The following is a 113,297-nucleotide window of genomic DNA, read 5'->3' as shown; positions in this document are numbered from 1 at the left end:
CGCCGGCAGCCTGTCGGTATGCGCAAATTCCCCGTTTTCATGAGGTTCTCATGGCCATTTCCCCGATGTCGCGCCGCCTGTCCCTGATGCTGGGCCTGTCGGTCCTGGCGCTTTCTCCGGTTTTGGCTCCGGTAGCTCATGCCGCCAAGCCTTCGCCTGCAGCCGCGCCCGCGCCGGTCGCCAGCCTCGTGTCGCAAGTCGATATTCCTTACGAGGAATTTACGCTGAAGAATGGGCTGCGCGTCATCGTGCATACGGACCGCAAGGCGCCGGTGGTGGCGGTGTCGGTCTGGTATCATGTGGGATCGCGCTTCGAACCGGCGGGCAAGACGGGCTTTGCCCATCTGTTCGAACATCTGATGTTCTATGGCTCCGAAAATGCCGACGGCCCCTTCTTCGGCCGACTGGAGGATATCGGCGCGACCGATTGGAACGGGACGACTTGGTTCGACCGCACCAATTATTTCGAGACGGTGCCGACCGGCGCGCTCGACCGGGCGCTGTTCCTGGAGTCCGATCGCATGGGCCACCTGCTGGGCGCCGTCACCCAGACCAAGCTGGATACGCAGCGCGGCGTGGTGCAGAATGAAAAGCGGATGGGCGAGAATGAGCCGTACGGGCTGGTCGAATATGCGCAGCTGGACGCGATGCTGCCGGAAGGGCATCCCTATCGTCATTCCACCATCGGATCGATGGCGGACCTGAATGCGGCGAGCCTGGCCGACGTCCAGAGCTGGTTCAAGACTCACTATGGGCCGAACAACGCCGTGCTGGTACTGGCGGGCGATATCGACGTCGCGACGGCCAAGGCCAAGGTCGAAAAATGGTTCGGCAATATCGCCGCCGGCCCCGCGCCCAAGGATGTTGACGCGACCGTCCCGACGTTGGGGCAGGATGTCGAGAAGGTGATGCACGACAATGTCGCGGCGACCCGTCTCTATCGCAACTGGATCGTGCCGGGCGTCAATTCGGACGAGTTGCAGCAGCTGGATCTGGCCATGACCGTGTTCGGCGGCCTGGGCTCCTCGCGGCTCGACAATGTGCTGGTGCGTGACGAGAAGGTCGCCGTGGGCGTGAAGGCCAGCATCCAGCCGTTCGAGAAATTGAGCATCGCCGAGATCACGGTGGACGTGAAGCCGGGGGCAGACCCGGTAGCGGTGGGCAAGCGGCTGGACGCGCTGCTGGCCGATTACCTCGCCAAGGGGCCGAGCGCCGACGAAGTGCTGCGCGCCGCGACGACGCAGGCGGCCGGCACGATTTCGGGGCTGGAGAAGGTCGGCGGCTTTAGCGGCAAGGCGGTGACGCTGGCCGAGGGGGCTGTCTATTCCAACGATCCGGCCAAATATAAGAAGGATCTGGCCGTCTATGCCTCGGCCACGCCGCAAAGCGTGAGCGCGGCGGCGCGCAAATGGCTGGGCCGGCCGGTGCTGCGCCTGACCGTGGCGCCGGGCGAACGTTCTGCCGCCGACAATGCGCTGGCGGGCAATGCGACGGCCGAAAATGCGAAGACGGGAGGCGCTGGACATAAGCCGGCCTTCTTCCGCAATCCCGATGCTGCCGCGCCCAAGGCCGCGACGCCGCCCGCCCCGACCAAAATCGCCGAGCCGCCGATCGAGCCAGTCAAGGATCTGGATTTCCCCGATATCGAGCATGCGACATTGAAGAACGGCATCAAGGTCGCGCTGGCGCATCGCTCGACCGTGCCGACGGTGCGGGTGTCGGTCGCCTTCGACGCGGGCAATGCCGCCGATGATCGCGCCAAGCTGGGCACGGCGGGCCTGACCGCCGCACTGCTGGACGAGGGCACGACCACCCGGTCGTCGGTTCAGATCGCCGAGGAGCAGGAGCGGCTGGGCGCGTCGATCAGCGCGGGCAACAGCATGGATCGCACCAATGTCGGCCTGTTCGCGCTCAAGCCCAATCTGGATGCGTCGCTCGGCCTGTTGGCCGATGTGATCCGCAATCCCGCGTTCGCGCCGGCAGAGGTGGAGCGGTTGCGGGGCCAGGTGCTGACCCGGATCAAGGCGGAAAAAACCGAGCCGATGGCGATCGCGCAGCGCATGCTGCCGCCTTTGCTTTATGGGCAGGCGCATCCCTATGGCATCCCCTTCACCGGGTCGGGCACGGAAAGTGGCGTCAAGGCGGTCACGCGGGCGGATCTGACGGCGTTCCACGACGCCTGGCTGCGACCCGACAATGCGACCATCTTCGTCGCGGGGGACACGACGCTGGCCGAGTTGCTGCCGCTGCTGGAAAAGCGGTTCGGCGACTGGAAGGCGCCCAAGGTCGCGAAGGGCGTCAAGACGTTCCGCATGGACCGGATGATGCGCCCGGCCAAGATCGTGCTGATCGACAAGCCGCAAAGCCCGCAGTCGCTGATCCTGGCCGGCCTGCTGACCAACAAGGCGGGCACCGACAATCCGGTGACGCTGTCGACCGCCAATGAAGTGCTGGGCGGCAGCACGACGTCGCGCCTGACCATGGACCTGCGCGAGACGAAGGGGTGGGCCTATGGCGCCGGCACCGCCCTGCCCGGCGTCAAGGAAACGATCCCGCTGCTGGTCTATGCCCCGGTGCAGACCGACAAGACCGGCGAGTCGATCATCGCCGCGCGGCAGGACATCAAGGACTATCTGACCACCAAGGGTACGACGGAGGCGGAGCGCAACCAGACGATCAACGGCCAGATCCTGTCGCTGCCTGGCAGTTTCGAAACCTCGTCCGACTTGCTGAGCGCGATGATGCGCAATGCGCTGATCGGCCGGCCGGACGATTATTATGAGACGCTGCCCAAAACCTACCGCGCCATGACCGCCGCCGACATGGACAAGGCCGCGCGCGAGGCGATCAACCCCGACCGGTTGATCTGGGTCGTGGTGGGCGACGTGAAGCTGGTGAAGCCGCAGCTTGACGCGGTCGGTCTACCGGTAGAAATGGGCACACTCGCGGATTGACGCGAACGTAAAGGAGTAGATGACATGGCAGCAGTAGATGGCGCCTATGATTGCGTGGCCAAGACGCCCATGGGCGACCAGAAGGGCGTGTTCACCGTGATCAGCAGTGGCGACCGCTTCAACGGCACCTTCGCCGGGATGATGGGGTCGCTGGACGTGGTCGATGGCAAGATCGACGGCGGCACGCTGACCTGGAAGATGGAAATGACCATGCCGATGCCGATGACGCTGGAATGCGAGGCCGAAGTGGCGGGCGATGCCATCACCGGCACGATGCAGCTGGGCGCATTCGGCGCGTCGGCCTTCAACGGTACGCGCCGGGCCTGACCCGGCATCCGGCATGGGCCGGATCGACATGATTATAAACTGGCGAGGCCCGAATCCCCGTGATTCGGGCCTCTCTGTATTTTCGGCACGGAGAATCTGAAAAGGCCGCATTGATGCAGGCAAGTGCGACAACGAGTGAGACAGCAACATTCCATTGACAAATTCCATTAGTTAGCTATCTAATGAATATGCCCTTATCGGAACCCAAACGCGCGCTGGCGCACAAGATGGCGCCTGTCGCCCGCGCCTGGCGGCAATTGGCCGACAATGTGCTGGCGGAATTCGGCGTGTCCAACAGTGCCGCCTGGTGCCTGATCCATATCGATCGACTGGGCGGCGAGGTGCGGCAGAGCGAGCTGGCCGAGTCGCTGGACATCGCCCAGCCCTCGCTGGTGCGGACGCTGGATCAGGTGCAGGCGGGCGGACTCGTACAACGGACCCCGCACCCCGACGACAAGAGATCCAACATCATCAGCCTGACCCCGACGGGGCAGGAACTGGTCGGCCGGATCGAAAGCAGGCTGGATTCCCTGCGCGTCGAATTGCTGGAGGACGTCCCCGAACAGGCGATAGAATCGGCGGTCTGGCTGCTCGACCTGTTGAGCATGAGGATCGCCGATCGACGGAGCGCTGCATGATCGGCGACCGGTTCGGAGTGCCGGCGGCGCTCTTTTCCCTCAAATGCCTGGCGGCGGCGATGCTGGCCCTGTTCGTTGCCTATAGCATCGGGCTGGAGCGGCCCTATTGGGCGTTCCTGACCAGCTATATCGTCGCCCAGCCGATGGCCGGCGCGGTGATTTCCAAGGCGGTATTCCGCGCGATCGGTACGTTGGTCGGGGCGATCTTTGCCGTGGCGATCGTGCCGCCGCTGGTCAATGCGCCCGAATTGCTGGTGCTGGCCATGGCGTCGTGGCTGGCGCTGTGCGTGTTCGTGTCGCTGCTGGACCGGACGCCGCGCGGCTATATGTTCGTGCTGGCCGGCTATACCGCGTGCCTGATCGTCTTTCCGGACGTCGACACGCCCCAGACCATCTTCACCGTCGCGGCGCTGCGCGTGCAGGAGATTTTGATCGGCATCGCCTGCGGCAGCCTGATCCATGGCGTCGTCCTGCCCGGATCCATCACCGGCGTGCTGCTGGCGCGGGTGGAATCGATGCTGCGCGATGCCGAACGCTGGACCCGCGACGCGATCGCCACCGAGCCGGTCGCCGGGCTGGACGCGGAGCGCCGCCGGCTGGCGCAGGACGTCACGGAATTGCATCAGATGTCGATCCATCTGCCCTTCGACATCAGTCGGCTGGCGCCGCGCGTGCGCACCGTCAGGGCGTTGCAGGATCAATTGTCGATGCTGTTGCCGCTGGGCGCAGCGGCGGAAGACCGGCTGGCGCAGCTGAAGGCCGCCAATGACGGCACGGTGCCGGCGCAGGTCGAAACGCTGATCGCCGATGTGCGGCTGTGGCTGGACACGCCGGTGAGCGACAATCTGGCAAGGGCGGACAATGCCCAGCGGCTGATCGATCGCTGCGTGGCGATGGAACCGGCGGCGACCCCCGACATGGGCTGGGCCGACATGATGCGCCTCAGCCTCTATGCCCGGCTCGCCACGCTGATCGCGGTGCATCGCGATTGCCGCGACCTTTATGATCAGATGGTGACGCACAGCCGCGCCGCCGTGACGCCACGCGTCGCCGAATTGCTGGAGGGGCGGCGCAACCGCGAACTGCATCGCGACTATGCCAGCGCGGCGCGCGCGGCGTTCAGCGCCTTCGTGACGATCGCGCTGGGCTGTACCATCTGGATATTGAGCGGATGGAAGGATGGCGGCAGCGCGGTGATGCTGGCCGGCGTGTTCCTGGCGCTGTTCGCGGCGGTGGACAATCCGCTGGCGCCGCTCAAAGGCTTCATGATCGGCACCGTCGCCGCTTCGGCATTGGGCGCGCTTTATGGCTATGCGATCATGCCGCGCCTCGACGGGTTCGGGCAATTGGCGCTGGCCTATTCGCCGGCCCTGCTCTTGCTGGGCGCGATGATGGCGTCGCCGCGCTGGATGGGCATTGCCCTGCCCACCTTGCTGGGGCTGGGCAGTCCGGTGCTGCTGTCGGACCATTATATCAATGCCTTTGCCAGTTATGCCAATGGCGCGGTGGCGCAGATTATCGGCATCTGGTTCGCGATCCTGATGGCCGGGCTGTTGCAGTCGGCCGGGGTCGAACGGGCGATCCGTCGCACGTTGCGGGCCGGATGGGCCGATATTGCCAATCGCGCTACACTGATGAGCCCGCCCGATGTGCGGGGATGGATCAACCGGATGCTAGACCGTATCGCCCTGCTTGCGCCGCGTTTGGCGGCGACCCGCGCCGACAGCGGCAAGCCGCTTTATGATGCCCTGCGCGACCTGCGCACCGGGGTCGCGATCGGCGAGTTGCGGCAACTCAGGCTCGACCTGCCCGCACAGGAAGGCGCGCCGCTGGCCGCCGTGCTGGGCGGGGTCAGTCGCCATTATCGCGGGCTGGACCCGGATGCGCCGGCGGCGGCCGATCCGTCGCTGCTGCACGATATCGACAGCGCGATCGCGGACCTGTCCGCCAACCCGCGCCTGTTCGTGCGCCGGGACAGCGTGCTGGGGCTGGTCAGCCTGCGCCGCAACCTGTTTCCCGACGCGGACGCCTATCGGAGGATCGCGGCATGACCGGCGAAATCGCCCTGGGCGGCGTCTATATGCCCACATTGCTCCTGTTAGGGCTGGTCGCGCTGATCCTGAGCTGGGGTCTGACCCGGCTGATCGGCGCCTTCGGCCTCTACCGCTTCCTCGCCTATCGCGCGGCGGTGGACCTCAGCCTCTTCATCCTGTTGCTGGGCGGCCTCGCCCTGCTCGTCCCCACCCTTGGAATCCGACTATGAACCGCCTGACTACGACGCTGATTCGCAGCGCCGCCACCATCATCCTCGTCATCGCCGCGGCTCTGGTCGCGATCTGGATGTGGAATCATTATGAACGCAGCCCCTGGACCCGCGACGGGCGGGTACGGTCCGACGTGGTGCGGGTGACGCCCGACATCAGCGGGCTGGTGACGTCGGTGGCGGTGCATGACAATCAGACGGTGAAGGCCGGCGACCTGCTGTTCGTGATCGATACGCCGCGTTATTCCATGGCGCTGGAGGAAGCCAGCGCCCGCATCGCCAGCGCGCAGGCGACCTTGGCGCAGGCCCGGCGGGAAGCGCGACGCGACATGGCGCTGGGCGATCTGGTGGCCGCCGAAACCCATGAGCAGAATCTGGCCAAGGTGGAGACGGCGCAGGCCGCCCTGTCCGAAGCGCTGAGCAGCCGCGATGCCGCTGCGCTGAACCTGAAGCGCACGAAAGTGGTGGCATCGGTCAATGGCGTCGTCACCAATCTGGACCTGCATCCGGGCGACTATGTCGGCGCGGGCAGCCAGGCGCTGGCCCTGATCGACAGCGATTCGGTGCGGGTCGAAGGCTATTTCGAGGAAACCAAGCTGGGGCTGATCTGCATCGGCGCGCCGGTGACGGTGCGGCTGATGGGCGAAGCGCAGGATGTGCATGGCCGGGTGGAAAGCATCGCCTTCGGCATCAATGATGACAGCCGCAGCAATAGCGGCAATTTGCTGCCCGCAGTCGAACCGACATTCAGCTGGGTGCGATTGGCGCAGCGCATCCCGGTGCGGGTGAAGATAGAGAAGGTGCCGGCCGGGCTGCGGCTGATTTCGGGCCGCACCGCGACGGTGACGGTCCAGCCGGCACAGAAGGACAAGGACGGGAAGCCGGGGGATTGCCGTCATGCGTAATCTGTCCTGCGCGCCGCTGCTGGCGCTGGCGCTGACGGCCTGTGCGACGGCCGGGCCGGATTATCATGGGCCTGAAAAGTCCGTTGCGACCGCGCCGGGCGCGACCGGGGCCTTTCATTCGGGACACGATGCGCTGTTTGCGCAGGCCGACCTGCCCGATCATTGGTGGACGCTCTATGCCGATCCGCAGCTGGACAGCCTGATCGAGCAGGCCCTGGCCGCCAATACCGATATGCGTCAGGCGGACGCCAATCTGGCCCAGGCGCAGGCCGTGCTGCTGGAGGCGGAGGCAGGGCGCACCATCAGCACCAACATCAGCGGCGGAGAGACATTGTCGCGGCCGTCGGGCGTGACCCAACATCTGCCGGGCACGATCGCCTATGATCTCGGCCTGTCGGCTTCCTACCCGCTGGACCTGAATGGCCGGATCAAGCGGGCGATCGAGGCAAGCAATGCCGATGTCGAGGCAAGCGCGGCGGCACGCGATTATGTGCGGGTCAGCGTGGCGGCGGCGACGGCCAAAGCCTATGCGCAGGTGTGCGCGGCCAATTACAGCCTGGGCGTCAATCGCAAGGTGGTGGCGTTGCAGCGCGATACCGCCAACGCCACCCGGCGGCTGGCCAAGGGCGGGCGCGGCACCGCCTTCGACGTCAGCCGGGCGCAGGCGGCGGTGGACAGCAGCGCGGCCGCCCTGCCGGCGTTCGAGGCGCAGCGGCAGAATGGCCTGTATCTACTCGCGACGTTGATGGGTCGGCCACCCGCCGATTATCCCCGTGAGGTGGAAAGTTGCGCCGCGCTACCGACGCTGAACGCGCCTTTGCCGGTGGGGGATGGTACGGCGCTGATCCGGCGGCGGCCCGACATAAGGCAGGCGGAACGAGCGATCGCCGGCGATACGGCGCGGCTGGGCGTGGCGACGGCCGATCTGTATCCGCAGGTCAGCATCGGCGGATCGGTCGGCCTGTCCGGCCCGCTCAAGGATTTCGGGTCGGGATCGGCCTTCGGCTTCAGCCTGGGGCCGCTGATCAGCTGGAGCTTCCCCAACCGGCCGGTGGTGCGGGCGCGGATCGCGCAATCGGAAGCCCGGGTGCAAGGCGATCTGGCCGGGTTCGACGGGACGGTGCTGGAAGCGCTGCGTCAGACCGAGACGGCGCTGGAAACCTATCGCCGCGATGCAGAGCGGGCGGCAGCGCTGGACCGGGCGCGGGATAGCGCAGCGCTCTCCGCCACACAGGCCGGCAAGCTGTTCCGTTTCGGACGTGGCGATTTCCTGTCGCTGCTGGATGCGCAGCGCAGTCTGGCGAGCGCGGAGGTCAGCGCCGCAACGGCGCGGACGCAGTTGGTGCAGGACCAGATTGCGCTGTTCCTGGCGCTGGGTGGCGGCTGGAAGTAAATCCGGGGCCAAGAAAAAAGGCGGGGCCTTGGGAGGCTCCGCCTTTTTGATCGCTTATCAGCTGCCGTTGGGGCCGCCGCCATTGGGGCCGGCACCGCCGCCGCCCATGCCGCCGGCGCCGACTGCGCCGATATTGCCGAAAATCTCGTCGAACAGACTGCGGTTACGGCCCAGCGTCGGGGTCTTGTCGTCCGACGGGGAGATGTGGGCGACCTGCTCCAGGCCCATGCGGTCGATCGCGGTCACATTGCCCGCCGGATCGAAGCGGACGCGCAGCACCGTCTGGTCCACCGGCTTGGGATTGGAGAAGGCCAGCGCGCGCATGTCACGCGACACATAATACCAATCCTGCTCGCCGAACTGCGACACGAAGCTGGGGCGGCCCAGCGTCCCTTCCACCGAAGCGCGATTGTCGATGCCCGGCTGAACCGAATCGACCAGCAGCTTGTCCACCGAATAGCCCTGATGCGTGCGGATGCGGGTGCAGCCCGATGCGCCCAGCACCAACGCGCTGAGGCCGACAGCGAGCAGGATGCGCCCGCGTGACGAGTGACGGCTGAACTGACGCATGAACTTCTCCTGCGGGAGCGGGCCCGCGAACCTTCAAGAAACCTGATGCCGCCATTGCATTGGGCGACGCAGCGATCAATATGGAATTGCGTAAGCTCCGGCAAGGGGCGCAAAATATCGGACGGCGCATGATGGCCCGACCCGTATATGAAAATCCGTCAATGAAAAGCTGTGATTCCATGTCTGCCTCCCCCTCCTTCCTCCAGCGCCTGTTCGGGCGCACCGATCCCAAGGAGGGGCTGCGGCCGCTCTATAACGCCGTGATCCGGGAGGGGCGGCAACCGCATTGGTATGTCGAGGGCGCGGTGCCCGACACGCTGGACGGGCGGTTCGACATGATCGTCGCGATCCTGGCGCAGGTGCTGATCCGTCTGGAGCAGCAGGCGCCGGGGCAGCGGGGCGCACAGGACAGCGTGTGGCTGACCGAATTGTTCGTCGATGACATGGACGGGCAGTTGCGGCAGGAGGGCGTGGGCGATGTCGTGGTCGGCAAGCATGTCGGCCGCATGATGAGCGCATTGGGCGGGCGGATCAGCGCCTATCGCGCAGCGTTGACGGACGACGCGGATCTGACCGAGGCGCTGCGGCGCAACCTGTATCGCGGCGCTGAGGTGAGCGAGGAGGCGCTGGCGCATGTCGAGGGCACGCTGCGGGCGCGCTGGACGCGGCTGGGCTGCCTGTCGCACGACGCGCTGCTGACCGGAGATTTAGGATGACTATGACAGCGACACCGGAATTTTCCCGAACCCACAAGGCCGACGCGATCGGCCGGCTGGCCCCTAAGCTGCACATCGCCGCCAAGCAGGACGAGCGGGATGCTCTGGCCAGGCGGTTCGGATTGGCGGCGCTGGATCGGCTGGAGGCGGATTATGGCCTGGCGATCGAAGATGGCGCCATCACGGCGCGCGGCCGGGTGCGTGCGGCGCTGGCCCAGCCCTGCGTGGCGACCGGCGTGCCGGTGCCCGAGACGATCGACAGCGATTTCGTCCTGCGCTTCGTGGTCGACAAGGAGGAGGCGCAGGAGGCCGACGAGTTGGAGCTGGACGCCGAGGATTGCGACACGATCGGCTATGACGGCCATGTGATCGACATGGGCGAAGCGGTGGCCGAAACGATGGCGCTGGCGATGACGCCCTTTCCCCGCGCGCCGGATGCCGACCGCTATCTGAAGGAGGCCGGCGTGCTGAGCGAGGAGCAGGCCAGTCCCTTTGCCGCATTGCTGGGGCTGACGGACAAGAAGTAGGAGGCATGCCCATGCTGGTCGCGCTGATGCTGGTTGCCGCGGGCGCCGCCCCGATGATCGGCGAGGATGTCGCGCGAGCGCAATGGGACATGGCCGAGAATCGCGCGACATGCGCGCCGCTCGCGCTGCTGTCGGACGGCGGGGTGAAGGGCAAGGCGCGACCGGCGCAATTCGGCGGCGGATGGGCGGTGGCGTTCGACCTGCCGGGGCTGCGCAGCGCCTACGGCTTTGCCGGGCCGGGGATCATCGCCATGGATGGTGAGGCGGAGCCGGCGCAACGGGCGCGATTGACGAAGCAATGGCCGCACAGGCGCGACCTGCCCGCCTTGCCCGGCCCCGCTTTTGCCGGCTACGGGCTGGTCGGCGCGCAGCCCTATCCGGCGGATAACGCGCAGGGCAAGGGCCTCGAATCGCTGGCCTATATGCGGGTCGCGGGTCAGGGCTGCACCTATAATGTGTGGAGCCGAATCAGCCGCGCGCATCTGGAAACCTTGCTGGACAATCTGCGTCTGCAGGACTGATCTGTTTCCCTTTCGTTCCTGGCTGTGGCATAGGGTCCGGCATGGACGCCTCGCTGCCGCCGCTGCGCAAGATCATCCATATCGACATGGACGCCTTTTATGCGTCGGTGGAGCAGCGCGACGATCCGTCGCTGCGGGGCCTGCCGATCGCGGTGGGCGGCGGTGGGCCGCGCGGGGTGGTGGCGACGTGCAGCTATGAAGCGCGCAAGTTCGGCGTGCGGTCCGCCATGCCGGGCGCGCGGGCGCGGCGGCTCTGCCCCGACCTGATCTTCGTGCCCCCGCGATTCGATGTCTATCGCGCGGTATCGGGGCAGGTTCGGGAGATTTTCAGCCGTTTCACCGACATAATCCAGCCCTTGTCGCTGGACGAAGCCTATCTGGACGTGACGGTGAACAAGCCGGGCATCGCGTCGGCAACTGCGGTGGCGCAGGAGATTCGGCGGATGATCCGCGAGGAGACGGGGCTGACCGCATCGGCCGGCGTGTCCTACAACAAGTTGATCGCCAAACTGGCATCGGACCAGAACAAGCCCGATGGGGTATGCGTGGTGCGGCCGAACGAGGGGCCCGCCTTCATCGCGGCAATGCCGGTGCGGCGCATCCATGGCGTGGGACCGGTGACGGCGAAGCGGATGCAGGCATTGGGAATCGAGACGGGCGCGGACCTGCGCGAGCGGGACATGCGATTCCTCCAGAGCCATTTCGGCAGTGCCGCCGACTATTATTATCGCGCGGCGCGCGGGCAGGACGACCGGCCGGTGCGCGAGCGCGAAGGGCGTAAATCGGTGAGCGTCGAGGATACGTTTTTCGACGATTTGATCGAAGAAGAAGCGCTGGTGGCGGAGATCGAGCGGATCGCCGCGTCGCTGTGGACGCGGATCGAGAAAGCCGGGGCCTGGGGCCGGACGGTGGTGCTGAAGGTGAAGTTCGCCGATTTCCGGATCATCACCCGCTCGCGCAGTTTTTCAGCGCCGGTGCGGTCGCCGGAGTTGCTGGCGCAGGCCGGGCGGGAATTGCTGGTCGCGCAACTGCCGCTGCGCATGGGCGCGCGGCTGCTCGGGCTGGGCGTGCATAATCTGGAGGGAGAGGAAGAGGCGGATCAGGGGGAGCAGCTGGCGTTGGGGTTATAGAAGCGCCGTGCCCACCCCGGTGCGGCTAAACTCGCCTACGGCTCGCCAAGCCTAGATGCCCCTCCCGCAAGCGGGAGGGGTGCTTGTGCTGATTTAGAAAGGCAACCAGTTCCGCTTTTCCGTGAATTTCATATAGCCCGCGTTGACGCCCAGCCGATAGCCCACGCCGAGACGGATGGGGATCAGCACCACGCTGCCCCAGCGCAGATAGGAGGCGGTGAAGCCGCCGACGAGATAGGCAGTGCCCTCCGCCGCGGGGAAGCGGTGGTAGAGATCCTGCGTGTCGTAGAGATTATAGACCAGGACGAAGGTGTTGGCCGCATTGCCGCCGACGTCGAAACCGATCGACGGGCCGGTCCAATAGACTTCGCGCTTGCCCTCCACCTTGTGGTTGAGCGTGCCCGAACCATAGCGCAGGCCGACGACGAAGGCGCCCGACGCCTCACGCCCGGAAATATAGGCGTTGGGGCGCCCCTGATCCTTCAGAATTTTCTCGATCATGCCGGCCAGCCCTTCGGCCCCCTTGCCGAACACGCCTTCGGCAGCGCCGATCAGATCGTCTTCCTGATAGGATTCGCCCGGCGCCATCGCGGCAGGCGGCGAATTGGTGGTCACGGGCGCGCCGGTCGCGGTGTTGCCGCCATTGGCGACGGGCGGAACACCGGCATCCAGATTCGGTTCGTACGGCGTCGCACCCCGATCCACGCTGGAATCGACGCCGGGATCGGTGGGGTTCCTGTTGGTCGGCGGCGGCGGCGCGAGATCGGAATCGATCGCGCTGTTGGGATCGATCGTACGCACCTGCGCAGAGGCCGCAAGCGGCGTCAGCGCCATGCCCGCCAGCGCGGCGACCAGCAAGCTTGCTCGCGCGATGCGGGCACCTATCTGCCCGTTGATGCCGATCATGCCCGATACTCCCCGAAAAGCGCGCGTCATAGCCATATATAGACCCAGATACAGGCATTGCGACCAGCAAGCTGAAACGACAATGAACGAACGGCGACCCGAGTCGATTCCGCGCCGGAACGAAAAATGCGGAAGAGGCGAAAATTCCTGATCCAGCCCGTTGCCATGCAGCAAAGCCATCGCTATAGCCCCTCCCCAGCCATTGTCCCCCTGTGAAGGTGGACAAATTTCGTGCGGAGACGTGGGTGAGTGGCTGAAACCAGCGGTTTGCTAAACCGTCGTGGCCTTAAGGGGCCACCGAGGGTTCGAATCCCTCCGTCTCCGCCATTTTTTCGATAGGTTCCGCGCGATGATCAAGTCCCGCTTCGGTACCTTTCGTGGGCTTGTCCGGCTCGCCCTATCCTATCTTCAACTTTTGCTGGGTCGATCCGCCAGCCGTGCGCCCGATGTGGCGCAGGTGCGGCGGTTGGTGTTCGTGTGTCAGGGCAATATCTGCCGTAGCGCCTTTGCCGATGTGGCCGCAAAGAAGGCAGGGCTGAACGTCGCTTCCTTCGGCCTGTCCACCACCAGCGGGCGCGGTGCCCATCCGCCCGCCATCGTGGCGGCGACGGCGCTGGGCCATGACCTGTCGGCGCACCAGGCGATCGATATGCAGGATCATGAACCGCAGGACGGCGACCTGCTGCTGGCGATGGAGGTGCGGCAATTGCACCGGCTGGCCGGCGATCCGCGCCTGAAAGATATGCCGCGCATGCTGCTGGGCCAGTGGACCCGGCCGATGTTGCCGCATCTGCATGATCCCTACAGCCTTGACGATCGCTACATGGCGACGTGCCTGATGCGGATCGACCGGGCGATCCCGCAATTGGTCAGGGCTTTTCCCGGCGCACGGCTTTCCTGACGATCTGCACCATGTCGCGTAGCCAGGGCCGCGGGTCCGAGCGGCTGAACACATAATAGCGCGCACGCGGGTCGAAAAAGGCCAGCAGATAGGCAACCAGATCGACGACCGGACGGCGACGGAAAAAAGGATCGTCGATGCGGCCGGGCGCGAGGAGGATGCGGGCCAGCCTTTTGGTTTCGGGCACCATGTAGCGCGCGCGCAGATCGTCGCGCGGCGGGGGGGCGGGGTCGGTCTGGCGCAGCACGGTGCGACGATAGGCCTCCCACGCGAAGTCGGCGCCGCAATGGAGCGCCAGCGGCAGGCTGCCCCAGAAGCGACCGTTGACCTCCATCAACCAATAATGGCCGCTGTCGGGTTCGTAGCGATATTCGACCATCGCCTGCCCTTCCCAATCGAGCGCCTGCAACAGCTTTTCCGACAGCGCCATTTGCGCACCATGCGCGTTCACGGGTTCGGCGCGGCAAAGGGTGGAAACGCCTCCTTCGGGCGGCCATTCGTGCAGGCGGCGATGCTGGAAGCGCAGCGTCGCCTGCCCGCCTGCCATATAGAGCATCTGGCCTAGGCCCACGCCCCGGCAATATTGCTGAATCAACGGCCAGCGGCCGATCGGCGCATAGCGGTCCAGCAAGGCGAGCAGTTGGGCGGCGTCGCGAATATAGTCGGTCTTGATCCATTCCAGGCCCGCTCGTTCGAGCAGACCCATGATTTCGGGCGGATTGGACCATTTTGCGACCAGCGGGTAACGCATCTGCGCGGTACGGGCGGCGAAATCCTCGTCAGCGTGCGGCTGCCAGGTCTGTGGCACGCGCAGCCCCGCCACCGTCGCCGCCTGCAACGTCTGCATCTTGTCCAGCACCCGTTCGAGCTGCTGCGGCCGGGGGACGAGAATGTGACAATCGCCGATCATCGCCGGCAGGGTCGAGAGTTGCAGCAGGTCGGTTTCGGAAATGGCCAGAACGGCGCGGGCGCCGGTGCGAGCGATCAGGCCGGGCAGCCAGTCGGCGATCGGGCCGGCCGGGCGCTGCGTCCAGTCGGTGCAATAGCGCGAGGCGGTGACGATGGAGGCGCAATCGCGCGCGATGCCATGCACAGGTACGCCATGCCGGCCCAGATCGCGCACGACCGCAAGGCCGATGGCGTTTTCCAGACCCAGGACGATCGCACCGGGCAATGCGGTCACGCAGGTACCAGCCGATGTTCGTAGCGCCAGGTCGCCAGGGCCTGCTCCGCAAGGCGCAGGCCGGTGCGCAGCCGGCTGGGCGCGGCGCGGCTGAGCGTGCGGGCCGGCCGGTCGGCGAGATCCACGGACAAGTCGTTGAAGCCCGCACCCCGGACGCCGCGCAACCGGGCAGCATCGCGGCAGAGCGCCTGAAACCGGGCGATGACGGCGCCATTGGGACGCCGACGATCGCGGGAGAGCATTTCGAAACTATGGGTGACGACATTGAAGGCGTCATGCCCCTCCCGCACGGCATGGCGCAGGCCGGCGCGCATCTCGGCGGCGGACATGGCGCAGATCTGGGCCGGGCGGAAACCGCCGGGCCGGTCCTCTATGCCCGATACCGGCAATTCGACGACACCTTGCGCACGAGTCGCGCCGATCTGTGCCCGGTCGGCTGAAATGCCGCATTCGCGGCCGAGATAGGCCGGATTGACGCTGCTGTCCCAAGCAACGCCCAGAGTCGCAAGTGCGCGCAGCGTATCGTCATTGGCGCCGAAATTGCCGGCGCGAAAGGCGCTGATGGCGGGCGCGCCAGCCTGTTCCAACAGCTGTTTGGCACGGCCGAGCAGGATGATCTGATCGTCCAGCGAAAAGTCGCCGATATTGCGCCCCTGCCGACCGCCGACCGGCGAATCCTTCGCCCAGGCCAGCCACTCGGTATGGATATGCATCTGCACCTCATGCCTGCGCGCGACGATGGCGTGGACGATGGGGGCCATAAAATCGGTGCCATGGACCAGCGCCGGCATGGGATCGACGAAGAAGACGCCCTTCAGCCCATGGCGGTCGAGCTGCTCCATCTGCCAGCCGATGCCGAAAGCGCCGGACCGCGTCCGCGCCCAGATCGACCGATCGACATTGTCGGCGAGGCTCACCCCACGCTGATGCAGCGAGGAGGAGAGTTCGGTATCGACGGTGATCAGCAACGCGGTCATCAAAAGGTCCGGTCCGGGGGCGGCGCATCCGCATTAGATGATGCGGGTTAAGGAGGGGTAATATGTCTCCGGCATGTCCGATAGCGAAATTCTACCGAAATATGCGCCCCTGAACCTTGCTATCCCCTGAAGGCGACGCCCGGCGTCGGAATCCTTCATTCCAGCAGCGAAAATTCCCCGTAATTGCCCTGGAAAAAGAGCAAGGGGCTGCCGGGACGGTCGACTTCCAGCGCGACCACGCGGCCAAGCGCGATATAATGGTCGCCCGCTTCATGCACCGCGTCGAGCGTGCAGTCGATCCAGGCGACGACATCGTCGAGAATCGGCGACCCATTGGCCGACACGCGGTGGGACAGGCCGGCAAACTTGTCCGGTCCTGGACCGGCGATCTGGCGGCAGAGCGGCAGCTGGTCGCTGGCCAGCACATTGACGCAGAATTTGCCGACCGCCTGCAAGCGCGGCCAGCTGCCCGAGCTTTTGGCCGGGAAGAAGGCGACGAGCGGCGGATCGAGCGAAACCGAGGTGAAGGAGCCGACGACCATGCCGATCGGCGTGCCATCCGCCTCTACCGCGGTGACGACGCAGACGCCGGTGGGGTAATGGCCCAGCACCCGGCGAAAAGTCGCATTGTCGAAACTGGCCACGCTCATGCCTTGCTCCCGAGACGGTTCATGCGTCCCCCTCTCGCCCAGAACGCGGCATAAGCAAATGATAAAGCGCGGACCACCGACGAGAAAATCTCAGCCGATGGCCCGCGCGGGATCAGAGCGCGACGCCGCCTGCCGCCAGCACGGCCAGAGTCAGCAGTTCGGACGCGTTGGAAGACATGGTGGCGATCTGCACCGATTTTTCCATGCCGACCAGCAACGGGCCGATCATCGTCGTGCCGCCAAGTTCGCGCAGCAGCTTGGCCGAGATATTGGCCGATTGCAGGCCGGGCATGACCAGCACATTGGCAGGCCCCGACAGGCGGCTGAACGGGTAGCTTTTCATGACGGTCGGATTGAGCGCCGCGTCGGGCGTCATTTCGCCTTCATATTCGAAATCGACGGCCCGTTCATCGAGCAGCTTCACCGCATCGCGCACATTGTCGAGGAAGGCGCCGGGCGGATTGCCGAAGTTGGAATAGGACAGGAAGGCGACGCGCGGGTCATGGCCCATGCGGCGGGCGACGGCCACGGTCCCTTCGGCGATATCGGCCAGTTCGGTGGCAGACGGCCGTTCATGCACGGTCGTGTCGGCCAGGAACACGGTCTTGTCCTTGGCCACCATGACATGGATGCCGAAGGGGGTACGGCCCGGCGCAGAGTCCATCACGCGCTTCACTTCGCGCAGGGTCTGGCCATAGGGGCGGGTCGTGCCGGTGATCATCGCATCGGCGACGCCCATCTTGACCAGCAGCGTGCCGAAAATATGGCGATCGCGATTGACCATCCGTTCGCAATCGCGACGCAGATAGCCGCGCCGCTGAAGCCGGGCATAGAGCAGGTCGACCATGTCGGGCACCAGCGGCGAGTTGACGCTGTTGTGCAGTTCGAAGCTTTCGGGATCGCGCACGCCCAACGCCTTGAGCTTTTCCATCACATCGTCGCGGCCGACCAGGACGGGGATACCATAGCCCAGCTCGCGGAACTGGATGGCGGCGCGCAGCACCACTTCTTCTTCGGCTTCGGCGAAGACGACGCGCTTGGGGTTGGCCTTGGCGATCTCATAGGCACTGGTGAGGACCGAGGTGGTCGGGTTGAGCCGTGCCTTCAACGACTGGCGATAGGCCGCCATATCCTCGATCGGTTTTTGCGCGACGCCGGTTTCCATCGCAGCCTGGGCGACGGCGGCGGGCACCACTTCCATCAGGCGCGGGTCGAACGGCGCGGGGATGATATAGTCCGGGCCGAAGCTGTGCGAACGGCCATAGGCCTTGGCCACTTCTTCGGGCACCTGTTCGCGCGCCAGTTCGGCGATGGCATGGGCGGCGGCCAGCTTCATCGCTTCGTTGATGCCGGTCGCCCGCACGTCCAGCGCGCCGCGGAAGATGAAGGGGAAGCCGAGGACATTGTTGACCTGATTGGGGAAGTCCGACCGGCCGGTCGCGACGATCACGTCGGGGCGCACGGCATGAGCGTCGGGCGGCAGGATTTCCGGGTCCGGATTGGCCATGGCGAAGATGATCGGATTGGGCGCCATGGACTTGACCATCTCCTGGCTCATGGCCCCGGCGACCGACAGACCCAGGAACACGTCGGCGCCCTTGACCGCTTGCGTCAGGGTGCGCGCGTCGGTCTTGACCGCATGGGCCGACTTCCACTGGTTCATGCCCTCCGTGCGCCCCTGATAGATCACGCCCTTGCTGTCGCACATGATGACATTGTCGTTGGGGACGCCCAGTGCCTTGATCAGTTCGGTGCAGCTGATGGAAGCGGCGCCCGCGCCGTTCACCACCACCTTCATGTCCTTCATGTCGCGGCCGGTGAGCAGGGCCGCATTGATGACGCCTGCTGCCGCGATGATCGCGGTGCCATGCTGATCGTCATGAAAGACCGGGATGTTCATCCGTTCCTTGAGCGTCTGTTCGATGATGAAGCATTCGGGCGCCTTGATATCTTCAAGGTTGATGCCGCCGAAGGTCGGCTCCATCAGCTCGACCGCATCGATGAAACGATCGACATCCTCGGTCTTGAGTTCGATGTCGATGGAATCGACGTCGGCGAAGCGCTTGAAGAGGACGGCCTTGCCCTCCATCACCGGCTTGGACGCCAGCGCGCCCAGATTGCCGAGGCCCAGGATCGCCGTGCCGTTGGAGATGACCGCGACCAGATTGCCCTTGGCCGTGTAATCATAAGCGGTCGCCGGATCGGCGGCGATGGCGCGTACCGGGACGGCAACGCCCGGCGAGTAAGCGAGGCTGAGGTCGCGCTGCGTCGCCATCGGTTTCGACGCGATGATCTCGATCTTGCCGGGGCGGCCGGTCGAGTGGAAGAACAGCGCCTCGCGCTCGGAAAATTCCACATTCGATTTATCGGACATCGCTGGCACCCACATAATGGAACAATAAGGTGGCCCTAGCGGCAAGATTATCGTGTGGGCAAGTGCGAGAAGCGCAATTTTCCTGCCTTTCCGGGAAGCGCTGGTTTCAGCCCAAGGTTCAGGCTATCGCCCTGCCCCATGGCTTCTTCGACCGACAATCCAGCTTCTGCCGCCGCCCCGACGCCGATGATGGCGCAATATCTGACGCTCAAGGCGGAGGCGCAGGACTGCCTGCTCTTCTACCGCATGGGCGATTTTTTCGAGCTGTTCTTCGACGATGCGAAGATGGCGGCGGCGACGCTGGATATCGCGCTGACCAGTCGGGGCGAACATGGCGGCCAGCCCATTCCGATGTGCGGCGTGCCGGTGCATAGCGCAGAAGGCTATCTGGCGCGGCTGATCAAGGGCGGACATCGCGTCGCCATCGCCGAGCAGACCGAAACGCCGGCGCAGGCCAAGGCGCGCGGCGGCAAGACGTTGGTGGCGCGCGCGATCGTGCGTTATGTGACCGCCGGCACGCTGACCGAGGAGACTCTGCTCGACAGCCGGCGCGACAATATGCTGGTGGCGCTGGCGCAGGTCGGCGGGGAAGGATCGGGCGAGATCGGCATCGCCGCCGCCGATATTTCCACCGGCCGGTTCGAAACGATGACCTGCCCGTTTGCCGACCTGCCCGCCGAGCTGGCGCGGTTGCGGCCGAGCGAAGTGGTGGTGGCCGAGGGATCGGGCATCGAGGTGGCGGACATGCACCCGTTCGACAAGGCCGCCTTTTCCAGCAGCCGGGCCGAGGAGGCACTGAAACGCCTGTTCGGGGTAGCGACACTGGACGGATTCGGCCAGTTCGGCCGGGCCGAGCTGGCGGCGATGGGCGGGCTGATCGCCTATCTGGACCACGCGGGCAAGGGCACGCTGCCCTTCCTGGCGCCGCCGCTGCGCAAGACCAGTGGCGGCCATGTCGCGATCGACGCAGCGACGCGCGAGAGTCTGGAAATCGTGTCGACCACGGCGGGCACGCGGGCGGGCAGCCTGTTGGGCGCGATCGACCGGACGGTGACGGGCGCGGGCGCCCGGCTGTTGGGGCAGGATCTGTCGGCGCCGCTGATGGATCTGGCGGTCATCGAAGCGCGGCTGGGGCTGGTCACGCTGTTCCATGACGATGCGACGTTGCGCGACCAGTTGCGCGGGGCGCTGCGGGCCTTGCCCGATATCGGCCGGGCGCTGGGGCGCGTGGCGGTGGGGCGTGGCAGCCCGCGCGATCTGGGGCAGTTGCGCGATGGCCTTGGCGGCGCGCGGCTGCTGCGCGAGCGGCTGGGGCGGCTGGCCGATGTGCCGCAGATGCTGGTGCAGTTGTTACCGGCGCTGGACGGGCATGGCGCGCTGGTCGATGCGCTGTCGCGCGCGCTGGTGCCCGCTCCGCCGACCGAGACGGCGAGCGGCGGCTATATCGCCGACGGTTATGATCCGGCGCTGGACGAATTGCGGCGGCTGAGCAGTGACGGCCGCCGGGCGATCGCCGCGCTGGAGGCCAAATATCGCGCGCAGACCGGGATTTCCGCGCTCAAGATCCGCCATAATGGCGTGCTGGGATACCATGTCGAAGTGCCGGCCCGTGCCGCCGATGCGCTGATGGCGCCCGACAGCGGCTTTACCCATCGCCAGACGCTGGCGGGCGTGGTGCGGTTCAACTCGATCGACCTGCATGAGGAAGCCGGGCGCGTGGCGCAGGCCGGTGCCCATGCGCTGGTGGCCGAGGCGGCGCATCTGGAGGAACTGATCGGCGCGGTGCTGGATCGCAAGGCCGACATCGCCCGCGCCGCCGATGCGCTGGCGCGGCTGGACGTGGCGGCTTCGCTCGCCGAGCGGGCGGCCGAGGGTGGATGGCAACGGCCGCATTTCGTTGCGGCAGATGGCGCGGGCCAGTGCCTCGACATCGTGGGCGGACGGCATCCGGTGGTGGAGGATGCGCTGCGCAAGGACGGGCAGCCTTTCGTCGCCAATGATTGCCGGCTGAACGAGGGCGACCGGCTGTGGCTGGTCACCGGGCCGAACATGGGCGGTAAATCGACCTTCCTGCGGCAAAATGCGCTGATCGTCATATTGGCGCAGGCTGGCGGCTATGTACCGGCGCAGGCCGCGACGCTGACTCTGGTGGATCGGCTGTTCAGCCGGGTCGGCGCGTCGGACAACCTCGCCAAGGGGCGATCGACCTTCATGGTCGAGATGGTCGAGACAGCGGCGATCCTGGCGCAAGCCACAGAGCGTAGCTTCGTCATATTGGACGAGGTGGGCCGCGGCACATCCACCTATGATGGCCTCGCGCTCGCATGGGCCGTGGTGGAGGCGGTGCATGAGGTCAATCGCTGCCGCTGCCTGTTCGCCACCCATTATCATGAACTGACGCGGCTGGCCGAGACGCTGTTGTCGTTGTCGCTACACCATGTCCGCGCGCGCGAGTGGAAGGGCGACCTCATATTGCTGCACGAACTGGCCGAGGGGCCGGCCGATCGCAGCTACGGCCTGGCCGTCGCACGGCTGGCGGGGTTGCCACCGGCCGTGCTGAAGCGCGCCAAGGATGTGCTGGCGCGGCTGGAGGCGGGCAAGGCGAAGACCGGCGGGATCGCAGCGGGACTGGACGACCTGCCCTTGTTCGCGGCGGTGGCGACGCAGGAAGAAGAGGCGCCCGATCCGCTGCTGGCGGCGATCGCGGCGATCGATGCCGACGCCTTGTCCCCGCGTGAGGCACTCGATCATATATATCGACTGAAACAACTGGCCGCCGACATGCGGCACGACTAGAGCATGGCCATGGGCATACAGTATCCAGCGCTGGGATCGCGGCGTGCGATCATCGACCGGCGCGCCATTTCCGATACGATCAACGCTCTGGCGCAGGAGCATCGGGGCGATGCCATGCGCCTGCGCGGCGGAATCGTGAAGGAATTGAAGGCGGCACTGGACGAGGGCCGGGCCGAAGTCGCCCGCCGGCTGAGCGTCAAGCCGACCCGCGGACGGGAGTCGGTGACGGCCTTCGCCTTCCTGATCGACCAGATATTGCGCCTGCTCTACGACGCGACGACGCATCATCTCTATCCCGCCGGCAATCGCAGCACTGGCGAGCGGATCGTGCTGATGGCTGTGGGCGGCTATGGCCGGGGCGAAATGGCGCCGCACAGCGACGTCGATATCGGCTTCATCACCCCTTGGAAGCCGACTGGCTGGACCGAGCAGGTGATCGAATCCATGCTCTATTCGCTGTGGGATCTGGGGCTGAAGGTCGGGCATAGCAGCCGTTCGGTCGATGAAACGATGCGCATGGCCAAGAGCGACCTGACGGTGCGCACCGCGTTGCTGGAGGCGCGCTATGTCTGGGGCGACCGGGCGCTGTATGAGGAAACGTCGGTCCGCTTCGACGCCGAAGTGATGCAGGGCAATGCCCGCGCCTTCGTGACCGAAAAGCTGGAGGAGCGCGACGAGCGGCACAAGCGCATGGGCGACAGCCGCTATGTCGTCGAGCCGAACGTCAAGGAAGGCAAGGGCGGGCTGCGCGACCTGCACACGCTGTTCTGGATCGGCAAATATGTGAACCGGGTGCGCTCGGTCGCCGATCTGGTCGATGTCGGCCTGCTGACCGAAGCCGAATTGCGCCAGTTTCAGAAAGCCGAGGATTTCCTGTGGGCGGTGCGGTGCCACCTGCACACCATCACCGGCCGGGCGGAGGATCGGCTGACCTTCGACCTGCAACTGGAAACCGCGACGCGCATGCACTTTACCGGGCGTGCGGGCCGGTCCGGAGTCGAGCGTTTCATGCGCTATTATTTTCTGAACGCAAAGACGGTGGGCGACCTGACCGCCGTGTTCCTGGCGCATCTGGACGACCAGATGGCCGAAAAAGGCCGACGCTATATTCCGTCAATCTTCCGCCGGCCCAAGAAGCTGGACGGGTTCGTTCTGGAACGCGGGCGGATCGCGCTGCCCAGCGATGATTTCTTCAAGGCGGACCCGGTGCGGCTGCTGGATATCTTCGCCGTGGCGGACAAGCATGGGTTGCAGATCCATCCCAGCGCCATGCGCGCGGCGAGCCGGGACGCAGGCCTGATTTCCGCCAAGGTGCGCAAGGATCCACGCGCCAATGCCGCCTTCATGGAGGTGCTGACGTCACCGCGCGATCCGGAAACGGTGTTGCGCTGGATGAACGAATCCACCGTCTTCGGCCGGTTCGTGCCGGACTTCCGCCGCGTTGTCGCGCAGATGCAGTTCGACATGTATCATCATTACACGGTCGACGAGCATACCATCCGCGCCGTCGGCCTGCTGTCGCGGATCGAAAAGGGCGAACTGACGCAGGACCATCCGCTGGCAAGCGACCTGATGGGCAAATTGCTGTCGCGTCGCGCCCTCTATGTCGCGGTGCTGCTGCACGATATCGCCAAGGGACGCGGCGGCGATCATAGTTTGCTGGGTGCAGAGGTGGCCGAACAGCTTTGCCCGCGCCTGGGCCTGACCCCGGCGGAGACGGAGACGGTCGCCTGGCTGGTGCGATACCATCTGCTGATGTCGGCCACCGCCTTCAAGCGCGATCTGGCGGACTATAAGACAATCCTCGATTTCGTCGATGTGGTGCAAAGCCCCGAACGGTTGCGCCTGCTGCTGTGCCTGACCGTGGTGGATATTCGCGCGGTGGGACCGGGTGTCTGGAACAGCTGGAAGCGACAGTTGCTGGGCGATCTCTATGAGTCCGCCGAGGAAGTGCTGCGGCTGGGCCATAAGCAAAAGGGTCGGGGCGAGCGCGTCATTGCCAAGCAGCATGCGCTGCGCGAGGCGTTGGGCATGGACGAGCCGACGTTCGAGGCTTTCAGCAAGCGGCTGCCCGAAAGCTACTGGATCGCCGAACCGGACGACATTCTCTTCCACAATGCCCAGCATATCCTAGCCGCGGGCGACGCCCAATTGTCGATCGCGGCGCAATATTATCCGCAGCGCGGCGCGACGCTGGTGACGGTCTACGCCACCGACCATCCGGGCCTGTTCTACCGCATCGCCGGTGCCATCCATCTGGCCGGCGGCAACATCATCGACGCGCGCATCCATACGACGCGCGACGGCGTGGCGATCGACAATTTCCTGGTGCAGGATCCGCTGGGCGGCGCATTCCACAGCGACGATCAGTTGAAGCGGATTCGCGGCGCGATCGAGGATTCACTGTCCAACCGGCACCGGATGATCACCAAGCTGGCGGCGCGCCCCCTGCCCCGCACCCGTGCCGAAGCCTTCCGCATCGAACCCAATGTGCTGATCGACAACAAGGCGTCGAACCGCTTTACCGTGGTGGAGGTCAATGCGCGCGACCGGCCGGCCTTGTTGTTCAGCCTCGCCAATGCACTGTTCCAGTCGAAGGTGACGGTGCACAGCGCCCATGTCGCCACCTATGGCGAGCGCGCGGTCGATACTTTCTATGTCACCGACCTGCTGGGCGGGAAGATCGAGAGCAAGGCACGGTTGCAGACGCTGGAACGGCGCCTGCTGGAAGCGGCCGGTGGCGAAGTGGGCGAAGCGCTGGAGCGGGCATAGGCCAGCATTGCTTTCAACAAGACCCGTTCGCCCTGAGCCTGTCGAAGGGCCGTTCTTTTTCTCCAAGGGTTGGAAAGACAACGGGGCTTCGACAAGCTCAGCCCGAACGGAAGGGGGATGAAACGGCTTTAAGCCACAATCTCCATCCCATCACCCGGCACCAGCAATGGCAGGAGGCGTAGCATGTCATCGCGGTCCACGGCGACGCAGCCCGCCGTCGGTCGACCTTCGGACAGATGGAAGAAGATCGCGCTGCCCATGCCCGGCACCGGCGGCGCGTCATTATGACCCAGCACGACGATGACGTCATAGGCGTCGTCACTGCGGGTCAGGCTTTCGGCGGAATAGGGACGCGGCAGGCGGACCGGGCGGTTATAGGCCGGGTCGGCGATATCGTCCGACCAGCCGTCGTTACCACGTACCCAGCGCCAGGGCAGGTTTATGCCGGTCGCATCGACCTTGCCGGAACGCAGCAGGACACCGCGAATGGGCCAGACCCCAAGAGGGGTGCAGCCATCGCCTTCACGCTTGTCTGCCGCCGCACAGGCGCCGCTGCGGCCGATGGTGCAGGCCATAGCGATATCGCCGAAGGTCAGGCGCCCCGCGCCGCTTTCGACGCGGATGACGCTCATAATTGGTGGCCGGTCCGGTCGCGCTTGGTGGCGAGATAACGTTCGTTGTGCGGATTGGCGGCCAGGATGATCGGCAGGCGTTCCGTCACCTTGATGCCCGCCGCCTCCAGCCCCGTCACCTTGTTGGGATTGTTGGTGAGCAGGCGCACCTGATCGACGGCGAGCAGGTCGAGCATCCGCGCCGCGACCGAGAAGTCGCGCGCATCGATGGCGAAGCCCAGCCGGACATTGGCATCGACCGTGTCGAACCCCTGATCCTGCATCGCATAGGCGCGCAGCTTGTTGACGAGGCCGATGCCGCGCCCTTCCTGCCGCAGATAGAGGAGGATGCCCCAGGGCGCGTCGGCGATCCGGTGCAGCGCCTCATGCAGTTGCGGGCCACAATCGCATTTCAGGCTGCCCAGCACGTCGCCGGTCAGGCATTCGCTGTGCAGCCGAATGACGGGCGGCGATCCATCGCGCTTGCCCACGATCAGCGCGACATGCTCACGCGGTTCGTCCGGACTGCGAAAGGCGATGATTTCCGCGCTCTCGCTCGCCGATACCGGCAGGCGCGCGCGGGTGGCGATGGCAAGGTTGGTCGCATCGTCATAGGCGGAAATAGCGTCGGCGCTCACCTCCGCCTCCACCGAGCCGTCGCCTTTCAGAAGGAAATAGGCGGGCAGGATGCCGGCGAGACGCGCGAGGCGAAGCGCCGCCTTGGCCGCTTGCGGCGCGGGCAAGGTACGCGCGCGAAATGGCCCCTTGAGCGGGGACGCCAAGTCCAGCACCGGGTCGGAAATGGCGGTGGCGACGTCGGCGTCGATCCACGGCGCGCGCTCGACCAGCACCGGCATGTCGGGGTCGGCGGCGGCCAATTGATTGCCAAGTTTCAGCGTTTCGGCACGGGCGGCGGAAATCAGAATGTCGGCCCGACCATGCGGGTCGAAATCCGCCAGCGTCACCGCATCCGCCCCCTCGATCGCCATCAGGCGGATCGCACCATCGGGGGCGGCCAGACGGATCGCCCAGCCACGGCGCAGCGCGTCGATCGCTCGCGCCGCATCCCGTCCGATCCCGGTTCTCATCAGAAAGCGAACTCGGTAATGATGGGGATATGGTCGGACGGCTTGATCCAGCTGCGCGCCGGTTCGACGACGCGATGGCTGACCGCCTTGTCCGCGACATCCTTGGTCATCCACATATGGTCGAGGCGACGGCCACGATCCGATTCCGCCCAATCCTTCGCGCGATAGCTCCACCAAGTGTAGAGGCGCGCCGGCGCGGGGTGGAAATGGCGGCCGATATCGACCCAGTCGTTCGACGCCTGCAACCGCGCCAGAATCTCACATTCGATCGGCGTATGGCTGACCACGTTCAGCAATTGCTTGTGGCTCCACACATCGGATTCCAGCGGCGCGATGTTGAAATCGCCGGTCAGGATGGCCGATTTGTCGCCAAGGCCGGACGACCATTGGATCATCCGTTCGATGAAATCGAGCTTCTGGCCGAATTTGGGGTTCACATCGCGATCGGGAACGTCGCCGCCGGCAGGCACATAGACATTTTCGATCCGTACGCCATTGTCGAGCCGGACGCCGACATGGCGTGCTTCGCCATTGGCCTGCCAGTCGAACCGGTCATCCTCATGGATCGGCACCTTGCTCATGATCGCCACGCCATGATGCATGCGCTGGCCGTTCAGCACCTGATGGACATAGCCCATCCGTTTGAACATGTCGGTGGGGAAAATCTCGTTCACCACCTTGGTTTCCTGAAGGCACAATATGTCGGGCGCCTCATCGCGCAGCAGCTGTTCGACGATGTCGATGCGGGCGCGGACGGAGTTGATGTTCCAGGAACAGATGGAGAGAGTGTCGGCCATGGTAGGCAACTAGGGTTGCCGGCGTCGTTGCGCAAGCGGAAGACCGTTGTGGCGGACAAAGTAAGACCCCCGCTCCGGGGGCGTGGAACGGGGGTCTCGATCGCGCTCTTGAAGCGCTTCGCGGTACGAGAGGGGGACCGGGTAACAGGGGGGAAATCCCGGTTTGGTCTCGCGCCGTTGATGTATGATTAGCGCCGCTCATATGAGCGTCAGATGAACGGGCCGGCAAGATTGGGCCCGATCGCTCGGGCCGTCTTGCCGGACGCTCGGGTCAACTGCCGGCGGAGCGGCCTCTGGGTCGCGGATCGGTCCAGCGGAAGGCGGAGTCGGCGACCGGTGCGCCATAAACCTGATTGGAAAAGCGCACCGCCGTGCGGTTATTTTGCGAATCGAGCATGACCCAGCCATAGAGCTGAAGCCCCGCCGGCGCGGACGCGTTGCGTTTGAAGATCATGGTGATGGTGCCATATTCGGGCCGCTTGGGATCGCGCGCCTCTACGCTCAGGACCGTCGGATCGCCAGTCGGCACCAGCTTGCCATATTTGGACAGATCCTTGGACGGATCGAGCAGCGCGCCCAGCGGCGAATTGCCGATCGGCCAGCGCTGCACCTGCCGCACTTCATAATCGATCATGGTCAGCGCCTTGCCATCGCTGACGATCAGCAGCGGCACGCCCTTTTGATATTGGAAGCGAATCTTGCCTGGCTGCTTCAGGGTCAGCTTGCCGGTCAGGGTCTGGCCGTTGCGGTCGGTCTGGCTGAAATCGGCGGTCAGGGTAGTGACGCTGCGGATATAGTCGTTGACCTTGGCAAGGTCGGACTGGTCCTGCTGCTGCGCGGTTGCCGGCACGGTCGGCGCGACCAGTGCGGTGGTGGCAGCAAGGACAAGCGCGAGGGGCGCAACGATGCGCTTCATGGCGTTCAACTCCGATTGTTTGGGAGAGTGGGGCTAGGCGATGGGGCTTGAACCCCCCGTGAACTCGGCTGTTCCGACATAACGCATTTTGGGAAGGGAGTGATGGGGGAGAGCATCCGCTTTTAACTCGGGACCGGCTCGATCCCCCATGCTCCCGCCTCGCCCTGCCGGTCTGACCGGCGGCACCGCTCCAATTATGTTATCGGCGCGGCAGCAGCGAGACGTGCCTAGACCCATTTGCAGACAAAAAAAAGGGCCGATCCGAAGACCAGCCCGTAAAAGTTTTTAGGAGAGGATGCCTGAAAGGCCTGCTCTCTATGTTCCAACTGGTTCATGACGGCAAATGCGAAGGAAAGCAGTGCGATTGCATAAAGCGCAATCGTCGCGATTCCGGTTGGGTCAGATGGGATTCCCATTCTCGTCGCGCAGCACTTCGCGGCGGCCGACATGGTTGGGAGGACCGACCAGCCCTTCTTCCTCCATCCGTTCGATCAGGCGGGCGGCGCTATTGTAGCCGACGCGCAATTGCCGTTGCAGCCAGCTGGTCGACGCCTTCTGATTTTCGAACACCAGCTGGCAGGCCTTGCGGAACAGTTGCGCATCCGGGCTGTCGTCGCCCAGGTCCACGCCGTCGAGGGCGAAGCTGCCCTCCTCGGGTTCCTCGGTGACGGCCTGGATATAATCGGGCTGGCCCTGCGCGCGCCAATGGTCGGCGACCATGCGCACTTCGTCGTCCGATACGAAGGGGCCATGGACGCGGGTCAGGCCCTTGCCGCCGTGCATGTAGAGCATGTCGCCCTTGCCCAGCAGCTGTTCGGCGCCCTGTTCGCCAAGGATAGTGCGGCTGTCGATCTTCGACGTGACGAAGAAGCTGATGCGGGTCGGCAGGTTCGCCTTGATGACGCCGGTGATGACGTCGACCGACGGGCGCTGCGTCGCGAGGATCAGGTGGATGCCGGCTGCGCGGGCCTTTTGCGCCAGACGCTGGATCAGGAATTCCACTTCCTTGCCGGCCGTCATCATGAGGTCGGCCAGCTCGTCCACCACCACCACGATCTGCGGCAACGGCTGGAAATCCAGCTGTTCCTCTTCATAGATGGGCTTGCCGGATTCGGGATCGTAGCCGGTCTGGACGCGACGACCGAGCGGCTTGCCCTTGGCCTTCGCCGCGCGGACCTTCTCATTATAATTGGCAAGGTTACGGACGGAAATGGACGCCATCATACGATAGCGATCCTCCATCTGCTCCACCGCCCATTTGAGCGCGCGGATCGCCTTGGCCGGTTCGGTGACGACTGGCGAGAGCAGATGCGGAATGTCGTCATAGGTCGACAGTTCCAGCATCTTGGGATCGATCATGATCAGGCGCAGCTGGTCCGGCGTCATGCGATAGAGCAGCGACAGGATCATCGCGTTGAGGCCCACCGACTTACCCGAACCGGTGGTACCCGCGATCAGCAGATGGGGCATCGGCGCCAGGTCGGCGATGATCGGTTCGCCCGAGATATTCTTGCCCAGGATGATCGGCAGGGTCGCTTCCTGCGCGAATTGCTCGCTGGTGATGAGTTCGCGGAAGGACACGCCCTCGCGATTCGCATTGGGCAATTCGATGCCGATGACGGTGCGGCCCGGAATCGTCGCGACGCGGGCGGACAGCGCCGACATGTTGCGGGCGATATCGTCCGCCAGCGCGATCACGCGGCTGGCCTTGATGCCCGGCGCGGGCTCCAGTTCGTACATGGTCACGACCGGACCGGGGCGCACTTCGGTGATGTTGCCCTTCACATGGAAGTCGTCCAGCACGGATTCGAGCAGGCGAGCGTTGCGCTCCAGCGCGGCCTTGTCGATCTTGCCGCCCTGATTGGCGGGAATCGGATTGAGCAGATCGGGCGATGGCAGCGAGCTGTGGCCGAACAGATCGTCCTGGCTGATCGGCGCCATGGCACGCTGCACCGGGGCGGGCTTGGGCGTCTGGATCGTGATCGGCGGTTTCGGTTCGTTCGACACCTGCTTGCGCGGGGCGATGACCCGTTCGGCCGGCTCGTCATCCTCATACGCGTCTTCGTCGGCCGCAGCGGCAGCCCCGCCAAAGCCCAGCGTCGGGCGCGGCAGATTGAGTTTGGGCAGCGAAGGACGGCGCAGCGCGATGATCGGCTTTTCCAGCGCCAGGCTGCGATAACAGGCGAACAGGCCCGCGATCAGCGTGACGACGACCAGCAGACCCTTGATCCAGGGCGCGGCGGCCGGCGCCTGCGCGGTCAGGCTGGCAGTGCCCTTGGCCACGACAAGGCCGATTACCCCGCCCCAGCCGGCGGGCAGACCGACCAGCGGCGCATCCTGAAACAAGGCGAGCGCAATGCCGATCAGGACGATGCCGAACAGGCATTTGCCAAACTGCGCCTTCCACCCGCTCATATCCTGATCGCCCCACAGGCGACGGGCGGTGACGGCCATCAGCGGCAGGATCAGCGCGACCGGCACACCCAGCAGCCAGAGCAGGAAATCTGCGGCCCAGGCACCGGGCGCCTGCATGATATTGGCGACATGATCACCCGCAACCGTGTTCATCGACGGATCGCTGGGGGCATAGCTGAGCAGCGCCAGTGCCAGGAACAGCGTCGCCAGCATGAGCGTGATCGCGCCGATCAGCGCGCCGCTGCGAATGAGGCTGCGCTTCAGCATTTCGCGCCATTCCGGCGAGCGTTTGACGGTGCGGCCGACGGCCATATTCTCTGTTGTCCCCATACAGCATCATCCGACTATATTGGTTCGGATGATGCTTTAAATATCTATTGTTTGCCGCGTTCTGCGAGCCGTCGACTGTTCCAGCCGACTTCAGAACGCTCTGATGTTCCGTTTCGGCACAATGCCTCCGACGGCGAGTCCCCGTCAAGGGCGCGGCCCTTCGGCTCGTCCCGCGCATATCGCGATCATCAGCCATATTCTCCGGCGAAGGCCGGGGTCCAGTTCAAACGCCCGAGCTGGACCCCGGCTTTCGCCGGGGAACTAGATTATTATGCGCTTTGAGCCAGCGCAGCCAGCGCATCGCCGTCCAGCCGCTGTATCGTCCAGTCGTCCATCGGCTTGGCGCCGATCGCGCGATAGACGGCGATGGCCGGCTCGTTCCAGTCGAGCACCGACCATTCGAGCCGGGCGCAATCGCGCTCGATCGTCAATCGGGCGAGCCGCGCCAGCAGCGCCTTGCCCGCGCCCACCCCGCGCGCCTCCGGCAGCACGAACAGATCCTCCAGATAGATGCCGGGCCGCGCTTCGAAGGTCGAGAAATTGTGGAAGAAGAGCGCAAAGCCAATCGCCTTGTCCTCATGCTCCGCGATCAGCACTTCGGCCATGGGGCGCGGGCCGAACAAATGGCGCTCCAGCGTCGCGCGGTCCCCCTTCACCTCATGGGCGAGCCGTTCATAGTCGGCCAGCGCCAAAATGAAGGCGTGGATGGTGCCGATATCGTCGGCCACCGCCTCACGAATGAAGATGTTCATGCTGCGCTCGCCTCCACATGAGCCAGATCGGCCCGTTTCGAGCGCGCGGCGATAAGGCAGGCGACCACGATGAGCAAGGCGCCAGCCATAGTGCTGAGCGTCACATGCTCGCCAAAGGCCAGCCAGCCGACGATCGCCGCCCAGATGAAGGCGCTATATTCGACCGGAATCAGCCGCTGCGCCTCCGCCCGTGCATAGGCCCAGGCGAGCGCGGCCAGCGAGGTGAAGGCCAACGTCGCAGCAAGCAGGACGAGCGGGACCGCCTTGAGCGGCGGCAGGATGGCGAGCCATGGCGCACCGGTCGCGAAGACGCCCAGCATGACCAGATGCTGGAAGAAGGCGACTTCTATCGGAGAGGCGACCTGCGCCTGTTGCCGCTGGATGATGAGGTTCCAGGCGAACAGCACGGCAGAACCGAGCACCGCCAGCACGCCCAACAGCGCGTCCGTTTCATATCGCCCCTGCACCTTGTCCGACAGGATGACGCCGACGCCCACCAGTCCGAGCAGGGAAGCCCCGATCGCCCGCCGCCCGACCTGTTCCTTGAGCAACAACGCCGCGAGATAGAGGGCGATGAGCGGCGCGATGAAGGACAGCGCGATCGCTTCGGCCAAGGGCAGGCGCAGGATCGCCCAGAAGAACAGGCCCGCCATGAAGGCCACGACCGTCCCGCGCAAAAGATGGATGCGCAGCACCGCCGGCGTCGGCCAGCGCTGCCGGGTCAGCAGCATCAGGGCAAGGCCCAACAGGCTGCCGGTCAGAGCGCGCCAGAACAGGGCATTGTAGAGGCCGATTGCCAGCCCCAGCCCCTTCATCGCCGCGTCCATCACGGAAAAGAGCGCCACGCCGGCGCAACAGACGAGGAAGGGGATGGCGAACCGACCCTGATCTTGCGACATCGAGCTGATCCGGGCCTTTATTCGGCTGCCTCGACCTGGCTGCCGTCCGCCTTGCCGGCGTCGGTGGTTTCGGACTCCAGCTTCTGCGCCTCGATCTCCGCCGCCTTGGCTTCGACCAGCTTCACGATATGGTCGACCATACCGGCATCCTGAATCGTGTGATCGGTGATGCCCGACAGATAGACCATATGCTTGCCGTTGCCGCCGCCGGTCAGGCCGATATCGGTTTCGCGCGCTTCGCCGGGACCGTTGACCACGCAGCCCAGTACCGAGAGGGAGAGCGGTGTATTGATATGCTGGAGCCGTTCCTCCAGAGCCTGCACGGTGCGGATGACGTCGAAACCCTGCCGCGCGCAGCTGGGGCAGGAAATGACCTTCACCCCACGGGTGCGGATGCCCAGCGACTTCAGAATCTCGTAGCCGACGCGCACTTCCTCTTCCGGTTCGGCGGAGAGGGAGACGCGGATCGTGTCGCCGATCCCGGCCCAGAGCAGATTGCCGATCCCGATCGCGCTTTTCACCGTGCCGCCGATCAGGCCGCCCGCTTCGGTAATGCCCAGATGGAGCGGGCAATCGACCGCGTCGGCCAGCTGCATATAGGCAGCGACGGCCAGGAAGACGTCGCTGGCCTTCACCGCGACCTTATATTCGTGGAAATCCTGGTCCTGGAGCAGCTTGATATGGTCGAGCGCGGATTCGACCAGCGCTTCGGGGCATGGCTCGCCATATTTTTCGAGCAGATCCTTTTCGAGGGAGCCGGCATTCACGCCGATGCGGATCGAGCAGCCATTGGCCTTGGCCGCGTCGACCACTTCCTTCACCCGCTTTTCCGACCCGATATTGCCGGGGTTGATGCGCAGGCAGGCGGCACCGGCATCGGCCGCTTCCAGTGCGCGCTTATAGTGGAAATGGATGTCGGCGACGATCGGCACGCGCACGGCGCGGACGATCTGCTTTAGCGCTGCGGTGGACTCTTCATCGGGGCAGGAGACACGGATGATGTCTACGCCCGCTTCCTCGCAACGGCGGATCTGGTCGATCGTCGCCTTGACGTCATGAGTCAGCGTGTTGGTCATGGTCTGCACCGTCACCGGCGCATCGCCACCGACGGGGACATTGCCGACCATGATCTGGCGCGACTGCCGCCGCGCAATGTCGCGCCAGGGGCGCAGGCCGGGATTATGGTCGGACATGAAAAAGGGGCTCCGTAAGCTACGGAGCCCCTATAGGGATTTTCCGATCCGATTAGAAGCGGAGCGTCGCGGAAGCGGCAACCTGATCCGCATTGCCGCTGGTCTGCGCCAGCGTGGTGGCGGTGACGGTCGCGGGCGACGGGAAATAGCTGTCCGGGCGGATGATATTCGCCTTTTCCACGAAGGTGTGGGCGTAGCTCAGGTTCAGCGCGAAATTATCCGACATGTTCCAGGTCGCGCCGCCGGTCAGCCAGACGCGGTCGCCATCGGGCACGCGGGTGGTCAGATGCTGCGGATTGGTGGGCGAACGGTCGAACATGGTGCCCGCACGCACGGTGAAGGCCGGGCTGACATCATATTCGCCGCCGACGCTGACCGAATAGCTGTCCTTGTAATCCAGTTCCTTGTTGGTCGTGCCGGTGGCGGAGGTGACGGCGATACCCTTGAACTTCGACCAATTATACCATTTGCCGGTGATCATCGCGCGCAGTTGCGGCGTCAGCTTGTGCATCATCGACACGGTGACGATGTCGGGCAGCTCCAGCGGCGCGGTGGCGGCAAATGAACCATTGCCCGCCGCGATCGGGCCGACAAGCCCGGACACGATCTGCGTGCCGGCCAGCTTGTGGTTGATGCCGGACCGATAATGGGCGCCGAAATTGGTGTCGCCGGTGGTGTAGAAGATGCCGGCATTCCAGCCGACCGACCAGTCGTCGCCCTTCAGGCTGGCAAAGCCGTCGGTGGTGACGAGCGGCGACAGCTGCGGCAGTGCGTTGGTCAGCGTCGCCTTCACATATTGGACGTCCACGCCACCGCCGATCGACAGATTGTCGGTCAGCTTATAGGCGGCCGAAGGCTGGATATTATAGGTTTTGAGGTCGGTGTAGAGCGAGTCATAGCGACCGAAGAAACCATCATCATATTCCAGCTTCAGGCCGAAGGGCGCGTTGACGCCGAGGCCCACCCAGAGCCGGTCGCTGACCTGCGCACTGGCGTAGAAGCTGGGGATGGGGATGACGCTCTCGAACGGATTGCCGCCGTCATTGCCGGCAATCGGCGTGGTTACGGGGACGCCCGGAATGCTGCGACGCGAACCGCGATTGGTCTGGTGGGCAGAGGCCATCAGCGCCGATCCGCCGATCGAGGTCTGAATGCCCGACAGCTGAGTCATCGCTGCCGGATTGAAATAGATGGTCGAAGGATCGTCGCCCGCAGCGGCGCCGCCGGACAGCGCTCGCCCGGTTTCGATCGGCGACTGTTCCTGAAGATAGAAGCCGCCGGCCATGGCGGGAAAAGGTGCGGCCATGACCCCGGTGACGAGGAGGGCGCGGCTGAAATGGCGGCTAAGGGACATGAGAAATCCTCTGCTAGGTGGCGACTCTTCTGCTGCCGATCGGCGCCCCTGCAACGCGCGAAACCGGCTTATGAGCCAGGGGGCTTAGCAAAGATGTCGTTAATTTCCAGTGTCGCAGAGTGATGCGAATGCGATTGGGTACCACGAACCTGACGTTTACGGAAAGGAAACGCTACGGCTTGGCCCGATCGCGGGTCTTGAAAAAAAGATAAAAAAAAGCCGCCCAGAAGGACGGCCTTGAAGTTTTAGGAGAGGATGCCTGAAAGGCGAGTTCCTTTTGCGGTGCAGCGATGATTGTCGCAAATGCGAAACAGACAAGCATGATTGCGTTTTCTGCAATCGTTGTCTGCTTGCATGCTTTCCGTAAGGGAAAGGATCCAACCCGAAGGTGGAAACTAGACCAAAGTATAGCCGAAAAAATCCGGGATTCAGGATGTTGCGAGCCTGATCACGCCTGATTCGGCCAGCTGCGCGTCTACTTCCGCCACCAGTTGATCGAGATCGGCCTGATTCGCCGATTCGGCGCGTGCCACCAGAGCAGCTTCCGTGTTGGACGCGCGCAGCAACCACCAGCCTGTCGCCGTGCGCACGCGTACGCCGTCTATGGTGCAGATATCGGCATCCTGCGCCTCCAACCGAGCCAGGATTTCCGCGACCACTGCAAATTTACGCGTTTCCGATACGGGGAAGCGCCATTCGGGCGTGATGACGGTCGCAGGCATGGCGTCATGCAACGCGGTGACGCTGCGCCCCAGCGAACCGACGGCGCGGATCAGGCGGACGGCCGCATAAAGGCCATCGTCATAGCCGGGATAATCGTCGGCGAAGAAGAGATGACCTGTGGTTTCGCCGCCCAATGGGCTGCCAATCTGCTTCATTCTGGACTTGATATGGCTGTGGCCGGTCTTCCACATCTCCGGCTGGCCCCCCAGCGCGGCGATCCGGTCGAAGACGGTCTGGCTGGACTTCACATCGCCCACTATTCGGCCGCCTGGGCGGTTTTGAAGCACGACTTGCGCGAACAGGCCGAGCAGCTGGTCGCCCGGCACAGTGCGACCCAGGCTGTCGATCACACCGATCCGGTCGCCATCGCCATCGAAAGCCACACCGAAATCGAGCCTCTTGTCGCGGACGAGCGCGCGCAGATCGGCCAGATTCCGATCATCGGAAGGGTCGGGATGATGGTTGGGGAAATATCCGTCTATATCGGTGAAGAGCATATGATGCTCACCGGGGAGCAATTGCACCAGCTTTTCGACCACCGGACCGGCGGCACCATTGCCCGCGTCCCAGCCGATGCGGCAGGCAGGCCCGTCGAAACCCTGCACCAGCCGCGTGGCATAGCCGTCCATGATGGCGATCGTCTCGACCCGGCCCCTGCCGGACTCCCAGTCGCCCGCCGCCGCCATGACGCCCATGGCCTGAATATCCGCGCCGAAAAAGGGCGCATGCGCCTTCACCAGCTTGAAGCCATTCTGGTCGCCGGGATTATGGCTGCCGGTTATCTGAATGCCGCCGTCCACATTCTCCGTCGCTTCGGCATGGTATAGCATCGGCGTCGGGCCAAGGCCGATGCGCAGCACATCGATCCCGGTCTGGACCAGACCCTCGACCAGTCCCGATTCCAGCATCGGGGAACTCAGACGGCCGTCATAGCCGACTGCAATGCGCCGGCCGCCCGATCGCGCGATCATGGTACCGAAGCTGCGCCCCAAGGCCCAGGCATCGGCTTCGTGCAGCGTGTCCCCTACCCGGCCGCGCAGATCATAATCGCGCAGCAGAGTCGGATGGAAGCCATGCGTCACCGCTGCTTTTGCTCGGCGAGCAGCAGGTCGCGCGCCGCGTTGATCTGTGCCGCCAGCGCTTCGGTGCCGCCCTTGTCGGGATGAACCGACGCGATCAGGCGGCGATGGGCGGCGCGAATCGCCTTTGCATCGGCATCCGGGGCAAGGCCCAGCAAGGCGCGAGCCTTGGCCACATCATCGGCGCGGGCAGGAGCCGAGGGGACGGCGCGTTTGCGGGCTTTCACCTTGGCCTTCATATTGCCCTGCTTGGCGAAGAAGAGCGCAGCGCCGATCAACAGCGGCGCACCGATCACCGGCTTGCCCTTGGCCGCCAGAACGGCGCCCACCAGCGCGGCGCCCAGCGCCATGCCATCCTTTGCCGTCATGCGTTGCAACTTTCCCGTCCAGATCAGCCAGATCGCAAGCGCGGCGATCAGGAGTGTCAGCAGGCCCATCAGGCGGCGCCGAGCAGGTCCAGCGCGCCGGTGCCCTCAAGCGTCGGCAGCGCAAGGCCCGACACCATTTCGCGCAATTCCTGTCGCGCGGCGATATGGCTGACGCCGAGTTCGCCCAGATGCCCCTTGTCCAGCAGAGTGAGGCCCGACGGGAACAGCTCGCGGAAGATGACGCGCTCCGAAAGGCCCGGAATGACGCGGAATCCGACCCGGCGAGAGAGTTCCATCAACGCGTCGCCGACCCGCTTCTTGTTGCGGGCGTCATGATGCTGGACGCGGTTGCGCAGCACCACCCAATCGATAGTGACGCCATCGACCTTCGCCCGCGCCTTGCGCGCGTCGAAGATGAGTTCGGAATAGAAGGAGGGGCTGCGCACCTTGAAGGTTTCCGGATCGACCTGCCCGATCAGGTCGAAATCGACGAAACTGTCGTTCATGGGCGTGACCAGCGTGTTGGCATGCGGCGCCAGATGGCGGGCATAGATATCGTCGCGGCCGGGCGTGTCGACGACCAGATAGTCGTTACCGAGCGCCAGCGAAATCACCTGATCATCGAGCGCAGCGATGCTGTCGCCAGTGAACACGTCGAACGCCGGCATGGGCAGGTCGATGCCGCGGCGCTTGGCCGTTTCCTGGCGATTTTCCATGTAACGGGTGACGGTGCGCTGACGCGGGTCGAGGTCGATCAGGCCGACCTTGTGGCCGAGCGCTGACAGGGCGATGGCGGTATGCACCGCCGTGGTCGACTTGCCGGTCCCGCCTTTTTCATTGGCGAAGACGATAAGATGCGGCTGCGGATTGCCCATTGGCCCCAGTAAACCCCGTTGATTGTCGCAATGCGTGTTGACGGTCGCGCCGGCACGAGCCTAGCAGGACAGCCATAGGATTTTGCCCTTATCGGAGCCGTGACTTCCGTGCAAATATTGCGTGACCTGCCCGCCCTTCGTGCCGCCGTCGAAACGCTGAAAAGCGACGGCAAGCCTGTCGTTCTGGTGCCCACAATGGGTGCCTTGCATGACGGGCATATGGCGTTGGTCGAGGAAGCTCGACGCCATGGGCGGCATGTCGTCGTATCGATCTTCGTCAATCCCCGCCAGTTCGGCCCGAACGAGGATCTGGACGCCTATCCCCGGCGGGAAGCCAAGGACGCCCAGATGTTGCAAGCGGCCGGCGTCGACATTCTCTGGGCGCCAAGCGTCGATGTCATGTACCCGGCCGGCTATGCCACCAATATCCGCGTGTCGGGGAGCAGCGACGGCCTTGATGGCGCGGCACGGCCGGGCCATTTCGATGGCGTGGCGACGGTGGTGACCAAGCTGTTCAACCAGGTGCAGCCCGACGTCGCGATTTTCGGCGAAAAGGATTATCAGCAGCTGGCGGTGATCCGCCGCTTCGTCGCGGACCTTGACTTGGCCGTAGAGATTGTCGGCCTGCCGACCCAGCGGGCCGAAGATGGCCTCGCCCTCTCCTCCCGCAACGCCTATCTCAGCGAAGAAGACCGCAAGGCGGCGCTGGCCCTGCCCCGCGCGCTGGGCGAAGCGAAGCGGCAGATGGAGAAGGGCGAACCGGTCGAGGGCGCACTGGCCAAGGCGATCGCGACGCTGGCGGCCCATGGCTTCGACCCGATCGACTATGTCACCCTGTGCGATGCGGCCACATTGGAGCCGATGTCGGTGCTGGACCGCCCGGCTCGGCTGCTCGGCGCGGCGAAGCTGGGCAAGACGCGGCTGATCGACAATATCGCGGTCGATGTGGCTGACACCAACAAGCCATGACGTGAATCTTTGGCTCTGTGTTCCCCCGCGCAAGTAGAGGTCCAGTGCCACGTCCTGAACTGGGCCCCGGCCTGCGCCGGGGAACGGTTCATGTTGCACACCTCTCGCTTAACTTCGCACTTTTCCCGTAAATTCGGACATTTTATTGCGCCGGGCTGATCCTATTCGTGCGTCTGTCGCAGGCCGTAATCCTACGGAATATACCCGATGTAGGACAGGCAATAGGATCAGAAAGGCTTCACGATCACCGCGATGACGATGACCGCGGCGGCCACGCCCGGAATCTCGTTCATCATGCGCAACTGCTTGTCGCTGAGCGGCCGTTCACCCCGCGCCAGTTTCTTCGTATAGCCTGCGATCCAGCCATGATAGCCCGACAGGCCCAGCACGAAGAGCAGTTTCAGGTGAAACCAGCCAAAGCTCCAGGCGCCGATCTCCACCATCAGCATCAGGCCGAACAGCCAGACCAGAAGCAGCGACGGGTTGAGGATGATCTTGAGCAATCGCCCTTCCCGCTCGATCCAGCGCTTGTCCTCCGGCGATCCGGGCACGGTTTCCTGATGATAGACGAAGAAGCGCGGCATCATGAACAGCCCCGCCATCAGGAAGATGACGAAGATGACATGGGCGGCCTTCACCCAGAGATAGGCGGCACCAAGATAGGCCATTAGTCGCGGACTCCTTCCCTACGCACATAGCTAATGAGCGCTTCGACATGTGCAATGGGCGTGTCGGGCAAAATGCCATGGCCAAGATTCATGATATGGGGCCGATCGGCGAAAGCAGCGCGGATCCTATCGACCGCCTCCTCGACCGCCCGGCCGCCGGCGATCAGGGCCAGCGGATCGAGATTGCCCTGCACCGGCAGCCCTTTAGGCAGCGCTTCATTGGCCCAATAGGGGTCGATGGTTTCGTCGACGCCCACGGCATCCACGCCGGTTTGCGCCGCATAATCGGCCAGTTTCGCGCCAGCGCCCTTGGGGAAGCCGATCACCGGAATATCGGGATGGAGCGCCTTTATCTGCGCGACGATCCGCTTGTTCGGCTCGATCACCCAGCGCTCGAATTGCAGCGGCGACAGGCTGCCGGCCCAGCTGTCGAACAGTTGGACCGCTTCCACGCCGGCGTTGATCTGGCCGCACAGATAGATGACGGTCGCATCGACGATCGCGTCGATCAGTGTGGCGAAGCGATCGGGCTGCTGATAGGCCATGCGGCGGGCCAGCCCATGATCCTTGCTGCCCTGCCCGGCCACCATATAGGTCGCGACGGTCCAGGGACTGCCCGCAAAGCCCAGGAAGGTGACGCTGGGGTCCAGGGCAGCCTTCACCTGCCGTACCGTCTCGTAGACCGCGTCGAAGCGGCTGTAATCGGCTGTCAGCGCGGACAGGTCCGTCTCGGCGAGGATCGGGGCCAGGCGCGGGCCTTCGCCGGCCTCGAACCAGAGATCCTGTCCCATCGCATAGGGCACGATCAAAATGTCGGAAAAGAGGATCGCGCCGTCAAAGCCGAAGCGACGGAGCGGCTGGAGCGTGACTTCGGCCGCGGCGGCGCTGTCATAGACCAGTTCCAGGAAGCCGCCCTTGTCCGCCCGCAGCGCCCGATATTCAGGCAAATAGCGGCCGGCCTGGCGCATCAGCCACATGGGCGGCACGGCAGGACGGTCGCCTTTCAGAACGCCAAGGAGCGGCTTGTCCGTCAGGCTCACCGGGGCGTCTTCGCGCATCACATTCTCTCTTATTATTTAGATTCAAGGGATGATGGAGATAGTAGGTCGGTTGGCAGCGGGGTTTATGCGCTGTGCCCGCTTTTGCCAACATGTTGACTCAGGAGAGTCACGGAAACCGTGGCGAGTCAGAGTCAGTATCCCCGTTACCCACAGGCTGTGGATGGAATCAGAGGCCTGTTGGGGGCTTGTGGATAAGATTCCGGTCAGTGGGGACGGGAAAAGGGTCGAAACTTATCCACAATTTCATCCCTTGCTTTATCCACAGCCCTCCAACAGAGATGTCCCCATGGCGCGTATCCACCTGCATCTTCTGTCTGACTCCACCGGCGAAACGTTGGAGAATATCGCCAAGGCGGCGATCGGTCTGTTCGAAAATGTCGAGGCGATCCGCCATTTCTGGCCGATGGTGCGGTCCGAAGTGCATCTGGACCGGATCATGGAGGAGATCAGCACCAATCCGGGGCTGGTGCTGTTCACGCTCACCAATCACATGCTGCGCCGCCGGCTGGAGACGCGCTGCCGCGCGCTGGGCCTGCCCCATGTCGCCGCGCTCGACAGCGTGGCCGATGCCTTGTCCAACATATTGGGGCAGGAAACCCGCACCCGGCCGGGGCGCAAACATATTCTCGATGAAGCCTATTTCGCGCGGATCGAGGCGATCCAGTTCACCATCGCCCATGATGACGGAGTGGGGCATGAAAATTGGGAAGAGGCGGACATATTGCTGGCCGGCGTGTCGCGCGCGTCCAAGACGCCGACATCCATCTACCTCGCCAATCGCGGGTACAAGACCGCCAATATCCCGCTGGTGCCGGAATCGCCGCCGCCGCGCAGCCTTTACAGCCTGAAACATCCGATGGTCGTGGGCCTGACCGTCAGTCCGGAGCGGTTGATCCAGATCCGCCGCAACCGGCTGCTGTCGCTCAATCAGGCGCCGGAAACCGCCTATGTCGACAATGAGAAGGTGCAGGAGGAGCTGGCCTTCGCCCGGCGCATGTTCGCCGACAATGGCTGGCCGGTGATCGACATGACCCGCCGGTCGATCGAGGAAGCGGCCGCCGCCATCATCAACCTGTTCAACGACCGCGAACTGGCGGAAGGGCATGAGATATGATCGTATTGGCGTCGCAAAGCGCGAGCCGCAGGGCGTTGCTGAGCGCCGCGCAGGTGCCGTTCGAGGCGCTGTCGCCGGGCGTGGACGAGGAAGCGGCCAAGGATGCGCTGCGTGCCGACGGCCTCGACGCGCGCGCGCTGGCCGATGCGCTGGCGGAATTAAAGGCATTGAAAGTCTCGCGCCGGGTGCCGGGCGCGCTGGTGCTGGGATGCGACCAGACTCTGAGTCTGGCGGGGAGCATCGGCGATGGCGAGGATCGCGGCGCAATGATCGACAAGGCGGTCGATCGCGCAGATGCTGAGCGGATATTGCGCCTGCTGTCGGGCCGGGTCCATCATCTGCACAGCGCGGCGGTGATCGTCCTCAATGGCGAGCCGATCTGGCGCCATGTCGAGCGGGTGCGGATGACGGTGCGGCCATTGTCCGACGCCTTCATCCAAAATTATCTGGACGCGGACTGGGACGAGTTGCGCTGGTGCGTGGGCTGTTATCGGATCGAAGGACCGGGCGTGCAGATTTTCAGCAAGGTCGAAGGCAGCCAGTTCGCGATTCAGGGCCTGCCTTTGCTGCCGCTGCTTGACTTTCTGCGCGTGCGCGGCGTTTTGGCGGCATGAGCGACGCCCTCCCTTATGCCGAAGTCATCGGCGATCCGATCGAACACAGCAAATCCCCGCTGATTCACAATTTCTGGCTGAACGCGCTGGATATCGAGGCGGAATATAGGAAGACCCATGTGACGCCGGAGGGGATGGCGGCCTATTTCCTGATGCGGCGGAGCGATCCCGACTGGCTGGGCTGCAACGTCACCATTCCGCACAAGATAGCGGTGCTGGACTTTGTCGACGATCCGGGCGGCGTGCGCGAGCGGATCGGCGCGGTCAACACCATCGCCAGCGAGACGGGCGGGCCGTTGATCGGCACCAATACCGATGCGGGTGGCTTCCTTCAGCCGTTGCTGCGCGACAAGTGGAAGGGGCAGAGCGCCGTCATCATCGGTACCGGCGGCGCAGCGCGGGCGATCCTGTTCGCGCTGACCAGCCTGGGCGTGCCGGACATCACGATCATGGCGCGCGATGCGGCCAGGGGTCAGGCGTTGCTGGACCATGGCGGCACCAAAGGGCGCGTGATCGGCATGGGCGATGCGCTGCCGGCGGCCGACCTGCTGGTCAATTCGACGTCGCTCGGCATGGTGGGCCAGCCGCTGCTGGATCTGGACCTGACGCCGTTGCCGGAAAGCGCGACCGTCTATGATATCGTCTACGCGCCGCTGGAGACGGGCCTGCTCAAGGCCGCACGGGCGCGGGGCCTCAAGACTCTCGATGGGCTGGAAATGCTGATCGGGCAGGCGGCATTGGCCTTCGACATTTTCTTCGATGCGCAGGCGCCGCGCGAACTGGACGCGGAATTGCGCGCGCTGTTGGTTGCCGCCGAGGAATGAAGGTCTACGGCCTCACCGGGTCGATCGGCATGGGCAAGTCGGCGGTGGCGGCGATGCTGCGGCGAGAGGGCGTGCCGCTGTTCGACGCGGATGCGGAGGTCCACCACTTGCAGGGGCCGGGCGGCGCGTTGCTGCCGGCGATCGAGGCGCGCTTCCCCGGCACGACCGGGCCGAAAGGCGTCGATCGGGCGAAGCTGGGCGCGGCTGTGTTCGGCCATCCCCAGGAGCGCAAGGCGCTGGAGGCGATCGTCCATCCGGCGGTGCAGGCGGCACGCGCGCGCTTTTTGCGCCGGCACCGGTCGCGAAAATTCGTGGTGCTCGACATTCCCCTGCTGTTCGAAACCGGTGCGCAGAAGCGGCTGGACGGGGTGATCGTCGTCTCCGCGCCGGCCTGGAAGCAACGGCGGCGAGTCCTGGCGCGGCCCGGCATGAGCGCGGTGAAATTCCGCCAGATCGTCCATCTGCAAACTCCCGATGCGCAAAAACGGCGTCGGGCAAACTACATCATTCATACGGGAACGACATTCACCGATACCCGTGCACAGGTGCGCCGACTGGTCGCTTGCCTTGGCACGAAGACAGGTGGATAAGGGTTGGCCCACAGAGTCGATTGAAGAGGGCGATGCGCGAGATTATTTTCGATACCGAAACGACAGGATTTGATCCGGCATCCGGCGACAGGCTGGTCGAGATCGGCTGTATCGAACTCATCAATCGCGTGCCCAGCGGCCTGACCTTCCACGCTTATTATCATCCTGAGCGCGACATGCCGGCCGCCGCCTATAATGTGCATGGCCTGTCGGCCGATTTTCTGGCCAAATATCCCGTCTTTGCCAAGGGCGCTGCGGAATTGCTGGAATTTCTGGGGGACAGCCCGCTGGTCGCGCATAATGCGCGGTTCGACTTCGGATTCCTCAATCACGAACTGAAATTGTGCGGCCTGCCCGACGTATCGATGGATCGCATGATCGATACCGTCGCGATCGCGCGCACGCTGCATCCGGGCGCCAAGCATAGCCTGGACGCGCTTTGCACCCGGTACGGCATCGACCGCAGCCATCGCGTCAAACATGGCGCGCTGCTCGACGCGGAATTGCTGGCGCAACTCTATATCGAATTGACCGGTGGCCGTCAGATCGGCCTGGGTCTGGCACAGGAGGAAGCGAAACAGATCGTCGGGGCGGAACTGACGGCGTCAGCCATGGTTCGCCCTGTTCGTCCCGCGCGGGTCTTCACGGCCAGCGCGGCGGAGCTGGAGCGGCATGCAGCGTTCGTCGCGACGCTGAAAGAGCCACTCTGGCACCAGGAGGCATAGACCGTACTGGCCTATGCCCTCCATGCCCACCGGATCGCCTTTCCAGCATCCGGCAAAAATAAGGAGAAGGCATATGGATATTCGTGTTTCCGGACATCAGGTCGAAACGGGCGAGGCGCTCAAGGAGCATGTCGCCGAACGACTGGAGGCGATGGCCGAGAAATATTTTTCCCGCACGCTTTCCGCCCAGGTGACCTTTCGCAAGGCGCCGCACGGAGCCTTCCACTGCGACATCGTCTGCCATGTGATGACCGGCCTGATCCTGAAGGGGGCCGGAGAGGCGCAGGAGGCGCATCCCGCCTTCGACCAGGCGGCGGCCAAGATCGAGCGTCAGCTCAAGCGCTATATGCGCCGGCTGAAGGATCGCCACAGCCAGGCGGTCGCCGCCGAAGCGCAGCGGGCCAGCAGCTACAGCGTCGATGATATCGATGGCGCGGGCTACACGATCTTCGCCGGCCAGGGCGAGGAAGAGGAGGAAGCCGCCGATGCGCCGCTGATCGTGGCGGAAACGCGGGTCGATATTCCCGAAGCCAGCGTGTCGGACGCGGTGATGATGCTGGACCTGCGCAACACCAATGCGCTGTTGTTCCTCAATGCCGGCACGGCCGCCTATAATATGGTCTATCGCCGTCATGACGGGACCATTGGTTGGGTCGAACCGCGCGGTTGACGCCGGCCGGGGCGACGGGGCCTGGCCCTGTCGCTTATGGTCTGGCGTAGCGGCTGGGTCGCGCCGCTCCGCCTTTCCGGCCCTCGCCCGGCCCCGGCCGCCTGTTGACCTGATGGTGCAGGCAGCTTATGGGGCCGGGCTTTCATAGTCCGAGGAAAAGCGCGAAAATTTCGCCCGCGCGGCTCGGCCGTTTCGGATTGACCATGGTTAACTTCAACGACATCGTTTCCGCCGATGCGCTCGCCACGAGCCTGTCGGCGAACGGCAAGAAGGCGCTCTTCCAGAAGATCGCCACCCTTGCCGCCTGCGCCTACGACCTGGATGCGGACGAGGTGGGCGACGCCCTGTTCGAACGCGAGCGGCTGGGGTCGACCGGTTTCGGCGGCGGTGTCGCCATTCCCCATGCCAAGATTGCGGGTCTGGACAAGATGTGCGGCGTGGTCGTGCTGCTCGACCCGGCCGTGCCGTTCGATGCGGTGGACGATGCCCCGGTCGATGTCGTGTTCGCTTTGCTGTCGCCGGTAGACAGCGGCGCCGAGCATCTCAAGACGCTGGCGCGCGTGTCGCGTTACCTGCGCGACGAGGGCCAGGTGGCCCGCCTGCGCGGGGCGCAGTCGACCGAGGCGCTGCATGCGTTGCTGGCGGGCGGCGGAGCGCGTGACGCTGCCTGATTTTGGGCCTGACGCAGGGCCACAAGCGCCCGGTGGCGAGGCGGCGCATTTCCGCGCGCTGGAAAATCTCTATCGCTCCGCGCCGATCAACCGGCTGTTTCGGTCGGAATTGACGATCAGCGAGCCGGGCCGGTCGGTGATCGATTTCGACGTCGATGAAAGCCAGTTCCATGCCGCCGGCGCGGTGCATGGCACCGTCTATTTCAAGATGCTGGACGATGCGGCCTTCTACGCCGCCAACAGCCTGGTCAGCGATCGCTTCCTGCTGACCACCGCCTTCAACCTGCTTTTCACCCGGCCGATCGGTCCGGGCCGAATCCGCGCCGAAGGTCGCTGGATCAGCGGCAAGCGCCGAGTCTATGTCGCCGAAGCGAGTCTGATCGACGCGGATGGCGAGGAGGTTGGGCGTGGCACCGGCACCTTCATGCGATCGCAATTCCCTCTCTCCTCGCTGCCGGGCTATGGGGCCGGCCATGAGCTCTGACGCCCGGCTCACCAGCGCCATGCTGGTGGGGGCGCTCCGGCGCCGGGTCGGGGCTGCCGGCGGCTTTGCGACCATCATGGCCAAGGGCGACGAGATCAGCGGCGTGATACTGATCCAGACGCTTGAAAAGGGGCAGTTTTCGGGTCTTTTCGAGCGGGTTTCGAACTTTGAAGGGGGTCATGCGTTGATGCGCTGTGGTCCGACCCTGGAAGAGGGGGCGGAGGCACTGGACGACTATCTGGCGCGGCGGCGCAGGTCGGACCCCGACCTGTGGGTCGTTGAACTCGACATCCCGGAAGCGGAACGGTTTGCCGTGGAAACACTCTGCTGATCGTTGACACATCGTCATGGTTTCGGCACAGGCCCCCGACGCCAACGCGCAGGTTGCCGAGTTCGCCCAACGGGGGGCGGGGCCGGTAAACACGCAGACGGGGGGCGGCCGAACGTCTTAAGAATATGGTTAAAACGACGTTTCCGGCCAAGAACCGCATGATTTTGAGCCGTAATGAGTTTTCGTCTGAAAGCTGCCCTGATGGTAGCCTTTGCCCTGTCCGCCGCCGCTGCGGTCACGGCTTCCGATATGTCGATCGCCGGTGAGTCGGTCGCTTCGGTCACTTCTCTTCCGCAGGCTTTCCCTGCGACTGCATCGACTGGCACCCAAGCTGCCGTCGTTTTCTCCACGCCGCGCGAAGTGTCGCAGCCGCTGGATTCGGCCAAGAAGGCCACTACCGAATTTTCCACTGACACCGATGCGCAGGCCACCAGCCTCGCTGCTCTGGTCGACGCCCAAGGCGCACCCGAGGAGCTGGACGGCGACATGAAGTGCCTGGCCGGTGCGGTCTATTTCGAATCCAAGGGCGAAAGCCTGGAAGGCCAGCTGGCCGTCGCGCGCGTGATCATCAACCGCGCCAAGTCCGGCCGGTTCGCCGACAGCCTGTGCGGCGTCGTGTATCAGCCCAGCCAGTTCAGCTTCGTGCGCGGTGGCGGCATTCCGCCCGTCCGTACCGAAAGCCGCAGCTGGCGCGAAGCCGTCGCCATCGCCCAGATCGCGGCGAACGACAGCTGGGACAGCCGCGCGGAAGGCGCGCTCTTCTTCCACGCTCGCCGCGTTTCGCCGGGCTGGGGCAAGGCCCGTCTGGCGTCGATCGACAATCATATCTTCTATCGTTGAGGATTAGGCGCGCAGGATGCGCCTGATTCATGTTGGCGAAACTTTCAGGCCGGTTCGGTTCATCCGAATCGGCCTTTTCATTTGTTCCCTACTTGTTCTAAGATGGCCCCATGAGTAGCGCCCCGATCGACGCCTGTTCCCCTTTGACCGACGGCACCGCGCTGGCGGTGGCACGCGGTACGCTGCGTCTCTTCTTCCGCCATGACATGAGCGGGATATTGGAAGTGCCGCTGCCCAACGGGCGCCGGGCGGACATCATGGCGATCGACGGTGCCGGGCGGCTGACCATCGTGGAAATCAAGTGCAGCAAGGCCGATTTGCTGGGCGACATGAAGTGGCCCGACTATTTCGACTATTGCGATCGCTATTATTGGGCGGTGCCGGCGGGATTCGACCTGACCCTGTTCGAGAGTGAGGCTTTATGGCCGACACGGAGCGGGCTGATCGTCGCCGACCAATATGATGCCGAACTGGTGCGTCCTGCCCCGGTCGAGCCGCTGGCGGCCGCGCGGCGCAAGGCGGAGACGCTGCGCTTCGCCCGGCGCGCCGCACGGCGGTTGACGGCGCTGAGCGACCCGGACCATGCTGCGGAGATCGGCTGGTAGGGCCAGCGACACCTAGTAGGGAGCGGGATGCGATCCCATCTGGAATTTCGATCCGGGGCGTTACGCGATCCGCCCGCTACGGCACTGCGCGGCGAATTGCTGGCGCGGCAGTTGATGATCGGTCTGCCCGCGCAGGGCTATCGCATCAAGAATGTCGTGGCCGAGGATTGGGGATGGTGCGTGGCGGTGGACAATCCCGGCTTCGCGCTGTGGATCGGTTGCGGCGCACTGGTGGGTCATGACGACGGGCATCTCTGCTTCATCCACCCGTCCAAGCCGCGCCTGTGGACCTGGATGGGCCGGGTCGATGCGCGTGAAACGGTCGATCGGCTGGCGAGCGCGCTGGAAAGCTGCATCAGACGCAGCGGCGTCGCCCATCATCTGCGCTGGTGGAGCGAGGAAGAGGTGAAGGCCGGGCGGCGCTGACGTCAGGCGCCGCCTTTGTTTTTAGAATACCGGACCCTGCACCGTGCCGGCGGGCTTGGCCGTCGTCTTGGCGGCGTCCAGCGCTTCGATCAAACCGGGGGTGCGGCCGTCGCGCTGCGCATAGTCGCGGGCGGACATGCCGGCGATGGTGTCGCGCTTGTCGGGATTGGCACCCTGCGCCACCAGCACACGGACCAGGCCGATGTCGCGCAGCTGTACCGCGCGGATCAGCGGGGTTTCGCCGCTGCCATTCACCTTGTCGACCTGCGCCTTGTAGGCGAGCAGGCTGCGCACGCCTTCCTCGAACCGGCCCTGCACCGCGTCCATCAGCGGCGTGTTGCCGTCATTGTCGGTCAGGTTGGGATTGGCGCCCTTCGACAGGAGGAAGGTCAGCCAGGTGGCGTCGCGCCGGGCGACGATGAAGTGGAGCGCATTTTCGCCGGTGGACACGTCGCGGCTGTTGATGACGGTGGAGCCGGGCTTCTGAATGAGGTCGGTGACCTTCTGCCCATCCTTGTCCTTCACCGCTTTCAGGAAATTATAATTGTCCGAAAACTGGGCCTGCGCCGGAGCGGGCGTCAGCAGCGCCATGGAGATCAACCCCAGGAAAGCGGAAAGGAACTTGCTCTTCATTATACGCCCCGTTGCATTGCAAATCACGTCCTAGCAGGGCATGGCTAGCCATGCCATGAACAAAGACGCCGCAATCGCCGCCCTGCCTTATCTGGCACTTCCCTTCCTTGCCCTGCTGGCTGCCTGTAATATGGGGGCCGGTGGCAATGCATCAAGCGGGGATAGCGAACAGGGCGAATTGACCGGCGCGCGCATAGGTGCGCCCTTCACCCTGACCAACCAGGATGGCAAGCCGACCAAATGGGACGATTTCAAGGGTCAGTATCGGCTGGTCTATTTCGGCTATACCTATTGCCCGGACGTCTGCCCGGTCGACCTGCAACGGATCATGCAGGCCTTTGCGAAGTTCGAAAAGGCAAAGCCGGCACTGGCGGCCAAGGTGCAGCCGATGCTGATCAGCGTCGATCCGCAGCGCGATACGCCGGCCGTGCTGAAAACCTATGTCGCCGCCTTCCACCCGCGCCTGATCGGCCTCACCGGCACGAAGGAGCAGATCGCCAAGGTCGCCAAGGATTTCGTGGTGATCTACAATCCGGAGACGGCCGGCGGCGCGACGACCGACTATCTGGTCAGCCATAGTCGCACGCCTTATCTGTTCGATGGGGATGGCAAGCCGGTGGCGCTGGTGCCGGTGGATGATCCCGCGACGGGGCAAGTGGACGAAGGCGCGCCCGACAAGATACTCGCCTTCCTGGACAAATGGATCAAGTGACGCACTTCTGGGAAAAACCCCTCGACAAGCTCGACAAGGCCGAATGGGAAGCGCTGTGCGACGGCTGCGGCAAATGCTGCCTGCACAAGGCGCAGGATGAGGATACAGGGCGCATCTATCCCACCAATATCGCCTGTCGCCTGCTCGATCGGCACAGCGGGCAATGCAGCAATTACAAGGATCGGCGCAAATTCGTGCCCGATTGCGTGCGGTTGACCCCGGCCAAGGTGCGGCAGATCGCCTGGTTGCCGCGCACCTGTGCCTATCGCCTGCGTGGCGAAGGCCTGCCCCTGCCCGACTGGCATTATCTGGTCTGCGGCGATCGGGAGGCGGTGCATCGCGCCGGCCAGTCGGTACGCGGCTGGACGATTGGCGAGGCCGATGCCGGCGATTGGGAAAATCATCTTGTCGACCGCGAAGTCTGATCCTGACGCCGCGATCCTGATCGATGGGGTGCCCATGCCGGTGCTGGTGCGCCGGTCGGCACGGGCACGGGCGTACAGGCTGACGATCGACAGCGCGCGGGGGGCACTGCGCCTGTCGTTGCCGGCGCGGGCCAACCTGAAGAAGGCGCTCGGCTGGGCGCAGGATCATGAAGGCTGGGTGCGCGCGCAGATGGCCAAGCAGCCGGCGATCACGCTGCTGGAGCATGGCGCGACCTTTCCGTTGGAGGGGCGCGAGGTGACGGTCCAGTGGATGGAGGGCGCGACGCGAACCATAAGACTGGAGGCCGATCGGCTGCTGCTGGGCGGCGCGGCGGAATCGGTGGGCGTGCGGGTGCAGCGCTGGCTGGTGGCGCGGGCGCGGGCGGTGCTGGAGACGGAGAGTCACGCCATGGCGCAGGACCATGGGCTGATCGTCGCGTCGGTGGGCGTGGGCGATACGCGCAGCCGTTGGGGCAGTTGCGCGTCTTCGGGCGCGATCCGTTACAGCTGGCGCCTGATTTTGGCCCCGCCGGAGGTGCGCCGGGCGACGGTGGCGCATGAACTGGCCCATCTGCTGCATATGGACCACAGCCCCGCCTTCCACGCCGCGCACAAGCGCATCTATGGCGCCGACCCCCGTCCAGCGCGGGAATGGCTGCGCGCGCATGGGGCGGGGCTGCACCGCTACCGGGCCTGACTCGCATGGCGCGGGCGAAAAGGCGCTACCTGACCGCCACTATGCCGGACGGCTATGTGAAGCGGATCGGGCCGACGGCGGACCCGCTGACCCATTATTGGCGGATCGTGGCGCAACTGGACAATGGCAAGACCGAGGTTTTCTGGGGCCATACGCGGTCGCTGGCGGAGGCCAAAAAGCTCAAGGGGCCAGCCGGGGACGGCGCGAAGATGCGCGGCTGGAAAAGCTATGTCTTCGAGATAGCGGAGCTGGTGGAGGAGCCGGTTTGAGTCTCTTTCCGTTCGTCCTGAGTATCCACTGAGCGAAGTCGAAATGGTGTATCGAAGGAGGGGGTGGGGATGCTTCGATACAGGACTTCGACTTCGCTCAGCCCTTACTCAGCACGAACGGGATTAAAAATCAGGCCCGATGCGGCCAGGCGCCCGATGCATCTCCGGGGCAGTCATGGTCGGTGCCCTGCCGATAGGGCAGGCCGCAGTCCTTGCAGGTGGCGTAATCGCCGACTTTGAGGCCATGGCCCACCGCCACCCGCTCGTCGAACACATAGCAGTCGCCCTGCCAGCGGCTCTCGGTTTCCGGCACTTCCTCCAGATAGCGCAATATGCCGCCCTTGAGGTGATAGACATCGTCGAAGCCGCGCGCCTTCACCAGCGCGGTCGATTTTTCGCATCTGATGCCGCCGGTGCAGAACATCGCGATCTTGGGCGTGCGACCCTGTGCCTTGAGGTCGGCGGCGAAACCGTCGAACCAGTCGGGAAATTCGCGGAAGGAACGGGTTTCCGGGTCGATCGCGCGCTCGAACGTGCCGACCGCCACTTCATAGGCGTTGCGGGTGTCGATGACGATCGTGTCGGGATCGGCGATCAATTCGTTCCAGTCGGCCGGATCGAGATGGGTGCCGGCCTGGTTGACGGGGTCGAGATCGCCCACGCCCAGCGTCACGATTTCAGCCTTCACCTTCACCTTCATCCGGGCGAAGGGGGCGTCATGCGCGTGGGAATATTTGACGTCCATGTCGGCGCAGCCCGGAAGCGTACGCAGATACGCGATGAGCGTCGCGATCGTATCTGCGCTGCCCGCGACCGTGCCGTTGATCCCCTCCCCCGCCAATATCAGCGTGCCGCATGTATCCAGATCCGCGCACCGCACCCGCAGGTCGGCGGCGATCGACGCCGGAACGGCGAAGCGGGTGAAGCAATAGAGGGCGGCGACGGTGTAGGTGGACGGTTCAGCGGACATGGGCCGCCTATAGGGCTTTGCGCCGCCTCTTGAAAGCCGGGGCGGACAGGCGCATAGGCAGGCGATGGTTCCCCTTTCGTTCGCAGGTCAGGCCTTCATGGCCCTGCCCGAGGCCGCGCTTTACTGGCCAGCGCAGCGGGCCCTGCTGGTTGCCGACCTGCATTTCGAAAAAGCGAGCTGGTATGCGCGCTTCGGCCAGTTCCTGCCTCCGCATGACAGTCAGGCGACACTGGACGTGATCGAAACGCTAGTGGCGCGAACCGGCGCGCAGGCGGTATGGTCGCTGGGCGACAGTTTCCATGATGCTGACGGCGCGGCGCGGCTGGACCCGCTGGCGCGTGAAAGATTATTTTCCCTTACGGAAAGGCTGGACTGGATCTGGATTACCGGCAATCATGACGTCGCCGTTCGGGATATGCCGGGGGGACGCCGGGTTCGGCAAGCGCAGGTCGAGGGGATATGGTTACGGCATGAGGCGGAGGCGGACGATCCGCACCCCGAAATTTCCGGCCATTTCCATCCCAAGCTGCGTCTGTCGCTGCGTGGCAGAAATGTGTCGCGACGCTGTTTCGTTGGATCGGCCACCAAGCTGATCCTGCCTGCGCTGGGGGCGCTGACGGGAGGTCTGGATGCGGGCCATGGAGAGATTCGGCGGGCGGTCGGGCCGGGTGCGGCTGCGTTGGTGCCGGTCGCGGATCGATTGCTGCGCTTTCCCTTATCGTAAACTTCCCCTACGGAAATCGGCCTGACCATTGTTGCTATCTGGCAACATCGACCGCATCACCTGTTCCGCAGATGCAGAAAAAGCGCAGAAAAGCGCGCGACTCTTGCCATGTCCCTGCTGTGGCAGCATAATCACCCCAACCCCGACGCGGCGAAAAGTCGTGCGGGCCAGGAGAGGATCGACATCATGACACATAAGAGTCCCTTGCTAACGACCGTAGGTGCGTTGGCGCTGTGCATGTTTGCCCCTGCCGCTCTGGCGCAGGACGCGGCCGCGCCGCAACCGGTTGTGGACGATAGCGGCACCAATATCATCGTGACGGCCACGCGCCGGGCCAGCCCCTTGTCCGACGTGCCGATCGCGGTGTCGGCAGTCGGCGCGCAGGCGATGCAGAATAGCGGCGCGAGCGATATCCGCACGCTGAACCAGCTGGCGCCGTCGCTGCTCGTCTCCTCCACTGGCTCTGAAGCCAATGCGTCGGCCCGTATTCGCGGTATCGGCACGGTCGGCGACAATCCGGGCCTCGAAAGCTCGGTCGCGGTCTTCATCGATGGCGTCTATCGCTCACGCACCGGCGCGGGCCTCAACGAACTGGGCGAGATCGAACGGGTGGAGGTGCTGCGCGGGCCGCAGGGCACGCTGTTCGGCCGCAATGCGTCGGCGGGCCTCATCAACATCATCAGCAAGGCGCCCGAACAGACATTCCATGCCAAGGGTGAGGTCACTTACGGCAATTACGACTATTGGCGCCTGTCGGGCCGCGTCACCGGGCCGATTGCCGACGGCATCGCGCTGTCGCTGGACGGGGTGTGGAGCAAGCGGGACGGCTTCTACAAGCTGGTCGACGGCGCCGGCAACACGGTCGGCGACACCAACGATCGCGACCGCTATTTCCTGCGCGGTCAGGCGCTGATCGAGCCGAACGACGCCCTCTCCATCCGTCTGATCGGCGATTATACCAATCGCGACGAAAGCTGCTGCGGCGCGGCCTATATCGAGGCGCGCGAGCGGCGTCCGGCGGCAGGCGGCGGCTATACCGACGCGCCCTTCAACCGCATCGCTGCGATTTTGGCGGGTCAGGGCAGCGTGATCCCGACCGATCCCTATGATCGGGAACTGCATGTGACGCCGGGCCGAGACTATGTCAGCAAGCTCAAGGATTGGGGCGTGTCGGGCGAGATCAACTATGATTTCGGCGGCGCGAAGCTGACCAGCATCACCGCCTATCGCGATTATAAATCGCAGGATTATGGCGATTATGACTATAATCGCGCCGACCTTCTCTACCGCGATCCCAACACCTATCGCCAGTTCAAGACCTTCACGCAGGAATTGCGGTTGCAGGGGTCGGCCTTCAACGACAAGCTCGACTGGCTGGTCGGCGGCTATTACGCCAACGAAAAGCTGACATTGCAGGACAATATCCGCTTCGGTGCCGATTATGGTCGCTTTGCGGCCTGTCGCCTGATGGCGGGTGCGGGCGCGACGAGCAACTTCACGGCGCAACAGCTGGCGGCCTGCGGTAGCGGCCTTGCTACCCAACCGCTGATCACCGGGACGCAGGCGAACCTCAATGCCGGGCTGACCGCCGCGCTGATCGCGCGTGGCGTGCCGGCACCCATCGCGGCGGCGCAGGCCGGGGCGATCTCGACGGGCCTGGGCAACGGCCTGCGCGCGCTGGCGGCGATTCCTTCGGGCACGGGCGACGTCGCATCGCTTTACCGGCAGAAGAGTGAAAATTGGGCGCTCTTCACCCATAATATCGTCCACATCACCAACCGGCTCGATCTGACGCTGGGCCTGCGCTACACCCATGAAAGCAAGCGCTTCTCAGCCGATTTCAACAATAACAACGCGACCTGCGCGGCGTTGCAGGCGTCGGGCCTGCCCGGCATCGCCACCAATGCCGCGCTGGGCAGCGCATCGACGCTGGCCGGCGGCATCCTGACCCTGGGCTGCCTGGGCAACGGATCGACCAGCCTCAACGCGCTCGACCTCAACGACAAGATCAGCGACGGCGAATTTTCCGGCACGGCGGTCCTGTCCTGGAAGCCGATCGACGACTTGCTGCTCTATGGCAGCTATTCGAAGGGCTATAAGGCGGGCGGCTATAATCTGGATCGGTTCCAGCTGGGATCGACCGGCCTTAATGCCGTCCCTGCCGTCTTCTCGCCGCGCACCAATGCGGACGTGGCCAGCCTGCGCTTCGCCGCGGAAAAGGTCGACAGCTTCGAAATCGGCCTGAAATATGTGCAGCCCAAATGGAGCGTGAACGTCGCCGCCTTCCGACAGGAGTTCAAGAATTTCCAGCTGAACACCTTCAACGGCACCAGCTTCGTCGTGCAGAACATCAACGGTTGCGACAGCGCTCTGAGCGCGGCGCGGACCTGCGATAGCGGCGATGTCGGGCCGGGCCTGATCAGCCAGGGTATCGAACTGGAAGCCAGCGTCAGCCCGGCGCGCAATTTCCGCGTGTCAGGCGGCGCGACCTATGCCCGCGCCAAATTCGCCAACCGGCTGGTCGGCAGCGGCGATGGCAGCGTACCGCTCGACCCGGCGCTGTTCCTGTTGCCCGGATCGATCAACAGCAATGCGCCCCAGATGGTGACGACCGCCAGCATGGCCTGGACGCCGGATATCGGCGCATCGGGCCTGTCGGCGCTGTTCTATGTCGACGGGCGCGTGACCAGCGACTTCAACACCGGGTCGGACCTGTTCCCCGAAAAGCGGCAGGACGGCTTTGCGGTGGTCAATGCCCGCATCGGCATTCGCGGGCCGGAACAGCGCTGGGCCGTGGAATTCTGGGGCCAGAATATCTTCAACCAGAATTACAGCCAGGTCGCCTTCTCCAGCCCGCTTCAGTCGAGCAGCCCGGCGACGTCGACCACCGGCCAGTTTGCAGCCGGCGCGCCGATGGCCAACCAGCTGATCTCCGCCTATCTGGCCGAACCGAGGACGTACGGCATCACTTTGCGCGGGAGTTTCTGAGCATCCCTCTCCCGCTCGCCGGAACGGGGCGAGCGGGAGAGGGCCTTTGTCCGAACAGGGCGGTGCCGACGCGAATATCGGTCGCGCCCAGCATGATGGCGGTTTCATAATCGCCCGACATGCCCATCGACAGGCGCGGTAGGCCCTCCTCCCGCGCCATTTTTGCGAGCAGGGCGAAGAAAGGCGCGGCCTCGATATCGGCGGGCGGGACGCACATCAGGCCTAGGATCGGGATGTCGGCGTCACGCGCAGCCGCGATCAGCGCGGGCGTATCGGCGACAGGCGCGCCGCCCTTCTGCTCCTCCGCCCCGATATTGACCTGAATGAAGCAGGGCACGCGCTTGCCCGCTGCATCCATCGCCTTGGCCAGCGCGGTCAGCAGCGAGGGGCGGTCCAGACCATGGATGACGTCGAACAGGGCGACGGCGTCGGCCGCCTTGTTGGATTGCAGCTGGCCGACCAGATGCAGTTCCACGCCGGAAAATTCCTCGCGCAGCGCGGGCCATTTGTCCTGCGCCTCCTGCACCCGGTTTTCGCCGAAGATGCGCTGCCCGGCATGGAGCAGCGGACGGATGGCGTCGGCATCATGGGTCTTGGACACGGCGATCAGGTTGATCGCGTCGCCGCTGCGGTCGGTCAGGCGCGCGGCGCGGTCGATGCTGTCACGCAAAGTGGCGAGGCGTTCGGCGGCGTCGATGAGGCTGTCTGTGGTCATGCGGGCTGCTATAGGCGAGGGCCATGTCGAACCGCCACCGCAAAAAACGGCCCAGCCCCCTGCCCGCGCTCTGGCTGATGACCGACGAGCGGGTCGAGGCGACGGCGCTGCTGGCGGCGGCGGGACGCTTGCCCAAGGGACGGGCGGGCATCGTGTTTCGCCATTATCGTACGGCACCGGCGGCGCGCCGGGCCTTGTTCGACGCGTTGCGGGTGATCGCGCGGCGGCGGCGGCTGGTGCTGTTGCTGGCGGGCGACGCGCGGCTGGCGGCGGCGTGGCGGGCCGATGGGGTGCATGGCGATGCAGGTCGGGTCAGTCGCGCCCTGATCTTCAGCCGCGCCGTGCATGACCGTCAGCAGGCGGTGGCGGCACGGGGCGCCGATCTCTGCTTCGTCTCCCCCCTCTTTCCGACCCGATCGCATGTCGGTGTCGGAGCGTTGGGCCGGCTACGCTTTGCCGCGTTGGCGCACAGGATCGATGCGCCCGTCATGGCATTGGGCGGCGTGAAGGCTGAACATCGACATATGCTGGCCGGCATCGGCGCCGATGGCTGGGCGGCGATCGACGGACTGACCCGCTAAACTACCGAACGGATGCAGGCGGTCAGTTCCAGTCCACCCGCGTCCATCCCCGCTCTGCCGCCATTTTAGCCAAGGGCTTGTGCGGGTTGGAGGCGAAGGGGATGTCGGCAAATTCCAGCATCGGCGCGTCCGATACATGATCGGAATAGGCGCGGATATGCGCCTGGGTCCGGTCGATCGCTTCGGCCGCCATCCACGCCTTGATCATCCGCAGCTTGCCCGTGTCATAGCAATTTTCGCCCGCGATCTTGGCACGGACATAACGCAGATCCTGGCTCAGATGATCGGTGGCGATCACCGCGTCGAAGCCCAGCCGCCGTGCGATCGGTTCGACATAGAGGCGGTAGGAGGCGGTGGCCAGCACCAGCCGATAGCCATCCGCCCGATCCTGCGCGATCTGCGCCACCGCATCGGCGCGCAGGTTGGTGGCGACGACTTTTTCGGCATAGCTTTCGATATGCGGCATCAATTTCGCCCGCTCGACATTCCAGCCGATCATCAGCGCCTGATTGAGTTCCTTGAGCCGCTGGCGGCTGATCAGTTTCAGCACATAGGCCAGCATCAACAGGATGACGCAGGGGAAAAGCACCAGCCGCCACGGCGCCATCCGCCGCGCCACATGGATCAGAAAGCCGGTATAGGTGCCGCTGAAAGTCACCGTGCGGTCCATGTCGTAGATGGCCAGCCTGTATGTCGTCATGCCGTTTCCGAAACTTTTCTGTCCGCGCTTCGTTCTGGCTTGCGGATGGGCCGTTTCGGCTTGCCGTGCAACCGATAATGGACCAGTAATCCCATCGCATGAACAAAGCCGCCGATCTAACCGAGGAAAATCGTGACGGCAGCAATGTGGTCCGGCTTTCGGGATCGCTTGCCATTGCCTGTCTGGGCGACCTGCCCGACCGGTTGGATGCCGTGCAGGGGCCGGTGTCCGCCATCGACCTGTCGCAGGTCGATCATATGGACACGATCGGCGCCTGGACCATCCATCGCGCCGCCAAGCGACTGAACTGCGAGATTAGCGGCGGCAGCGAAGATGCCGGCCGCCTGATCCATGCCGTGGGCGAGCTGGACGAACCGGTGCCGATCCGGCCCGACCATGTCCATCCGCTGCGCCGCGTGGTGGGCCAGATTGGCGAGGCGGTCTGCGCATCGGGCGCGACGCTGATGGGTCTGCTCGGTTTCTTCGGCGCGACCCTGATCGCGACATGGGCGGTCATCCGTCACCCCCATCGTTTCCGGCTCAATGCCGTGGTGCAGCGGTTCGAAGTGGTCGGCGTGTCCGCGCTGGGCATTATCGGCCTGATGAGTTTCCTGATCGGCATCGTCATCGCCCAGCAAGGCTCCGTGCAGCTGCGCCAGTTCGGCATGGAAATGCTGACGATCAATCTGGTTGGCCGCCTGACCTTCCGCGAACTCGGCGTATTGATGACCGCGATCATGGTTGCGGGTCGGTCCGGCTCGGCCTTCGCGGCGCAATTGGGTACGATGAAGCTGACCGAAGAGGTCGATGCCATGCGGACCATCGGCGTGTCGCCGATGGAAGCGCTTGTCCTGCCGCGTACATTGGCGGTGGTCATCATGATGCCGCTGCTGGGCTTTTATGCGTCGGTCATGGCGGTCATCGGCGGCGGTTTCCTCTGCGCGATCGCGCTGGAAATCCCGCCCATCACTTTCGTCCAGCGCCTGCGCGAAGTGGTGCCGATCACCGACCTGTGGGTCGGCCTGATCAAGGCGCCGGTGTTCGGCATCATCATCGCCCTGTCGGGCTGCTTCCAGGGGATGCAGGTCAAGGGCAATGCCGAAGAAGTCGGCCTGCGCACCACCGCGGCCGTGGTCCAGGCGATCTTCCTGGTGATCGTGATCGATGCCTTCTTCGCGGTCTTCTTTACCTGGGTAGGCTGGAACTGATGAGCGAAGAGGAAATCAGCCAGGCCGAGGAAGAGCGGATCGAAGCGGCGTTGCAGACGTCCGGCATCGCCATTTCCGTGCGCGGCCTGCGCAACAGTTTCGGCGATCAGCTGATTCACGACGGGCTGGACCTGGACGTGCGCAAGGGCGAGATTTTGGGCGTGGTCGGCGGGTCCGGCACCGGTAAGTCGGTGCTGATGCGCACGATCATCGGACTTCAGACGCCGGATGCGGGCGATATCCATGTCTTCGGCGAATCCATGGTCGGCCGGTCGGATAACGAAGCGCTGGCGATCCGCAAGCGCTGGGGCGTGTTGTTTCAGGGCGGCGCCCTTTTTTCGACCCTGACGGTGGCCGAAAATGTCGAGGTGCCGATCCGCGAATATTATCCCAATATCGGCCCGCAACTGCGCGACGAGATTGCCGCCTACAAGATCCGCATGACCGGCCTGCCGACCGAGGCTGGCCCCAAATATCCGTCCGAACTGTCGGGCGGCATGAAGAAACGCGCCGGTCTGGCCCGTGCCTTGGCACTGGACCCGGACCTGTTGTTCCTCGACGAGCCGACCGCAGGCCTGGACCCGATCGGCGCGGCGGCGTTCGATGAGATGACGCGGAAATTGCAGCAGACGCTGGGCCTCACCGTCTTCCTCATCACCCATGATCTCGATACCCTCTATTCGATCTGCGATCGGGTGGCGGTGTTGGCGGACAGGAAGGTGACGGCGGTCGGTACGATCGACGAGTTGCTGGCGACCGATCATCCCTGGATACAGGAATATTTCAACGGTCCGCGCGGCCGCGCCGCCACGGCGGCGGTGTCGCGCGAAAAGGACCGGGAACAGACAAAGGCGGCGCAGGGGCCGTCGGACGGAAGGCGATAGGATATGGAAACCCGCTCCAACCATGTGCTGGTGGGCGCAGTCACGCTGTTGCTGCTGGCCGCGATCATGGCCGCCGCCTTCTGGTTCTCGCGCCTGTCGGATGGCGAGAACAAGGAATATGACATTTTTTTCAAACAGTCGGTCAACGGCCTGGCGAAGGGATCGAGCGTCAACTATTCCGGCGTTCCGTCCGGTAAGGTCGAGAAGATCGAATTGTGGAAGCGCGACCCGAGCTTCGTGAAGGTTCGCATTTCGGTAAAGGACGGCACGCCCGTACTGCAGGGCACGACCGCGACCATCGCGGGCGTCGGCTTTACCGGGGTCAGCGAAGTCGTGCTGGACGGTGCGGTCAAGGGCGCGCCGCCGATCGCCTGCCCGGCCGACAATGTGCTGGCCGCCTGCCCCGATGGCGTGCCGGTGATCCCGACCAAGCCCGGTGCGCTGGGTGAATTGCTCAACAATGCGCCGCAGCTGCTGGAGCGGCTGTCGACCCTGACCGAGCGCCTGACCGAATTGCTGAACGACAAGAATCAGCAGTCGATCGCCGGCATCCTGGCCAATGTCGAAAAGGTATCGGGCGCATTGGCCGATCGCAGCCCGGAAATCGCCGCTACGCTGGCCGAAGCGCGGATCGCCGTGCAGCGCACGGGCGTTGCCGTCGAGCAGATCGGCAAGCTGGCCGCCACCACCGACACGATGCTGAATGAGGAAGGCCGGCCGCTGATGGGCGACCTGCGCAAGAGCGTGCAGGCGGCCACCCGCAGCATCGAGACGCTGGACAAGACCATCGGTGAAGCGCAGCCGGGCGTGAAGCAGTTCAGCACGCAGACCATGCCGGAGGTCAACCAGCTGGTCCACGACCTGCGCGAAATGTCGCGCTCCTTCCGCGGCGTTGCGGAAAAGCTGGACCAGCAGGGCGCCGGATCGCTGGTCGGATCGCCCAAGCTGCCGGACTACAAGCCATGAAGCCGGCCCCCAAGATGAGAGAGATGCGGACCATGTTCCATGTGAAACACCAGAGCGCGCTGACGGCGCTTGCCGCTGGCCTGCTGCTGTCGGGCTGCGTTTCCATCGGCGCCAAGCCGCCGGCACAGCTGCTGACGCTGGACGCCGTGCAGAAAGTGCCGGCCGGGGCCGGACGCGTGGCGGGTGGCGGACGGACGCTGATCGTCGCCGATCCCGATGCGCCCAAGATGCTGGATACGGTGCGCGTGCCGGTGCAGCTGGGGCCGACCAGCGTCGCCTATGTGACCAAGGTGCAGTGGGCCGATACGCCGCGCCACCTGTTCCGCCGTCTGCTGGCGGAAACCATCACGGCGACCACCGACCGAGTGGTTCTGGATGCCGGGCAATTTTCCGGCGATGGCGGCCAACGGCTGGGCGGCGAGCTGATCGCCTTCACCGTGGACCAGGCCAGCCATAGTGCGATCGTGACCTATGATGCGGTATTGACCACCCCTGCCGGCGTGGCGCTGGCCCGTCAGCGCTTCACTGCCAGTGCGCCGGTGAGCGGCAAGATCGAATCCACGACCGTCGGCGCGCCGCTCAATGCGGCAGCGAACAAGGTGGCGGCGGACGTCGCCGCCTGGGCCGCAGCGGTCAAGGATTGATCAAAAAGGCCGGTCGCTTTCGATGCAGCGACCGGCCTTTTTCCTTCATTCCAGACTCTTCCCCGCCTGTTCGGTCACGTCCTTGGACAGGCCGGGCTGGGCGAGGATGCGTTGCAGCTCGGCGCGCATCAGGGCGGCGCGGCCTTCTTCGAAGCGTTTCCAGCGGCCAAGCGGCGGCACCAGCTTCGCGGCAGTTTGCGGGTTCAGCCGGTCGAGCGCGATGATGCAATCGGCGAGCAAGCGATAGCCTTTGCCCGATGCATGATGGAACGCCCATTGATTGCCGGCAAAGGCTCCATAGAGCGATCGCACCCGATTGGGGTTGGCCAAGGTGAAATCCTTATGTTCGCTCAACTGCGCGACCAGTTCGACGGTGTCGGGATGCAGGGCGAAGGCCTGAGTCTGGAACCATTTGTCGAGCGTGAGCGCGTCGTCACGATAGCGATTGTAGAAGATATCGAGCGCCGCTTCCCGTTCCGCGCTGGTGCCGTTGGCCAGTGTGCCAAGCGCCGCCTGCCGCTCGGTCATATTGTCCGCCGCATCGAACTGGGCGAAGGCGATGGCGGGGCCGTCCGTCGCGCCGGAGGCCACGAGATAATGTAAAGCGGCGTTCCGCAGCTTGCGCCCGCCCTTGGCGGAGGGTGACAGGGCAAAGGCGTTGGCCTTCGTCTTCGCATGGATATCGCGCCATAGCGGTTCCAGCTCCGCGCCGATCTTCTGCTGAAGTGCGTCACGAGCCGCGTGAATCGCATCGGGATCGACGAGCCGCATCTGATCGCCCAGATAGGCTTCGCTGGGCAGCCGGATCGTTTCGGCGACGAAGGCGGGGTCGAGCGCGGTATCGGTGATGGTGTTGCGCACCGCGTCGATCACGGCCTGATCGTCCACCGCCTGCCCCGCAATCCGACCGACCAGCACATTGACCATCAACTGCTGCATCGCTTCATAACGGGCGAAGGGATCGTCGTCATGGGCCGACAGGAAGGCGAGATCGGCCTGGCTGCGGTTGGTTTCCACGATGACCGGCGCGGAAAAACCGCGATTGATCGACAGGACGGGCGCGTTGGGGAAGCCGGTGAAGGTGAAGCTCTGCTTCGCTTGCGTCAGAAGCAGCAGCTCGTCGCCGCCATGGGTGCCGGTCGCGCTATCGAACAGGGCCGTGCGCAGCGGAATCGCCATCACCTGCTTGTCGCTCTGGCCGGGCGTCGGCGGGACGCTCTGCTCCAGCGTCAATTCCACGCTCTGGCTGACGGGATCGTGGCTGATGAGCGCGCGGACATGGGGGGTGCCCGCCTGCTCGTACCAACGGCGGAACTGGGTCAGGTCGATCGCCCCACCCTCCTCCATCGCCAGTACGAAATCCTCGCAGGTCGCAGCCTCGCCATCATGGCGATCGAAATAAAGGTCGGTGCCGGCACGGAACCGTTCCGGGCCCATCATCAGCGCCATCATGCGGATCAGCTCCGCGCCCTTATTATAGATGGTCGACGTGTAGAAGTTGCTGATTTCCATATAGGATTCCGGGCGCACCGGATGCGCGAGCGGGCCTGAATCCTCCTGAAACTGGCCAGCGCGCAGGATGCGGACATCCTCGATCCGCTTGACCGCATGGCTCCCCATGTCGGCCGAGAAATTCTGATCGCGGAAAACGGTGAAGCCTTCCTTCAGGCTCAACTGGAACCAGTCGCGACAGGTGACGCGATTGCCCGACCAATTGTGGAAATATTCATGCGCGACCACCCCTTCGACGCCGTCATAGTCGATGTCGGTCGCGGTTTCCGGATCGGCCAATATGTAGCGCGAATTGAAGATGTTGAGGCCCTTATTCTCCATCGCGCCGAAATTGAAATCGGCGACGGCAACGATGTTGAACACGTCCAGATCATATTCGCGGCCATAGATGCGTTCGTCCCAGGCCATGCTGTTCTTGAGCGCCTCCATCGCATGGGCGGTGCGCGGCACATCCGATTCCTTGACCCAGATGCCAAGCGCAACCTCGCGCCCGCTTATCGTCACGAAGCGGTCGGTGTTGCAGGCCAGATCGCCGGCGACCAGCGCGAAGAGGTAGCAGGGCTTGGGGAAGGGATCGTTCCAGCGCGCCCAGTGGCGCCCATCTGGCAAGTCGCCCTGCTCGATCGGATCGCCATTGGCCAACAGGACGGGAAAGCGGGCCTTGTCCGCTTCCAGACGTACGCTGTAGCGTGACAGGACGTCCGGCCGATCGGGGAAGAAGGTGATGCGGCGGAAGCCTTCCGCCTCGCACTGCGTACAGAGCAGGCCACCGCTGGCATAAAGGCCCATCAGCTTGCTGTTGCCCTCAGGAGCCAGCTCCACCAGCGTCTCGACCTGATGCGCGGCATCGGGCAGCGCGATGATCAACGCGCCAGCTTCCAGATGCCATTCCTCCTGCGTCAGCTCTCGCCCATCGACGCGGACCGCCAGCGGTACGATGCCATCGCCGTCCAGTCGCAGAGGCCGATCATGATCGCCATTGCGCGTGACCGACAGTAATGTGCGAACGATCGTGCGTGCAGGATCGAGGTCGAAGTCGAGCGCGATGTCGGGGACCAGCCAGTCGGGCGGACGATAGTCCTGACGACGGATGACGGTGGGCGCCTGAATGGGTGCCTGGGCGTTGGTGGAGAGCATGTCGGCCATGCCAGCAAGCTAGGGAGCCAAGGGGCAAAATGCCAGTGGTAGTTATCGTCGCACGTAGGCGAACATGGCGTGAATGAGCCATGGCCGGTTCGGCGCAGTCCGCCGCCATGGCGGCCGCGCCGACCGGCTCAGATACGTTCGCCCGACAGGCGCTGGCACAGCATGTCCAACTGGTCGAGATTGGAATAGCGCAGCGACAAATGGCCGCCGGCTGATCCGCCATCATGGGCGATCTCGACCCTCAGGCCCAAAATATCGGCCAGATGCTGTTCCAAGGCTGCGATGTCCGGATCCTTGTCGCTGGTCGATCCGGTCCCGGGGCTGCTGCTGCGGCGGGCGACGGGGGCTTCCGCACCGGTCTTGACGCGCCGCACCATCTGTTCGGTGTCGCGTACCGACAGGCCCTTTTCCTCGATCTGGCGCGCCAGCTTTTCGGAATCGGGCAGGCCGATCAGGGCGCGGGCATGGCCCATGCTGATCCGGCTTTCCATTACCTGCTGCTGCACCGTCTTGGGCAATTCCAGCAGGCGCATGAGATTGGCGACATGGCTGCGCGACTTGCCGACGATCCGGCCCAGCGCCTCCTGGCTATGATGAAATTCGGCGATCAGCTTGCGATAGGCCTCCGCCTCTTCGATCGGGTTCAGGTCTTCGCGCTGGATATTTTCGATCAGCGCGATTTCCAGCGTTTCCTGCTCATCGAAATCCCGCACGATGGCGGGGATACGATGCAGATGCGCCCGCTGCGACGCGCGCCAGCGGCGTTCGCCGGCGATGATCTGAAAGCCGCCGCCATGGGGCCGCACGATGATCGGCTGGATCACGCCGCGCTTGGCGATGCTGTCGGCCAATTCCTGCAACGCGCCTTCGTCGAAATGACGACGCGGCTGTTCGGGATGCGGCTGGATCAACGACACTTCGATGCTCTGCACCGCCTTGCCATTGGCGGGCGGATTAGTTGCGGCCACCGGTTCTTCGCGCGCGGCATCGCCCAACAGGGCGGACAGGCCCCGGCCCAGGCCATGCGGACGCTTGGCAATCTTCGGCTTGTCGGTCGTTTCGTCGCTCAAGCGGCAACCTCCTGTCGGGGCAGGCGCGCAATCAGTTCACGCGCCAGGCGCATATAGGCTTCCGAACCGGAACAGCGGAAGTCGTAGATAAGGGCGGGCACGCCATGGCTCGGCGCCTCGGACAGGCGGACATTGCGCGGGATCACGGTCGAGAAGACGAGATCGCCAAGGCAAGCGCGCACATCGTCCGCCACCTGATCAGTCAGGCGGTTGCGGCGATCATACATGGTGAGAGCCACGCCCATGATCGACAGGCCGGGATTGAACCGGCCCCGAATGCGCTCGACCGTCTGAAGCAGTTGCGACAGGCCCTCCAACGCGAAAAATTCGCATTGCAGCGGAACCAGCAAATATTGGGCCGCGACCATGGCATTGATCGTCAACAGGCCGAGCGAAGGCGGGCAGTCGATCAGGCAGATGTCCCAGCGACCCGGCTGCGCTTCATCCAGCACGCGCGCAAGCCGGTGGGTCCGCTCTTCATATTCGATCAGCTCGATTTCCGCGCCGGACAGATCTTGCGTCGCGGGGACGAGGTCCAGCTTGGGGACGCGCGTCGTGACGATCGTGTCATCCAATGCGCAATTGCCGACCAACAGGTCGTAGCTGGACTGAGCACGCTCCGCTTGGCCGATGCCCAGCCCCGTCGATGCGTTCCCCTGAGGATCGAGATCGACCAGCAATACGCGAAGCCCAGTGGCGGCCAGACCGGTCGCCAGATTGATTGCAGTCGTGGTCTTGCCCACCCCGCCCTTCTGGTTGGCAATGGCGATACGGATCATGGTCGACCTTTCTTCTTGCCAGCAGGAGCGAGGTTCCGAGCGATAATGAGGGCGCTATCGGCGTCCGTTACGCTCGGTTCCACGTGAAACACACCTTGCCATGCCGGACGCGCCGCCTCCAGTTCATTTTGCGCATTTCGCCCTTTTGGTAGCACCCAGACGGTCTTTTTATCGGACAGGTGCAGCGCGGACGAAAATAGCTTGGGCAATGGCGCATAGGCGCGCGCGCTGATGACGGCCGCCTTGGTTGCCGGGACCGTTTCGACGCGTCCACCGAAAACGCGGGCATTGCCCAGGTTCAGATCGGCGATGACGTCGTTCAGAAAGTCGATCCGCTTACGGCGGGATTCGACCATCATCAGCGGCCGATCGACCAGGCAGGCAATGACGATGCCGGGTAGGCCGGCACCGGAACCCAGGTCGATCCAGTCCCGTCCATCATCGTCGCCGGCATGGGTCAGCAACTGGGCGGAGTCCACGATGTGCCGTGCCCAGATATGCGGCTTGGTGGAGTCCGCGATCAGATTCTGTTCGTCGGCCGCCGATAGCAGGGTCGCGACATAGCGCTCCAACAAAGCCCATGTTTCACGTGAAACATCGAATTGATCCTGAAGCCAGGCGCGCGCTTCGTCTTCGGTCACGCGGCCACCCGGCGCACATGAACGAGAATGGCGGCAAGCGCCGCAGGCGTGATGCCACGAATGCGGCTGGCAGCGGCCAACGTATCAGGGCGCGCAGCGTCCAGTCGCTCGATCATTTCGGTGGAAAGCCCCCCAATGGTTTGAAAATCGAAATCGGCGGGAATGGTGACCCGCTCGTTACGGCGCAGCTCGGCAATTTCCGCATCCTGTCTTTGAAGATAGGGCGCATAATGGGCGTCCTCCAATATCTCGTCGCGCAGATCGGCGGGCGCGTTACGCAGCGCCGGCGCAAGGGTGCAGATCAGATCGCCATCCACCTCAGGGAAACGTGCCCATTCGAACAGGCTGCGGCGCGCGCCATCCTGCCGCACCGATGCCCCTGCCCGCGCCATTTCGCTGGCCGTCATCGGGGTCGCCAGTTCGGCTTCGATCTGCGCCCGTAGCGCCTCGCGCTCTGCCAGTCGCGCGGCGCGACCGGCGCCGATCACGCCGTGGTTCAGGCCGATCGGACCGAGGCGCGTCTCGGCATTGTCGGCGCGCAGGCGCAGGCGATATTCGGCGCGCGCGGTCAGCATGCGATAGGGTTCCGTCACGCCTTGAAGGACCAGATCGTCGATCATGACACCGATATAGCTGCTGGCGCGATCCAGGATCAGCGGCGCCTCATGTCCGGCGCGGGCAGCGGCATTGATGCCGGCGATCAGGCCCTGTGCCGCCGCCTCTTCATAACCGGTGGTGCCGTTGATCTGGCCGGCGCAGAATAATCCCGGCAGCAGCCGCACCTCCAGCGTGGAATCGAGCGCGCGCGGATCGACATGGTCATATTCGACCGCATAGCCGGGCACGGCAATCTCGGCCCGCTCCAGGCCGGGCATGGATCGGACCATGGCGATCTGCACATCGGTCGGCAATGAGGTGCTGATACCGTTGGGATAGACGAGCGGATCGTCCAGCCCCTCCGGCTCCAGAAAAATCTGATGACCATCACGATCGCCGAATCGCAGCACCTTGTCCTCGATCGACGGGCAATAGCGCGGCCCGCGCCCCTCGATCGCACCGCTGAACAAAGGCGAGCGGCTCATGCCATCACGGATGATCGCATGGGTCGCATCATTGGTGCGGGTAATGGCGCAGGCCAGTTGCGGAAGAATGCGTCCGGCGGAGAGTGGCGACATGGTCCACCCCTCTCCATCCGAAGGCTGGGTTTCGAGTGCCGCCCAGTCGATCGTCCGACCGTCGAGACGCGGCGGGGTGCCCGTCTTGAGCCGGGCGATGGGCAGGCCAAGGTCGCGCAACTGAACGCCCAGCGTGCTGGCGGCCCGCTCACCGATGCGACCACCCGTCTCGCGCTCGTCACCTCGGAACAGCTTGCCGCCGAGGAAGGTGCCGGTCGCCAGTACAACCGCGGGAGCGCGAAGGATGCGACCGTCGGCCAATGCGACCCCGGCGATCATATCCTGCTCGACCAGCAGTGCGTCCGCTTCGCCCTCGACAATCTCCAGCCCGGTCTGCGCGTCGAGCATCTGGTGGATGGCGGCGCGATAGCGTTTGCGATCGGCTTGCACTCGAGGGCCCTGAACGGCGGCGCCCTTGCTGCTGTTAAGCATGCGATAATGAATGGCGGCGGCATCGGCGGCCCGCGCGATCAGCCCGTCCAATGCGTCGACTTCGCGGACCAGATGGCCCTTGCCCAGCCCCCCGATGGCAGGGTTACAGGACATGGCGCCGACCGTTTCGCGCGCGAAGGTCAGCAGCGCTACCGACGCGCCCTTGCGCGCTGCCGCTGCCGCCGCCTCACAGCCGGCATGGCCGCCGCCGACCACGATCACATCATAGCTTGTTCGCATGCGCTGCCCTTATCAGATGATAGGGGCTGTGGTCAAAAGCGTTCCACGTGGAACAGTGCCTATTTGCCGATGCAGAAGCCGGAAAAAAGCCTGTCCAGCATATCTTCCGTACTGGCCTGTCCGGTCAGCGCGTCGATGGCGCCCCGGGCAAGGCGCAGATCCTCGGCGATGATCAGAAGATCGGTGGACGCGCTGGCCGCCTGAAGATGGTCGTGCAGCTGTCCAACTCGCTGTCTCTGTCGGGCATGTAGGGCATAGTCACCCTCCCCCGGCAGCAGCGCGGCGGCGCGGGTACGGAGCGCATCGATAAGTACATCCATTCCCTCGCCTGTGCGCGCAGACAGAGAGAGGCCGTCGCGCACGGCATCGGCGCGGTCGCTCTGCGCGGCGATCAATATGGCGTCGGCCCTTGGCAGGTCTGCGGCATCGCCCAACCATAATATGATATCGGCGGCGTCCAGCGCAGCGCGGGCGCGGTCGATGCCGATCGCCTCAATCGCGTCGCCCGTCTCATCGCGAAGCCCGGCCGTATCGGTGAACAGGAAGGCGGTGCCGCCTATCGCCGCAGGTACCTCGATCCGGTCGCGGGTGGTGCCGGCAATATCGGATACGATCGCCGCCTCTCGCCCGACCAGCGCGTTGAGCAGGGTCGACTTGCCGGCATTGGGCGGTCCGGCCAGCACCACGCGGACACCGTCACGCAAGCGCTCGGCCGAAGGCGCGGCCAGGATGGCTGCGACATCATAGGCCAATGCCGCGATCCCATCGCCGATCCGCTGTTCGATCGCCGCGTCAGGCACATCATCCTCGTCGGAGAAATCCAGTGCGGCTTCGGCCATGGCGCTGAGGTCGAGCAATGTGCGACGCCAGCCGTCGATGCGGCGGGAGAAATGCCCTTCGGCCATCAACAGCGCGGCGCGGCGCTGGCCTTGCGTCTCGGCCGCCAGCAGATCGGACAGGCCCTCCACGGCGTTCAGGTCCATGCGCCCATGAGCGAAGGCGCGGCGCGTAAATTCGCCGGCCTCCGCACGGCGCAGGCCGGCCATTGCGCCCAATGCCTCCTCGACGGCGGCCACCACGGCGCGGCCGCCATGGCAATGCAACTCGGCCATATCCTCGCCCGTCACCGTGTCGGGGCCGGGCAGCCAAAGCAGCAAGGCGCGATCGAGCGGTGCGTCGCCACGCGGGTCTTTCAATAATGCGAGGCTGGCGGTGCGCGGCGCAGGCAAACGCCGCGCCAGTGCCTGAAGCGCGATACCGGCCTGCGGACCACTTACCCGAATAACGGCTATACCCGCCGGCGGCGGACCGCTCGACAGGGCGAAGATGGTGTCGCCCTCCTGCCCGCACATGATGCTTATTTCTTGTCGCTGCCGCCCGACATGCCGGCCAGCCCCATATTCATCATCTGCTGGAACAGGCGCATGCCCGCGTCACCCATGGGTGAGAAGCTCTTGAACAGCGTCTCCATCTGTTCGGCACTGCCGATGCCGTCAAAGCCGTCCAGCATCGTGCGGATATATTTGTCGTGGATGGGCGTCACGTCGGGCAGCCCCAAAAAGGCGCGGGCTTCGGCCGGGGTGCAGTCCACATCGACGGTAACCTTCATGTCCCTGCCCTTCCCTGTACGGCATTATCATCGCGATGCGGTCGTCATGCCGCAATTGCCCGTACCAACGCAAATTTTAAACGTAGCGGGCGGTTGCGCCGGGCTTGGGAACGGCCAATATGCCGCCCATATTTCCAGCGAAAAAGGATATCGACATGGGCGATTTCACCCCGATCAGCACGTTGAACGGCGATGGCCAGTTCGACGCCTATGTGGCGCAGCCCGAAAACGATGCCAAAACGGCGATCATCGTCATCCAGGAAATTTTCGGGGTGAACGAAGGCATCCGGCGCAAGTGCGACAGCTGGGCGAAGGCCGGCTATGTCGCTTACGCCCCCGATCTGTTCTGGCGGCTGGAGCCGGGCGTCGAACTGGATGCCGATGTACCAGCGGAGTTTGAGACTGCCATCGGCCTGATGCAGAAATTCGATCAGGATCAGGGCATTCGCGATATCGAATCGACGATCAAGGCGGCGCGCGCCGCCGGGGCGGAGAAGGTCGGGCTGGTCGGCTATTGCCTGGGCGGGCGGCTCGCCTTCATGGCGGCCTGCCGCACCGATGGCGATGCCTTTGTCGGCTATTATGGCGTGGGTATCGACGGACTGCTGAGTGAGCAGCAGGCGATCGGCAAGCCGGTGCTGCTGCATGTCCCCACCGCCGACCATTTCGTCCTGCCCGATGCGCAAAAGGCGATGCACGAAGGATTGGCCGACAATCGCCATGTCACCCTGTTCGATTATGAAGGGCTGGACCACGGCTTTGCCGCAGAGACGGGTAAGCGCCGTGACGAGGTGGGGGCGGAACTGGCCGACAAGCGCACGGCCGATTTCTTTGCCGAGCATCTCGCCTGATGAGCGGCGCATGGCGGATGGTGGCCCTCAGCCATGGCGGGCCGGAGGTGATCGCGCGCGAGGATTTCGATCCCGGCACGCCCGCTGATGGCGAGGTGCTGATCGCGCAGGACGCGGTCGGCCTCAACTTCATCGATACCTATTATCGCACCGGCCTTTACCCCGCACCCCTGCCCACGCCGCTGGGGTCGGAAGGCGCGGGCCGGATCGTCGCGGTCGGATCGGGCGTCAGCGACTTTGCGGTCGGCGATGTGGTGGGCTGCGCCAGCGGCCTGGGCTCTTATGCCACCCATCGCATCGTGCCCGCCGATCGCGTCGTGCGCATCCCGGACGGTGTATCGACGCAGGACGCGGCGGCGATGATGCTCAAGGGCATGACCGCCTGTTATCTGGCCGAGGATATCGTGCCGCTGAAAGCCGGACAGGTCGCATTGGTGCATGCGGCGGCGGGCGGGGTCGGATCGGTGCTGGTCCCGTGGCTGCGCGACAAGGGTGTGATCGTCATCGCCCATTGCGGATCGGCGGAAAAGGCGGCGTCGGTCTTGGCCGACCATAGCCTTCACGGTCCTCTCGACGATCTGGCCGTGCAGGTGCGCGACCTGACCGATGGCGTGGGCGTCGATGTCGTTTATGACGGCGTCGGCAAGGATAGTTGGGCCGCCTCGCTCGCCAGCCTCAAGCGGCGCGGCATGATGGTCAGCTATGGCAATGCATCGGGCGCGGTGCCGCCGGTCAGTCTGCTGGACCTCAGCCGGGGCGGGTCGCTCTTCGTCACGCGCCCCACCCTGTTCGATTATATTGCGACGGCGAAGGATCTGGCCAATACGGCTGATCGTTTGTTCGACCGAATGCGGCGGGGCGTGGTGAAGGCGGTGATCGGCCAACGCTTCGCTTTGTCGGACGCGGCCGATGCGCATCGTGCGCTGGAGGCCAGGCAGACGACGGGAACGACGATCCTCATCCCCTGAAGAACTCGGAAAAGGCGCGCCTCGTCGCGCCTTTTCTGACAAGTTGCTGCAATTGCAAATCAAAGCAATATTCGCCTCGACGTCCTTACAAGTCCATGGCATCTACCCCCTTGATGCGTGCCATGGCCCCTTTTTTCGCCCCCATCTGGTGCGCCCAGTTGCTGACTGGCGCCAAATCCTTTGTCGACAATCCGCTGATCGGTTCGTCTCGGCTCAACCATTGGGGTCTGCATGTCGCACGCCTTCGCCTGGCCCATGCGATGTCGGATCGACGCCGCGCGGGGTTGGCGGGGGCGGTAGATCCGGCTGACCGGGCGGCATTCGATCGCGATGGCGTGGTGGAGATCCGCAACTTCCTGCCGGACGCGATTTTCGCCGCGCTGCAACAGCAGATATTGGCCTATCGTGGCCCGGCACGCGAGACGGTTCAGGGGGATGCAGTCACGCGCCGCCTGGCACTTGACGGCACAGCGCGTCAGGCCATTCCCGCCTTTGCCGATTTTCACCAAGATCGCCGCTGGCGCGGGCTATCCCGCTATGTCGCCAGCTTCGATATCGAACCGCTTCTCTACATCCAGTCCATTCTCCCCCGCCGCCATGATGCGCCGCCCGACCCGCAAACGCAGTTCCATTCGGATACTTTCTATCCGAACATGAAGGCGTGGCTGTTTCTGGAGGATGTGCCGATGGAAAGCGGCCCCTTCGCTTATGTGCGGGGATCGCACCGGTTGACGCCGCAGCGCATCGCCTGGGAAAGGGAGCGCAGCCTGGCGGTGCGGGACGGGACATGCCGCCTGTCCGCGCGCGGATCCTTTCGGGTCGAGGAATCGGAACTGGCCGCGCTGGGCCTGCCCGCGCCCACCCGTTTTGCGGTGCCGGCCAATACGCTGCTGATTGCCGATACGTTCGGCTTTCATGCCCGTGCCCAGGCGAGCGTGCCGGCAACGCGGATCGAATTATGGGCCTATGGGCGGCGCAATCCGTTTCGGCCGCTGACCGGTTGGGATGTCTGGAGCCTGCCCGGCATAGCCGAACGGCGCATCCCCCTGCGCTGGTGGCTGGGGGACAAGGCGGCCAGGATAGCGCCCCAGCCATGGCGCCCCGTGGGGCATAAGGGGCCGGCGGACGAGTGAACGCCCGCCGGCCTGTCGTCAGCTGAACAGCGTCAATATGCCGACTTGCTGGTCGACGAAGCCATCATAGATCATCTTCACCGCGACATAGAGAATCACGGCAAGGCCGACATAGGCGATCCAGCGGAAGCGCTCGATATAATGGGCGATGACATTGGCGGCGATGCCCATCAGTGCGACCGACAGGACCAGCCCGATCATCAATATGCCGGGATGATCCCGCGCCGCGCCGGCGACCGCCAGCACATTGTCCAGGCTCATCGACACGTCGGCGACCGCGACGGCCCAGGCGGCGGCGGCGAAGCTCTTGGCCGGGCGCAGGCCCGACACATCATCGTCGCTCGGATCGTCGGGCGTGTCCGCGCCACGCGCCGGGTGCAGTTCGCGCCACATCTTCCAACTGACCCACAGCAGCAGCAAGCCGCCCGCCAGGATCAGGCCGACAATCTGCATCAACTGACTGACCACCAGTGCGAAGGCGATGCGCAGCACCAATGCGGCGATGATGCCGATCAAAATCACCTTCTTGCGCTGGGCGGCGGGCAGGCCCGCTGCGAGCGCACCGACGACGATGGCATTGTCGCCCGCCAGCAGCACGTCGATCATCAGCACCTGAACGAAGGCCGACAGCGCGGATGGCGAAGTGATATTACTGAAATCATTGACGATATGCTGCCAGATATCGGCAGGTGAGCCGATCCCCTGAGCAGCCGAAGCGGCGGTGGCGAGAAGGTCGAACATGGCGGCCTGACGTCCCTGACTTGAAGCTAAGAAGAAAGCCGGACCATATACATGGCCCGGCTCTGACGGCAAAATATCGGATGCGTCGATGTGGCGATCGGTGCAATCGCCCCAACGCTTACTGGTTCATCGAGTCGAAGAAATTCTCGTTGGTCTTGGAATCCTTCATCTTGTCGAGCAGGAATTCCATCGCGTCGATCGTGCCCATCTGCATGAGGATGCGGCGAAGCACCCACATCTTGCTGAGCGTACCCTTCTCGACCAGCAGCTCTTCCTTGCGGGTGCCGGACTTGCCGACATCCAGCGCCGGGAAGATGCGCTTGTCCGCGACCTTGCGGTCCAGCACGATTTCCGAGTTACCGGTGCCTTTGAATTCTTCGAAGATGACTTCGTCCATGCGGCTGCCGGTGTCGATCAGCGCGGTGGCGATGATGGAAAGCGAACCGCCTTCCTCGATGTTACGCGCGGCACCGAAGAAGCGCTTGGGACGCTGGAGCGCGTTCGCGTCCACGCCGCCGGTCAGCACCTTGCCCGACGAAGGCACCACGGTGTTGTAGGCACGGCCGAGGCGCGTGATCGAGTCGAGCAGGATGACGACATCCTTCTTATGCTCGACCAGGCGCTTGGCCTTTTCGATCACCATTTCGGCAACCTGGACGTGGCGGGTCGCCGGCTCGTCGAAGGTGGAGGACACGACCTCACCCTTCACGCTGCGCTGCATGTCGGTAACTTCTTCCGGGCGCTCGTCGATCAGCAGGACGATCAGGAAGACTTCGGGATGATTGTCGGTGATCGCCTTGGCGATATTCTGGAGCATCACCGTCTTGCCGACGCGGGGCGGCGCGACGATCAGCGTACGCTGGCCCTTGCCCTGCGGCGAAACGATATCGATGACGCGGGCCGACTTGTCCTTCTGGGTCGGGTCGCCCGGATCCAGCGTCAGCTTCTGTTCCGGGTAAAGCGGCGTCAGGTTATCGAAATTGACGCGGTGGCGGACGACATCGGGATCGTCGAAATTGACGGTGGTCAGCTTGGTCAGGGCAAAATAGCGCTCGCCATCCTTGGGCGCGCGGATTTCGCCTTCGACCGTGTCGCCGGTGCGCAGGCCGAATTTGCGGACCTGATTGGGCGACACATAGATGTCGTCGGGGCCGGCCAGGAAATTGGCTTCCGGGCTGCGCAGAAAGCCGAAGCCGTCCGGCAGCACTTCGATCGTGCCCTCGCCCATGATCTGCTCGCCATTTTCCGCCTCGGCCTTGAGGATCGCGAACATCAGATCCTGCTTGCGCAGCGTCGACGCGCTTTCGACGCCCAATTCCTCCGCCATGGTGACGAGGTCGGCTGGAATGGTCTTTTTAAGATCCTTGAGATGCATGCGAATCGGTCCGATGGAGAGAGGGTGATCTAAGGGCCGGAAAAGGAAGGATTGGAACCGGACTGGATGCCGGTCGAGCCCCGCTCCGGACGGGCGGGAAGGAATGTCTGGCGTTTAACGACCGCAGGGGCATCAAGTCAAGCTAGGACAATCGCTGGCAGCAGCGGAAAATCGCCTTTTATGCCCCGATGCGGGCCGGGTGGTGGCGCTGGCGCGACGATGGCCTTCCATGATATAAGAAGGATATAAAATGGAAGGATGAGGATATGGGACGGCGCCCGGTTTTCCTGGCTGTCTCCTTGGTGGCTCTACTCGGCGTCGGCTTGACGATCGGGGGGCCGATCCGCGCCGCGCAGGATGGGGTAGCGCCCGTCCCGGCTACCGCCCTTGACCCCGATATACCACCGACCATCGTGCAAACCGGCCCGCCGCTGGACGATCGTGTCACCATTCCCATTTCGATCGACGGCAAGGGGCCGTGGAACTTCATCATCGACACCGGGTCGCAGCGGACCGTGATCGCGCGCGATCTGGCGCAGCGGTTGGCGTTGGCGCCGCGCGCCAATGTCACGATCCTCAGCATGACCGGCCGGTCGCAGGCGCAGACGGTCGCGGTCCCGCGGCTGGGCTTTGGCGCCGGCACGATCGACGATATCGAAGCGCCCGTGCTGGAGGGTGAGAATCTGGGCGCGGCGGGTCTGCTGGGGCTGGACAGTCTGCATGCCAAGCGGGTGACGCTGAATTTCCGCACCGGGCGAATGGAAATTGCGAGCAGCAACAGCAATCGGCGGCTGGCGGTCGATCCCGACACGATAGTGGTGGAGGCGCGGCGCAAGCGCGGCCAGTTGATTCTGCTGGATTCCGAAGTGAATGGCATGCGGGTCAATATCATGCTGGATACCGGCAGCGTATTCAGTATCGGCAATCTGGCGCTGCGCGACAAGCTGCTGGCGAAGAAGCGCGCGCCCGCGATGCTGGAGGCGACGTTGACCAGCGTGACGGGCGGGACACTGACCGGGCAGGTCGGGCGGATTAAGGGCGTGCGGATGGGCCGGGTCAACCTGATCGAGGTGCCGGTCCTGTTCGCCGATGCCAGCCCCTTTGCGGAACTGGGTCTTCAGGACAAGCCGGCGCTGCTGCTGGGGATCAGTGCGCTCAGGGTGTTTGATCGGGTGGCGATCGACTTCGGCCGTGGGAAGGTGGACTTCCTGTTGCCCGATGCCGGTGCAGCGGAGCCGACGCGCTGGGCAATCAATGACAAGGCGAAAGGCTGACGATCATTCATGCGCATCGCGAAGTGGAATGAACCAATCCTTACTAATCGGGATTTTTCACCGAATAATTGTAAATATTTCACCAAGAGCAAGGGTGGAGCAAGCCGAAACCCTAGATTTTCGTGGCTTTTCTGAAACTGGCACGCCCCCTGCAATGTCGTTGGCATGACCCATGACGGATCATCGCAGACATTTCAGGGAAGGACCAAGACCATGAAGACCATCGCTTTCGCCGCCGCCATCGTCGCTGCCACCGTTGCCGTTTCGGCCGCTGCCACGCCTGCTTTTGCACAGCCGGAAGGCCGTTTCGGCGGCGCCAAGGTGACCTATGACGCCTCCACCGATCGCTATTGCTTCCGCGAAACCCTGACCGGTTCGATCATCCCGGTGACGCAGTGTCGCTCGAAGAGCGAATGGGCGCAGGATGGTCTGGCCATCAGCCACAATGCCCCCGTCGTTCAGCTGGCCCGTCGCTGATGCACTGCGCAGGCCCGGCTTCCCATCCCCTTCCCTATCGGTCCAGCCGGGCCGATCAGGGATTGGGGGAAGGCCGAGTGGCGGGCTGCTGCTGTTGCTGCCGCTGATGATCGCGGCCCAGCACATTGTCGATCCATTGCTGGTCGATACGCGGCGGCTGCGGACGATCGTCGGGATCGACCTCCAACTGCTGATCGTCCCCTTCATCACCGGACGGCGCAGGCCGCTGACGCTGCTGGACCGGCAGGCCGTTTTCATCGACCATCATGCCGCTGTCCACACCGCCCGATCCATTGTCCGGGCTGCCATAATAGGCCTCGTCATCCGGCTCCAGCTGCCATTCCGGCAGCGTGACCTGCGTCTCGAACTGCTCCACAGGACGCTTCGACACGGCCACCTTCATATAGTCGGCGAACGCCCGCGCAGGCGCGCGGCCGCCCTGTAGGCCGCCTACAGTCTTGGCATCGTCACGCCCCATCCAGACGCCGGTGGTGATGCCACTGGAAAAGCCCAGGAAATAACCATCCTTGTTGCTGGACGTCGTGCCGGTCTTGCCCGCCACCGGGCGACCGATCTGCGCCGCCTTGCCGGTGCCGGTCGACACGGCCGTTTGCATCAGGTCAGTCATGCCGGCGGCTACCCAAGGGGCGACCAGCACGCGGCTCGTATCATCCTGATGCTGGTAGAGCATCCGGCCGTCGGCCGTCGTCACCTTGGTGATGCCATAGGGCGTCACCGCAATCCCCTTGCGCGCGATCGACGCAGCAGCGCGGGTCATGTCGATCAGGCGCACGTCCGACGTGCCCAGCACCATCGAGGGATGAGTGTTGACCGGCGTCGTGACGCCAAAGCGGCGCGCCATGTCGGCCACGGTCGGGAAACCGACCTCCACGCCCAGCTTCGCCGCGACCGTATTGATCGAATAGGCAAAGGCGGTGCGCACGTCGATATCGCCGGCAAAGCGCCCATTGGCGTTGCGTGGGCTCCACCCGTTGATCGTCACCGGCTCGTCGGTGACGCCCGTGTCGGGCGTATAGCCCGCCTCCAGCGCCGCCATATAGACGAAGATCTTCCAGGCCGATCCGGGCTGGCGCGTCGCGGTGGTCGCGCGATTATAGTTGGACGTCACATAGTCCAGGCCGCCGACCATCGCCCGCACCGCGCCATCGCGGTCCAGGCTGACCAGCGCGCCCTGCGTGCCGCCCGGCACATTGGCCTTGATCGCGGACGTCGCGGCATTCTGCATGCCAAGGTCGATGGTGGTATAGACTTCCAGCGGCTCGTTCGGCTCGTCGATCAGCAGGTCGAGTTGCGGCAGCGCCCAGTCGGTGAAGTAGCGCACGCTGTTTTGCGGCGGCTCGGGCGCCATCTTCACGCTGGACAGGTCGGCGCCGGCGCGTTGCGATGCGGAAATGGCGTCATTTTCCTGCATCAGGTCCAGCACCACGCCGGCGCGGCCGATCGCGGCATCGGCGTCGGCGGTGGGGGAATAGCTCGACGGCGCCTTCACCAGACCGGCGATGATCGCCGCTTCGGGCAGGTCGAGCGATGTGGCGGGATGGCCGAAGAATTTCCGGCTCGCCGCATCGATGCCATAGGCGCCACCGCCGAAATAGACCTTGTTGAGGTAAAGTTCGAGGATCTGCCGCTTGGAGAATTTGCGCTCCAGCGCCAGCGCCAGCACCATTTCGCGGATCTTGCGGCCGAAACTATAGCTGTTGTTGAGGAAGATGTTGCGCGTCACCTGCTGGGTGATGGTCGAAGCGCCCTGCCAGCGGCGGCCGGTGCCGCGCCGTTCCACCGCGACCCAGGCGGCGCGCGCCATGCCGATCGGATCGACACCGGGATGCAGATAGAAGCGGCGATCCTCGGTCGAAACCATGGCATCGACCATCACTTCGGGAATCTGGTCGTAGCTCAACCATTGGCCGAAACTCGGCCCAAGCGACACGATCACGCTGCCGTCGGCGGCATGGACTCGGATCATCTGTCCGTTGGGGGAGGATTTCAGGCTGTCATAGTTGGGCAGCGACTGCATCGCGATGACCACTGCGATCACGAGTGCCAAAAATCCCGCGACCGCCGCAGCAAGGCCGATCTTCAGCCCGCGCAACGCCCATGTCTTCGCGCGGCCACGCGGCGCGCCCTTGCTCTTGCTAGATCCTGCCATTTGTGCCGCCTCGGATACGCGCTAATCCCGGCCCCGGCCAGCGCAAATCATGCAACCGGCGCGGAAAAAGACCGTCGCGCCGTCCATGGGGAATGGCGCTTTACCGGGAATGAACGGCACTCATGCAGTCATGATGCAGGCGGCGGGGAAAGGATGCGCAGGCCGCGCCGACACTGGCCGTAATTACGCCTCGTCGCGCGGCTTGAAGGCGAGGCCGGCGCTGTTCATGCAATAACGCAGGCCATTGACGCCAGGACCGTCGGGGAAGACATGGCCCAGATGCCCTTCGCAGGTGGCGCAGCGGACCTCGGTGCGGATCATGCCATGGCTGGCGTCGCGAATCTCCTCGACCGCGTCGATATCGACCGGGGCGGTGAAGCTGGGCCAGCCCGACCCGCTGTCATATTTTTCCTCGGCATCGAACAATTCGGTGCCGCAGCCGGCGCAATAATAGACGCCGTCGGCCTTGTTGCTGTTATATTTGCCGGTGAAGGCCCGTTCGGTGCCGGCTTCGCGCAGCACATGATATTGTTCGGGGGAAAGGCGGTCGCGCCATTCGGCTTCGCTCAGGGTCAGCTTGTCCATGGACGCAATATGGCGCTGTAGGACAGGTGGTTCAAGTCCGGGTTCAGGTAACTGTGGGAGGTCAGGCCCGCTCTCGTGCCGCCTGCCGCGCGATCGCCAGCAATTCGTGACGGACCAGCAGGTCGCCGGTGCCACGGCCCGACCGGGTGGCGCGTTCGGCGTCCAGCAGGCGCTGGATGACGCGGGCGATGCCGGGCGCATCCCATGTCCGCACCTGGCGCGTCACCAGCCCCTTCTCCTTCCAGAAGACCGCCTTGCCCGCCGCATCGACAGCACCCTCCAGCCGACCGCTGGCGTCGAAATCGGTGCGGATATTGGCGATGAGCATCGCGCGGCCCAGCAGCGGGCGGATGACGGCGGCCATCGCCGTACCGGTTTCGCTCAGGCTGCTCAGTTCGCGGTGCATGGCCTTCAGGTCGCCGCCCAACACGGCGTTGACCAGAGGCGCGACCTCCGTATCGGGATTATCGGCCGATAGCGCATCGAGCGCCTCTGCGGTCGCTTCGCGCGGACGATCCGGCGCGGCGTCCAGATAGAGGATCAGCTTTTCGATCTCGCCATTCATCAGCGCCCGATCGCCATTGGCCAGCGATACGATGCGTCGGGCCAATTCGGTCGACAGGCGCAACCCGCCGTCGCGGGCGATGCCGATGGCGATCTGTTCCGATTCGCGCGCGTCGGGCTGGTAGGAGATGCATGCCATGACGGCCTTATGCTCCAGCGCCAGCTTGACCAGCTTCGATGTCGCCTTGAGCGCGCCGGCCACCGCGATCACCGGATTGCCGGCAGCCTCCGCCTCCAGCAGGGCGGTCAATGCCGGCACCGATTCCTCGCCCATGCCGTTGACGCGAATCCAGCGCTTGTCACCGAACATGGAGAAGGCGGCGGCTTCGTCCGCAAGGCGTGCGGGATCGTCCTTCAGCGTTGCGCCGTCCAGGTCGATGCGTTCGGCCTGCGGCCCCATCGCCCGCTCCAGCCGCTTGGCCAGCGATTGGCTGCCCGCCTCATCGGGGCCGTAGAGCAGGAAGAAGCGGGTGTCGGCAGCCGATGTCTGACCGGCCGCGTCCAGCGCCCGTTCGATCTGGCCGCGATTGGCTTTCAAGGATTGGCGGCCTTGCGCGAATATATTGCCAGACGCGTGATGATCTGGTCCGCCACCGTCTGCGACAGCCGTTCCAGCGCCGTATCTTCGGCCGCGATGGTGGCATATTCGCTGGAGGTGACGTCGATGCCCGCGTCCGATCCGGCGGTGTCGTCCAGCAACTGCGCGCCGGTGCTTTCGTCGACCAGTTGATAGCGCGCCCGGAGCGTACGGCGCTCGCGCGTGATGGCGGCGTCGGCACGCAGGCCGAAACCGGCGATATTGTCGTCCAGCTTCACCACCAGCTTATAATGCGGGCCGGACCCGCCCTGCATGGCGGCGAGTCGATCGTTGAGCGCATTGCGCATCAGCCAGCCGGCCTTGCCCTCGATCGGTTCGACCGTGACATTGCCCAGCGCCTGCGCCACCGGCCCATGCCCACCCCCGCCATAGACGGGGCGCAACCCGCAGGCGGTGAGGAGCAAAGGCAGGGCGATAAGGGGCAGGATGCGCTTCATGCCAAACTCCATAACCGTTCGCCCTGAGCTTGTCGAAGGGCTGCTCTTCTCTTTGGAAAAGAACAAGGCTTCGACAGGCTCAATCCGAACAGGGTCTATCAGATCACGATATTCACCAGGCGACCGGGCACCACGATGATCTTCTTAGGCGTGGCGCCGTCCAGCGTACGGACGACATTGGGCGCGGCCAAAGCCAGCTTTTCCAGTTCGTCCTTGGGCGTATCCTTCGCCACCGTGATGGTGTCGCGCAGCTTGCCCATCACCTGGCAGGCGATGGTCACCTCGTCATCGACCAGCAGCGCCGGATCGACCGTGGGCCATGCGGCGTCGGCGATCAGCCCATCTCCGCCCATCTCCGCCCAGCCCTCTTCGGCCAGATGCGGCGTCATCGGCGCGACCAGCAGCGCCAGGCTGCGGATGGCGGCGGTGCGCGATGCCGACGGCTTGGCCTTCTCGATCGCGTTGGTCAGTTCGTAGATCTTGGCGACGGCCTTGTTGAAGCCCAGCGCCTCGATATCCTTGGCGATGCCATCGACGGTTTGGTGCAGCTTGCGGTCCAGCGCCTTGTCTTCACCCTGCGCCGACGCGTCGGCTTCGCCGAACAGGCGCCAGACGCGGTTGACGAAGCGCCACGATCCTTCGATCCCGGCTTCGGTCCAGGGCAGGTCGCGTTCCGGCGGGCTGTCCGACAGCATGAACCAACGCACCGCGTCCGCGCCATATTGGGCGATGATATCGTCGGGATCGACGACATTCTTCTTCGACTTGGACATTTTGATGACCCGGCCGACTTCGACCGGCGCATTGTCCGCGACCAGCGTGGCGCCATCCGACGTGCGGGTGATTTCACCCGGCGCGAAATAGACAGGGGGCAGCCCCTCGCCCTGTTCGCGGCTATACGTCTCATGCGTCACCATGCCCTGCGTGAACAGGCCGGTGAAGGGCTCGGCAAAGTCCAGCTGCCCCATATGTTGAAGCGCGCGGGTCCAGAAACGGGCGTAGAGCAGATGCAGGATCGCATGTTCCACGCCGCCAATATATTGGCCGACCGGCAGCCATTGCTCGACCGTGGCACGATCGAACGGCTTGTCGGACGGCTGGCTGGCGAAGCGGATGAAATACCAGCTGGAATCGGCGAACGTATCCAGCGTGTCCGTCTCGCGCACCGCCGCCTTGCCGCAGGACGGGCAATCGACATGTTTCCAGGTCGGATGACGGTCCAGCGGGTTGCCCGGAATGTCGAAGCTGACATCGTCGGGCAGCACGACCGGCAACTGCGCCTTGGGCACCGGCACCGCGCCGCAATCTTCGCAATGGATGACCGGGATCGGCGTGCCCCAATAACGCTGGCGCGACACGCCCCAGTCGCGCAGGCGGAACACGGTCTTGCCCGCGCCCCAGCCTTCCGATTCGGCGCGGCCGATGACGGCGGCCTTGGCATCCTCGACGGTCATGCCGTCCAGGAAGCGGCTGTTCACCAGATTGCCGGGGCCGGTATAGGCTTCGTTGTGGATCGGCGCGTCGGCCTCCCCTTCCAGCGCGACGACACGCTCGACCGGCAGCATATATTTGCGCGCGAAGTCCAGGTCGCGCTGGTCATGCGCCGGCACGCCCATGACGGCGCCGGTGCCATAGTCCATCAGCACGAAATTGGCGATGAAGACGGGCAGATGCCATTCGGGATCGAAAGGATGCGCGACGGTCAGGCCGGTGTCGAAGCCCAGCTTCTCCGCCGTTTCCAGTTCGGCCGCCGTGGTGCCGCCTTCCTTGCATTTTTCGATGAAGGCGACCGCATCCGGATTGTTCGCCGCTACCGCCTGCGCGACCGGATGGTCCGCCGCGATCGCGACGAAGCTGGCGCCGAAAATCGTGTCGGGCCGGGTCGAATAGACCTCGATCTCCGTGTCGAACGGTGCGACCGGCTTGAAGCTGAATTGCAGGCCGACCGACTTGCCGATCCAGTTTTCCTGCATCGTGCGCACCTTGTCCGGCCACTGGTCCAGACCTTTCAGGCCCTCCAGCAGGTCGTCGGCGAACTGGGTGATCTTGAGGAACCACTGGCTCAGCTTGCGCTTTTCGACCAGCGCGCCCGAGCGCCATCCGCGCCCGTCGATCACCTGCTCGTTGGCCAGCACGGTCATGTCGACCGGATCCCAATTGACCGCCGACTCCTTGCGATAGACCAGGCCCGCTTCCAGCATGTCCAGGAACAGCGCCTGTTCATGCCCATAATAGTCCGGCTCGCAGGTGGCGAGTTCGCGGCTCCAGTCGATCGCGAAGCCCAGCTTCTTCAACTGCGCGCGCATATTGGCGATATTGTCGCGGGTCCACGACCCCGGATGGACCTTCTTTTCCATCGCCGCATTTTCGGCCGGCATGCCGAAGGCGTCCCAGCCCATCGGATGCAGCACTTCATGGCCGGTCATCCGGCGGAAGCGCGCCAGCACGTCGCCCATCGAATAATTGCGGACATGACCGATATGGATGCGCCCCGACGGATAGGGGAACATCTCCAGCACATAGGATCGCGGCTTGGTCGAGGCGTCGTCCGCCTTGAAGCTTTGCTGCTTGTCCCATGTCGCCTGCCAGCGGGCGTCGGCCTCCAGCGGGTTGAAGCGCCTCTGCATGTCATGTCCTTACAAATGCGGGCGGGCTGGGCCTATTGCAAAGCCCAGCCCGAAAGGTTCGAAAAATCGGGCATTTATCATGCCCGCAAAGGGTTCAGGTCAGCCGATCGCCGTGCGGCGCAGGTCGCGCGCCTTGGTGAGGATGATCTCTTCCAGCTTCTGCACGGTGGCGGCGGCGACCGGGGCATCGACCCACTGGCCGCCCTGATTGACCTGGCGGCTGGCGGCAACGCGCAGCGCGTCGGCGCGCAGATCTTGGTCCAGGATCGACACGGTCAGCTTCATCCGTTCATTGGGCGTGTTGGGATTGGCATACCAGTCGGTGACGATCACGCCGCCGTTCGAATCGGTCTGCACCATCGGCATGAACGACAAAGTGTCCAGCGACGCGCGCCATAGATAGGCGTTCACGCCGATCGTCGTCACCTTCGACGCGGCGATGTCGGCTTTGGGCCGATCCTTGGAACCGCCACCGCAGGCGGCAAGCGGCAGGATCGCGACCAGCAGCAGGCCGGCGGTTGCAGAGGCGGAAAGGCGGCGGACCATCAGGCATGTCCTAGCTAGAAAAGACGAAAAACTGCCCGCTTCTATAGTGGCCGTGCGCCATGGGGCAAGGGCTAGCGTGGGGAAGCCTTCCCTCCAGTGCGACAGGTTGCGATGGTAGCGTTCACGCGGCGGCGCCGGAGTCTGTGTATTCCGTGCAACAGCTCAGACAAAAAGCCCTTCCGCCCCTAGCCAATGGAGGCTTTTGCGGTGTAAAGCGTTGTCAAATATATCGGGTGGGAACAAGAGTCGGGTCATGGTTATGAAAAGGGGACATTTGCTGGGAACGGGTGCGGCGATTGCCGTGACTGGCTTCCTGCTGTCACCCGCCATCGGTGCCGTGACCGATCTGGCCCGCCTGCGCCCCGAAGCGCCCGCTTCGCTGGGCAGCATCGGCTCCTTTACGCCCACGATCAAGGATCCGCGCCTGGCCGCGGCTTATGCCAAGATCGTTGCATCCGCGAATCAGCGTGGTTTCCGTTTTACCCCGACCAGCGGCTCGCTCAGCGGCCAGCGTTCGGTCACCGTGATGGTGCGGGCTGCAGGTGACGATCGCGTTGCCGTCAATCGCACGATCGACATGGTCGATATCAAACCGGTCGCGTTCAGCCTGAACGGTGCGCATAACTGGCGCAAGTTCGCCCTGCCCGACGCCGTCGGTCGCAAGGCACTGGACCCCGTACCAGTCCAGACCATGGTCGATGCGAAGAATTTCTCGCTGGATGACGGCAAGAAGGATCGTTTCAGCACCAAGGTGATGCTGGAAACCCGTCGTGAGCCGGGTGCGGCGGCGACGGTTCGCAATCCTTCGGCGGACAAGGATTATTCGCTGGATCTGGCCAGCTCCTATTCGCTGACGCGCAACCTGAACGTCACCGCCGGTGTGCGCTATAATAATAGCGTAGCAGGTCGCCTGACCCCGATGACCGACGATCGCCAGGACAGCCAGGCCGTCTATCTGGGCACCGTCTTCAAATTCTGATCGGCTTAGAGCGTTTTGAAGTCAGCTGTCACAGCTGACGGCTCGCAAAATTCGGACAATAAAACCTCCGGAAGCATCATCCGATTCGATCGCATCGGACGATGCTCCAGGGCGGCTGTTTCACGTGGATCGGTGAACCTCTTTCGGGACGATGATCCCGTTCGTTCCGGCAGCAAGATAATCGGGTGCAAATAGTCGCAGGTCGATAGGGGAAAGGGCTTTCACCCTCTCCCAAACCCGCAGCTTCACCCTCTTTCCAACATCATATCCGCAACCGGCGACGGCAGCGGCAGTCCGGCGAAATGGGCGGCCAGATTGGCCATCAATGTCTCCGCCATCCGTCCCACCGCTTCATGCGTAGCGCCGCCGGTATGCGGGGTCAGCACCACATTGGGCAGATCGGCCCAGCGCGCAGGATCGGTCGGTTCGGGATCGAACACGTCGAGGGCCGCGCCTCCCAGGCGTCCACTCCGCAATGCTGCGATCAGCGCGCTTTCATCCACCAACTGCCCGCGCGCGACATTCACCAACAATCCATCCGGCCCCAATGCGTCCAGAATGGCGGCGTCGATCATGCCGCGATTGCGCTCGTCGGCGCGGGCCGCGACCAGCAATATGTCGCTGTCCCGTGCCAGCGCGGCGACATCATCCGCCCTGGGCCAGGGCAGGTCGGATTTGGGCCGTGGTCCCCACCATCCGATCTTCATCTTCATCGCCTGTGCGCGTTCCGCCACGGCGATGCCGATGGCGCCCATCCCCACGATACCCAGGCGCGCGCCGTTCATCGAGCGGGTTCGCATCTTGCTCTCGATCGTCCACGCGCCGGCGCGCAGGTGGCGATCGCCCGCCACGATCCAGCGGCGATGGGCCAGCATCAGGCCGATCGCATGATCGGCCACATCCTCCGCATTGGCATTGCCGGCATGGGCCACGGCGATCCCGCGCTCGCGAGCAAGGGGCAGGTCCACCCCGTCATAGCCCACGGTGAAGCAGGCGATGAGGGTCAGGCGGGGCATGGCGTCCATCAGGTCGCGACCGAGCGGAAACTCGCCGGCCCAGACCAGCGCATCGACCTTGCGCAATTGGTCGGATGCCGGCGTTTCCCACAGGGCGATGACGTCATGGTCCGTGCGCAACAGCGGCAGCAGTGGCGCCAGCAAAGGCTGGCCCACCAACAACAGGGGACGAGTCATGACTCAGCCGATCTGCCGCAAAGCCTGAGCGAAGTCGGCGATCAGATCGTCCGCATCTTCGCAACCGATCGATATGCGCACCATATTGTCGCCGATCGCCAGCGCTTTCTTGCGCTCCGCCGGCACCGACAAATGGGTCATGGCGGCAGGATGGCTGGCCAGCGTCTCGGTCCCGCCGAGACTCACTGCCAGCTTGGCGATCTTGAGCGCGTCGAGGAAAGCGAAGGCCTCCGCCTCTCCGCCCTTGAGGTAAAGCGAGAAGGTCGATCCCGCGCCGGTGCAGTGGCGGCGATAGATGTCCGCCTGCCTCTCCGTCTCCGGAAAGCCCAGATAGACGACCTTCTCCACCTGCGGCTGGTCCTTCAGCCAGGTGCAGACCTTCTCCGCATTCTCGCCGGCCCGGCTCATCCGCAATTCCAGCGTCTCTAGGCTGCGCAACAGCATCCAGGCGCTATGGGGATCGAGGATGGTGCCGATCGTGTTGCGCATCAGGCGGATGCTGTTGATAAGCGCGTTGCTACCCAGCACCCCACCCGCGACCAGATCGCTATGTCCGCCGGCATATTTGGTGAGGCTGTAGATGACGAGGTCCGCACCATGGGCGATCGGCTTGTGCCACAGCGGACCCAGAAACGTATTGTCGATCGCGATCGGCGGGACATGTTCCTCGCCCGAAAATAGCGAGTCGCGCCGCGCGACCACCGCCTCCAGATCGACCAGAACATTGGTCGGATTGGCCGGGCTTTCCAGATAGAGCAAGGCGACGCGACCCAGACCATTCGCCTTCTCGATCGCGGCGCCAATCTCATCCTCGGTCGCGCCGGCGGGGAAGTCGATCCATTGCACGCCGAACTTGCCGAGGATCCGGCCGATCAGCGATTCGGTCGCGGCATAGAGCGGCGCGCTATGCACGATGACGTCGCCCGGCTGCACCAGCGCCAGCAGGGTGGTGGCGATGGCCGACATGCCGCTGGAAAAGAGCAAGGCATCCTCCGCCTCCTCCCATACCGACAGGCGATCCTCGCAAATTTCCTGATTCGGCCCGTTGAAGCGCGAATAGACCAGCCCTTCCGATCCGCCGGGACGAATGCCGGTCACGCCTTCGAAATGGCGCTTGCCCGCAGCGGCGCTTTCGAAGGCGAAGGTGGAGGTGAGGAAGATCGGCGGCTTGAGCGAGCCTTCCGACAGGGTCGGGTCATAGCCATGGCCCATCATCAGCGTGGCTGGCTTCAGCTTGCGGCCGTCAATCTCCATGATCGGGGCCTTGGGGCGGCGGCGGTTGCGCGGGGCCTCCACACCGGTCAGGTCGGCTTCGTTAAAATCGGGGGTGAAATCGGGCGTGTCGCCGGTCATATCATATCTCCTGCTGGCGGCGTCTGTGCGCCGCTGTCATGGGCAGGAGTGTAACGCAGGGCGCCGGCAAAGAGCCAGAGAAAGAGCGTAAGATTATTTCCTGCCGCTATATGATTATTCCGCGCATGGGCCCACCGCGCATCAGGCGACCAGCCCTTCCTCCACCTCGACATCCACCGGCGCGCCGTCCGCGCCGAGCGGCTCATGCGGCGGCAGGAAGCGTCCGACATTGAGCGTCTGGGCATAAAAGCCCCACCATTGGGTCCAAAAGGCAGCCGGCATGAACCAGATGTCGAAAAAAATATCGGGCGCCGCTTGGGGGCTGATTTTCTCGGTCATGATCTCTCCATAAGGCGTGCTGCGCGACAACCCTATACGCCTGATCCCGTGGGGAGTTGCGCGGTCCGGAATGATGACGCGCAATCTAACATGGCCGCAACGCCATGGCAAAGCAGGGACGATGACAGGAAGGACAAGGCACCCTACATCCAGTGGATGCCAGCTGCCCTTCCCGCCATCATCGAAAGCTGGTTCGCCGCGCGCGGCTGGCGCCCGCGCCGGCATCAGATGGATATGCTGGCGGCGGGGGAGAGTGGCGACCATGCGCTGCTGGTTGCTCCCACCGGCGCTGGCAAGACGCTGGCGGGTTTCCTGCCCAGTCTGGCCGACCTGATCCGCAACCCGACCGATCTATTGCACACGCTCTACGTCTCGCCCCTGAAGGCGCTGGCGGTCGATGTGCGGCGCAACCTGCTGACGCCGATCGAGGAAATGAGCCTTTCCATCAGCGTGGAGACGCGCACCGGCGACACCCCATCCGATCGCAAGGCGCGGCAGCGCGTCCGCCCTCCCCATATATTGCTGACCACGCCCGAATCGCTCTCGCTGCTGCTCAGCTATCCCGACGCCGCCCTGCTTTTTTCGGACCTGAAGACGGTGATCGTCGATGAGGTTCATGCCTTCGCCACGCAAAAGCGCGGGGATCTGCTGAACCTCTCCATGGCGCGGTTGCAGGCGATCAACCCCGCGCTGCGCCGCGTCGCCCTGTCCGCCACGGTCGCCGATGTAGACGCCTATCGCGCCTGGCTGGCACCCGATGGCGATATCGACACCGTGACGCCGGTGATGGGCGAAGCGGGCGCGGAACCCAATGTCGCTATCCTGATTCCCGAAGGCCGCGTGCCCTGGTCCGGGCATTCGGGCAAATATGCCGCAAAACAGGTGATGGCGGAGATTGAGGCGCGGCAGACGACTCTCGTCTTCTGCAACACGCGCGGCTTGGCCGAACTCATCTTTCAGGAACTCTGGTCGGTCAACGACGCCAATCTGCCGATCGCCATCCACCATGGCAGCCTGTCGATCGAGGCGCGGCGCAAGGTCGAATCGGCGATGGCGGCGGGCAAGCTGCGCGCCTTGGTGGCGACCGCCAGCCTCGACCTTGGCGTCGATTGGGGCAATGTCGATTGCGTCATTCAGATGGGGGCGCCCAAGGGCAGCTCGCGCCTGCTCCAGCGGATCGGCCGCGCCAACCACCGGCTCGACATGGCATCCGAAGCGATCCTGATCCCCGGCAACCGCTTCGAATATCTGGAGGCGCGCGCTGCTTTGGACGCGGTGGAGGCGGGCGAGCGCGATGCGGATGATTTTCGGCCCGGCAGCCTGGACGTGCTGGCCCAGCATGTGATGGGTCTGGCCTGCGCCGGACCTTTCCGCGCGGAGGAATTGCTCGCGGAAGTGCAATCGGCCACGCCCTATAGCGCGCTGACCCGCGAAGCCTTCGACCATGTGCTGCATTTCATCGAAGGCGGCGGCTATGCGTTGCGCGCCTATGACCGGTTCAAGCGGCTGACGCAGGATGCCGATGGGACTTGGCGTGTCTCCCATCCCCGCTTCATCCAGCAGCATCGCCTGAACGCCGGCATCATCGTCGATCAGCCCGCGCTGGCCGTGCGCTTCGCCAATGGGCGCAAGCTCGGCACGGTGGAAGAAGGCTTCGCCGCGCAGTTGCGCCCCGGTGATAGCTTCTTCTTCTCCGGTATGGCGTTGGAGGTGGTACGGATGGATACATCCGATCTGACCGTGCGCGCGACATCGAAACAGGCGCGGATCCCCAGCTGGGGCGGCACACGCATGGCCATGTCCACCCGCCTCGCAGACCGGGTCCGCGCGTTTCTGGCCGAACCCGGTGCCTGGCACCGCTTCCCCGAAGATGTGCGCGAATGGCTGGAGATGCAGAAGCTACGCTCCGCCCTGCCCCAGCCCGGCCAGCTCCTCGTCGAGACATTCCCGCACGAGGGGCGCCATTATCTTATCTGCTACAGTTTCGAAGGCTGGAATGCGCACCAGTCGCTCGGCATGTTGCTGACCCGCCGAATGGAGAGTCAGGGGCTGATGCCGCTCGGCTTCGTGTCCAACGATTATGCGCTGGCGGTCTATGGGCTAAAGCCCGTCACCGACCCGGCCAGTCTTTTCTCGGCCGATATTCTGGACCATGAATTTGTCGATTGGGTCGAACAGTCGAGCCTTTTGAAGCGCGCCTTCCGCGACGTCGCGGTGATTTCCGGCCTGATCGAGCGCCAGCATCCCGGCAAGCGCAAGACCGGGCGGCAGGTCACCTTCTCGACCGACCTCATCTACGACGTGCTGCGCAAATATCAGCCCGACCATCTGCTGCTCAAGGCGGCCTGGGCCGATGCCCGCGCCCGCATGACCGATGTCGGGCGGCTGGGCGACCTGATCGACCGGGCGAGCCAGACGATGCTGCATGTGACGCTGGACCGGGTCAGTCCGCTCGCCGTGCCGCTGCTGATCTTGATCGGCCGCGAACATGTCGCACAGACGGCGGCCGAAGATGCGCTGCTGATGGAGGCCGAGGCATTGGTGGCGCAAGCGATGCGGGTGGATTGACCCCTAACCGCCCAATCCGTTCATGGTTGCGAACGGATCGTCGGTCGCATCCTCGTTCCAGCGATATTCGGCGCGATGGGCGACCCAATGGGCCATGTCTTTCCCGTAAAGCTTGGCGATCAGGCCCAGCGCCATGTCCGTCCCCGCCGAAATGCCGGATGAGGAGATATATTTGCCATCCTCTACCCAGCGCGCATGCGGCACCCAGGCCACCTTGGCGCCCTGCGCCGTCGCCCATTTCCAGGCCATCTTGTTGCTCGTCGCTTTCACCCCGTCGATCAGGCCGGTCTTCGCCAGCAGGCCCGACCCGGTGCAGATCGTCGCGACCTGTGGCGTGGCCTGGGCGATGGCCTTGACCGATTCCATGAAGGCGGGATTGTTCACTTCCCGCCGCGTGCCGATACCGCCGGGAATCATGACGATGTCCAGCTTCGGCGCATCGGCAAAGCCATAATCGGCCACCGCCTGCGGCCCCGCCCCGCTTTTGACCGGGCCAGCCTTGTCCGCGATCATCAGGATTTCGACGCGATCCTTCAACATGCCGAACATTTCCAGCGGACCGAACACGTCGAGCAGTTCGAACCCGTCGAACAAGAGCATGCCCAGCTTCTTCTTTGGGCCGCTGGGCGCTACGGGCGGCTGGATGCTGACCTGCGCGGCAGCCTCGCCGGACAGGCTCAGCGTCGTTAGGGTCGCAGCGGCGATCAGCAAATCACGGCGGGATGCGTCAACGGTCATGCTCTTGTCCCTTTCGACGGGCGTTCCAATCGACATAACGATCAGAACGAATCTTCCCGCATATCCTCTCGGATGCCACCACAGCCCTTCAGCGTGCCTTCGCCAAAAGCGATCTGCACCCGGTCGGACCAGATCGCATCGCTCATGCCATCGCTGCACGGCCCCTCGGTCGCGGTCATCGCAAAGCCATCGCCCAGATAGCGAATCGCCCGGTCATCGCGTTCATGCACGATGCTATATCGCAGCGGCCGATAGTCCGGCCGTTCCAACAGGGCGGTCGACCCGCGCACCGTCACCGCCCAGAAAGGCTCCGTCCCGATCGCCTGATAATCGGCGGGCGTTGGGCGCTCTGGCGGTGTTCCACGTGAAACCAAAGGCTTGGCTTCGGCTCGCGGCGGCGTGGGTGCTGGCACAGGTAGCGGCGCGCTGCTTTCGTTTGCGACGCTATTGTTGATCGGTGTAGCGACCGTCGGCGTCGCTTCGGCCTTATTGGCGGCCGGGCCTTCCTCTCCGCAACCGCCCAGCAGCGCTAATGGAAGAAGCAGCCAGGCTCCCCTCATGCGCCGACGGCGTCCCGGCGGAAGCAATCGACCGCATGGTCGTTCACCATGCCGATCGCCTGCATCCAGGCATAGACGATGGTCGGCCCGACGAATTTGAAGCCGCGCTTTTTCAGATCCTTGGAAATCGTTTCGGACAGATCGGTCTTGGCCGGGAAATGCACCCCGTCATTGCGGATCGGCTGGCCGTCCACGAAAGCCCAGACATAAGCGGAAAAATCCTCGCCCGAATCGCGCATGGCGCAGAAAATCTGTGCGCCCCGGATCGTCGCCACGATTTTCGCGCGTGCCCGGACGATGCCGGGATCGCCCATCAGCCGTTCGATATCGGCGTCGTCATACGCCGCCACCTTGTCCGGATCGAATCCGGCAAAGGCGGCGCGGAACGTCTCGCGCTTGCGCAATATGGTGATCCAGGACAGACCCGCCTGGAACCCCTCCAGCATCAGCATTTCCCAGAGCATGCGCGAATCACGCTCCGGAACGCCCCATTCCGCGTCATGATAGGCGCAATAAAGCGGGTCCGCCGCACTCACCCAGCTACAGCGTGGCAGTGCGGCGTCGCTCATGGCTCAAACGTCCAGATTGGCGACGTTGAGCGCATTGTCCTGGATGAACTCGCGGCGCGGCTCCACCACATCGCCCATCAGACGCGTGAAGATTTCATCCGCGACGTCCGCCTGTTCGACCTCGACCCGCAGCATGGAGCGATTGTCCGGGTCCAGCGTGGTTTCCCACAGCTGTTCCGCGTTCATTTCGCCCAGCCCCTTGTAGCGCTGGATGGCGAGGCCCTTGCGTCCGGCGGTCAGGATCGCGTCGAGCAACTCGCTCGGCCGCGTCACCATCGCGCCCTTGGTCGGTGCGGCGGGCAAGTCGTCGTCATTCGCCTCGGCCGCCAGCGCCTTGACCGTGATCAGGCGACTGGGCGTCAGATAGCTGCCGGCATCCTCGGCCGCGATGCTGTGCAGCTTGCGCGCTTCGGCCGATCCGACGAAGCCGGCCTCGATTACATGATGGTCGGTGACGCCGCGCCACAGCCGCTGGAAGTGGAAGCCGCCCTCTTCGGCGACGCTGCCGGTCCAGCGCCCTTCGGCGTCCTGCGCGCCCATCCAGGCGACGGTCGCGGCCAGCCGCTGCGCCTGCGCATCCGTCGACAATTCGGGATCGAGCGCACCGTTCAGGCTCAGCGCCTCGATGATCGCGGGATTATAACGGCGCGGCACATAACGCATCACTGCGCGCATGCGGCGGGCATGTTCGATCAGGCTGCGCAGGTCTTCGCCGGTGCGCGGTCCGCCACCGGTTTCCAGCGCCATCGATTCGACGCCATTGTCGACCAGATATTGCTCCAGTGCGGCTTCGTTCTTCAGATAGACTTCGGACCGGCCGCGCGTCGCCTTGTAGAGCGGCGGCTGGGCGATATAGAGATGCCCGCCCTCGATGATCTGCGGCATCTGCCGATAGAAGAAAGTCAGCAACAGCGTGCGGATATGCGCGCCGTCGACATCGGCGTCGGTCATGATGACGATCTTGTGGTAGCGCAGCTTTTCCAGGTTGAAATCGTCGCGGATGCCGGTGCCCATCGCCTGGATCAGCGTGCCGACTTCCTTGGACGACAGCATCCGGTCGAAGCGCGCGCGCTCGACGTTCAGGATCTTGCCCTTCAGCGGCAGGATCGCCTGATTATGCCGGTTGCGGCCCTGCTTGGCCGAACCGCCGGCCGAGTCGCCTTCGACCAGGAAGAGTTCGGACTTGGCGGGGTCGCGTTCCTGACAATCGGCCAGCTTGCCGGGCAGCGATGCGATGTCCATCGCGCCCTTGCGCCGGGTCAGTTCGCGCGCCTTCTTGGCGGCTTCACGGGCGGCGGCGGCGTCGATCACCTTCTGCACGATCATCTTGCCGTGCGCGGGGTTCTCTTCCAGCCACTCGGCCATCTTGTCGGCCATCAGGCTTTCGAGCGGCTGGCGCACTTCGGAGCTGACCAGCTTGTCCTTGGTCTGCGAGCTGAATTTGGGATCGGGCAGCTTGACCGACACGATGGCGGTCAGGCCCTCGCGCATATCCTCACCGGTAAGGCTCACCTTCTCCTTCTTCAGCGCGCCGGACTTTTCCGCATAATTGTTGAGCGTACGGGTCAGCGCCGCGCGGAAGGCGGCCAAATGGGTGCCGCCATCGCGCTGCGGGATGTTGTTGGTGAAGCAGAGCACGTTCTCATAATAGGAATCGTTCCACTCCAGCGCGACGTCGATGGTCACATCGTCGCGGGTGCCCGAAATCGCGATCGGCTCCGGCATCATGGCCGACTTGTTACGGTCCAGATATTTCACGAAGGCCGCGATGCCGCCCTCGTAGAACAGCTCGACTTCCTTCTTCTCCTCATGGCGCGCATCGACCAGGAACAGGCGCACGCCGCTGTTGAGGAAGGCCAGCTCGCGATAGCGATGCTCCAGCTTCTCGAAATCAAACTCGATCTGGTTCTTGAAGGTGCCGCCGTCGCCGGGCGCCTTCTCGGTCGAGGCGAGGAAGGTGACGCGCGTCCCCTTCTTGCCGTCTGGCGCATCGCCCACGATCTTCAGCGGCGCGGTCGCATCGCCATAGGCGAAGCGCATCCAATGTTCCTTGCCGTCGCGCCAGATGTTGAGGTCCAGCCATTCCGACAGCGCGTTGACCACCGACACGCCCACGCCATGCAGGCCGCCCGACACCTTATAGGCATTGTCGTCGCTGGTATTTTCGAACTTACCGCCCGCATGCAGCTGGGTCATGATGACCTCGGCCGCCGACACGCCCTCTTCCTTGTGGATGCCGGTCGGAATGCCGCGGCCATTATCCTCGACGCTGACCGACCCGTCGGGGTTCAGCGTGATGGTGATCAGGTCGCAATGCCCCGCCAGCGCTTCGTCGATCGCATTGTCGCTGACCTCGAACACCATATGGTGCAGGCCGCTGCCATCGTCGGTATCGCCGATATACATGCCCGGCCGCTTGCGGACCGCATCCAGCCCTTTGAGCACCTTGATGCTGTCGGCGCCATATTCATTGCTGTTGGGGGTGTTGACGGGTTCTTCGCTCATGACCCAGCATATAGGGAAAGGCGCCATGAAACTAAAGCGAAACATGGCACCTTCCGCTGGCATCCGGCGCAGTCTATCACGGCCTATATGCGTATCGTCCCTGCCTTGCTGATCCTGCCCCTGCTGGCCCTTGCGGGCTGTTCGCGCAGCAATGACGTTTACGAGGAATTGCCCAACAGCTCGCTGGCCGGCGCCCCGCGCGCGGACGTGACCGAAAGCCGCATGGATGCGCCGGTCGCGCGACCCGTGACGATCGGGGAAGATGGCGCCCGGATGGATGCGTGTGGCGGCCTCGGCCAGGTAACCCGTGCCGGCGCAAGTGGCCTTCCCCTGCGGGCAGCGCCCTTTGACGATGCAAAGCCATTGGCCCTGCTGGCGGAGGGGCAACGGGCATGGATATGTACGCGCAGCATCGACCAGAAATGGCTGGGCGTGGTCGTGGTGCCTGCACCTGTAGACGGCGGCGACGTATCGGACTGCGGCGCCGCGTCCCCCGTGGAACGCAAGCAGCCCTATGCCGGTCCCTGCGCCAGCGGCTGGGTCGCCAGTGCCTATATACGGTCGATCGCGGGCTGAGGGATCACTCGATCCCGGTGAACACCAGCTTCTGCACGCGCCGCCCCGTATTCACCTCCGTCGCGTAAATATTGCCTTCGCTGTCGGTATCGATGCTGTGCAGCCAGGTGAATTGCCCCGCCTGCCGCCCGACCCGGCCGATCGCGCCCAGCACCCTGTGCGACTTGCGCTCCAATATCCAGATGCGCCCGTTCATCATGTCCGCAACATACATATAGGTCTGCTGCGGATCGGGTGAGAAGGCGATGTCGGTAACCGTATGGGTGCCGCCCGTCTCCGGCGCCACCGCGACATCCCGTACGAAGGTCAGGCCACCATCCTTCTGCCGCTTGAACAGCTGCGCACGGTTGTTGTTGCGGTCGCAGACATAGAGATGGCCGTCCTTCGTCGGCACCACGCAATGGACGATGCTGCCGAAAATCGCGGCCTGCGGGTCCGCCGTCTGGCTGGGGTCCACGGCATGACTTTGGTCGAATGCCCCTTTCAGCACCGGTCCGCTGGGCGGCTTGCCATAGGCACCCCATCGCCCCTTATAGCCGCCGGTCTTGGCGTCGAAGCCGATGACGCGCCGGTTGGTATAGCCATCGGACATCAGCACCATGCCGTCCGAATGATTGACGTCGGACGGATTGCCCAGCTGGTCGGTCGCATCGTTGCCACCGGTCTTCTCGCGCTGCCCAAAGCTGCGGATAAACTGGCCCTCGGGACTATAATTCATGACCACATGGTCGCCGCTGCCATTGCCGCCGAACCAGACGCTGCCGGCCTTGTCCACGAAGATGCCATGCAGGCTGCTCGGCCACTGGCTGACGCCATCGATGGTTGGCGCGATCGCCGCCCCGCCCCAGCCGCCGATATAGCGGCCATCCTTGCCGAAGCGCACCACCGGCGGCGCCGGTTTGCAACAGGCGGCGATGGGCGGTGTCTGAGCCAGGCCCGTATCCGTTGCGGTCAGGCTATGGGGTCGATGCACGACCCAGACCGAATCGTCCGGCCCGACTGCCACGCCGCTCACCTGACCCAGCAGCAGGTCGTCGGGCATGGCCGGCCAGGCGGCATCGACCTTGAATCGAGGCATCTTCGTGCCGGTAGGTGCCACTTGTTCGAACGTCAGCGGGGCGAGCGTAGGCGCTGGCGGTGCCGACGCGGCGGTCAGCGGCAGGATCAGGATGGCGGCGAGGAAGGGGCGCATGGGGACGAAGGCTCCTTGATCGGGAAGATGTGCCGGATCATGCCCGTATGCCCACTCCGGTCAATGGCCAAATGCCCTATTTTCAAAGAGAAAAGGACCGGCCGACGATAGAAAGTGTCGGCCGGTCAGGGGGCATCGCTTCAGGCCTGAGCCGGACGCTCTGCCGGGGCAATTCGAAAGAAGGGCAAGGCGTGATGCACGATCCAGCCAATCGTCGCGGCATAGAGAATGGTGCCCACCCCCACCGTGCCGCCCAGCATCCAGCCGATCGTCAGCACGGCGACCTCTATGCTGGTGCGCACCCATTTGACCGGCCAGCCGGTGCGCCGGCACAATCCCGTCATCAGTCCGTCGCGCGGCCCCGGCCCCATACCCGCACCGATATAGGCGCCCCCGGCAATGCCGTTGAGGATGATGCCGGCGACCAGCCACAGGCCACGCATCGCATAGCCTTCCGGCGTCGGCAGGATCGCCAGCGACAGGTCCACCACCGTGCCGATCACAACGATATTGGCGATCGTGCCGATGCCCGGCCGCTGCCGAAGTGGCCACCAGAGCAGCAGCACGACCGCGCCGATCAGATTGACCGTCATGCCGAAGCTGAGGCCCAGGCGCGGGGCCAGACCCTGATTGAGCACATCCCAGGGCGACAGGCCCAGATTGGCGCGCAGCATCAGCGCCATGGAAAAGCCGTAGAGGCAAAGGCCCCAGAAGAGCTGCCAAAAGCGAAGGGCGTGGAGGCGGTACATCATGGAAGGGCTTATTCCGCATAATTGGCCTTTTCCAAAAGGACCAATCTGGCATAAATGGCATCGCATTATCCCTGAGTCCGGAATGACCGCCATGTCCACTTCGCTCCTCCGTCCCCCGTCCCTCCTCCGCCTGCTGGGCGCCTGGCGTGCGAAGGACAGCGCGGAACCCGCCTATCGCCAACTGGCGCAGGCATTGCGGATGCTGGTGCTGGACGGGCGCGTGGGACTCAACGTCCGCCTGCCGGGCGAGCGCGAACTGGCCGCTGCGCTCGGCCTTTCCCGCACCACCGTCGCTGCCGCCTTCGACCGGCTGCGGGATGAAGGCTATCTCGAAAGCCGGCAGGGATCGGGCAGCGTCACGCGTCTGCCCGCCGGCAATGGCGACATGCCGCCGGATGAACGCGATATCGGGGGCAGCAGCGGCAATTTGCTCAACTGGACCCATGCCGCCCTGCCCGCCGCGCCCGGCGTTGCGCGCGCCTATGCGCATGCGGTGGAGGCGCTGCCGGCCTATCTGGGCGATCTGGGCTATGATCCGCTGGGCATCGCTGTGCTGCGCCGCGCAATCGCCGCCCATTATGAACGGCGCGGCTGCCCCACCCATCCCGATCAGATCATGGTCACCAACGGCGCGCAGCAGGGCTTTTCGCTGCTGCTCAAATGGCTGGCCGGGCCGGGCGACCGGGTGGTGATCGACCACCCGACCTATCATAATGCGATTCAGGCGTTACAGCGCGCCCATGTCGTGCCGGTGCCGGTCGGCCTGCCCGCGCAGGGCTGGGATGTCGACGCCATGGAGGCGGCCTTCCGGCAAACCAGCCCCCGTTTCGCCTATGTCATCGCCGATTTCCACAATCCGACCGGGCGCAGCATGGACCCGGCCACCCGCCGCGCGCTGGTCGCCGCCGCCACGCGCAGCCACACGCCGTTGATCGTCGATGAAACGATGGTGGCCATGGGCCTCGATTTCGCGCCGCCACCGCCCGTGGCCATGCACGATCCGTCTGGGCGGCAGGTCATCACACTTGGATCGGCCAGCAAGATCTTCTGGGGCGGTCTTCGCGTCGGCTGGATTCGCGCCGATCCGCAGACGGTCGCGGCGCTCGGCCGCCTGCGCACGACGATGGACATGGCCAGCCCGGTTGTGGAGCAGATCGCCGTCGCGCAATTGATCGACGCCGATGTGGGCCTTGGCGAACGGGCCGGCATGTTGCGGGCACGGCGCGACCATCTGCTGGGATTGCTCGAACGGCGTTTGCCCCATTGGCGGGTCGAATCGCCGGCGGGCGGCCTGTCGCTCTGGGCCGAATTGCCGCGCGCGGAGGCGACGGCGCTGGCCGCGCTGGCCGAAAGTCTAGGTGTCCGCATCGCCGCCGGCCCGCGCTTCGGCGTCAGCGGCGCCTTCGAACGCTTCATGCGCCTCCCCTTCACCCTGCCCGAAGATCAGCTGGAGGCCGGGGTGGAACGCCTGGTCGAGGCCGACGCCCGCCTCCACGCCCGCATGCCCAAGGGCCGCGATTCCCTTGCCATGGCGCTGGACGCGGATCGATTGATTTAAGATGGTGCTGGGCCCCGGCCTTCGCCGGGGAACATGTTGCGCAACAAAAAAGCCGGATGGATCGCTCCACCCGGCCATTCCATTTCACGAAGACGTAAGCCTTACGCCGTCTTGCTCGCCTTGTAGCGTTCGATCGCTTCCAGCGTGATCTGCTTGGCGTCTTCCGCCCCGCCCCAGGTACCGATGCGCACCCACTTGGTCTTTTCCAGATCCTTATAGTGGGTGAAGAAATGCTCGATCTGCTCCATGACGATGCCGGGCAGGTCGTCCTTCTCGCTGATATTGGAATAATAAGGGAAGGTCTTGTCGTCCGGCACGCAGACCAGCTTTTCGTCGCCGCCCGCTTCGTCTTCCAGGTTCAGCACGGCAATCGGGCGCGCGCGCACGACGGAGCCGGGGACGAAGGGCGAACGGGCGATGACCAGCGCGTCCAGCGGATCGCCATCGGGTGACAGCGTGTGCGGGACGAAGCCGTAATTGGCCGGATAGCGCATCGGCGTGTGCAGAATGCGGTCCACGAACAGCGCGCCGCTGGCCTTGTCGAACTCATATTTCACCGGCTCCCCGCCGACGGGGACTTCGATGATGACGTTCAGGCTGTTTGGCGGATCGTCGCCGACCGGGATCAGTTCGATGTTCATGGAAACGCCTTCTGCTTCATGTTGCGTTGTGGATGGCTTTAGGTTCTGGCTTTGAGCAGCTTGTCGAGGCTGCCTTCACCCTCTCCCGTCTTTTCCAGGCGCGGATAGCGCAGGCCACCTGAATAATCGAGTGTCAAAGTGCGATAATACTTGTCCTGCTTTAGGATGATCTGGACCGTCGTCTTGGCCTTGATCGCGGCCTTCCACACGTCGCCCGAAAACTCGTCGCCATTGACCGCCAGGATCTTGGCACCCGTCACCAGACCGGCCTTGAACGCCGCGCTGTCCCAGATGACGCCACTGACTTCGCCGTCATTCTTGACGATCGCGCCGATGCCGAAACTTTGATCGACCATCTTGTTGGCGCCCTCGGCCGCCTTGGTGATCGCGCCCGGCTCTTCGCCATAGACCAGCTTGTACCCGCCCAGGATGAAGCCGCCCTTGGGCGTTTCCTTGGTCGTGCTGTCGACATATTTCTGGAAGAAACCGGCCCAGTCATAGGGCGCGATATCGTTCAGCGTCTTGATCACGTCGCCCCGATTATAGACGACCTGCCCCCAATCGCCCGGATTGATGCCGAAGAAAGCCTTGGCGAAATCATCGAGGCCCTTCTTGCCGCGCGTCGCCTTGGCAATGATCGCGTCGGCCTCCAGCCAGATCATCAGGCCTTCGTTGTAATAATCCTCCGACCGCTGCCAGCTGGTCCAGCCCTTGGGCCGGCGGGCGGAGATGACGGGATCGAGGGTCGTGTCCTCCATGGCACGCCATTGGCGACCGACCGCCGTGTCCAGCTTGGCCGCGATCTGGGCATAGGCGTCCAGCGTTTCCTGCTTGCTGAACATGCCCGACCGTGCGCCCAGCACATAACCCCAAAATTGCGTCTGCCCTTCATAGACCCACAGCAGATTATCCTGCATCGGCACGTTGAAATCGGGCGTCCACAAAAGGTCGGGGCGGCGGAATTTGCCGTCCCAGCTATGGGTGAATTCATGCGGCAACAGGTTGCGGTCCAGCAACGCCTCGCCCTTGTCCCAGCTCTTGAAATAGCCCGGCTCGACCTGATTCTCGGAAGAACGATGATGCTCCAGCCCGATGCCGCCCATTTCGTCGGTGATGGCCAGCAGGAAGTCGTAGTGATTGAAATGATAGGTGCCGAACAGCGAGCCGGCCTCGGCGACCAGCTTCTTGTGCTTGGCGATCTGCTCGGGCTTATAGTCCAGTTCGTCGGCATCGTCGGCGACCAGGTTCAGCGTCACATTGCTGCCCAGGTCCACCGCCTTGAAATGGGTGCCGGCGAACACCGGCGAATCCTGCAACGCTTCATAGTCGATGGTTTCATAGGCAACGGCATTGCCGCTCTTCGTGCCGCGCAGCGCGGTCGCCGCCTGCCAGCCGGCGGGATAGGTCACGGTCGGCTGGATCGGGATCTGGCGGGTATAGTATCCGGCCGGGTAGAGCGACACGCTTTCCCATTGGATATTCAGCATCTTGGGCGTCACCACCACACGGCCCTGATTGGGCTGGGTCGCGGACAGGAACTGGAATTGCGCGACGACTTCGGTCGCGCCCTGCGGCACGTCGATGGTGAAGGCGAAGACGTTCAGCGGATCGCGCTTCCACGCGACGGTCTGGCCATTGACGGTAAAGGTCAGGCCGGTCAGCTTTTCGATCTGCCCGCGCGGCGCATGATTGCCCGGCAGCCAGGCGGGCATCATCAGCGTCAACGGACCGGCCGCAGCGACCGGGATGGTTTCCTTCACGCGAAAGATGCGCTGGACGGTATCGGTCGCATCGACCTCCAGCTTGATGGTGCCGCCCGGATAGGGGATGTCCTTTGGTGCAGGTGCGCCGCTGTCGACGGGCAGGGCGGTCGGCTTGGACCGGATTGCGTCCTGCGCGAAAATGGGGCTGGCAATGGCCGTGGAAAGGCAAAGGGCGGCAGCGATGCTGCGGATCATGAAGGTCTCCAGAAGTTTGGCGGGGCCGGACAGCCCTTATGCCTTTAGCATGGCGAGGGAGGACGGCGGCGTCCACCCCCTGATGGGCGCCCATAAAAAGCGCGTTTCCAAGGGGGTGAATTGCCGTTAAAGGCGCTGCCCCATGGCGAAGATCGAAACCCCGCGTCCGGTACGCGGCACACAGGACATGTTGGGCGGCACGGCCGAGGCGTTTGCGGAGCGGTTCGCCCATGTGGTCGCGACGTTCGACCGGGTGCGCAAACTCTACGGTTTTCAGCGGGTTGAAGTGCCCGTGTTCGAATCCACCGCCGTCTTCGCGCGGTCGCTGGGCGAAAGCACCGACGTCGTCTCGAAGGAGATGTACACGTTTACGGATCGCGGCGGCGACAGCATCACCCTGCGCCCCGAATTTACCGCCGGCATTAGCCGCGCCTATATCACCGAAGGCTGGCAGCAATTTGCGCCGCTCAAGGTCGCGACCCACGGGCCATTGTTCCGCTACGAACGCCCGCAAAAGGGCCGCTTCCGCCAGTTCCATCAGCTTGACGCCGAAATCCTCGGCGCGGGCGAACCGGGTGCGGACGTCGAACTGCTGGTGCTGGCCGACCAGTTGCTGAAGGAACTGGGCGTGTCCGACGGCGTGACGCTCAACCTCAACACGCTGGGCGACGGGCCGAGCCGCGACGCCTGGCGCGCCGCGCTGATCGCGCATTTCGAGGCGCATAAGGATCAACTGTCGGAAGACAGCGTGGAACGGCTGGCCAAGAACCCGCTGCGCATCCTCGACAGCAAGGATCCGCGCGACCGCCCGGTCGCCGACAGCGCACCGGATATCGACGCTTACCTCACCGACGAGGCGCGCAGCTTCTTCGAAAAGGTGACGAGCGGCCTCGACGCTGCCGGCGTGGCCTGGGAACGCAATGCCCGGCTGGTGCGCGGCCTCGATTATTATCGCCACACCGCGTTCGAATTCATCACCGACCGGCTCGGCGCGCAGGGCACGGTGCTGGGCGGCGGCCGCTATGACGGGTTGATCGAAAATCTGGGTGGTCCTTCCACCCCGGCGGTCGGCTGGGCGGCGGGGATCGAACGGCTGGCGATGCTGATCGACATGCCCGCCATCGACAAGCCGACTGTGGTGCTGATCCCCATGGGCGAAGCCGCCGAAACGAAGGCGACCGGCATCATCGCCGATCTGCGCCGTGCCGGTGTCGCCTGCGACATGGGCTATCGCGGCAATATGAAGAAGCGGATGCAGCGCGCCAATGCGTCGGGCGCAGCCTGGGCCATCATCCTGGGCGACGACGAACTGGCAAAGGGGGAGGCTGCCGTGCGTAACCTGGGTACCGGCGAGCAGCAGGCCGTGCGGCTGGATGCCTTGATCGGGACGGTCACGGCGCTCTGATGCACATTTCCGCCGAACGCATCGCGCAGATCGAGGCGCGCCGGGACGAGGTGCAGGCGGCGATGACGCGCGCCGACCTGGCGCCCGAAGCGTTCGTACGGCTGTCGAAGGAATATGCGGAGATCGAACCGGTCGCCCGCGCCGCGCATGAAGTGCGCCGCCTGCGGCAGGAACTGGCCGCGCTCGACGTGATGGCCGGTGGCGGCAACGATCCGGATGCAGATCCGCTGATGCGCGAAATGGCGCAGGAGGAAATGCAGCTGATCCGCAGTCAGCTGCCCGATGCCGAACGGGCGCTGGCGCTGCAGCTGCTGCCCCGCGATGCGGCCGATGCACGCCCCGCCATGCTGGAAATCCGCGCCGGCACCGGCGGCGACGAAGCGGCTTTGTTCGCCGGCGACCTCTTCCGCATGTATCAGCGCTATGCCGATGCGCAGGGTTGGAAGATGGAACTGCTCTCCGCCAATGCGTCGGAACAGGGTGGGTTCAAGGAAGTCGTCGCCAGCGTCAACGGCACCGGGGTCTTCGCCAAGCTGAAATTCGAAAGCGGCGTCCACCGCGTGCAGCGCGTCCCCGCGACCGAAAGCGGCGGCCGTATCCACACCAGCGCGGCGACCGTCGCCATCCTCCCCGAACCGGAGGAAGTGGACGTCCAGATCGCCGATAGCGACCTCAAGATCGACATTTACCGCGCATCGGGTGCTGGCGGCCAGCACGTCAACACCACCGATTCCGCCGTGCGCATCACCCACCTTCCCAGCGGCATCGTGGTGACGCAGCAGGACGAACGGTCGCAGCACAAGAACAAGGCGAAGGCGATGCAGGTGCTGCGCGCCCGCATCTACGAAGCCGAACGCGAACGCACCCACAGCGAACAGGCCGGCGCGCGCAAGGCGATGGTTGGGTCGGGCGATCGGTCCGAACGCATCCGCACCTATAATTTCCCGCAGGGCCGCGTCACCGATCACCGCATCAACCTGACCCTGCACCGCCTGCCCGAAATCCTCGAAGGACCGGGCCTGTCGGAAGTCATCAACGCGCTGGTCGCGGAGGATGAAGCGGCACGGCTGGCCCAGCTGGACGGCGTGAATTGAAGCCCCTTCTTACCCCCTCCCTCTCAGGGAGGGGGCAGGGGGTAGGTGCGCCGCGTAGCGGCGTCTCAACCTTTCAGCTAAAAGATATGCTCGCTCCGCTCGCGACCCACCCCCAGCCCCTCCCTGGAAGGGAGGGGCGATGATGACCATCCCCGACGCCCTGCGCGCGGCCACTGTCCAACTCGCCGTCGCAAGCGACACCGCTCGCCTCGACGCCGAACTGTTGATGGCCCATGCGCTGGGCCTCTCGCGCGGCGACATGCTGTTGCGCCAGCGTGACCTGACCGCCCCCGAAGCCTTCGCCGCCCTGATCGCTCGCCGGCTGGATGGCGAACCGATCGCCCATATCACCGGCATGCGCGATTTCTGGACGATCAGCCTGACCGTCACGCCCGACACCTTGATCCCCCGCCCGGACAGCGAAACGCTGATCGAAGCTGCGGTCGATCATTTTGCCGGCCGCGCGCCCACCACCATCCTCGACCTCGGCACCGGCTCCGGCGCGCTGTTGCTCGCCGCGCTTGCGCAATGGCCGCAGGCGAGCGGGCTGGGCATAGATGCCTCTCCCCCCGCCCTCGCCGTGGCGCAGGGCAATGCGGCGCGGCTGGACATGGCGGACCGCGCCGCCTTCCGCCTCGGCGACTGGGCGCAGGGCGTGGATGGCCCCTTCGACCTGCTGCTCATCAATCCGCCCTATATCGTCGCCGACCTCGCTTTGTCGGGCGACGTGCTGCGCGAGCCGGCCAGCGCGCTCTTTGCCGGCGCCGATGGCCTGGACGATTATCGCCGCATCGCGCCCGACCTGCCGCGCCTGATCGCGCCGGGCGGCATGGCGGCGATCGAAATCGGCTATGATCAGAAGGACAGCGTCTCGGCCCTGCTGCACGAACAGGGGCTTGTCGTCGCCGTCCGTCACGATCTGGCGGGGCATGATCGCTGCCTCATCGCCACCCATCCCGCCTGAACAAGGGTTGATTTACCATCGGACAAGCGAAAATTGCTTGGTTTATCCGTGGAAAGCCATTACATCGACTACAGGAACGGCTCTATCTTGTGACATGATCGTTTAGATCGTTGATAGAAAAGGCCGATTTTCTGCTCCTTATAGTCATGACGGCGCTCGCTGCGCAGGCGCCGGTGGCAGCTGGGGGAATGATCCGAAGGATCATGCCTGGCGGAGCCGTATACGGCCTGAAGAGCAGGCTGTGCTTGGGGATGGCGACTGAACAGTGTTTTCAGTGAATTTTGTCATAGCGAACGCAAGGATCATATCTTGATCAACAACCGGCAGGCCGGTCGCCGCAATCGCGGCCGGAACAATAATAACAACGGACGTCCCAACAGCAACAATCGGGGCGGTGGCGACAACGGTAACCGCATCGACAACCGCGCACGCGGCAACGCGACCCAGCTTCTTGAGAAATACAAGAATATGGCGCGCGATGCCCAGATGGCGGGCGACCGGGTCAATGCCGAATATTATCTGCAATTTGCCGATCATTATTTCCGCGTGCTCGCCGACAACCGCGCCCGTCAGGAGGAGCAGCAGCAGCGCTACCGCCCTCGTGAAGAAGGCAATTTCGACGAGGATGGTGACGATTTCGACACCGGCTTCGACGGCAATGACGATTTCCGCACCGACGCGCAGCCGCAATATGACCGCACGCCGCGAGACCAGAGCCAATATGACCGCGCCCCGCGCGAACAGGGGCAACGTGATCAGGGCCAGCGCGAACAAGGTCAGCGCGATCAGGGCCAATATGATCGTGCCCCGCGCGATCGCGCCGATCGCCAGGGCCAGGGCCAGGGTCAGGGTCAGGGTCAGGAAGAAGGCCGTGAAGCCCGCGAGCCGCGCGATCATCAGCGCGACAATCGTGATGGCCGTGGCCCGCGCAACAACGACCGCCGCGACCGTCCCCGTCGCGACCGCTTCGTGGCGGATGGCGACGCGCCACAGCAGGAAATGGGCGTAGAAGGCCCGGTCGGCAATCCGGCGATCGACGCGCCGCAGCCCGCGCCCAAGCCCAAAGCGCAGATCCGTCCGCGCGCCGAAGCGCAGCCTGCTGCCACCGCCGCCCCGGACGCTGCCGAGGCTGAAGCGCCCCGCGCCCGTCGCGGTCGCCCGCGCAAGGTCGTGGTCGAGGAAAGCAATGAGGGTTTCGATCTGGCGGTTCTGCCGCCCTCGATCGCCCGTGCCGACAATGATGCCGAAACGGCCGAGGAAGCGCCCAAGAAGCGCACCCGTCGTCCCCGCGCGGCGACCGAAGCCGCCGAATAAGCGATCGGCAAATGAAAAACAGGGGGGCGGTGCCATCAGGTGCCGCCCCCTTTTTCGTGGCGCGCATCTTTTCGCGGCGACATGGCAAACCCGGCTTTGCAACTGGCTCGCAATCCGGCAGAAGGTCTTCACATATCTGGAGAGTTGCCGATGAAAGCCGCGCACCTGCTGTCCCTGCTGCTGACCGCCCTCCCCGCCTCCGCCTTGGCCCAGGGCCAGAGCGCAGCCGACCCTACCGGCGCCACGGCGCAGGGCGATGTGGCCGTCACCATCTATAATGGCGGCCAGTCGCTGGTGCAGGACGACCGGCAATTGCTGATGACCGCCGGCCGCAACCGCATCGAATTTCCCGACGTGTCCGCCCGCATCCGCCCCGAAACGGTCAACCTGTCCGGCCCCGGCCTCGCCATCGTCGAACAGAATTTCGACTATGACCTCCTCTCCCCCGACAAGCTGATGGACAAGGCGGTCGGGCAGGAGGTGACTCTGGTGCGCACCAATCCTGCGACCGGCGCGGAAACGCGGGAGCGGGCGAAGATATTGGCGGCCAATGGCGGCATCGTGCTGCAAATCGGCACCCGGATAGAGGTGTTGCGCGACGACGGCCTGCCGGTGCGTGTCATATTCGACCGGGTGCCCGCCAATCTGCGCGCGCGCCCGACCCTGTCGGTCACGGTGCAGGCGGATCGCGCCGGTACAGTCCCCGCCCGCCTCTCCTACCTCACGCCCAATCTGGGCTGGACCGCCGATTATGTCGCCCTGTTCGACGCGGCGAAGGGCGCGATGGACATGCAGGGCTGGGTCACGCTCACCAACAATACCGGCACGACCTTTACCAATGCGAAGACGATTCTTGTCGCCGGCAATCCGGCCAATGGCGGTGGCCGCTCCAACTGGTGGCAGGGGTCGAGCGGCGCGATCGACCAGGCGGGCACCGAAAGCGGCCCGCGCGAACGGCTGGGCGACTATTATCTCTACCCCTTGGCCGCCCGCACCACGATCGCCAACGCCCAGCAGAAACAGGTCAGCTTCCTCGATGTGAAGGGCGCCCCGGCCCGCGCCACCTATGAATATGTCAATGGCTGGCTCGGCAGTTCCGCCGAACCGATGAGCGCGTCGAGCGTGCTCAAATTCTCGACATCCAAGGATGGCGGGCTGGGCGATCAACTCCCCGCCGGCACGATCCGCGTGTATATGCGCGACGCGCGCGGCAATCCGCAATTCATCGGCGAAAACAGCATCGACCATACGCCGATGGGGTCGTCCATGGCGCTGCGCACCGGCGAAGCCTTCGACGTCAAGGTCCGCCCGACCGTGGAGCAGCGCACGAAAAAGGGCGGCAGCCGTTGGGAAACCAGGATGCGCTACACGCTGACCAACGCCCGGCCCGAAGCGGTGACGATCGACCTGGCGCAACAGGGCCTGTGGGGCGACACCCGCGTCACTGCCCAGAGTCTGGGGGGCCAGAGTCCGGGGGGGCAAAGTCTGGAGGGAAAGCGCGTCTCGGCCGACCGGATGGAATGGAGTGTCCCGGTGCCCGCCAACGGCACGGTCGACCTCAGCGTCACCTTCGATTCGCGCTACTGACCGGAACGGCGCCCGCGTGTCGCGACTCCTGATCTTCTTCCTCTTCTGGGCGATCGCGCTGCCGGTTCAGGCCGGCACGGTCGTTTCCCCGCGCGCCGATTCGGTATCCGTCACCGTCTATCGCGCACCGGGCCGGGCAAAGGGGGCGATCAACCGCAACTGGCCGGGCGGCTATGCGCTCGTCACCGAGATTCGCGACGTGGACCTGCCTCAGGGCGAATCGACGATCCGGTTCGAGGGCGTCGCCGAAGGGCTGATGCCCGAAACCGCGATCCTGGCCGGCATGCCGCGCGGCGTTCGCGAAAAGAATCGCGACGCCCGCCTCCTCTCGCCCGCCGGACTGGTCGACGCCTATCTCAAGCGCAGCGTCACCCTGCGCCGCACCGATCGCAAGACCGGCAAGGTGACGGAGCAGGAGGCGATCATCTCTGCCGGGCCGATGGGCGGCGTCATCGTTCAGACGGCGCAGGGTTATGAGGCGCTGGGGTGCAGCGGCCTGCCCGAACGCATGCTCTATCCTCGCGCGCCCGCCGACCTGTCGCCGCGCCCGACCCTGTCGGTGATCGCGAGCAGCGACCGGCCCACCCGCGCGCGGCTCGAACTCACCTATCTGGCCGAAGGGTTCGACTGGGCCGCCAACTATGTCGCCGACATGAAGGAGGATGGCAAAACTCTCGACCTGATGGCCTGGCTGACGGTCGCCAATGGCGGCGTCACCGGCTTTGCCGACGCGCAGTTGAACGTCATCGCTGGTCAGCCCAACAAGCAACGCCGCGGCGTACGGCCCCGCTCGACCGGCGGCCCGCTGCGCCTGCAATGCTGGCCGATGGACATCACCAGCACCCATCCGGCGTGGGAACTCTTCCCAGTCCAGCAGGCCGAACCGATGATGATGGACGGCGCGCAGGAAATCATGGTGACGGCGCAACGCAGCACGAATCGTCTGTTCGTACCGATGCCGGTGGCAGCGCCCCCGCCCCCACCACCGCCTCCTCCCCCACCACCGCCGCCTCCACCCGAAGATATCGGCGACCTCAAACTCTATCGCGTGCCAGTCACCGTCGATGTCGCGGCCAAGGCGCAGAAGCAGGTCGCGCTGCTCCGCCAGTCGGATGTGAAGGTCGAACGCCTCTATGCCGCGACTATCGGCTATGGTGACGGCACGGGCGACATGCGGCCGATGACGCTGCGGCTACGCTTGCAGAATCGCAAGGAAGACGGGCTTGGCCTTGCCATGCCATCGGGCCAGGTCGCCGTGTTCGAACCCATCGCGGGGATGCGCCTGCTGGCCGGCGAAGCCGATATCGGCGACAAGGCGGAGGGTGAACGCGTCGATTATGACCTGACCGTCAGCCCGGACGTCCGCCTCGGCGCACGCACGACTGCAAAATCGCGCAAGAGCCGCGACTGGACCCTGACGCTCAGCAACGCTCGCCCCTTCCCGATTCTGGCGGAAGTCACCATCCCCCATAACATCAGCCCGCGCCCGTCCGACATGGAAAGGCGCGGCAACGACTGGATCTGGCGCGTGACGGTGCCCGCCAACGACAAGATCGCCTGGTCCTACCGCGAAGCGCTGCGGCAGTAAGCAAGCCACACCACCAAGATCCGTTCGCTTCGAGCAAAGTCGAGAAGCCGCTAAGGCGGCGCTGACGTCACCCTGCTTCAGAAACTCAGACCACCGGCAATGGTCGCGGCCGATGCTGCGCGTCCAGCGCGACGAACGTATAGACGCCGCTGGTCAGCACCACTTCCTCCATCCCGATGCCGCGCGTCGCCACCACGTCGATGCGGATCGCAACCGACGTGCGTCCGCGCCGCTCTTCGGTCGCATAGACGGACACGACATCGCCCAGCAGGATCGGCGTGATGAACGTCATGCTCTCGATCGCCACGGTGGCCACGGCGCCCTGCGCGATCCGCGCCGCGACGATGCCGCCGGCAATGTCCATCTGGCTGAGTACCCAGCCGCCGAAAATATGGCCATTGGCGTTGATGTCGGTCAGATGCGGGACCAGCCGCAACACCACCTCGCCCCGATCCGCGCCGGTTTCTGTCTCAATCGTCAAGCGGCACCTCGTCCTTCGCCCTGTCCATCACCTGTTCGTCATGCCCGGTCCCGCTGGACAGAAAGGACAGCGCCATCAATCCGGTGCCCAGCATGAAGGTCAGCCATACGCCCAAAATCGTCGCGATCACCATATGTATTGGCAGTTCGCCCGACCGCTGATGCAGGAAGAACAGCGCGATCCCGACGCACAATGCGCCCCCCAACGCCATCCACGCCATGATGCGCCGGAACCGCGCCCAGGCGGTCGCGGCAATAAGTGGATCGTCCAGGGCCTGTTTGCGCGTCATCCCTTTATTTTGCGCGTCGAAAGTGGGATCATCAAGCGTCCATGGGAAATGTCTCAGACAATGGAGAGTGGTCATGACCATCGCAGCGATTTTGCAGGGCAAGAACGACGTCATCAGCGTGCATCCGGACGATAGCGTGCAATCCGTCGTGCAACTGCTCGCGGACCGACGAATCGGCTGCGTTCCGGTGGTCGACAATGGCCAGGTGGTCGGCATCTTCTCCGAACGCGACCTCGTCTATCGCGTCGCGAAGGACGGACCGGCGGCGCTGGACCACAGCGTGGGGGAAGTGATGACCACGCCCGCCATCACCATCGCCGACGATACGCCCGTCATCCACGGCCTGTCGCTGATGACCAAGCGGCGCATCCGCCATCTGCCTGTGGTGGTCGACGGCGCGCTGGTGGGCATGATTTCGATCGGCGACCTCGTCAAATATCGCATCGACAGCATCGAATCGGAAGCCGCCTCGCTGCGCGACTATATTCAGACGGCGTGAGGAAGACGGCAGGGCGCTCGCTTTACGCGGGCGCCTGCACCGGCGGCGCCCGGCGAACCACCAATGCCACCAACTCCCTCACCGTCCCTCGTGCGCACAGCATCAGCGCGGCGAGGAAGGCCAGTCCGCCCGCCGGCACCAATATGCCAAGCCGCGCTGGCGCAGCCAGCGGCGGCAACAGGCGATCGACGATCATCACCACGCCGGCCATCAGCACGGCACATCCCAAGCCCGGCGCCGCGGCGCGAATCAGATCGGCGAATCGCAATCCCATCGGCCCGCCGGCCAGCCATGCGGTCACGCCTGTCAGCACGGGGAAAGCCGCCAGCCAGGCCCAGGCCAGCCCGATCGCGCCGAACTGGATGCCGATCAGGAAAGCGACCGGCATCAGCACCGCACCGACCGCCGCGACCCGCGCGGTGGTGCCGGGCCGGCCCAGCGCATTGCTGACCGGCGCGAACATCACCTGTAAAGTCATGAAGGGCATGGCCAGCGCCAGGATCGCGACGAAGGGCGCCATTTCCAGCCATTTCTGCCCGAACAAAGTCTCGACCAGCGGCTCCGCCGTCACCGCCATGCCCAGGTAAATGGGACAGGTCAGCAGCAGCAGCAGCTTTACCGCCTTGCAGAAGGACCAGGCTACCCGGCTCACATCCTTCTGCATCCGCGCATAGGCGGGGAAGGCGACGTCGTTGAGCGGCGGCACGAATTTGCTGACGAAAATCTGGGTCAGGAACAGCGCTTCGGCATAGAGGCCCAGCTGATGCGGCTCCAGCACCCGACCGCCGATGAAGATATCGGCCTGGCTCTGCACGATCCAGAACAGCTGGCCGCCCAGCAGCGACGCGCCATAGGCGACCATTGCGCCGGTGCCGCGAAAATCGAAACTGGGGACGGGCTTGAAGCCGGTGGCGATGACATAGCCCACCGCCTTGACCCAGAAACCCGCGATCGGCGCCCACACCAAAGTCCACACGCCCCATCCCGACAGCGCGCCGGTCAGCGCCATCGCGGCGGACGCGATCGCCGCGATCAGGTTGACCAGAGCCGGCCGCTTGAAATCCAGCGCCCGGCCCATGATCGCCTCGGGCACGGAAATGAAGGGCGTGGATAGGTAGAGCAGGGCCTGCACCCGCAGCAGGTCGGCGACCATCGGCTGCGCATAATAATCGGCGGCCAGCGGCGCGATCGCCAGTTGCAGCAGGGCCAGCGCGCCATTGAGCAACAGCATGATGGTAAAGGCCTGCCGCAACCGGTGCGGCTCGACCTTGTCCGACTGCACGAGCGCGCTCACCAGCCCATAGCCGTTCAGGAAGGTGGCGAAATTCAATATCACCTGGGTCATGGCGAACAGGCCATAATCCTTGGGGTCGAGCAGCCGGATGACGGCCAGCGTCACGACCCAGCTCATCATCTGCGACAAGATCTGGCTGCCCGATCGCCAGAAGATGGCACTCCTGATGCGTGCGCCGAAACCCGCGTCATTCGCGTCGGCATCCTGCAATGTCATTGGGTTACCATTCCTGTCCCTATAGCGCCGTGGATTAGGCTTTATCGGCTAACCTCCAAAAAAATGTGAAACAAAAATGCAAAAAGGGTTTGACGGTTCGGGCTGACCCACCTAGAGGGCTTTTCACCGGACGGGACGACGCCACTGCGGCGCTGGACTTGACGGTCGCCAACATAGACGGACACTGTTCCCCCAGACGCAAGGAAGGGGTTGGACGGTTGTCCGCCAAAACTTGTCGGTGGTTCTTTGACATTGTCGGTTAGATGAAGGGACATGTGGGCGGCGGCTCCGGTCTGTGGCGGCTTTCAGGCGTCATGTGATCGGTTAAATTAGGCCGTTCCTTATAGGGGTCTGTCGGGCATTTGCCTGGTGGATCGTTCATATGTCTCAGTATATTCCACTAGAATATATTGTGCAGGAATGGCTCCTGAAAATGAGCGGTATGTGTTGGCCCTATTCCGGCTGGCACGTATCGGACATCAAACTTGAGAGTTTGATCCTGGCTCAGAACGAACGCTGGCGGC

The 113,297-nt window shown here is 64.4% G+C and carries 107 protein-coding genes and 1 tRNA gene; 55 read left to right on the top strand and 53 right to left on the bottom strand.

The annotated features are described in order from the left end of the window. Positions 1-50 precede the first annotated feature (50 nt). The 7 genes from F4U95_RS18245 (at position 51) to F4U95_RS18215 (ending at position 8,480) form a co-directional block, all read left to right on the top strand. Positions 51-2,954 carry a M16 family metallopeptidase gene (locus F4U95_RS18245; protein WP_150426631.1) on the top strand — a complete coding sequence of 968 codons (2,904 nt, stop codon included), beginning with the start codon at positions 51-53 and terminating at the stop codon, positions 2,952-2,954. Positions 2,955-2,978: 24 nt separating this feature from the next. After that, positions 2,979-3,281, top strand: coding sequence for a hypothetical protein (locus F4U95_RS18240; protein WP_120251313.1), 303 nt, complete (start codon positions 2,979-2,981; stop codon positions 3,279-3,281). 188 nt (positions 3,282-3,469) lie between these two features. Continuing rightward, positions 3,470-3,919, top strand: coding sequence for a MarR family winged helix-turn-helix transcriptional regulator (locus F4U95_RS18235; RefSeq protein WP_150426650.1), 450 nt, complete (start codon positions 3,470-3,472; stop codon positions 3,917-3,919). After that, positions 3,916-5,970, top strand: coding sequence for an FUSC family protein (locus tag F4U95_RS18230; RefSeq protein ID WP_150426630.1), 2,055 nt, complete (start codon positions 3,916-3,918; stop codon positions 5,968-5,970). The genes F4U95_RS18235 and F4U95_RS18230 overlap by 4 nt, the downstream gene beginning before the upstream one ends. Next, positions 5,967-6,182, top strand: coding sequence for a DUF1656 domain-containing protein (locus tag F4U95_RS18225; RefSeq protein WP_120251316.1), 216 nt, complete (start codon positions 5,967-5,969; stop codon positions 6,180-6,182). The genes F4U95_RS18230 and F4U95_RS18225 overlap by 4 nt, the downstream gene beginning before the upstream one ends. Then, positions 6,179-7,087, top strand: coding sequence for an efflux RND transporter periplasmic adaptor subunit (locus F4U95_RS18220; protein ID WP_120251317.1), 909 nt, complete (start codon positions 6,179-6,181; stop codon positions 7,085-7,087). The genes F4U95_RS18225 and F4U95_RS18220 overlap by 4 nt, the downstream gene beginning before the upstream one ends. Next, positions 7,080-8,480 (top strand): efflux transporter outer membrane subunit, encoded by a 1,401-nt coding sequence (locus F4U95_RS18215; RefSeq protein ID WP_150426629.1) that lies wholly within the window; start codon positions 7,080-7,082, stop codon positions 8,478-8,480. Before F4U95_RS18220 ends, F4U95_RS18215 begins: the two co-directional genes overlap by 8 nt. Positions 8,481-8,537: 57 nt before the next feature. Here the strand turns inward: F4U95_RS18215 and F4U95_RS18210 are convergent, their stop codons facing one another. Next, entirely contained in the window at positions 8,538-9,050 is a 513-nt protein-coding gene (locus F4U95_RS18210) for an outer membrane protein assembly factor BamE (RefSeq protein WP_150426628.1), read from the bottom strand. 179 nt (positions 9,051-9,229) lie between these two features. On the opposite strand from F4U95_RS18210, the gene F4U95_RS18205 reads away from it, so the two are divergent. From F4U95_RS18205 to dinB, 4 genes are read left to right on the top strand one after another with little or no spacing between them, the layout of a single operon-like run. Continuing rightward, positions 9,230-9,766 (top strand): ubiquinol-cytochrome C chaperone family protein, encoded by a 537-nt coding sequence (locus F4U95_RS18205; RefSeq protein WP_150426627.1) that lies wholly within the window; start codon positions 9,230-9,232, stop codon positions 9,764-9,766. 2 nt (positions 9,767-9,768) lie between these two features. Beyond that, positions 9,769-10,293: a DUF177 domain-containing protein gene (locus F4U95_RS18200; RefSeq protein WP_120251320.1), complete on the top strand. Its 525-nt coding sequence runs from the start codon at positions 9,769-9,771 to the stop codon at positions 10,291-10,293. Positions 10,294-10,298: 5 nt separating this feature from the next. Next, positions 10,299-10,814 (top strand): hypothetical protein, encoded by a 516-nt coding sequence (locus F4U95_RS18195; protein WP_150443130.1) that lies wholly within the window; start codon positions 10,299-10,301, stop codon positions 10,812-10,814. 41 nt (positions 10,815-10,855) lie between these two features. Next, complete coding sequence (gene dinB / locus F4U95_RS18190; RefSeq protein ID WP_150426625.1) at positions 10,856-11,944, top strand: DNA polymerase IV; 1,089 nt, start codon at positions 10,856-10,858, stop codon at positions 11,942-11,944. 93 nt (positions 11,945-12,037) lie between these two features. Here dinB and F4U95_RS18185 read toward each other — a convergent pair whose 3' ends face one another. Beyond that, complete coding sequence (locus F4U95_RS18185; RefSeq protein ID WP_150426624.1) at positions 12,038-12,850, bottom strand: DUF1134 domain-containing protein; 813 nt, start codon at positions 12,848-12,850, stop codon at positions 12,038-12,040. 235 nt (positions 12,851-13,085) lie between these two features. Here F4U95_RS18185 and F4U95_RS18180 point away from each other — a divergent pair. Together F4U95_RS18180 and F4U95_RS18175 are read left to right on the top strand one after the other, a co-directional pair. Further along, positions 13,086-13,177 (top strand) — tRNA-Ser (locus tag F4U95_RS18180). 22 nt (positions 13,178-13,199) lie between these two features. After that, entirely contained in the window at positions 13,200-13,751 is a 552-nt protein-coding gene (locus tag F4U95_RS18175) for an arsenate reductase/protein-tyrosine-phosphatase family protein (RefSeq protein ID WP_150426623.1), read from the top strand. On the opposite strand, the gene F4U95_RS18170 is transcribed toward F4U95_RS18175, so the two are convergent. The 4 genes from F4U95_RS18170 to F4U95_RS18155 form a co-directional block, all read right to left on the bottom strand. Further along, positions 13,720-14,934: a carboxylate--amine ligase gene (locus tag F4U95_RS18170; RefSeq protein ID WP_150426622.1), complete on the bottom strand. Its 1,215-nt coding sequence runs from the start codon at positions 14,932-14,934 to the stop codon at positions 13,720-13,722. The genes F4U95_RS18175 and F4U95_RS18170 overlap by 32 nt on opposite strands. After that, positions 14,931-15,911: a polysaccharide deacetylase family protein gene (locus tag F4U95_RS18165; RefSeq protein WP_150426621.1), complete on the bottom strand. Its 981-nt coding sequence runs from the start codon at positions 15,909-15,911 to the stop codon at positions 14,931-14,933. The genes F4U95_RS18170 and F4U95_RS18165 overlap by 4 nt, the downstream gene beginning before the upstream one ends. A gap of 155 nt (positions 15,912-16,066) precedes the next feature. Continuing rightward, positions 16,067-16,561 (bottom strand): flavin reductase family protein, encoded by a 495-nt coding sequence (locus tag F4U95_RS18160; protein ID WP_120251325.1) that lies wholly within the window; start codon positions 16,559-16,561, stop codon positions 16,067-16,069. 112 nt (positions 16,562-16,673) lie between these two features. Next, positions 16,674-18,935 (bottom strand): NADP-dependent malic enzyme, encoded by a 2,262-nt coding sequence (locus F4U95_RS18155; RefSeq protein ID WP_120252239.1) that lies wholly within the window; start codon positions 18,933-18,935, stop codon positions 16,674-16,676. Between the two features lie 138 nt (positions 18,936-19,073). On the opposite strand from F4U95_RS18155, the gene mutS reads away from it, so the two are divergent. Further along, entirely contained in the window at positions 19,074-21,731 is a 2,658-nt protein-coding gene (gene mutS / locus F4U95_RS18150; protein WP_150426620.1) for a DNA mismatch repair protein MutS, read from the top strand. 9 nt (positions 21,732-21,740) lie between these two features. Next, on the top strand, positions 21,741-24,503 hold the full coding sequence (locus F4U95_RS18145; protein ID WP_120252240.1) for a [protein-PII] uridylyltransferase: 2,763 nt from the start codon (positions 21,741-21,743) through the stop codon (positions 24,501-24,503). A gap of 128 nt (positions 24,504-24,631) precedes the next feature. Here the strand turns inward: F4U95_RS18145 and F4U95_RS18140 are convergent, their stop codons facing one another. The 12 genes from F4U95_RS18140 to F4U95_RS18085 all read right to left on the bottom strand — a co-directional run bounded on the left by F4U95_RS18140 (position 24,632) and on the right by F4U95_RS18085 (position 37,903). Next, positions 24,632-25,135 carry a L,D-transpeptidase family protein gene (locus tag F4U95_RS18140; protein WP_150426619.1) on the bottom strand — a complete coding sequence of 168 codons (504 nt, stop codon included), beginning with the start codon at positions 25,133-25,135 and terminating at the stop codon, positions 24,632-24,634. Continuing rightward, on the bottom strand, positions 25,132-26,202 hold the full coding sequence (gene ribA, locus F4U95_RS18135) for a GTP cyclohydrolase II (RefSeq protein ID WP_150426618.1): 1,071 nt from the start codon (positions 26,200-26,202) through the stop codon (positions 25,132-25,134). Before ribA ends, F4U95_RS18140 begins: the two co-directional genes overlap by 4 nt. Then, complete coding sequence (locus F4U95_RS18130) at positions 26,202-26,999, bottom strand: exodeoxyribonuclease III (RefSeq protein WP_120251329.1); 798 nt, start codon at positions 26,997-26,999, stop codon at positions 26,202-26,204. Before F4U95_RS18130 ends, ribA begins: the two co-directional genes overlap by 1 nt. Positions 27,000-27,270: 271 nt before the next feature. Beyond that, positions 27,271-27,915, bottom strand: a complete 645-nt coding sequence (locus F4U95_RS18125) for a LolA family protein (protein WP_120251330.1) — start codon at positions 27,913-27,915, stop codon at positions 27,271-27,273. 399 nt (positions 27,916-28,314) lie between these two features. Then, a complete protein-coding gene (locus tag F4U95_RS18120; RefSeq protein WP_150426617.1) occupies positions 28,315-30,642 on the bottom strand; it encodes an FtsK/SpoIIIE family DNA translocase in 2,328 nt (775 codons plus the stop codon). Between the two features lie 287 nt (positions 30,643-30,929). After that, on the bottom strand, positions 30,930-31,412 hold the full coding sequence (locus F4U95_RS18115) for a GNAT family N-acetyltransferase (RefSeq protein ID WP_150426616.1): 483 nt from the start codon (positions 31,410-31,412) through the stop codon (positions 30,930-30,932). Continuing rightward, positions 31,409-32,311, bottom strand: a complete 903-nt coding sequence (locus F4U95_RS18110; RefSeq protein WP_150426615.1) for a DMT family transporter — start codon at positions 32,309-32,311, stop codon at positions 31,409-31,411. The genes F4U95_RS18115 and F4U95_RS18110 overlap by 4 nt, the downstream gene beginning before the upstream one ends. Before the next feature lie 17 nt (positions 32,312-32,328). Continuing rightward, positions 32,329-33,504: a flavodoxin-dependent (E)-4-hydroxy-3-methylbut-2-enyl-diphosphate synthase gene (gene ispG, locus F4U95_RS18105; protein WP_120251334.1), complete on the bottom strand. Its 1,176-nt coding sequence runs from the start codon at positions 33,502-33,504 to the stop codon at positions 32,329-32,331. Positions 33,505-33,556: 52 nt separating this feature from the next. Then, on the bottom strand, positions 33,557-34,858 hold the full coding sequence (locus F4U95_RS18100) for an OmpP1/FadL family transporter (RefSeq protein WP_150426614.1): 1,302 nt from the start codon (positions 34,856-34,858) through the stop codon (positions 33,557-33,559). Between the two features lie 428 nt (positions 34,859-35,286). Continuing rightward, positions 35,287-36,663: a phosphoglucomutase/phosphomannomutase PgmG gene (pgmG, locus tag F4U95_RS18095; RefSeq protein ID WP_150426613.1), complete on the bottom strand. Its 1,377-nt coding sequence runs from the start codon at positions 36,661-36,663 to the stop codon at positions 35,287-35,289. Further along, positions 36,660-37,097, bottom strand: a complete 438-nt coding sequence (locus F4U95_RS18090) for a J domain-containing protein (protein WP_150426612.1) — start codon at positions 37,095-37,097, stop codon at positions 36,660-36,662. Before F4U95_RS18090 ends, pgmG begins: the two co-directional genes overlap by 4 nt. Then, positions 37,097-37,903 (bottom strand): division plane positioning ATPase MipZ, encoded by an 807-nt coding sequence (locus F4U95_RS18085; protein ID WP_150426611.1) that lies wholly within the window; start codon positions 37,901-37,903, stop codon positions 37,097-37,099. The genes F4U95_RS18090 and F4U95_RS18085 overlap by 1 nt, the downstream gene beginning before the upstream one ends. A 108-nt stretch (positions 37,904-38,011) precedes the next feature. Between F4U95_RS18085 and panC the strand changes: the two genes are divergently transcribed. Then, positions 38,012-38,872, top strand: a complete 861-nt coding sequence (gene panC, locus F4U95_RS18080; protein ID WP_150426610.1) for a pantoate--beta-alanine ligase — start codon at positions 38,012-38,014, stop codon at positions 38,870-38,872. Positions 38,873-39,099: 227 nt separating this feature from the next. Here panC and F4U95_RS18075 read toward each other — a convergent pair whose 3' ends face one another. Both F4U95_RS18075 and hemE read right to left on the bottom strand, forming a co-directional pair. Then, entirely contained in the window at positions 39,100-39,540 is a 441-nt protein-coding gene (locus F4U95_RS18075; protein ID WP_120251340.1) for a CopD family protein, read from the bottom strand. Then, entirely contained in the window at positions 39,540-40,598 is a 1,059-nt protein-coding gene (hemE, locus tag F4U95_RS18070; RefSeq protein WP_150426609.1) for a uroporphyrinogen decarboxylase, read from the bottom strand. The genes F4U95_RS18075 and hemE overlap by 1 nt, the downstream gene beginning before the upstream one ends. A 289-nt stretch (positions 40,599-40,887) precedes the next feature. Between hemE and F4U95_RS18065 the strand changes: the two genes are divergently transcribed. The 12 genes from F4U95_RS18065 to F4U95_RS18010 all read left to right on the top strand — a co-directional run bounded on the left by F4U95_RS18065 (position 40,888) and on the right by F4U95_RS18010 (position 48,495). Beyond that, on the top strand, positions 40,888-41,715 hold the full coding sequence (locus F4U95_RS18065; RefSeq protein WP_150426608.1) for a pyruvate, water dikinase regulatory protein: 828 nt from the start codon (positions 40,888-40,890) through the stop codon (positions 41,713-41,715). Further along, the gene (locus tag F4U95_RS18060) at positions 41,712-42,329 is read left to right on the top strand and encodes a Maf family protein (protein ID WP_150426607.1); all 618 of its coding nucleotides are present in this window, start codon (positions 41,712-41,714) and stop codon (positions 42,327-42,329) included. Before F4U95_RS18065 ends, F4U95_RS18060 begins: the two co-directional genes overlap by 4 nt. Beyond that, a complete protein-coding gene (gene aroE / locus F4U95_RS18055; protein WP_120251344.1) occupies positions 42,326-43,153 on the top strand; it encodes a shikimate dehydrogenase in 828 nt (275 codons plus the stop codon). Before F4U95_RS18060 ends, aroE begins: the two co-directional genes overlap by 4 nt. Beyond that, the gene (coaE, locus tag F4U95_RS18050; protein WP_150426606.1) at positions 43,150-43,743 is read left to right on the top strand and encodes a dephospho-CoA kinase; all 594 of its coding nucleotides are present in this window, start codon (positions 43,150-43,152) and stop codon (positions 43,741-43,743) included. Before aroE ends, coaE begins: the two co-directional genes overlap by 4 nt. Positions 43,744-43,775: 32 nt before the next feature. After that, positions 43,776-44,468: a DNA polymerase III subunit epsilon gene (dnaQ, locus tag F4U95_RS18045; RefSeq protein ID WP_120251346.1), complete on the top strand. Its 693-nt coding sequence runs from the start codon at positions 43,776-43,778 to the stop codon at positions 44,466-44,468. Between the two features lie 73 nt (positions 44,469-44,541). Further along, entirely contained in the window at positions 44,542-45,138 is a 597-nt protein-coding gene (hpf, locus tag F4U95_RS18040) for a ribosome hibernation-promoting factor, HPF/YfiA family (RefSeq protein ID WP_150426605.1), read from the top strand. Positions 45,139-45,341: 203 nt separating this feature from the next. Further along, entirely contained in the window at positions 45,342-45,809 is a 468-nt protein-coding gene (locus tag F4U95_RS18035; RefSeq protein WP_120251348.1) for a PTS sugar transporter subunit IIA, read from the top strand. Next, on the top strand, positions 45,769-46,293 hold the full coding sequence (locus F4U95_RS18030; RefSeq protein WP_150426604.1) for a PaaI family thioesterase: 525 nt from the start codon (positions 45,769-45,771) through the stop codon (positions 46,291-46,293). Before F4U95_RS18035 ends, F4U95_RS18030 begins: the two co-directional genes overlap by 41 nt. Beyond that, positions 46,283-46,624, top strand: a complete 342-nt coding sequence (locus F4U95_RS18025; RefSeq protein WP_150426603.1) for a DUF1491 family protein — start codon at positions 46,283-46,285, stop codon at positions 46,622-46,624. The genes F4U95_RS18030 and F4U95_RS18025 overlap by 11 nt, the downstream gene beginning before the upstream one ends. Before the next feature lie 174 nt (positions 46,625-46,798). Next, on the top strand, positions 46,799-47,464 hold the full coding sequence (locus F4U95_RS18020) for a cell wall hydrolase (protein WP_150426602.1): 666 nt from the start codon (positions 46,799-46,801) through the stop codon (positions 47,462-47,464). A 110-nt stretch (positions 47,465-47,574) separates the two neighbouring features. Beyond that, positions 47,575-48,069 carry an MmcB family DNA repair protein gene (locus F4U95_RS18015; RefSeq protein ID WP_150426601.1) on the top strand — a complete coding sequence of 165 codons (495 nt, stop codon included), beginning with the start codon at positions 47,575-47,577 and terminating at the stop codon, positions 48,067-48,069. 27 nt (positions 48,070-48,096) lie between these two features. Further along, a complete protein-coding gene (locus tag F4U95_RS18010) occupies positions 48,097-48,495 on the top strand; it encodes a hypothetical protein (protein ID WP_150426600.1) in 399 nt (132 codons plus the stop codon). A 21-nt stretch (positions 48,496-48,516) separates the two neighbouring features. Here F4U95_RS18010 and F4U95_RS18005 read toward each other — a convergent pair whose 3' ends face one another. Then, positions 48,517-49,128, bottom strand: coding sequence for an ankyrin repeat domain-containing protein (locus F4U95_RS18005; RefSeq protein WP_120251352.1), 612 nt, complete (start codon positions 49,126-49,128; stop codon positions 48,517-48,519). Between the two features lie 40 nt (positions 49,129-49,168). Here F4U95_RS18005 and F4U95_RS18000 point away from each other — a divergent pair, with 40 nt between their 5' ends. From F4U95_RS18000 to F4U95_RS17985, 4 genes are read left to right on the top strand one after another with little or no spacing between them, the layout of a single operon-like run. Beyond that, the gene (locus tag F4U95_RS18000) at positions 49,169-49,840 is read left to right on the top strand and encodes an SCO family protein (RefSeq protein ID WP_211364014.1); all 672 of its coding nucleotides are present in this window, start codon (positions 49,169-49,171) and stop codon (positions 49,838-49,840) included. Next, a complete protein-coding gene (locus F4U95_RS17995) occupies positions 49,828-50,265 on the top strand; it encodes a YcgN family cysteine cluster protein (protein WP_120251353.1) in 438 nt (145 codons plus the stop codon). Before F4U95_RS18000 ends, F4U95_RS17995 begins: the two co-directional genes overlap by 13 nt. Further along, the gene (locus F4U95_RS17990) at positions 50,222-50,962 is read left to right on the top strand and encodes a M48 family metallopeptidase (protein ID WP_211364013.1); all 741 of its coding nucleotides are present in this window, start codon (positions 50,222-50,224) and stop codon (positions 50,960-50,962) included. The genes F4U95_RS17995 and F4U95_RS17990 overlap by 44 nt, the downstream gene beginning before the upstream one ends. A 5-nt stretch (positions 50,963-50,967) precedes the next feature. After that, entirely contained in the window at positions 50,968-51,231 is a 264-nt protein-coding gene (locus F4U95_RS17985; protein ID WP_120251355.1) for a hypothetical protein, read from the top strand. Positions 51,232-51,361: 130 nt separating this feature from the next. Here F4U95_RS17985 and trhO read toward each other — a convergent pair whose 3' ends face one another. Further along, the gene (gene trhO, locus F4U95_RS17980) at positions 51,362-52,201 is read right to left on the bottom strand and encodes an oxygen-dependent tRNA uridine(34) hydroxylase TrhO (protein ID WP_150426598.1); all 840 of its coding nucleotides are present in this window, start codon (positions 52,199-52,201) and stop codon (positions 51,362-51,364) included. 64 nt (positions 52,202-52,265) lie between these two features. On the opposite strand from trhO, the gene pdeM reads away from it, so the two are divergent. Together pdeM and F4U95_RS17970 are read left to right on the top strand one after the other, a co-directional pair. Beyond that, complete coding sequence (gene pdeM / locus F4U95_RS17975; protein ID WP_150426597.1) at positions 52,266-52,925, top strand: ligase-associated DNA damage response endonuclease PdeM; 660 nt, start codon at positions 52,266-52,268, stop codon at positions 52,923-52,925. A gap of 186 nt (positions 52,926-53,111) precedes the next feature. Further along, on the top strand, positions 53,112-55,913 hold the full coding sequence (locus tag F4U95_RS17970; protein WP_150426596.1) for a TonB-dependent receptor: 2,802 nt from the start codon (positions 53,112-53,114) through the stop codon (positions 55,911-55,913). Here F4U95_RS17970 and F4U95_RS17965 read toward each other — a convergent pair. Further along, positions 55,891-56,628 carry a YggS family pyridoxal phosphate-dependent enzyme gene (locus tag F4U95_RS17965; protein ID WP_150426595.1) on the bottom strand — a complete coding sequence of 246 codons (738 nt, stop codon included), beginning with the start codon at positions 56,626-56,628 and terminating at the stop codon, positions 55,891-55,893. The genes F4U95_RS17970 and F4U95_RS17965 overlap by 23 nt on opposite strands. 23 nt (positions 56,629-56,651) lie before the next feature. Between F4U95_RS17965 and F4U95_RS17960 the strand changes: the two genes are divergently transcribed. After that, entirely contained in the window at positions 56,652-57,209 is a 558-nt protein-coding gene (locus F4U95_RS17960; RefSeq protein WP_150426594.1) for a thiamine phosphate synthase, read from the top strand. 22 nt (positions 57,210-57,231) lie between these two features. Here the strand turns inward: F4U95_RS17960 and F4U95_RS17955 are convergent, their stop codons facing one another. After that, the gene (locus F4U95_RS17955; RefSeq protein ID WP_281347241.1) at positions 57,232-57,909 is read right to left on the bottom strand and encodes an HAD family hydrolase; all 678 of its coding nucleotides are present in this window, start codon (positions 57,907-57,909) and stop codon (positions 57,232-57,234) included. A 98-nt stretch (positions 57,910-58,007) separates the two neighbouring features. Here F4U95_RS17955 and F4U95_RS17950 point away from each other — a divergent pair, with 98 nt between their 5' ends. Genes F4U95_RS17950 through F4U95_RS17935 form a run of 4 tightly spaced genes read left to right on the top strand, consistent with a single transcriptional unit; the run spans position 58,008 to position 61,611 of the window. Beyond that, a complete protein-coding gene (locus F4U95_RS17950) occupies positions 58,008-59,117 on the top strand; it encodes an ABC transporter permease (protein WP_150426593.1) in 1,110 nt (369 codons plus the stop codon). Next, positions 59,117-60,001 (top strand): ABC transporter ATP-binding protein, encoded by an 885-nt coding sequence (locus F4U95_RS17945; protein ID WP_150426592.1) that lies wholly within the window; start codon positions 59,117-59,119, stop codon positions 59,999-60,001. The genes F4U95_RS17950 and F4U95_RS17945 overlap by 1 nt, the downstream gene beginning before the upstream one ends. Positions 60,002-60,004: 3 nt before the next feature. After that, positions 60,005-60,967 carry an MlaD family protein gene (locus F4U95_RS17940; RefSeq protein WP_120251362.1) on the top strand — a complete coding sequence of 321 codons (963 nt, stop codon included), beginning with the start codon at positions 60,005-60,007 and terminating at the stop codon, positions 60,965-60,967. A gap of 32 nt (positions 60,968-60,999) precedes the next feature. Continuing rightward, entirely contained in the window at positions 61,000-61,611 is a 612-nt protein-coding gene (locus tag F4U95_RS17935) for an ABC-type transport auxiliary lipoprotein family protein (protein WP_150426648.1), read from the top strand. 45 nt (positions 61,612-61,656) lie between these two features. Here the strand turns inward: F4U95_RS17935 and pepN are convergent, their stop codons facing one another. The 7 genes from pepN to F4U95_RS17900 form a co-directional block, all read right to left on the bottom strand. Further along, complete coding sequence (gene pepN, locus F4U95_RS17930) at positions 61,657-64,269, bottom strand: aminopeptidase N (RefSeq protein WP_150426591.1); 2,613 nt, start codon at positions 64,267-64,269, stop codon at positions 61,657-61,659. Positions 64,270-64,397: 128 nt separating this feature from the next. Further along, positions 64,398-65,339: a ParB/RepB/Spo0J family partition protein gene (locus F4U95_RS17925; RefSeq protein ID WP_150426590.1), complete on the bottom strand. Its 942-nt coding sequence runs from the start codon at positions 65,337-65,339 to the stop codon at positions 64,398-64,400. Further along, the gene (locus F4U95_RS17920) at positions 65,336-66,118 is read right to left on the bottom strand and encodes a ParA family protein (RefSeq protein WP_120251365.1); all 783 of its coding nucleotides are present in this window, start codon (positions 66,116-66,118) and stop codon (positions 65,336-65,338) included. Before F4U95_RS17920 ends, F4U95_RS17925 begins: the two co-directional genes overlap by 4 nt. Further along, a complete protein-coding gene (gene rsmG / locus F4U95_RS17915; RefSeq protein ID WP_150426589.1) occupies positions 66,115-66,759 on the bottom strand; it encodes a 16S rRNA (guanine(527)-N(7))-methyltransferase RsmG in 645 nt (214 codons plus the stop codon). Before rsmG ends, F4U95_RS17920 begins: the two co-directional genes overlap by 4 nt. Beyond that, positions 66,756-68,606, bottom strand: a complete 1,851-nt coding sequence (gene mnmG, locus F4U95_RS17910) for a tRNA uridine-5-carboxymethylaminomethyl(34) synthesis enzyme MnmG (RefSeq protein ID WP_150426588.1) — start codon at positions 68,604-68,606, stop codon at positions 66,756-66,758. The genes rsmG and mnmG overlap by 4 nt, the downstream gene beginning before the upstream one ends. A gap of 59 nt (positions 68,607-68,665) precedes the next feature. Next, the gene (gene mnmE / locus F4U95_RS17905; protein ID WP_150426587.1) at positions 68,666-69,958 is read right to left on the bottom strand and encodes a tRNA uridine-5-carboxymethylaminomethyl(34) synthesis GTPase MnmE; all 1,293 of its coding nucleotides are present in this window, start codon (positions 69,956-69,958) and stop codon (positions 68,666-68,668) included. Positions 69,959-69,963: 5 nt separating this feature from the next. Further along, positions 69,964-70,215 (bottom strand): DUF6489 family protein, encoded by a 252-nt coding sequence (locus tag F4U95_RS17900; protein WP_120251369.1) that lies wholly within the window; start codon positions 70,213-70,215, stop codon positions 69,964-69,966. A 155-nt stretch (positions 70,216-70,370) separates the two neighbouring features. Between F4U95_RS17900 and F4U95_RS17895 the strand changes: the two genes are divergently transcribed. The 3 genes from F4U95_RS17895 (at position 70,371) to F4U95_RS17885 (ending at position 73,167) form a co-directional block, all read left to right on the top strand. Next, complete coding sequence (locus F4U95_RS17895) at positions 70,371-71,066, top strand: dienelactone hydrolase family protein (protein WP_150426586.1); 696 nt, start codon at positions 70,371-70,373, stop codon at positions 71,064-71,066. Continuing rightward, positions 71,066-72,034 carry a quinone oxidoreductase family protein gene (locus F4U95_RS17890; RefSeq protein WP_211364012.1) on the top strand — a complete coding sequence of 323 codons (969 nt, stop codon included), beginning with the start codon at positions 71,066-71,068 and terminating at the stop codon, positions 72,032-72,034. The genes F4U95_RS17895 and F4U95_RS17890 overlap by 1 nt, the downstream gene beginning before the upstream one ends. A gap of 113 nt (positions 72,035-72,147) precedes the next feature. Further along, positions 72,148-73,167: a phytanoyl-CoA dioxygenase family protein gene (locus F4U95_RS17885; protein ID WP_211364011.1), complete on the top strand. Its 1,020-nt coding sequence runs from the start codon at positions 72,148-72,150 to the stop codon at positions 73,165-73,167. Positions 73,168-73,185: 18 nt separating this feature from the next. On the opposite strand, the gene F4U95_RS17880 is transcribed toward F4U95_RS17885, so the two are convergent. Both F4U95_RS17880 and rho read right to left on the bottom strand, forming a co-directional pair. Then, complete coding sequence (locus F4U95_RS17880) at positions 73,186-73,908, bottom strand: YjbE family putative metal transport protein (protein WP_120251371.1); 723 nt, start codon at positions 73,906-73,908, stop codon at positions 73,186-73,188. Between the two features lie 118 nt (positions 73,909-74,026). Beyond that, positions 74,027-75,283: a transcription termination factor Rho gene (rho, locus tag F4U95_RS17875; protein WP_120251372.1), complete on the bottom strand. Its 1,257-nt coding sequence runs from the start codon at positions 75,281-75,283 to the stop codon at positions 74,027-74,029. A 266-nt stretch (positions 75,284-75,549) separates the two neighbouring features. Between rho and F4U95_RS17870 the strand changes: the two genes are divergently transcribed. Then, positions 75,550-76,557, top strand: a complete 1,008-nt coding sequence (locus F4U95_RS17870; protein ID WP_150426584.1) for an aspartyl protease family protein — start codon at positions 75,550-75,552, stop codon at positions 76,555-76,557. A 213-nt stretch (positions 76,558-76,770) separates the two neighbouring features. Further along, a complete protein-coding gene (locus F4U95_RS17865) occupies positions 76,771-77,034 on the top strand; it encodes a hypothetical protein (protein ID WP_120252249.1) in 264 nt (87 codons plus the stop codon). Positions 77,035-77,089: 55 nt separating this feature from the next. Here the strand turns inward: F4U95_RS17865 and F4U95_RS17860 are convergent, their stop codons facing one another. The 6 genes from F4U95_RS17860 to F4U95_RS17835 all read right to left on the bottom strand — a co-directional run bounded on the left by F4U95_RS17860 (position 77,090) and on the right by F4U95_RS17835 (position 84,561). Continuing rightward, complete coding sequence (locus F4U95_RS17860; protein ID WP_150426583.1) at positions 77,090-79,204, bottom strand: transglycosylase domain-containing protein; 2,115 nt, start codon at positions 79,202-79,204, stop codon at positions 77,090-77,092. A 183-nt stretch (positions 79,205-79,387) separates the two neighbouring features. Continuing rightward, positions 79,388-79,789, bottom strand: a complete 402-nt coding sequence (msrB, locus tag F4U95_RS17855; protein WP_120251375.1) for a peptide-methionine (R)-S-oxide reductase MsrB — start codon at positions 79,787-79,789, stop codon at positions 79,388-79,390. A gap of 61 nt (positions 79,790-79,850) precedes the next feature. Beyond that, positions 79,851-80,891 (bottom strand): DNA polymerase III subunit delta, encoded by a 1,041-nt coding sequence (gene holA, locus F4U95_RS17850; RefSeq protein WP_120251376.1) that lies wholly within the window; start codon positions 80,889-80,891, stop codon positions 79,851-79,853. Then, positions 80,888-81,388 carry an LPS assembly lipoprotein LptE gene (gene lptE, locus F4U95_RS17845; RefSeq protein WP_150426582.1) on the bottom strand — a complete coding sequence of 167 codons (501 nt, stop codon included), beginning with the start codon at positions 81,386-81,388 and terminating at the stop codon, positions 80,888-80,890. The genes holA and lptE overlap by 4 nt, the downstream gene beginning before the upstream one ends. Before the next feature lie 98 nt (positions 81,389-81,486). Then, positions 81,487-84,015 carry a leucine--tRNA ligase gene (leuS, locus tag F4U95_RS17840; RefSeq protein ID WP_150426581.1) on the bottom strand — a complete coding sequence of 843 codons (2,529 nt, stop codon included), beginning with the start codon at positions 84,013-84,015 and terminating at the stop codon, positions 81,487-81,489. Positions 84,016-84,114: 99 nt separating this feature from the next. Continuing rightward, positions 84,115-84,561 (bottom strand): DUF3576 domain-containing protein, encoded by a 447-nt coding sequence (locus F4U95_RS17835; RefSeq protein ID WP_120251378.1) that lies wholly within the window; start codon positions 84,559-84,561, stop codon positions 84,115-84,117. Positions 84,562-84,814: 253 nt separating this feature from the next. Here F4U95_RS17835 and F4U95_RS17830 point away from each other — a divergent pair, with 253 nt between their 5' ends. After that, entirely contained in the window at positions 84,815-85,540 is a 726-nt protein-coding gene (locus F4U95_RS17830) for a hypothetical protein (RefSeq protein ID WP_120251379.1), read from the top strand. 245 nt (positions 85,541-85,785) lie between these two features. Here the strand turns inward: F4U95_RS17830 and F4U95_RS17825 are convergent, their stop codons facing one another. The 3 genes from F4U95_RS17825 to F4U95_RS17815 all read right to left on the bottom strand — a co-directional run bounded on the left by F4U95_RS17825 (position 85,786) and on the right by F4U95_RS17815 (position 88,425). Further along, positions 85,786-86,733, bottom strand: coding sequence for a 2-hydroxyacid dehydrogenase (locus F4U95_RS17825; RefSeq protein WP_150426580.1), 948 nt, complete (start codon positions 86,731-86,733; stop codon positions 85,786-85,788). A 3-nt stretch (positions 86,734-86,736) separates the two neighbouring features. Continuing rightward, positions 86,737-88,086 carry a cystathionine gamma-synthase family protein gene (locus tag F4U95_RS17820; protein ID WP_150426579.1) on the bottom strand — a complete coding sequence of 450 codons (1,350 nt, stop codon included), beginning with the start codon at positions 88,084-88,086 and terminating at the stop codon, positions 86,737-86,739. Between the two features lie 141 nt (positions 88,087-88,227). Next, positions 88,228-88,425, bottom strand: coding sequence for a hypothetical protein (locus tag F4U95_RS17815; RefSeq protein ID WP_120251382.1), 198 nt, complete (start codon positions 88,423-88,425; stop codon positions 88,228-88,230). A 156-nt stretch (positions 88,426-88,581) separates the two neighbouring features. Here F4U95_RS17815 and F4U95_RS17810 point away from each other — a divergent pair, with 156 nt between their 5' ends. Beyond that, on the top strand, positions 88,582-90,993 hold the full coding sequence (locus tag F4U95_RS17810; RefSeq protein WP_150426578.1) for a ligase-associated DNA damage response DEXH box helicase: 2,412 nt from the start codon (positions 88,582-88,584) through the stop codon (positions 90,991-90,993). Between the two features lie 3 nt (positions 90,994-90,996). On the opposite strand, the gene F4U95_RS17805 is transcribed toward F4U95_RS17810, so the two are convergent. Genes F4U95_RS17805 through gyrB form a run of 4 tightly spaced genes read right to left on the bottom strand, consistent with a single transcriptional unit; the run spans position 90,997 to position 95,365 of the window. Then, the gene (locus tag F4U95_RS17805; RefSeq protein ID WP_150426577.1) at positions 90,997-91,731 is read right to left on the bottom strand and encodes a DJ-1/PfpI family protein; all 735 of its coding nucleotides are present in this window, start codon (positions 91,729-91,731) and stop codon (positions 90,997-90,999) included. A 41-nt stretch (positions 91,732-91,772) separates the two neighbouring features. Further along, positions 91,773-92,291, bottom strand: a complete 519-nt coding sequence (locus tag F4U95_RS17800; RefSeq protein WP_150426576.1) for a membrane-like protein — start codon at positions 92,289-92,291, stop codon at positions 91,773-91,775. Then, positions 92,288-92,860, bottom strand: coding sequence for a DNA-3-methyladenine glycosylase I (locus F4U95_RS17795; RefSeq protein WP_150426575.1), 573 nt, complete (start codon positions 92,858-92,860; stop codon positions 92,288-92,290). The genes F4U95_RS17800 and F4U95_RS17795 overlap by 4 nt, the downstream gene beginning before the upstream one ends. Positions 92,861-92,863: 3 nt before the next feature. After that, positions 92,864-95,365 (bottom strand): DNA topoisomerase (ATP-hydrolyzing) subunit B, encoded by a 2,502-nt coding sequence (gene gyrB, locus F4U95_RS17790; RefSeq protein WP_150426574.1) that lies wholly within the window; start codon positions 95,363-95,365, stop codon positions 92,864-92,866. Between the two features lie 87 nt (positions 95,366-95,452). Between gyrB and F4U95_RS17785 the strand changes: the two genes are divergently transcribed. Then, on the top strand, positions 95,453-95,941 hold the full coding sequence (locus F4U95_RS17785) for a hypothetical protein (RefSeq protein ID WP_150426573.1): 489 nt from the start codon (positions 95,453-95,455) through the stop codon (positions 95,939-95,941). A 4-nt stretch (positions 95,942-95,945) separates the two neighbouring features. On the opposite strand, the gene F4U95_RS17780 is transcribed toward F4U95_RS17785, so the two are convergent. Further along, positions 95,946-97,133 carry an NHL repeat-containing protein gene (locus F4U95_RS17780; protein ID WP_150426572.1) on the bottom strand — a complete coding sequence of 396 codons (1,188 nt, stop codon included), beginning with the start codon at positions 97,131-97,133 and terminating at the stop codon, positions 95,946-95,948. A gap of 140 nt (positions 97,134-97,273) precedes the next feature. Next, complete coding sequence (yczE, locus tag F4U95_RS17775) at positions 97,274-97,885, bottom strand: membrane protein YczE (RefSeq protein WP_150426571.1); 612 nt, start codon at positions 97,883-97,885, stop codon at positions 97,274-97,276. Positions 97,886-97,967: 82 nt separating this feature from the next. Between yczE and yczR the strand changes: the two genes are divergently transcribed. Next, a complete protein-coding gene (yczR, locus tag F4U95_RS17770; RefSeq protein ID WP_484588294.1) occupies positions 97,968-99,443 on the top strand; it encodes a MocR-like transcription factor YczR in 1,476 nt (491 codons plus the stop codon). Between the two features lie 101 nt (positions 99,444-99,544). On the opposite strand, the gene ppa is transcribed toward yczR, so the two are convergent. Further along, positions 99,545-100,084, bottom strand: a complete 540-nt coding sequence (ppa, locus tag F4U95_RS17765) for an inorganic diphosphatase (RefSeq protein WP_150426569.1) — start codon at positions 100,082-100,084, stop codon at positions 99,545-99,547. A gap of 38 nt (positions 100,085-100,122) precedes the next feature. Beyond that, positions 100,123-102,042: a M61 family metallopeptidase gene (locus tag F4U95_RS17760; RefSeq protein ID WP_150426568.1), complete on the bottom strand. Its 1,920-nt coding sequence runs from the start codon at positions 102,040-102,042 to the stop codon at positions 100,123-100,125. A gap of 142 nt (positions 102,043-102,184) precedes the next feature. On the opposite strand from F4U95_RS17760, the gene hisS reads away from it, so the two are divergent. From hisS to F4U95_RS17730, 6 genes are all read left to right on the top strand, one after another. Next, positions 102,185-103,447 (top strand): histidine--tRNA ligase, encoded by a 1,263-nt coding sequence (gene hisS / locus F4U95_RS17755; protein WP_150426567.1) that lies wholly within the window; start codon positions 102,185-102,187, stop codon positions 103,445-103,447. Further along, positions 103,447-104,541 carry a peptide chain release factor 1 gene (gene prfA, locus F4U95_RS17750; RefSeq protein WP_120251393.1) on the top strand — a complete coding sequence of 365 codons (1,095 nt, stop codon included), beginning with the start codon at positions 103,447-103,449 and terminating at the stop codon, positions 104,539-104,541. The genes hisS and prfA overlap by 1 nt, the downstream gene beginning before the upstream one ends. A gap of 142 nt (positions 104,542-104,683) precedes the next feature. Further along, entirely contained in the window at positions 104,684-105,505 is an 822-nt protein-coding gene (gene prmC, locus F4U95_RS17745) for a peptide chain release factor N(5)-glutamine methyltransferase (RefSeq protein ID WP_150426646.1), read from the top strand. Between the two features lie 309 nt (positions 105,506-105,814). Then, entirely contained in the window at positions 105,815-106,819 is a 1,005-nt protein-coding gene (locus F4U95_RS17740) for a DUF4167 domain-containing protein (protein WP_150426566.1), read from the top strand. Between the two features lie 150 nt (positions 106,820-106,969). Further along, positions 106,970-108,406, top strand: coding sequence for a DUF4139 domain-containing protein (locus F4U95_RS17735; RefSeq protein WP_150426565.1), 1,437 nt, complete (start codon positions 106,970-106,972; stop codon positions 108,404-108,406). A 16-nt stretch (positions 108,407-108,422) separates the two neighbouring features. Continuing rightward, positions 108,423-109,994 (top strand): DUF4139 domain-containing protein, encoded by a 1,572-nt coding sequence (locus tag F4U95_RS17730; RefSeq protein ID WP_150426564.1) that lies wholly within the window; start codon positions 108,423-108,425, stop codon positions 109,992-109,994. 85 nt (positions 109,995-110,079) lie between these two features. On the opposite strand, the gene F4U95_RS17725 is transcribed toward F4U95_RS17730, so the two are convergent. Both F4U95_RS17725 and F4U95_RS17720 read right to left on the bottom strand, forming a co-directional pair. Continuing rightward, the gene (locus tag F4U95_RS17725) at positions 110,080-110,469 is read right to left on the bottom strand and encodes an acyl-CoA thioesterase (protein ID WP_150426645.1); all 390 of its coding nucleotides are present in this window, start codon (positions 110,467-110,469) and stop codon (positions 110,080-110,082) included. Beyond that, positions 110,465-110,764: a hypothetical protein gene (locus F4U95_RS17720; RefSeq protein ID WP_150426563.1), complete on the bottom strand. Its 300-nt coding sequence runs from the start codon at positions 110,762-110,764 to the stop codon at positions 110,465-110,467. Before F4U95_RS17720 ends, F4U95_RS17725 begins: the two co-directional genes overlap by 5 nt. A gap of 73 nt (positions 110,765-110,837) precedes the next feature. Between F4U95_RS17720 and F4U95_RS17715 the strand changes: the two genes are divergently transcribed. Beyond that, positions 110,838-111,263, top strand: a complete 426-nt coding sequence (locus F4U95_RS17715) for a CBS domain-containing protein (RefSeq protein WP_120251398.1) — start codon at positions 110,838-110,840, stop codon at positions 111,261-111,263. A 22-nt stretch (positions 111,264-111,285) separates the two neighbouring features. Here the strand turns inward: F4U95_RS17715 and F4U95_RS17710 are convergent, their stop codons facing one another. Then, positions 111,286-112,773: a lipopolysaccharide biosynthesis protein gene (locus F4U95_RS17710; RefSeq protein ID WP_150426562.1), complete on the bottom strand. Its 1,488-nt coding sequence runs from the start codon at positions 112,771-112,773 to the stop codon at positions 111,286-111,288. Positions 112,774-113,297: the final 524 nt, after the last annotated feature.

This window comes from Sphingobium limneticum (assembly GCF_008710165.1).
Taxonomy (GTDB): Bacteria; Pseudomonadota; Alphaproteobacteria; order Sphingomonadales; family Sphingomonadaceae; genus Sphingobium; species Sphingobium limneticum.
This window is presented reverse-complemented; position numbering and strand designations above follow the sequence as displayed.

Bases quoted from the DNA above. Each gene is read 5' to 3' on its own strand.
- F4U95_RS18245 (WP_150426631.1), top strand. From the start codon at position 51: ATGGCCATTTCCCCGATGTCGCGCCGCCTGTCCCTGATGCTGGGCCTG.
- F4U95_RS18240 (WP_120251313.1), top strand. From the start codon at position 2,979: ATGGCAGCAGTAGATGGCGCCTATGATTGCGTGGCCAAGACGCCCATG.
- F4U95_RS18235 (WP_150426650.1), top strand. From the start codon at position 3,470: ATGCCCTTATCGGAACCCAAACGCGCGCTGGCGCACAAGATGGCGCCT.
- F4U95_RS18230 (WP_150426630.1), top strand. From the start codon at position 3,916: ATGATCGGCGACCGGTTCGGAGTGCCGGCGGCGCTCTTTTCCCTCAAA.
- F4U95_RS18225 (WP_120251316.1), top strand. From the start codon at position 5,967: ATGACCGGCGAAATCGCCCTGGGCGGCGTCTATATGCCCACATTGCTC.
- F4U95_RS18220 (WP_120251317.1), top strand. From the start codon at position 6,179: ATGAACCGCCTGACTACGACGCTGATTCGCAGCGCCGCCACCATCATC.
- F4U95_RS18215 (WP_150426629.1), top strand. From the start codon at position 7,080: ATGCGTAATCTGTCCTGCGCGCCGCTGCTGGCGCTGGCGCTGACGGCC.
- F4U95_RS18210 (WP_150426628.1), bottom strand. From the start codon at position 9,050: ATGCGTCAGTTCAGCCGTCACTCGTCACGCGGGCGCATCCTGCTCGCT.
- F4U95_RS18205 (WP_150426627.1), top strand. From the start codon at position 9,230: ATGTCTGCCTCCCCCTCCTTCCTCCAGCGCCTGTTCGGGCGCACCGAT.
- F4U95_RS18200 (WP_120251320.1), top strand. From the start codon at position 9,769: ATGACAGCGACACCGGAATTTTCCCGAACCCACAAGGCCGACGCGATC.
- F4U95_RS18195 (WP_150443130.1), top strand. From the start codon at position 10,299: ATGCCCATGCTGGTCGCGCTGATGCTGGTTGCCGCGGGCGCCGCCCCG.
- dinB (WP_150426625.1), top strand. From the start codon at position 10,856: ATGGACGCCTCGCTGCCGCCGCTGCGCAAGATCATCCATATCGACATG.
- F4U95_RS18185 (WP_150426624.1), bottom strand. From the start codon at position 12,850: ATGATCGGCATCAACGGGCAGATAGGTGCCCGCATCGCGCGAGCAAGC.
- F4U95_RS18175 (WP_150426623.1), top strand. From the start codon at position 13,200: ATGATCAAGTCCCGCTTCGGTACCTTTCGTGGGCTTGTCCGGCTCGCC.
- F4U95_RS18165 (WP_150426621.1), bottom strand. From the start codon at position 15,911: ATGACCGCGTTGCTGATCACCGTCGATACCGAACTCTCCTCCTCGCTG.
- F4U95_RS18160 (WP_120251325.1), bottom strand. From the start codon at position 16,561: ATGAGCGTGGCCAGTTTCGACAATGCGACTTTTCGCCGGGTGCTGGGC.
- F4U95_RS18155 (WP_120252239.1), bottom strand. From the start codon at position 18,935: ATGTCCGATAAATCGAATGTGGAATTTTCCGAGCGCGAGGCGCTGTTC.
- mutS (WP_150426620.1), top strand. From the start codon at position 19,074: ATGGCTTCTTCGACCGACAATCCAGCTTCTGCCGCCGCCCCGACGCCG.
- F4U95_RS18145 (WP_120252240.1), top strand. From the start codon at position 21,741: ATGGGCATACAGTATCCAGCGCTGGGATCGCGGCGTGCGATCATCGAC.
- F4U95_RS18140 (WP_150426619.1), bottom strand. From the start codon at position 25,135: ATGAGCGTCATCCGCGTCGAAAGCGGCGCGGGGCGCCTGACCTTCGGC.
- ribA (WP_150426618.1), bottom strand. From the start codon at position 26,202: ATGAGAACCGGGATCGGACGGGATGCGGCGCGAGCGATCGACGCGCTG.
- F4U95_RS18130 (WP_120251329.1), bottom strand. From the start codon at position 26,999: ATGGCCGACACTCTCTCCATCTGTTCCTGGAACATCAACTCCGTCCGC.
- F4U95_RS18125 (WP_120251330.1), bottom strand. From the start codon at position 27,915: ATGAAGCGCATCGTTGCGCCCCTCGCGCTTGTCCTTGCTGCCACCACC.
- F4U95_RS18120 (WP_150426617.1), bottom strand. From the start codon at position 30,642: ATGGCCGTCGGCCGCACCGTCAAACGCTCGCCGGAATGGCGCGAAATG.
- F4U95_RS18115 (WP_150426616.1), bottom strand. From the start codon at position 31,412: ATGAACATCTTCATTCGTGAGGCGGTGGCCGACGATATCGGCACCATC.
- F4U95_RS18110 (WP_150426615.1), bottom strand. From the start codon at position 32,311: ATGTCGCAAGATCAGGGTCGGTTCGCCATCCCCTTCCTCGTCTGTTGC.
- ispG (WP_120251334.1), bottom strand. From the start codon at position 33,504: ATGTCCGACCATAATCCCGGCCTGCGCCCCTGGCGCGACATTGCGCGG.
- F4U95_RS18100 (WP_150426614.1), bottom strand. From the start codon at position 34,858: ATGTCCCTTAGCCGCCATTTCAGCCGCGCCCTCCTCGTCACCGGGGTC.
- F4U95_RS18090 (WP_150426612.1), bottom strand. From the start codon at position 37,097: ATGGGCCTGCTGACACTCCTGATCGCCGCGCTTGCGATCTGGCTGATC.
- F4U95_RS18085 (WP_150426611.1), bottom strand. From the start codon at position 37,903: ATGGGCAATCCGCAGCCGCATCTTATCGTCTTCGCCAATGAAAAAGGC.
- F4U95_RS18075 (WP_120251340.1), bottom strand. From the start codon at position 39,540: ATGGCCTATCTTGGTGCCGCCTATCTCTGGGTGAAGGCCGCCCATGTC.
- hemE (WP_150426609.1), bottom strand. From the start codon at position 40,598: ATGCGCGAAGACGCCCCGGTGAGCCTGACGGACAAGCCGCTCCTTGGC.
- F4U95_RS18065 (WP_150426608.1), top strand. From the start codon at position 40,888: ATGGCGCGTATCCACCTGCATCTTCTGTCTGACTCCACCGGCGAAACG.
- F4U95_RS18060 (WP_150426607.1), top strand. From the start codon at position 41,712: ATGATCGTATTGGCGTCGCAAAGCGCGAGCCGCAGGGCGTTGCTGAGC.
- aroE (WP_120251344.1), top strand. From the start codon at position 42,326: ATGAGCGACGCCCTCCCTTATGCCGAAGTCATCGGCGATCCGATCGAA.
- coaE (WP_150426606.1), top strand. From the start codon at position 43,150: ATGAAGGTCTACGGCCTCACCGGGTCGATCGGCATGGGCAAGTCGGCG.
- dnaQ (WP_120251346.1), top strand. From the start codon at position 43,776: ATGCGCGAGATTATTTTCGATACCGAAACGACAGGATTTGATCCGGCA.
- hpf (WP_150426605.1), top strand. From the start codon at position 44,542: ATGGATATTCGTGTTTCCGGACATCAGGTCGAAACGGGCGAGGCGCTC.
- F4U95_RS18035 (WP_120251348.1), top strand. From the start codon at position 45,342: ATGGTTAACTTCAACGACATCGTTTCCGCCGATGCGCTCGCCACGAGC.
- F4U95_RS18030 (WP_150426604.1), top strand. From the start codon at position 45,769: ATGCGTTGCTGGCGGGCGGCGGAGCGCGTGACGCTGCCTGATTTTGGG.
- F4U95_RS18025 (WP_150426603.1), top strand. From the start codon at position 46,283: ATGAGCTCTGACGCCCGGCTCACCAGCGCCATGCTGGTGGGGGCGCTC.
- F4U95_RS18020 (WP_150426602.1), top strand. From the start codon at position 46,799: ATGAGTTTTCGTCTGAAAGCTGCCCTGATGGTAGCCTTTGCCCTGTCC.
- F4U95_RS18015 (WP_150426601.1), top strand. From the start codon at position 47,575: ATGAGTAGCGCCCCGATCGACGCCTGTTCCCCTTTGACCGACGGCACC.
- F4U95_RS18010 (WP_150426600.1), top strand. From the start codon at position 48,097: ATGCGATCCCATCTGGAATTTCGATCCGGGGCGTTACGCGATCCGCCC.
- F4U95_RS18005 (WP_120251352.1), bottom strand. From the start codon at position 49,128: ATGAAGAGCAAGTTCCTTTCCGCTTTCCTGGGGTTGATCTCCATGGCG.
- F4U95_RS18000 (WP_211364014.1), top strand. From the start codon at position 49,169: ATGGCTAGCCATGCCATGAACAAAGACGCCGCAATCGCCGCCCTGCCT.
- F4U95_RS17995 (WP_120251353.1), top strand. From the start codon at position 49,828: ATGGATCAAGTGACGCACTTCTGGGAAAAACCCCTCGACAAGCTCGAC.
- F4U95_RS17990 (WP_211364013.1), top strand. From the start codon at position 50,222: ATGCCGGCGATTGGGAAAATCATCTTGTCGACCGCGAAGTCTGATCCT.
- F4U95_RS17985 (WP_120251355.1), top strand. From the start codon at position 50,968: ATGGCGCGGGCGAAAAGGCGCTACCTGACCGCCACTATGCCGGACGGC.
- trhO (WP_150426598.1), bottom strand. From the start codon at position 52,201: ATGTCCGCTGAACCGTCCACCTACACCGTCGCCGCCCTCTATTGCTTC.
- pdeM (WP_150426597.1), top strand. From the start codon at position 52,266: ATGGTTCCCCTTTCGTTCGCAGGTCAGGCCTTCATGGCCCTGCCCGAG.
- F4U95_RS17970 (WP_150426596.1), top strand. From the start codon at position 53,112: ATGACACATAAGAGTCCCTTGCTAACGACCGTAGGTGCGTTGGCGCTG.
- F4U95_RS17965 (WP_150426595.1), bottom strand. From the start codon at position 56,628: ATGACCACAGACAGCCTCATCGACGCCGCCGAACGCCTCGCCACTTTG.
- F4U95_RS17960 (WP_150426594.1), top strand. From the start codon at position 56,652: ATGTCGAACCGCCACCGCAAAAAACGGCCCAGCCCCCTGCCCGCGCTC.
- F4U95_RS17955 (WP_281347241.1), bottom strand. From the start codon at position 57,909: ATGACGACATACAGGCTGGCCATCTACGACATGGACCGCACGGTGACT.
- F4U95_RS17950 (WP_150426593.1), top strand. From the start codon at position 58,008: ATGAACAAAGCCGCCGATCTAACCGAGGAAAATCGTGACGGCAGCAAT.
- F4U95_RS17945 (WP_150426592.1), top strand. From the start codon at position 59,117: ATGAGCGAAGAGGAAATCAGCCAGGCCGAGGAAGAGCGGATCGAAGCG.
- F4U95_RS17940 (WP_120251362.1), top strand. From the start codon at position 60,005: ATGGAAACCCGCTCCAACCATGTGCTGGTGGGCGCAGTCACGCTGTTG.
- F4U95_RS17935 (WP_150426648.1), top strand. From the start codon at position 61,000: ATGTTCCATGTGAAACACCAGAGCGCGCTGACGGCGCTTGCCGCTGGC.
- pepN (WP_150426591.1), bottom strand. From the start codon at position 64,269: ATGGCCGACATGCTCTCCACCAACGCCCAGGCACCCATTCAGGCGCCC.
- F4U95_RS17920 (WP_120251365.1), bottom strand. From the start codon at position 66,118: ATGATCCGTATCGCCATTGCCAACCAGAAGGGCGGGGTGGGCAAGACC.
- mnmG (WP_150426588.1), bottom strand. From the start codon at position 68,606: ATGCGAACAAGCTATGATGTGATCGTGGTCGGCGGCGGCCATGCCGGC.
- mnmE (WP_150426587.1), bottom strand. From the start codon at position 69,958: ATGTGCGGGCAGGAGGGCGACACCATCTTCGCCCTGTCGAGCGGTCCG.
- F4U95_RS17900 (WP_120251369.1), bottom strand. From the start codon at position 70,215: ATGAAGGTTACCGTCGATGTGGACTGCACCCCGGCCGAAGCCCGCGCC.
- F4U95_RS17895 (WP_150426586.1), top strand. From the start codon at position 70,371: ATGGGCGATTTCACCCCGATCAGCACGTTGAACGGCGATGGCCAGTTC.
- F4U95_RS17890 (WP_211364012.1), top strand. From the start codon at position 71,066: ATGAGCGGCGCATGGCGGATGGTGGCCCTCAGCCATGGCGGGCCGGAG.
- F4U95_RS17885 (WP_211364011.1), top strand. From the start codon at position 72,148: ATGCGTGCCATGGCCCCTTTTTTCGCCCCCATCTGGTGCGCCCAGTTG.
- F4U95_RS17880 (WP_120251371.1), bottom strand. From the start codon at position 73,908: ATGTTCGACCTTCTCGCCACCGCCGCTTCGGCTGCTCAGGGGATCGGC.
- rho (WP_120251372.1), bottom strand. From the start codon at position 75,283: ATGCATCTCAAGGATCTTAAAAAGACCATTCCAGCCGACCTCGTCACC.
- F4U95_RS17870 (WP_150426584.1), top strand. From the start codon at position 75,550: ATGGGACGGCGCCCGGTTTTCCTGGCTGTCTCCTTGGTGGCTCTACTC.
- F4U95_RS17865 (WP_120252249.1), top strand. From the start codon at position 76,771: ATGAAGACCATCGCTTTCGCCGCCGCCATCGTCGCTGCCACCGTTGCC.
- F4U95_RS17860 (WP_150426583.1), bottom strand. From the start codon at position 79,204: ATGGCAGGATCTAGCAAGAGCAAGGGCGCGCCGCGTGGCCGCGCGAAG.
- msrB (WP_120251375.1), bottom strand. From the start codon at position 79,789: ATGGACAAGCTGACCCTGAGCGAAGCCGAATGGCGCGACCGCCTTTCC.
- lptE (WP_150426582.1), bottom strand. From the start codon at position 81,388: ATGAAGCGCATCCTGCCCCTTATCGCCCTGCCTTTGCTCCTCACCGCC.
- leuS (WP_150426581.1), bottom strand. From the start codon at position 84,015: ATGCAGAGGCGCTTCAACCCGCTGGAGGCCGACGCCCGCTGGCAGGCG.
- F4U95_RS17835 (WP_120251378.1), bottom strand. From the start codon at position 84,561: ATGGTCCGCCGCCTTTCCGCCTCTGCAACCGCCGGCCTGCTGCTGGTC.
- F4U95_RS17830 (WP_120251379.1), top strand. From the start codon at position 84,815: ATGGTTATGAAAAGGGGACATTTGCTGGGAACGGGTGCGGCGATTGCC.
- F4U95_RS17825 (WP_150426580.1), bottom strand. From the start codon at position 86,733: ATGACTCGTCCCCTGTTGTTGGTGGGCCAGCCTTTGCTGGCGCCACTG.
- F4U95_RS17820 (WP_150426579.1), bottom strand. From the start codon at position 88,086: ATGACCGGCGACACGCCCGATTTCACCCCCGATTTTAACGAAGCCGAC.
- F4U95_RS17815 (WP_120251382.1), bottom strand. From the start codon at position 88,425: ATGACCGAGAAAATCAGCCCCCAAGCGGCGCCCGATATTTTTTTCGAC.
- F4U95_RS17810 (WP_150426578.1), top strand. From the start codon at position 88,582: ATGCCAGCTGCCCTTCCCGCCATCATCGAAAGCTGGTTCGCCGCGCGC.
- F4U95_RS17805 (WP_150426577.1), bottom strand. From the start codon at position 91,731: ATGACCGTTGACGCATCCCGCCGTGATTTGCTGATCGCCGCTGCGACC.
- F4U95_RS17800 (WP_150426576.1), bottom strand. From the start codon at position 92,291: ATGAGGGGAGCCTGGCTGCTTCTTCCATTAGCGCTGCTGGGCGGTTGC.
- F4U95_RS17795 (WP_150426575.1), bottom strand. From the start codon at position 92,860: ATGAGCGACGCCGCACTGCCACGCTGTAGCTGGGTGAGTGCGGCGGAC.
- gyrB (WP_150426574.1), bottom strand. From the start codon at position 95,365: ATGAGCGAAGAACCCGTCAACACCCCCAACAGCAATGAATATGGCGCC.
- F4U95_RS17785 (WP_150426573.1), top strand. From the start codon at position 95,453: ATGCGTATCGTCCCTGCCTTGCTGATCCTGCCCCTGCTGGCCCTTGCG.
- F4U95_RS17780 (WP_150426572.1), bottom strand. From the start codon at position 97,133: ATGCGCCCCTTCCTCGCCGCCATCCTGATCCTGCCGCTGACCGCCGCG.
- yczE (WP_150426571.1), bottom strand. From the start codon at position 97,885: ATGATGTACCGCCTCCACGCCCTTCGCTTTTGGCAGCTCTTCTGGGGC.
- yczR (WP_484588294.1), top strand. From the start codon at position 97,968: ATGACCGCCATGTCCACTTCGCTCCTCCGTCCCCCGTCCCTCCTCCGC.
- ppa (WP_150426569.1), bottom strand. From the start codon at position 100,084: ATGAACATCGAACTGATCCCGGTCGGCGACGATCCGCCAAACAGCCTG.
- F4U95_RS17760 (WP_150426568.1), bottom strand. From the start codon at position 102,042: ATGATCCGCAGCATCGCTGCCGCCCTTTGCCTTTCCACGGCCATTGCC.
- hisS (WP_150426567.1), top strand. From the start codon at position 102,185: ATGGCGAAGATCGAAACCCCGCGTCCGGTACGCGGCACACAGGACATG.
- prfA (WP_120251393.1), top strand. From the start codon at position 103,447: ATGCACATTTCCGCCGAACGCATCGCGCAGATCGAGGCGCGCCGGGAC.
- prmC (WP_150426646.1), top strand. From the start codon at position 104,684: ATGACCATCCCCGACGCCCTGCGCGCGGCCACTGTCCAACTCGCCGTC.
- F4U95_RS17735 (WP_150426565.1), top strand. From the start codon at position 106,970: ATGAAAGCCGCGCACCTGCTGTCCCTGCTGCTGACCGCCCTCCCCGCC.
- F4U95_RS17720 (WP_150426563.1), bottom strand. From the start codon at position 110,764: ATGACGCGCAAACAGGCCCTGGACGATCCACTTATTGCCGCGACCGCC.
- F4U95_RS17715 (WP_120251398.1), top strand. From the start codon at position 110,838: ATGACCATCGCAGCGATTTTGCAGGGCAAGAACGACGTCATCAGCGTG.
- F4U95_RS17710 (WP_150426562.1), bottom strand. From the start codon at position 112,773: ATGACATTGCAGGATGCCGACGCGAATGACGCGGGTTTCGGCGCACGC.